The sequence below is a fragment of the Mesorhizobium marinum genome (genome assembly GCF_040813675.1).
Lineage (GTDB): Bacteria > Pseudomonadota > Alphaproteobacteria > Rhizobiales > Rhizobiaceae > Mesorhizobium_K > Mesorhizobium_K marinum.
In genome coordinates, this window is sequence record NZ_JBFOCI010000002.1 from 638,412 (window position 1) to 750,828 (window position 112,417).

112 protein-coding genes and 1 tRNA gene (2 of these 113 only partly in view) are annotated in these 112,417 nt (G+C 65.9%); 51 read left to right on the forward strand and 62 right to left on the reverse strand.

Features of this window, described 5'->3' with window-relative positions; genetic code table 11:
• Positions 1-418 carry the end of an argininosuccinate synthase gene (locus ABUE31_RS08650; protein WP_367723125.1) on the forward strand. 809 nt of this gene lie to the left of the window's left edge, so only the last 418 of its 1,227 coding nucleotides appear in the window; the start codon falls outside the window, past its left edge; the stop codon is at positions 416-418.
• Positions 419-485: 67 nt separating this feature from the next.
• Here ABUE31_RS08650 and ABUE31_RS08655 read toward each other — a convergent pair whose 3' ends face one another.
• Positions 486-1,283 (reverse strand): lytic murein transglycosylase, encoded by a 798-nt coding sequence (locus tag ABUE31_RS08655; protein ID WP_367723126.1) that lies wholly within the window; start codon positions 1,281-1,283, stop codon positions 486-488.
• A gap of 357 nt (positions 1,284-1,640) precedes the next feature.
• Here ABUE31_RS08655 and ABUE31_RS08660 point away from each other — a divergent pair, with 357 nt between their 5' ends.
• From ABUE31_RS08660 to rpsP, 5 genes are all read left to right on the forward strand, one after another.
• Positions 1,641-2,318 carry a DUF1236 domain-containing protein gene (locus ABUE31_RS08660; RefSeq protein ID WP_367723127.1) on the forward strand — a complete coding sequence of 226 codons (678 nt, stop codon included), beginning with the start codon at positions 1,641-1,643 and terminating at the stop codon, positions 2,316-2,318.
• A 141-nt stretch (positions 2,319-2,459) separates the two neighbouring features.
• A complete protein-coding gene (locus ABUE31_RS08665; RefSeq protein WP_367723128.1) occupies positions 2,460-3,467 on the forward strand; it encodes a CPBP family intramembrane glutamic endopeptidase in 1,008 nt (335 codons plus the stop codon).
• A 221-nt stretch (positions 3,468-3,688) separates the two neighbouring features.
• Positions 3,689-5,266 carry a signal recognition particle protein gene (gene ffh / locus ABUE31_RS08670; protein ID WP_367723129.1) on the forward strand — a complete coding sequence of 526 codons (1,578 nt, stop codon included), beginning with the start codon at positions 3,689-3,691 and terminating at the stop codon, positions 5,264-5,266.
• A 7-nt stretch (positions 5,267-5,273) separates the two neighbouring features.
• The gene (locus tag ABUE31_RS08675; RefSeq protein ID WP_367723130.1) at positions 5,274-5,615 is read left to right on the forward strand and encodes a chorismate mutase; all 342 of its coding nucleotides are present in this window, start codon (positions 5,274-5,276) and stop codon (positions 5,613-5,615) included.
• A 39-nt stretch (positions 5,616-5,654) separates the two neighbouring features.
• Positions 5,655-6,056: a 30S ribosomal protein S16 gene (gene rpsP, locus ABUE31_RS08680; RefSeq protein ID WP_367723131.1), complete on the forward strand. Its 402-nt coding sequence runs from the start codon at positions 5,655-5,657 to the stop codon at positions 6,054-6,056.
• Positions 6,057-6,182: 126 nt separating this feature from the next.
• Here the strand turns inward: rpsP and ABUE31_RS08685 are convergent, their stop codons facing one another.
• The 4 genes from ABUE31_RS08685 to ABUE31_RS08700 form a co-directional block, all read right to left on the reverse strand.
• The gene (locus ABUE31_RS08685; protein ID WP_367723132.1) at positions 6,183-7,157 is read right to left on the reverse strand and encodes a hydroxyacid dehydrogenase; all 975 of its coding nucleotides are present in this window, start codon (positions 7,155-7,157) and stop codon (positions 6,183-6,185) included.
• A gap of 9 nt (positions 7,158-7,166) precedes the next feature.
• A complete protein-coding gene (locus ABUE31_RS08690) occupies positions 7,167-7,880 on the reverse strand; it encodes a FadR/GntR family transcriptional regulator (protein ID WP_367723133.1) in 714 nt (237 codons plus the stop codon).
• Positions 7,877-9,052 (reverse strand): mandelate racemase/muconate lactonizing enzyme family protein, encoded by a 1,176-nt coding sequence (locus ABUE31_RS08695; protein ID WP_367723134.1) that lies wholly within the window; start codon positions 9,050-9,052, stop codon positions 7,877-7,879. The genes ABUE31_RS08690 and ABUE31_RS08695 overlap by 4 nt, the downstream gene beginning before the upstream one ends.
• A 66-nt stretch (positions 9,053-9,118) precedes the next feature.
• Positions 9,119-10,021 carry a sugar phosphate isomerase/epimerase family protein gene (locus tag ABUE31_RS08700; protein WP_367723135.1) on the reverse strand — a complete coding sequence of 301 codons (903 nt, stop codon included), beginning with the start codon at positions 10,019-10,021 and terminating at the stop codon, positions 9,119-9,121.
• Between the two features lie 498 nt (positions 10,022-10,519).
• Between ABUE31_RS08700 and ABUE31_RS08705 the strand changes: the two genes are divergently transcribed.
• Positions 10,520-11,575, forward strand: coding sequence for a sugar phosphate isomerase/epimerase family protein (locus ABUE31_RS08705; RefSeq protein ID WP_367723136.1), 1,056 nt, complete (start codon positions 10,520-10,522; stop codon positions 11,573-11,575).
• 117 nt (positions 11,576-11,692) lie between these two features.
• Positions 11,693-12,880, forward strand: coding sequence for a Gfo/Idh/MocA family protein (locus ABUE31_RS08710; RefSeq protein ID WP_367723137.1), 1,188 nt, complete (start codon positions 11,693-11,695; stop codon positions 12,878-12,880).
• Between the two features lie 60 nt (positions 12,881-12,940).
• On the opposite strand, the gene ABUE31_RS08715 is transcribed toward ABUE31_RS08710, so the two are convergent.
• Positions 12,941-13,720, reverse strand: coding sequence for an SDR family NAD(P)-dependent oxidoreductase (locus ABUE31_RS08715; RefSeq protein ID WP_367723138.1), 780 nt, complete (start codon positions 13,718-13,720; stop codon positions 12,941-12,943).
• Positions 13,721-13,918: 198 nt separating this feature from the next.
• Here ABUE31_RS08715 and ku point away from each other — a divergent pair, with 198 nt between their 5' ends.
• The 3 genes from ku to ABUE31_RS08730 all read left to right on the forward strand — a co-directional run bounded on the left by ku (position 13,919) and on the right by ABUE31_RS08730 (position 18,170).
• The gene (gene ku / locus ABUE31_RS08720) at positions 13,919-14,818 is read left to right on the forward strand and encodes a non-homologous end joining protein Ku (protein ID WP_367723139.1); all 900 of its coding nucleotides are present in this window, start codon (positions 13,919-13,921) and stop codon (positions 14,816-14,818) included.
• The gene (gene ligD / locus ABUE31_RS08725; protein WP_367723140.1) at positions 14,818-17,268 is read left to right on the forward strand and encodes a DNA ligase D; all 2,451 of its coding nucleotides are present in this window, start codon (positions 14,818-14,820) and stop codon (positions 17,266-17,268) included. The genes ku and ligD overlap by 1 nt, the downstream gene beginning before the upstream one ends.
• A 134-nt stretch (positions 17,269-17,402) precedes the next feature.
• On the forward strand, positions 17,403-18,170 hold the full coding sequence (locus tag ABUE31_RS08730; RefSeq protein WP_367723141.1) for an MBL fold metallo-hydrolase: 768 nt from the start codon (positions 17,403-17,405) through the stop codon (positions 18,168-18,170).
• Between the two features lie 41 nt (positions 18,171-18,211).
• On the opposite strand, the gene ABUE31_RS08735 is transcribed toward ABUE31_RS08730, so the two are convergent.
• From ABUE31_RS08735 to obgE, 4 genes are all read right to left on the reverse strand, one after another.
• Positions 18,212-18,796 (reverse strand): nicotinate-nucleotide adenylyltransferase, encoded by a 585-nt coding sequence (locus ABUE31_RS08735; protein WP_367723142.1) that lies wholly within the window; start codon positions 18,794-18,796, stop codon positions 18,212-18,214.
• 67 nt (positions 18,797-18,863) lie between these two features.
• Positions 18,864-20,150: a glutamate-5-semialdehyde dehydrogenase gene (locus tag ABUE31_RS08740; RefSeq protein WP_367723143.1), complete on the reverse strand. Its 1,287-nt coding sequence runs from the start codon at positions 20,148-20,150 to the stop codon at positions 18,864-18,866.
• A gap of 3 nt (positions 20,151-20,153) precedes the next feature.
• On the reverse strand, positions 20,154-21,305 hold the full coding sequence (gene proB / locus ABUE31_RS08745; protein WP_367723144.1) for a glutamate 5-kinase: 1,152 nt from the start codon (positions 21,303-21,305) through the stop codon (positions 20,154-20,156).
• Positions 21,302-22,321 (reverse strand): GTPase ObgE, encoded by a 1,020-nt coding sequence (gene obgE / locus ABUE31_RS08750; protein WP_367723145.1) that lies wholly within the window; start codon positions 22,319-22,321, stop codon positions 21,302-21,304. Before obgE ends, proB begins: the two co-directional genes overlap by 4 nt.
• Before the next feature lie 113 nt (positions 22,322-22,434).
• On the opposite strand from obgE, the gene ABUE31_RS08755 reads away from it, so the two are divergent.
• Complete coding sequence (locus tag ABUE31_RS08755; RefSeq protein ID WP_367723146.1) at positions 22,435-23,289, forward strand: endonuclease/exonuclease/phosphatase family protein; 855 nt, start codon at positions 22,435-22,437, stop codon at positions 23,287-23,289.
• Positions 23,290-23,336: 47 nt separating this feature from the next.
• Here ABUE31_RS08755 and ABUE31_RS08760 read toward each other — a convergent pair whose 3' ends face one another.
• From ABUE31_RS08760 to rplU, 3 genes are all read right to left on the reverse strand, one after another.
• A complete protein-coding gene (locus ABUE31_RS08760; RefSeq protein WP_367723147.1) occupies positions 23,337-23,927 on the reverse strand; it encodes a GNAT family N-acetyltransferase in 591 nt (196 codons plus the stop codon).
• Between the two features lie 125 nt (positions 23,928-24,052).
• The gene (gene rpmA / locus ABUE31_RS08765; protein ID WP_367723148.1) at positions 24,053-24,322 is read right to left on the reverse strand and encodes a 50S ribosomal protein L27; all 270 of its coding nucleotides are present in this window, start codon (positions 24,320-24,322) and stop codon (positions 24,053-24,055) included.
• A gap of 25 nt (positions 24,323-24,347) precedes the next feature.
• The gene (gene rplU, locus ABUE31_RS08770; RefSeq protein ID WP_367723149.1) at positions 24,348-25,019 is read right to left on the reverse strand and encodes a 50S ribosomal protein L21; all 672 of its coding nucleotides are present in this window, start codon (positions 25,017-25,019) and stop codon (positions 24,348-24,350) included.
• 275 nt (positions 25,020-25,294) lie between these two features.
• Between rplU and ABUE31_RS08775 the strand changes: the two genes are divergently transcribed.
• The 6 genes from ABUE31_RS08775 (at position 25,295) to ABUE31_RS08800 (ending at position 30,532) form a co-directional block, all read left to right on the forward strand.
• Positions 25,295-25,384 (forward strand) — tRNA-Ser (locus tag ABUE31_RS08775).
• Between the two features lie 797 nt (positions 25,385-26,181).
• Complete coding sequence (locus ABUE31_RS08780) at positions 26,182-27,129, forward strand: substrate-binding domain-containing protein (RefSeq protein ID WP_367723150.1); 948 nt, start codon at positions 26,182-26,184, stop codon at positions 27,127-27,129.
• A gap of 2 nt (positions 27,130-27,131) precedes the next feature.
• Positions 27,132-28,181 carry an ABC transporter permease gene (locus tag ABUE31_RS08785; RefSeq protein WP_367723151.1) on the forward strand — a complete coding sequence of 350 codons (1,050 nt, stop codon included), beginning with the start codon at positions 27,132-27,134 and terminating at the stop codon, positions 28,179-28,181.
• Positions 28,178-28,918, forward strand: a complete 741-nt coding sequence (locus ABUE31_RS08790; RefSeq protein ID WP_367723152.1) for an ATP-binding cassette domain-containing protein — start codon at positions 28,178-28,180, stop codon at positions 28,916-28,918. Before ABUE31_RS08785 ends, ABUE31_RS08790 begins: the two co-directional genes overlap by 4 nt.
• 37 nt (positions 28,919-28,955) lie before the next feature.
• Positions 28,956-29,747, forward strand: coding sequence for an SDR family NAD(P)-dependent oxidoreductase (locus ABUE31_RS08795; protein ID WP_367723153.1), 792 nt, complete (start codon positions 28,956-28,958; stop codon positions 29,745-29,747).
• Positions 29,744-30,532: an aldose 1-epimerase gene (locus ABUE31_RS08800; protein ID WP_367723154.1), complete on the forward strand. Its 789-nt coding sequence runs from the start codon at positions 29,744-29,746 to the stop codon at positions 30,530-30,532. Before ABUE31_RS08795 ends, ABUE31_RS08800 begins: the two co-directional genes overlap by 4 nt.
• A gap of 120 nt (positions 30,533-30,652) precedes the next feature.
• Here the strand turns inward: ABUE31_RS08800 and ABUE31_RS08805 are convergent, their stop codons facing one another.
• On the reverse strand, positions 30,653-31,438 hold the full coding sequence (locus tag ABUE31_RS08805) for an aspartate dehydrogenase domain-containing protein (protein ID WP_367723155.1): 786 nt from the start codon (positions 31,436-31,438) through the stop codon (positions 30,653-30,655).
• Positions 31,439-31,688: 250 nt separating this feature from the next.
• On the opposite strand from ABUE31_RS08805, the gene ABUE31_RS08810 reads away from it, so the two are divergent.
• Entirely contained in the window at positions 31,689-32,855 is a 1,167-nt protein-coding gene (locus tag ABUE31_RS08810) for an aminotransferase class V-fold PLP-dependent enzyme (RefSeq protein ID WP_367723156.1), read from the forward strand.
• On the opposite strand, the gene ABUE31_RS08815 is transcribed toward ABUE31_RS08810, so the two are convergent.
• The 10 genes from ABUE31_RS08815 to ABUE31_RS08860 form a co-directional block, all read right to left on the reverse strand.
• Entirely contained in the window at positions 32,825-34,813 is a 1,989-nt protein-coding gene (locus tag ABUE31_RS08815; protein WP_367723157.1) for an ABC transporter permease subunit, read from the reverse strand. The two genes, ABUE31_RS08810 and ABUE31_RS08815, sit on opposite strands and share 31 nt — an antisense overlap.
• A 12-nt stretch (positions 34,814-34,825) precedes the next feature.
• A complete protein-coding gene (locus ABUE31_RS08820) occupies positions 34,826-35,851 on the reverse strand; it encodes an amino acid ABC transporter substrate-binding protein (protein ID WP_367723158.1) in 1,026 nt (341 codons plus the stop codon).
• A 449-nt stretch (positions 35,852-36,300) separates the two neighbouring features.
• The gene (locus ABUE31_RS08825; RefSeq protein ID WP_367723159.1) at positions 36,301-37,098 is read right to left on the reverse strand and encodes a hypothetical protein; all 798 of its coding nucleotides are present in this window, start codon (positions 37,096-37,098) and stop codon (positions 36,301-36,303) included.
• A 138-nt stretch (positions 37,099-37,236) separates the two neighbouring features.
• Positions 37,237-38,301 carry an ABC transporter ATP-binding protein gene (locus ABUE31_RS08830; RefSeq protein WP_367723160.1) on the reverse strand — a complete coding sequence of 355 codons (1,065 nt, stop codon included), beginning with the start codon at positions 38,299-38,301 and terminating at the stop codon, positions 37,237-37,239.
• Complete coding sequence (locus tag ABUE31_RS08835) at positions 38,301-39,089, reverse strand: ABC transporter permease (RefSeq protein ID WP_367723162.1); 789 nt, start codon at positions 39,087-39,089, stop codon at positions 38,301-38,303. The genes ABUE31_RS08830 and ABUE31_RS08835 overlap by 1 nt, the downstream gene beginning before the upstream one ends.
• Positions 39,089-39,952 carry an ABC transporter permease gene (locus ABUE31_RS08840; RefSeq protein ID WP_367723164.1) on the reverse strand — a complete coding sequence of 288 codons (864 nt, stop codon included), beginning with the start codon at positions 39,950-39,952 and terminating at the stop codon, positions 39,089-39,091. Before ABUE31_RS08840 ends, ABUE31_RS08835 begins: the two co-directional genes overlap by 1 nt.
• Before the next feature lie 51 nt (positions 39,953-40,003).
• Positions 40,004-41,059 (reverse strand): ABC transporter substrate-binding protein, encoded by a 1,056-nt coding sequence (locus ABUE31_RS08845; RefSeq protein WP_367723165.1) that lies wholly within the window; start codon positions 41,057-41,059, stop codon positions 40,004-40,006.
• A gap of 26 nt (positions 41,060-41,085) precedes the next feature.
• Positions 41,086-42,057, reverse strand: a complete 972-nt coding sequence (locus ABUE31_RS08850) for a PfkB family carbohydrate kinase (RefSeq protein WP_367723166.1) — start codon at positions 42,055-42,057, stop codon at positions 41,086-41,088.
• A complete protein-coding gene (locus tag ABUE31_RS08855; RefSeq protein ID WP_367723600.1) occupies positions 42,054-43,070 on the reverse strand; it encodes an ADP-ribosylglycohydrolase family protein in 1,017 nt (338 codons plus the stop codon). The genes ABUE31_RS08850 and ABUE31_RS08855 overlap by 4 nt, the downstream gene beginning before the upstream one ends.
• A 17-nt stretch (positions 43,071-43,087) precedes the next feature.
• Complete coding sequence (locus tag ABUE31_RS08860) at positions 43,088-43,813, reverse strand: GntR family transcriptional regulator (RefSeq protein WP_367723167.1); 726 nt, start codon at positions 43,811-43,813, stop codon at positions 43,088-43,090.
• Between the two features lie 376 nt (positions 43,814-44,189).
• On the opposite strand from ABUE31_RS08860, the gene ABUE31_RS08865 reads away from it, so the two are divergent.
• Positions 44,190-45,236: a proline racemase family protein gene (locus ABUE31_RS08865; protein WP_367723168.1), complete on the forward strand. Its 1,047-nt coding sequence runs from the start codon at positions 44,190-44,192 to the stop codon at positions 45,234-45,236.
• Positions 45,237-45,278: 42 nt separating this feature from the next.
• Here ABUE31_RS08865 and ABUE31_RS08870 read toward each other — a convergent pair whose 3' ends face one another.
• On the reverse strand, positions 45,279-45,752 hold the full coding sequence (locus tag ABUE31_RS08870) for a hypothetical protein (protein WP_437344091.1): 474 nt from the start codon (positions 45,750-45,752) through the stop codon (positions 45,279-45,281).
• Between the two features lie 390 nt (positions 45,753-46,142).
• Here ABUE31_RS08870 and leuD point away from each other — a divergent pair, with 390 nt between their 5' ends.
• The 4 genes from leuD (at position 46,143) to ABUE31_RS08890 (ending at position 49,912) form a co-directional block, all read left to right on the forward strand.
• Positions 46,143-46,748 (forward strand): 3-isopropylmalate dehydratase small subunit, encoded by a 606-nt coding sequence (gene leuD / locus ABUE31_RS08875; RefSeq protein WP_367723169.1) that lies wholly within the window; start codon positions 46,143-46,145, stop codon positions 46,746-46,748.
• Positions 46,749-46,758: 10 nt separating this feature from the next.
• Positions 46,759-47,142 carry a RidA family protein gene (locus ABUE31_RS08880; RefSeq protein WP_367723170.1) on the forward strand — a complete coding sequence of 128 codons (384 nt, stop codon included), beginning with the start codon at positions 46,759-46,761 and terminating at the stop codon, positions 47,140-47,142.
• Between the two features lie 260 nt (positions 47,143-47,402).
• Entirely contained in the window at positions 47,403-48,506 is a 1,104-nt protein-coding gene (leuB, locus tag ABUE31_RS08885) for a 3-isopropylmalate dehydrogenase (protein WP_367723171.1), read from the forward strand.
• A gap of 116 nt (positions 48,507-48,622) precedes the next feature.
• Complete coding sequence (locus ABUE31_RS08890; RefSeq protein WP_367723172.1) at positions 48,623-49,912, forward strand: MFS transporter; 1,290 nt, start codon at positions 48,623-48,625, stop codon at positions 49,910-49,912.
• Between the two features lie 4 nt (positions 49,913-49,916).
• Here ABUE31_RS08890 and ABUE31_RS08895 read toward each other — a convergent pair whose 3' ends face one another.
• Positions 49,917-50,771: a mechanosensitive ion channel family protein gene (locus ABUE31_RS08895; protein ID WP_367723173.1), complete on the reverse strand. Its 855-nt coding sequence runs from the start codon at positions 50,769-50,771 to the stop codon at positions 49,917-49,919.
• 187 nt (positions 50,772-50,958) lie between these two features.
• Between ABUE31_RS08895 and rsfS the strand changes: the two genes are divergently transcribed.
• The 11 genes from rsfS to ABUE31_RS08950 all read left to right on the forward strand — a co-directional run bounded on the left by rsfS (position 50,959) and on the right by ABUE31_RS08950 (position 61,683).
• Positions 50,959-51,336 carry a ribosome silencing factor gene (gene rsfS / locus ABUE31_RS08900; protein WP_367723602.1) on the forward strand — a complete coding sequence of 126 codons (378 nt, stop codon included), beginning with the start codon at positions 50,959-50,961 and terminating at the stop codon, positions 51,334-51,336.
• A gap of 56 nt (positions 51,337-51,392) precedes the next feature.
• Entirely contained in the window at positions 51,393-51,875 is a 483-nt protein-coding gene (gene rlmH, locus ABUE31_RS08905) for a 23S rRNA (pseudouridine(1915)-N(3))-methyltransferase RlmH (RefSeq protein WP_367723174.1), read from the forward strand.
• A gap of 133 nt (positions 51,876-52,008) precedes the next feature.
• Positions 52,009-53,289, forward strand: coding sequence for a murein hydrolase activator EnvC family protein (locus tag ABUE31_RS08910; protein ID WP_367723175.1), 1,281 nt, complete (start codon positions 52,009-52,011; stop codon positions 53,287-53,289).
• Positions 53,279-54,604, forward strand: a complete 1,326-nt coding sequence (locus ABUE31_RS08915) for a S41 family peptidase (protein WP_367723176.1) — start codon at positions 53,279-53,281, stop codon at positions 54,602-54,604. The genes ABUE31_RS08910 and ABUE31_RS08915 overlap by 11 nt, the downstream gene beginning before the upstream one ends.
• A 97-nt stretch (positions 54,605-54,701) precedes the next feature.
• Positions 54,702-55,850, forward strand: a complete 1,149-nt coding sequence (locus ABUE31_RS08920) for a divergent polysaccharide deacetylase family protein (RefSeq protein WP_367723177.1) — start codon at positions 54,702-54,704, stop codon at positions 55,848-55,850.
• Position 55,851: 1 nt separating this feature from the next.
• Positions 55,852-56,373: an RNA pyrophosphohydrolase gene (locus ABUE31_RS08925; RefSeq protein WP_367723178.1), complete on the forward strand. Its 522-nt coding sequence runs from the start codon at positions 55,852-55,854 to the stop codon at positions 56,371-56,373.
• Between the two features lie 87 nt (positions 56,374-56,460).
• Entirely contained in the window at positions 56,461-57,579 is a 1,119-nt protein-coding gene (gene alr / locus ABUE31_RS08930) for an alanine racemase (protein ID WP_367723179.1), read from the forward strand.
• A 10-nt stretch (positions 57,580-57,589) separates the two neighbouring features.
• Positions 57,590-58,849 carry a D-amino acid dehydrogenase gene (locus ABUE31_RS08935; RefSeq protein ID WP_367723180.1) on the forward strand — a complete coding sequence of 420 codons (1,260 nt, stop codon included), beginning with the start codon at positions 57,590-57,592 and terminating at the stop codon, positions 58,847-58,849.
• Between the two features lie 87 nt (positions 58,850-58,936).
• The gene (locus ABUE31_RS08940) at positions 58,937-59,380 is read left to right on the forward strand and encodes a hypothetical protein (protein WP_367723181.1); all 444 of its coding nucleotides are present in this window, start codon (positions 58,937-58,939) and stop codon (positions 59,378-59,380) included.
• A 181-nt stretch (positions 59,381-59,561) separates the two neighbouring features.
• Complete coding sequence (gene ispG / locus ABUE31_RS08945; RefSeq protein WP_367723182.1) at positions 59,562-60,815, forward strand: flavodoxin-dependent (E)-4-hydroxy-3-methylbut-2-enyl-diphosphate synthase; 1,254 nt, start codon at positions 59,562-59,564, stop codon at positions 60,813-60,815.
• A gap of 40 nt (positions 60,816-60,855) precedes the next feature.
• The gene (locus ABUE31_RS08950; RefSeq protein WP_367723183.1) at positions 60,856-61,683 is read left to right on the forward strand and encodes an SPOR domain-containing protein; all 828 of its coding nucleotides are present in this window, start codon (positions 60,856-60,858) and stop codon (positions 61,681-61,683) included.
• A gap of 1 nt (position 61,684) precedes the next feature.
• On the opposite strand, the gene ABUE31_RS08955 is transcribed toward ABUE31_RS08950, so the two are convergent.
• A complete protein-coding gene (locus tag ABUE31_RS08955) occupies positions 61,685-64,006 on the reverse strand; it encodes a response regulator (protein ID WP_437344092.1) in 2,322 nt (773 codons plus the stop codon).
• Positions 64,007-64,085: 79 nt separating this feature from the next.
• Complete coding sequence (locus tag ABUE31_RS08960) at positions 64,086-64,997, reverse strand: polyprenyl synthetase family protein (protein ID WP_367723185.1); 912 nt, start codon at positions 64,995-64,997, stop codon at positions 64,086-64,088.
• Between the two features lie 153 nt (positions 64,998-65,150).
• Between ABUE31_RS08960 and ABUE31_RS08965 the strand changes: the two genes are divergently transcribed.
• Entirely contained in the window at positions 65,151-65,861 is a 711-nt protein-coding gene (locus tag ABUE31_RS08965) for a transglycosylase domain-containing protein (protein ID WP_367723186.1), read from the forward strand.
• Positions 65,862-66,007: 146 nt separating this feature from the next.
• Positions 66,008-66,190 carry a 50S ribosomal protein L32 gene (gene rpmF / locus ABUE31_RS08970; RefSeq protein WP_367723187.1) on the forward strand — a complete coding sequence of 61 codons (183 nt, stop codon included), beginning with the start codon at positions 66,008-66,010 and terminating at the stop codon, positions 66,188-66,190.
• 79 nt (positions 66,191-66,269) lie between these two features.
• Here the strand turns inward: rpmF and ftsH are convergent, their stop codons facing one another.
• The 18 genes from ftsH to ABUE31_RS09060 all read right to left on the reverse strand — a co-directional run bounded on the left by ftsH (position 66,270) and on the right by ABUE31_RS09060 (position 82,929).
• On the reverse strand, positions 66,270-68,210 hold the full coding sequence (gene ftsH, locus ABUE31_RS08975; protein WP_367723188.1) for an ATP-dependent zinc metalloprotease FtsH: 1,941 nt from the start codon (positions 68,208-68,210) through the stop codon (positions 66,270-66,272).
• Positions 68,211-68,317: 107 nt separating this feature from the next.
• Positions 68,318-69,619 carry a tRNA lysidine(34) synthetase TilS gene (gene tilS, locus ABUE31_RS08980; protein ID WP_367723189.1) on the reverse strand — a complete coding sequence of 434 codons (1,302 nt, stop codon included), beginning with the start codon at positions 69,617-69,619 and terminating at the stop codon, positions 68,318-68,320.
• Positions 69,613-70,719: a tol-pal system protein YbgF gene (gene ybgF / locus ABUE31_RS08985; protein WP_367723603.1), complete on the reverse strand. Its 1,107-nt coding sequence runs from the start codon at positions 70,717-70,719 to the stop codon at positions 69,613-69,615. Before ybgF ends, tilS begins: the two co-directional genes overlap by 7 nt.
• 173 nt (positions 70,720-70,892) lie before the next feature.
• Entirely contained in the window at positions 70,893-71,393 is a 501-nt protein-coding gene (pal, locus tag ABUE31_RS08990; RefSeq protein ID WP_367723190.1) for a peptidoglycan-associated lipoprotein Pal, read from the reverse strand.
• A 214-nt stretch (positions 71,394-71,607) separates the two neighbouring features.
• On the reverse strand, positions 71,608-72,903 hold the full coding sequence (gene tolB / locus ABUE31_RS08995) for a Tol-Pal system beta propeller repeat protein TolB (RefSeq protein WP_367723605.1): 1,296 nt from the start codon (positions 72,901-72,903) through the stop codon (positions 71,608-71,610).
• A 72-nt stretch (positions 72,904-72,975) separates the two neighbouring features.
• A complete protein-coding gene (tolA, locus tag ABUE31_RS09000) occupies positions 72,976-74,037 on the reverse strand; it encodes a cell envelope integrity protein TolA (RefSeq protein WP_367723191.1) in 1,062 nt (353 codons plus the stop codon).
• A gap of 50 nt (positions 74,038-74,087) precedes the next feature.
• Positions 74,088-74,546, reverse strand: a complete 459-nt coding sequence (gene tolR, locus ABUE31_RS09005; protein WP_367723192.1) for a protein TolR — start codon at positions 74,544-74,546, stop codon at positions 74,088-74,090.
• Between the two features lie 10 nt (positions 74,547-74,556).
• Positions 74,557-75,267 (reverse strand): protein TolQ, encoded by a 711-nt coding sequence (gene tolQ / locus ABUE31_RS09010; protein ID WP_367723193.1) that lies wholly within the window; start codon positions 75,265-75,267, stop codon positions 74,557-74,559.
• 238 nt (positions 75,268-75,505) lie between these two features.
• The gene (gene ybgC, locus ABUE31_RS09015) at positions 75,506-75,967 is read right to left on the reverse strand and encodes a tol-pal system-associated acyl-CoA thioesterase (protein ID WP_367723194.1); all 462 of its coding nucleotides are present in this window, start codon (positions 75,965-75,967) and stop codon (positions 75,506-75,508) included.
• 1 nt (position 75,968) lies between these two features.
• On the reverse strand, positions 75,969-77,009 hold the full coding sequence (gene ruvB, locus ABUE31_RS09020) for a Holliday junction branch migration DNA helicase RuvB (RefSeq protein ID WP_367723195.1): 1,041 nt from the start codon (positions 77,007-77,009) through the stop codon (positions 75,969-75,971).
• Complete coding sequence (locus tag ABUE31_RS09025; protein ID WP_367723196.1) at positions 77,006-77,398, reverse strand: type II toxin-antitoxin system VapC family toxin; 393 nt, start codon at positions 77,396-77,398, stop codon at positions 77,006-77,008. Before ABUE31_RS09025 ends, ruvB begins: the two co-directional genes overlap by 4 nt.
• Positions 77,395-77,691, reverse strand: a complete 297-nt coding sequence (locus tag ABUE31_RS09030) for an AbrB/MazE/SpoVT family DNA-binding domain-containing protein (RefSeq protein ID WP_367723197.1) — start codon at positions 77,689-77,691, stop codon at positions 77,395-77,397. The genes ABUE31_RS09025 and ABUE31_RS09030 overlap by 4 nt, the downstream gene beginning before the upstream one ends.
• Before the next feature lie 55 nt (positions 77,692-77,746).
• Positions 77,747-78,367, reverse strand: a complete 621-nt coding sequence (gene ruvA, locus ABUE31_RS09035; RefSeq protein ID WP_367723198.1) for a Holliday junction branch migration protein RuvA — start codon at positions 78,365-78,367, stop codon at positions 77,747-77,749.
• Positions 78,368-78,377: 10 nt separating this feature from the next.
• A complete protein-coding gene (gene ruvC / locus ABUE31_RS09040) occupies positions 78,378-78,902 on the reverse strand; it encodes a crossover junction endodeoxyribonuclease RuvC (protein WP_367723199.1) in 525 nt (174 codons plus the stop codon).
• 109 nt (positions 78,903-79,011) lie between these two features.
• Entirely contained in the window at positions 79,012-79,539 is a 528-nt protein-coding gene (gene rcdA / locus ABUE31_RS09045; protein ID WP_367723200.1) for a protease adaptor protein RcdA, read from the reverse strand.
• A gap of 369 nt (positions 79,540-79,908) precedes the next feature.
• The gene (locus tag ABUE31_RS09050; protein WP_367723201.1) at positions 79,909-80,316 is read right to left on the reverse strand and encodes a hypothetical protein; all 408 of its coding nucleotides are present in this window, start codon (positions 80,314-80,316) and stop codon (positions 79,909-79,911) included.
• Between the two features lie 148 nt (positions 80,317-80,464).
• The gene (locus ABUE31_RS09055; RefSeq protein ID WP_367723202.1) at positions 80,465-82,105 is read right to left on the reverse strand and encodes an acyl-CoA synthetase; all 1,641 of its coding nucleotides are present in this window, start codon (positions 82,103-82,105) and stop codon (positions 80,465-80,467) included.
• A 50-nt stretch (positions 82,106-82,155) separates the two neighbouring features.
• Positions 82,156-82,929: a sulfite exporter TauE/SafE family protein gene (locus ABUE31_RS09060; protein ID WP_367723203.1), complete on the reverse strand. Its 774-nt coding sequence runs from the start codon at positions 82,927-82,929 to the stop codon at positions 82,156-82,158.
• A gap of 167 nt (positions 82,930-83,096) precedes the next feature.
• Between ABUE31_RS09060 and ABUE31_RS09065 the strand changes: the two genes are divergently transcribed.
• The 7 genes from ABUE31_RS09065 to ABUE31_RS09095 all read left to right on the forward strand — a co-directional run bounded on the left by ABUE31_RS09065 (position 83,097) and on the right by ABUE31_RS09095 (position 89,147).
• Positions 83,097-83,762 (forward strand): thiamine phosphate synthase, encoded by a 666-nt coding sequence (locus ABUE31_RS09065; protein ID WP_367723204.1) that lies wholly within the window; start codon positions 83,097-83,099, stop codon positions 83,760-83,762.
• Positions 83,759-84,724, forward strand: coding sequence for a tetratricopeptide repeat protein (locus ABUE31_RS09070; protein ID WP_437344094.1), 966 nt, complete (start codon positions 83,759-83,761; stop codon positions 84,722-84,724). The genes ABUE31_RS09065 and ABUE31_RS09070 overlap by 4 nt, the downstream gene beginning before the upstream one ends.
• Before the next feature lie 105 nt (positions 84,725-84,829).
• Positions 84,830-85,396, forward strand: a complete 567-nt coding sequence (efp, locus tag ABUE31_RS09075) for an elongation factor P (RefSeq protein WP_367723205.1) — start codon at positions 84,830-84,832, stop codon at positions 85,394-85,396.
• Between the two features lie 13 nt (positions 85,397-85,409).
• The gene (locus tag ABUE31_RS09080) at positions 85,410-86,210 is read left to right on the forward strand and encodes an inositol monophosphatase family protein (protein WP_367723206.1); all 801 of its coding nucleotides are present in this window, start codon (positions 85,410-85,412) and stop codon (positions 86,208-86,210) included.
• 85 nt (positions 86,211-86,295) lie between these two features.
• On the forward strand, positions 86,296-86,985 hold the full coding sequence (gene trhA, locus ABUE31_RS09085) for a PAQR family membrane homeostasis protein TrhA (protein ID WP_367723207.1): 690 nt from the start codon (positions 86,296-86,298) through the stop codon (positions 86,983-86,985).
• A 95-nt stretch (positions 86,986-87,080) separates the two neighbouring features.
• Complete coding sequence (locus ABUE31_RS09090; RefSeq protein WP_367723208.1) at positions 87,081-88,103, forward strand: MotA/TolQ/ExbB proton channel family protein; 1,023 nt, start codon at positions 87,081-87,083, stop codon at positions 88,101-88,103.
• 12 nt (positions 88,104-88,115) lie between these two features.
• Positions 88,116-89,147 carry a peptidoglycan -binding protein gene (locus tag ABUE31_RS09095; protein WP_367723209.1) on the forward strand — a complete coding sequence of 344 codons (1,032 nt, stop codon included), beginning with the start codon at positions 88,116-88,118 and terminating at the stop codon, positions 89,145-89,147.
• Positions 89,148-89,153: 6 nt separating this feature from the next.
• On the opposite strand, the gene ABUE31_RS09100 is transcribed toward ABUE31_RS09095, so the two are convergent.
• Positions 89,154-89,507 (reverse strand): DUF1304 domain-containing protein, encoded by a 354-nt coding sequence (locus ABUE31_RS09100; protein WP_367723210.1) that lies wholly within the window; start codon positions 89,505-89,507, stop codon positions 89,154-89,156.
• A gap of 81 nt (positions 89,508-89,588) precedes the next feature.
• Between ABUE31_RS09100 and ABUE31_RS09105 the strand changes: the two genes are divergently transcribed.
• Positions 89,589-91,073, forward strand: coding sequence for a carboxypeptidase M32 (locus ABUE31_RS09105; protein WP_367723211.1), 1,485 nt, complete (start codon positions 89,589-89,591; stop codon positions 91,071-91,073).
• 88 nt (positions 91,074-91,161) lie between these two features.
• Positions 91,162-92,256, forward strand: coding sequence for an NADH:flavin oxidoreductase/NADH oxidase (locus ABUE31_RS09110; RefSeq protein ID WP_367723212.1), 1,095 nt, complete (start codon positions 91,162-91,164; stop codon positions 92,254-92,256).
• A gap of 19 nt (positions 92,257-92,275) precedes the next feature.
• Here ABUE31_RS09110 and ABUE31_RS09115 read toward each other — a convergent pair whose 3' ends face one another.
• The 7 genes from ABUE31_RS09115 to ABUE31_RS09145 all read right to left on the reverse strand — a co-directional run bounded on the left by ABUE31_RS09115 (position 92,276) and on the right by ABUE31_RS09145 (position 99,033).
• Entirely contained in the window at positions 92,276-93,355 is a 1,080-nt protein-coding gene (locus ABUE31_RS09115) for an ABC transporter ATP-binding protein (protein WP_367723213.1), read from the reverse strand.
• A 44-nt stretch (positions 93,356-93,399) separates the two neighbouring features.
• Complete coding sequence (locus tag ABUE31_RS09120) at positions 93,400-94,503, reverse strand: ABC transporter ATP-binding protein (RefSeq protein ID WP_367723214.1); 1,104 nt, start codon at positions 94,501-94,503, stop codon at positions 93,400-93,402.
• Positions 94,500-94,745, reverse strand: coding sequence for a hypothetical protein (locus ABUE31_RS09125; RefSeq protein ID WP_367723215.1), 246 nt, complete (start codon positions 94,743-94,745; stop codon positions 94,500-94,502). Before ABUE31_RS09125 ends, ABUE31_RS09120 begins: the two co-directional genes overlap by 4 nt.
• Complete coding sequence (locus tag ABUE31_RS09130) at positions 94,742-95,701, reverse strand: carbohydrate ABC transporter permease (RefSeq protein WP_367723216.1); 960 nt, start codon at positions 95,699-95,701, stop codon at positions 94,742-94,744. The genes ABUE31_RS09125 and ABUE31_RS09130 overlap by 4 nt, the downstream gene beginning before the upstream one ends.
• A gap of 1 nt (position 95,702) precedes the next feature.
• Positions 95,703-96,608: a carbohydrate ABC transporter permease gene (locus tag ABUE31_RS09135; protein WP_367723217.1), complete on the reverse strand. Its 906-nt coding sequence runs from the start codon at positions 96,606-96,608 to the stop codon at positions 95,703-95,705.
• Positions 96,609-96,700: 92 nt separating this feature from the next.
• Complete coding sequence (locus tag ABUE31_RS09140) at positions 96,701-98,011, reverse strand: ABC transporter substrate-binding protein (protein ID WP_367723218.1); 1,311 nt, start codon at positions 98,009-98,011, stop codon at positions 96,701-96,703.
• 368 nt (positions 98,012-98,379) lie between these two features.
• The gene (locus tag ABUE31_RS09145) at positions 98,380-99,033 is read right to left on the reverse strand and encodes a TetR/AcrR family transcriptional regulator (RefSeq protein ID WP_367723608.1); all 654 of its coding nucleotides are present in this window, start codon (positions 99,031-99,033) and stop codon (positions 98,380-98,382) included.
• Positions 99,034-99,133: 100 nt separating this feature from the next.
• Here ABUE31_RS09145 and ABUE31_RS09150 point away from each other — a divergent pair, with 100 nt between their 5' ends.
• The 4 genes from ABUE31_RS09150 to ABUE31_RS09165 all read left to right on the forward strand — a co-directional run bounded on the left by ABUE31_RS09150 (position 99,134) and on the right by ABUE31_RS09165 (position 102,641).
• On the forward strand, positions 99,134-100,327 hold the full coding sequence (locus tag ABUE31_RS09150) for a Tm-1-like ATP-binding domain-containing protein (protein WP_367723219.1): 1,194 nt from the start codon (positions 99,134-99,136) through the stop codon (positions 100,325-100,327).
• Positions 100,328-100,371: 44 nt separating this feature from the next.
• Positions 100,372-101,217: a phosphoenolpyruvate hydrolase family protein gene (locus tag ABUE31_RS09155; RefSeq protein ID WP_367723220.1), complete on the forward strand. Its 846-nt coding sequence runs from the start codon at positions 100,372-100,374 to the stop codon at positions 101,215-101,217.
• A gap of 17 nt (positions 101,218-101,234) precedes the next feature.
• Positions 101,235-101,651, forward strand: coding sequence for a cupin domain-containing protein (locus ABUE31_RS09160; protein WP_367723221.1), 417 nt, complete (start codon positions 101,235-101,237; stop codon positions 101,649-101,651).
• 96 nt (positions 101,652-101,747) lie between these two features.
• Entirely contained in the window at positions 101,748-102,641 is an 894-nt protein-coding gene (locus ABUE31_RS09165; RefSeq protein WP_367723222.1) for a DMT family transporter, read from the forward strand.
• Here ABUE31_RS09165 and ABUE31_RS09170 read toward each other — a convergent pair whose 3' ends face one another.
• The 6 genes from ABUE31_RS09170 to ABUE31_RS09195 form a co-directional block, all read right to left on the reverse strand.
• Positions 102,642-103,847, reverse strand: a complete 1,206-nt coding sequence (locus ABUE31_RS09170) for a M24 family metallopeptidase (RefSeq protein ID WP_367723223.1) — start codon at positions 103,845-103,847, stop codon at positions 102,642-102,644.
• Between the two features lie 130 nt (positions 103,848-103,977).
• Positions 103,978-105,015 (reverse strand): histone deacetylase family protein, encoded by a 1,038-nt coding sequence (locus ABUE31_RS09175; protein ID WP_367723224.1) that lies wholly within the window; start codon positions 105,013-105,015, stop codon positions 103,978-103,980.
• Complete coding sequence (locus ABUE31_RS09180) at positions 105,012-105,527, reverse strand: GNAT family N-acetyltransferase (protein WP_367723225.1); 516 nt, start codon at positions 105,525-105,527, stop codon at positions 105,012-105,014. Before ABUE31_RS09180 ends, ABUE31_RS09175 begins: the two co-directional genes overlap by 4 nt.
• 13 nt (positions 105,528-105,540) lie before the next feature.
• Entirely contained in the window at positions 105,541-106,470 is a 930-nt protein-coding gene (gene kce, locus ABUE31_RS09185) for a 3,5-dioxohexanoate:acetyl-CoA acetone transferase (protein ID WP_367723226.1), read from the reverse strand.
• An 8-nt stretch (positions 106,471-106,478) separates the two neighbouring features.
• Positions 106,479-107,828: an aminotransferase family protein gene (locus ABUE31_RS09190; RefSeq protein WP_367723227.1), complete on the reverse strand. Its 1,350-nt coding sequence runs from the start codon at positions 107,826-107,828 to the stop codon at positions 106,479-106,481.
• A 7-nt stretch (positions 107,829-107,835) separates the two neighbouring features.
• Positions 107,836-109,485 (reverse strand): N,N-dimethylformamidase beta subunit family domain-containing protein, encoded by a 1,650-nt coding sequence (locus ABUE31_RS09195; RefSeq protein ID WP_367723228.1) that lies wholly within the window; start codon positions 109,483-109,485, stop codon positions 107,836-107,838.
• Between the two features lie 197 nt (positions 109,486-109,682).
• Between ABUE31_RS09195 and holA the strand changes: the two genes are divergently transcribed.
• Complete coding sequence (gene holA, locus ABUE31_RS09200; RefSeq protein ID WP_367723229.1) at positions 109,683-110,729, forward strand: DNA polymerase III subunit delta; 1,047 nt, start codon at positions 109,683-109,685, stop codon at positions 110,727-110,729.
• Between the two features lie 32 nt (positions 110,730-110,761).
• Here holA and ABUE31_RS09205 read toward each other — a convergent pair whose 3' ends face one another.
• Both ABUE31_RS09205 and ABUE31_RS09210 read right to left on the reverse strand, forming a co-directional pair.
• Complete coding sequence (locus tag ABUE31_RS09205) at positions 110,762-111,646, reverse strand: ParB/RepB/Spo0J family partition protein (protein WP_367723230.1); 885 nt, start codon at positions 111,644-111,646, stop codon at positions 110,762-110,764.
• A gap of 35 nt (positions 111,647-111,681) precedes the next feature.
• Positions 111,682-112,417, reverse strand: partial view of a ParA family protein gene (locus tag ABUE31_RS09210; protein ID WP_367723231.1) — the 3' portion only. Its footprint extends 62 nt past the window's final position; the window shows 736 of its 798 coding nt (coding positions 63-798); its start codon lies beyond the right edge, outside the window; the stop codon is at positions 111,682-111,684.

Genomic DNA, 112,417 nt, shown 5'->3' on the forward strand with positions numbered 1-112,417 from the left:
ATTCGTCGGCATGAAGAGCCGCGGCGTCTACGAGACCCCCGGCGGCACCATCCTGCTGGCCGCGCACCGCGCGATCGAATCGATCACGCTCGACCGCGGCGCGGCGCACCTCAAGGACGAGCTGATGCCGCGCTACGCGGAGCTCATCTACAACGGCTTCTGGTTCTCGCCCGAGCGCGAGATGCTGCAGGCGCTGATCGACAAGAGCCAGGAAGAGGTCGAGGGCGACGTCCGCCTGAAACTCTACAAGGGCAACGTCATCGTTACCGGCCGCCGTTCGCCGAAGTCGCTCTATTCCGACGCACTGGTCACCTTCGAGGACGACCGCGGCGCCTACGACCAGAAGGACGCCGAGGGCTTCATCCGCCTGAACGGCCTGCGGCTGCGCACGCTCGCGGCGCGCAAGCGGAAGTCCTGAGGCAGTCTGCATGAACAAAAAAAGCCCGGCGATGCGCCGGGCTTTTTTCTTGCCGTGAAGGACAGGTCTATTCGCCGTCGATGGCCGTGGCGATGCGCGCGATAGCCTGCTGGTAGACGCTTGCGGAGTTCCAGCCTGCGATGGCGCCCATGTTGCCTTGCGCGCCGACGCCGGGCTGCCAGCCATGCGCCCTCAGGAAGTTGGCCGTGGACATCAGCGCCGTGTTCTTGTCGCGCAGGTTCTTGTTGCCGACGCCATATTTCAGGACGTTCCCCGGCAGGAACTGCGTGTGGCCGATCTCGCCATGCATGGCGCCGACCGAACCCGCGCTGAGCGCGCCGATGTCGACCAGCTTCAGCGCGCCGATGGCATGTGGCGTGAAGAACGCCGGCCGGCGGCAGTCATAGGCGAGCGTCACGATGGCCGAAACCGTGTTCTGCTTGCCCATGAAGGAGCCGAACCCCGTTTCCATGCCCCAGATGGCCAGCAGCACGCCTGGCGATACGCCATAGGTGCGCTCGATCTTGTTGAAGAGCGCCGCGTTCGACTTCTTGAGCGAGCGGCCCTTCGAAATGATCGTGGCGCCGCCGCGGCGCTGCATGAAGGAATCGACCGAGCCGCTGAACGCCTTGTGCACCGCGCGATCGGCCTTGATCGTCGCCGTGGCGTAGTTTGCATTGGCCAGCGCGGCGAGCCCCTTGCTCTTGACGCCAGCCGACTTGGCCTCCTGCGCGAAAGCCTGCTTCCACTGTTCGAATCCGGCGCCGCTATCGCCACACTGAGCGGCCTGCGCAACGCCTGTCAGCAGGCAAAGCGCCGCCGCGCCTGCTGCCGCGATCCACTTCCCCTTGGCAAAGAATGCCATGCTGTTCTCCTGAGTTGTTCGAACTGTGATCGTTTGCCTGACTTGCGGTCGGTCGCGAAGGTCACGGGCCCGCAAGGTGCATTACCTGTCTTAATAAGCTGCGAATGCCCAAAAACCGGTCGCCGATCAAGCTTTTGTTGCCCGGAATCGGCCGCAGGCGCCGATGTTGCCGCGGTTGTGATCGACAGGACACTGCAGCGGCGTGCCATTGAGGGTATCCGCGATGTCATCGCCGGACGCAGGCCGGGGCGTGAAATCTCCTGCAACAAAACGTCATGGCTCGGCCCGATCCGGCAGGAACGCATCGATGTGAACTTCGTTTGAAAGCCGAGGGACCAAACAACGGAGTTAAGTCATATGCATACGAAACTCTTTGCATCCGCAGCCGCAGGCGCGCTGCTGGCGCTGACCGGAGCGGCCTCCGCCCAGTCGGCCGTTGTCGCCACGACGGATCTCAACGTGCGCGCCGGCCCGGGTCCGCAGCACCAGGTTGTCGGCGTGATCGGCGCCGGTCGGTCCGCCGACCTCAACGGCTGCCTCGAAGGCAGCAAATGGTGTGTCGTCGCGTTTGAAGGCCGAGAAGGCTGGGTCTATTCCGACTACCTGACCGGCGAGTTTGGCGGCACCCAGGTCGTGCTTACGGAACGGCCCGCCAACTCGGGCGTCGTGGTTGTCGATCCCCCGGCGGATGTCGACGGCGGCGCGACCGGCGCGATCACCGGCGGCGTCACCGGCGCGGTCGCAGGCGCCATCGTCGCCGGCCCGATTGGCGCAGTGGTAGGCGGAGGCGCCGGCGCAATCGGCGGCGCCGCAGCCGGAACCGTGATCGATCCTCCGGAGCAGGTCCGTACCTACGTCGCTTCCAACCAGATCGAGCCGGTCTATCTCGAAGGAGAGGTCGTGGTTGGGGCAGGGCTTCCCGAGACCGTGAAGCTCCGGGAAATCCCGGACTACAAATATCGCTACGTCTACGTGAACGGCCAGCCGGTTCTGGTGGAACCGGACAGCCGGCGTATTGTCTACGTGATGCGCTGAACCAGCATCTTGACGAGCCCGCCCGACAGAAAGTCGGGCGGGCCTTTCTTCACCATCCAGAGCGAAGCCGTCCGGGCGGCACTTGACGCGAGGGGGTTTCATCGACCCTATCGCACCCAACCTACCCGTCCCGGATTCCCGATGGCCATCGACCCAGCAGCCTTCGAACGCTACCGGCGTTCGCCCACCGCAAGGACCACTTTGCCTCGCATGGTGTTGGGCGTGGTCGTCGTCGCCGCGTGCTGGTTCGGCGTGACCCTCGCCGCGATCTTCGGCGGCGCCCATGGCTGGGCGCTGCTTGGGCCGGCATCGGAAACGCTCGGCGCCAACGACCCGGTGGGCCGCTTCCTCGGAACGCCTGTCGGCCTGTTCGCGACGCTCGGCAGCTTTGCCGGAATCTGGCTTGGCCTGTGGCTGGCGATGAGGCTGCTCCACAGGGAGAGGCTGTCGCGCCTGTTCGGCAACAGTGCAAGCATCGCCCGCGCGCCATTCATCAAGGGCTTCGCGGCCGTGGCGATCACCTCGCTCCTGACCGAGGTCGCCTACCTTGCGCTCAAACCCGAAATCGTGCGCGGACCGGTCGAACTGGGCGCCTGGGTGCTCCTGCTCTGTCCGCTCGCCTTCTTCGCCTTCGTGCAGACCTCCTCCGAGGAGTTGCTGTTTCGCGGCTACCTGCAGCGCGGGCTCGCCAGCCGATTCAGGAGCCCGATCGTGTGGGCGGTGCTGCCGACGCTCGTCTTTGCCGCCCTGCACTGGAACCCGGCATCGGTACTGGCGATGAACATCGCCGTGATGATCGCGATCGGGGCATTCTCCGCCCTGCTCGCGCTTCTCGTCTACGCCACCGGCAATCTCGGGGCGGCGATGGGCGCGCATCTCGGCAATAATCTGATCGGGTTTGCGCTTATCTCGCACGACCGGACGCTTGGCGGCCTGGCGCTATTCCAGGCTGCGCCGCTCGACAGCCTGGCATGGACGCCGGCCGAGACGCTTCTGATCGCCGGCACCAGCCTCGCATCGATCCTGGTCACCGGCCTGCTGCTGCTCCATCCTCGTTCCCCGCTGAAAGTGGGGCCCGACGCGGCAGACCCCGAGCAAGGCGGGTCGCCGGTTTCGCCCGCACGGGAGCAAGAACCCGCGCAACCTTGACTCTTCCCGGCTTTTCCTGTCTAAGCCCGGCGAAATTCCGCGACGAGTATGTACTCCGAGCAGCCGACCGGGACCCCTAGAGGTATAAATCGATCCCGGAGGCCAACACCCGGCAGCGCGATGCGCCCCCGGGTGCTTTTTGGCTTTGCGCGTTGCTTGGACCACCGGGGCGGACGTACTACCTCTCGGGTCTGACCCGATCCGAGACCGAAGGAAGCATGATGTTCGAGAGCCTGCAGGAACGCCTTGGTTCCATCCTGAACGGCCTGACGGGCCGCGGCGCGCTGTCGGAGGCCGACGTCTCCGCAGCGCTTCGCGAGGTGCGCCGTGCGCTGATCGAGGCCGACGTGGCGCTCGACGTCGTGCGCTCCTTCGTCGACAAGGTGCGCGCCAAGGCGGTCGGCGCCGAGGTTCTGAAGTCGATCAAGCCGGGCCAGATGGTCGTCAAGATCGTCCATGACGAACTCGTCGACATGCTGGGCGCGGAAGGCGTCGCCATCGACCTCAACGCGCCGGCGCCCGTTGTGGTCATGATGGTCGGCCTGCAGGGCTCGGGCAAGACGACAACGACGGCCAAGATCGCCAGGCGCCTCACCGACCGTCAGGGCAAGAAGGTCCTGATGGCCTCGCTCGACACGCGCCGTCCCGCCGCGCAGGAGCAGTTGCGCCAGCTCGGCGAGCAGACCGGCGTCGCCACGCTGCCCGTCATCGCCGGCCAGTCGCCGCTGCAGATCGCGGCGCGCGCGGTGCAGGCGGCCAAGCTCGGCGGCCACGACGTGGTCATTATCGACACCGCCGGCCGCACCCATATCGACGAGCCGCTGATGGTCGAGATGGCCGAGATCAAGTCGGCCTCGTCCCCGCACGAGATCCTGCTTGTCGCCGACTCGCTGACCGGACAGGACGCCGTCAACCTGGCCAGGAACTTCGACGAGCGGGTCGGCATCACCGGCCTCGTGCTCACCCGCATGGACGGCGACGGACGCGGCGGCGCGGCGCTCTCCATGCGCGCGGCGACCGGCAAGCCGATCAAGCTGATCGGCACCGGCGAGAAGATGGATGCGCTCGAGGAGTTCCATCCGCGGCGCATCGCCGACCGCATCCTTGGCATGGGCGACATCGTCTCCCTGGTCGAGAAGGCCGCCGAAACCATCGACGCGGAAAAGGCCGTGGCGATGGCCCGCAAGATGCAGTCCGGCAAGTTCGACCTGAACGACCTCGCCGGCCAGCTCGAGCAGATGTCCAAGCTGGGCGGCATGGGCGGCATCATGTCGATGATGCCCGGCATGGGAAAGATGAAGGACCAGCTGTCGGCGGCCGGCCTCGACGACAGGATGTTCAAGCGCCAGATCGCCATCATCTCGTCGATGACGAGGGCGGAGCGCGCCAATCCGGACATTCTGAAGCACAGCCGCAAGAAGCGCATCGCGGCGGGTTCCGGCACCGACGCCGCCGAGATCAACAAGCTGCTCAAGATGCACCGGCAGATGGCCGACATGATGAAGGCGATGGGCGGCAAGGGCAAGGGTGGCGGCCTCATGCGCGGCATGATGGGCGGCCTCGCCGGCAAGATGGGTCTTGGCGGGATGATGCCCGGCGGGATGCCCGACCTTTCCAAGATGGACCCCAAGCAGCTCGAGGCTCTCCAGAAGCAGGCGGAGGCGTCCGGGCTTGGCGGGATGAAGGGCTTGCCCGGCGGATTGCCGGGTCTGGGCGGCGGCGGGCTTCCCGGGCTGCCCGGCGGCATGAAGCTGCCCGGCATGGGCGGCGGATTGCCAGGCCTGGGCAAGAAGAAGTGAGGCGCATATGAGCGATACGATACGCACGCCCACGGACGCGGCCGACGCGCGCAAGCTGCTAGCCGGCTATCGCGCTTCCATCGACAATATCGACGCCGCGCTCATCCACATGCTGGCCGAACGCTTCCGCTGCACCAAGGCGGTCGGCGTCCTGAAGGCCGAACACGGCCTGCCGCCTGCCGACCCGGCGCGCGAAGCCGAGCAGATCGCGAGGCTGCGCCGGCTGGCCGACGACGCGCAGCTCGATCCCGATTTTGCGGAGAAGTTCCTGAATTTCGTCGTCCGGGAAGTGATCCGCCACCACGAGCAGATCGCCGCCGGAAACGGCGAGCTCAAGACCAACACCTGAATCCACGCATCAACCGACAAGAGTTCAAGGAGCAAAGAAATGTCGTTGAAGATTCGTCTGGCCCGAGCGGGCTCCAAGAAGCGTCCCTACTATCACGTCGTCATCGCCGACGTCCGTTCGCCGCGCGACGGCCGGTTCATCGAGCAGGTCGGCTCGTGGAACCCGCTGCTGCCGAAGGACGGCGAGCGCGTGAAGATCAACGAGGAGCGCGTCAAGCACTGGCTCGCCAACGGCGCGCTGCCGACCGACCGCGTCGCGCGCTTCCTCGACCAGGCCGGCATCACCAAGCGCGACGCCCGCAACAACCCGACCAAGGCGCTGCCGGGCAAGAAGGCGCAGGAGCGCGCCGCGGCCCTGAAGAAGGCCCAGGACGACGCAGCCGCCGCGATCGCCGCAGCGACCGCTCCGGCAGAGGCTGCTCCCGAAGAAGCGGCTTCCTGATTTCAGGAACTCCCATGAATGGCGGCGGGCGGGATCATCTGCCCGCCGCCTTCTTTTCTGCCGTCCAGGATACTCGGCAAAAGGGCGTGACGTTCGCCGCGACGGCGGTACGGCCCGGCCGGCCGCTCAGCTAGGGAACCGCCTGCGGTAGTGATCGATCACTTCGGGATTGCGCAGGTTGACCGGCAGTTCGCCATTCAGGACGCGCACGGTTTCCTCGGCTGCGCCGATCCCCATGCGCATCATGCTTTCTTCGGTGATCCCCGCCATGTGCGGGGTGACGATGACGTTGTCGAAACCGAGATAGGGATGGTCGGCGGGCAGGGGCTGCGTGGTGAAGACGTCGAGCGCCGCCCCGCCGATATGCCCGGCCGATAGCGCATCGATCAGCGCGGCGTCGTCGACGACAGGCCCGCGCGCGACGTTGATCAGCAGCGCGCCGGGCTTCATCAGGCCGATGCGCTCGCGGCCGACCAGCCCGGTGGTCTCCGGCGTCAGCGGGCAGCAGAGCACGACGATGTCGCTCTCCGAAACGAGTTCGTCTACCGAGGCGAAGCGTGCCCCGGACGGCAGGTCGCGCGGCGCGCGGCTGTTGACGATCACGTCGAGGCCGAAGCCGTTCTGGGCGATGCCGGCGACATGGCGTCCGACGGCGCCGAAGCCGACGATGCCGATCGTCCGGCCAGAAAGGTCATTGCCCGAGGCGGCGTGCTCCCGCCCGGCCAGCCAGCCGACCTTCCTCAGGTCGCGATCGACCTGGCGGAACTTCCGGAGCAAAGCAAGCGACGTCCAGAGCACGTGTTCGGCCACGGTTCGGGCGTTCGCGCCGGGAACGTTGGCAACCAGGACGCCGGCCCTCGTCGCCGCCTCCAGCGGGATCATGTCGAGCCCGGCGCCGTGGCGGATGGCCGCGCGCAGGTTGGCCGCGCGCTCGAAGAGAACCGGCGGAAGAACGGCGCGGACGATGACGATGTCGGCACTGCGCGCCTCGTCGGCAAGCGTCACCGCATCGATCGCCGAGGCAACCACGAGATCGCCATGGTCCTTGAGCCGCGCCGCAGCTTCGGGATGCAGCGGGTGGGTCGAGAAGATGGTGGGCAAGGACGGCTCCTAGGCCGGCGCCAGGGTCTTCCCCGCCTCTTGCGGGCCACCCTGGATAAGGCCTTTCCAGTAGCTTTCGACGCCCTGAAGATGCGCGCTCATGAGGGCCTGCGCAAGGTTGCCGTCGCGCTTCTGGAGGGCATCGAAGATCTGCAGGTGCTCGCCATGCGACTTGCGGCCGCGTTCCGGGTCCCTGAAGTAGATGGGCAGGCGCTGTTCGCCCATCACGTAGTAGACGCTGCAGATCCTGTGGAAGACGCTGTTCTTGGTCGCCCGCACGATCTCCAGGTGGAAATCGCGGTCCTCCTTGGCGATGTCAGCTCCGGCAGCGAGCCTGAGTTCCGATTCGTGCAGGATCTCGCGCAGCCGCTCGAAGTTCTCCTCGGTGGCGCGGCTGCAGGCGAGTTCGGCCGCCTTGATCTCGTGGATCTTCCTGAGTTCGACGGTTTCGTAGATCTGGATCGGGTCGAGCGGCACGCCTGCCTTGGCGAACAGCGCCATCGCCTCGACGCTGGCCTGGCGGGTTGTAAGGTAGATTCCGGACTTGGCGCGGCGCTCGACGATCTGCATCGCCTCGAGGATGGCCAGGGCCTCGCGGATCTGGCCACGGCTGACCGCGAAATGTTCCGCCAGTTCGCGCTCGGAAGGCGTTCGGCCGCTCCCGCCGCTGGAGGCGGAGAACAGGAACGCCGCAAGCTCGGCCAGCAGGTTCTTTTCTTTCATGCCGCGGCGTCCCGTGCGTAGGCCTCCAGAAACGACTCCGAGATGGTGAAGCCCAGGCCCGGCTTCTCCGGAATGGAAATCAGACCATCCTCGACCTCGATCTTCTCCTCGACGAGATCGTGGATCATCGGATTGGCGCCAAGCGAGTATTCGACGGTGAAGCTGGCCGGCGACGCCGCGCATATATGCAGGCCGGCAAAGAAGCAAGGCGCTCCGGCCCACAGATGCGGGGCCAGCCTGAGGTTGAAGGCGCTGGCGATCGTGCCGATCCTCATCGCCTCGCTGATGCCGCCGCAGAAGGCCGGATCGGGCTGGAAGATGTCGGCCGCCTTCAGCATGGCGAGATCGCGGAACGCGTATCGCGTCGCCTCGCTCTCGCCGGTGGCGATCGGCACGTTGGCGGAGGCCCGCACCTCGGCGATGCCTGCCTTGTCGTCGGCCGTCACCGGCTCCTCGAACCAGGCCAGGTCGCAGTCGCGCACCAGCTCGACGAAGCGGCGCGCGCCGGCGACCGTGTAGGTGCCGTGCGCGTCCACCATCAGTTCGACATCTGGCCCGATCGCCTGGCGGGCCGCCCTGACGCGGGCAGCCGAGACATGTGGAGCGCCGTCCATGGCGCCGACCCGCATCTTGACCGCCTTGAAGCCGCCGTGGTCGATATAGGAACGGAGCTGCTCGCCGATCGCATCGGCCCCAGCCCATCCGCCGGAGGCATAGGCCGGCATGCGGTCGAGCTTGCGGCCGCCGATCAGCTGCCAGACCGGCACGCCCAGCGACTTGCCCAGGATGTCCCAGAGCGCGATGTCGACGGCGCTGATCGCCGCGACGGCCGCTCCGCGCCGCGCCATCTGCGGCATGACATGGCCTTCCCTGACGGCGAGCCCGGAGCGCACGCCGTTGTAGAGCATCTCCCAGATGACACCGATGTCGCCCGCATGCTTGCCGATCAGCTGCGGCGCGACTTCGTGGTTGAGCATGTGCACCAGAGCGCCATAGTCGCCGGCACTGCCGGCGGCGTTCTTGCCCTCGCCCCAGCCGACCAGCCCGTCATCGGTCTCGATGCGCAGGATGGCGGCGTCGAAGGTCCTGACCTGACCGAAATCGCTTCGGTGCTGGCGGCTCGTTTCGATGGGGACGCGGACCCACCACGCTCTGGCGCTCTTGATGCGCATTCTTCTCCTTTGCTGCGGCTGGCCGCAGGCGCGCTTTCGTTGTCCGACGCTCGCGAAGGGCCGGCCTCAGGCCGGCATCTTCTTGCCGATCAGCGGCAGGATCGTTTCCGCCGTGATCCGCATCTGGTCGGTGTAGAACTTCTCGGTCAGCACGCTGGAACCGTGGTCCTGGATGAATTTCAGCTGCTCCGGCGAGATGTCGACAGGGTTGCGTTCGACCATGTCGGGATAGCGGTTGGCCGGCGTACGGTCGACCGGCGCCACGAACTCGTTGGTCAGCGCGCCGTCGTAGCCGATGTCCTTGAGGATCCCGACGATCTTCGGCCAGTCGATGGTGCCCAGGCCTGCGGCGAAGCGGTTGTTGTCGGCGATGTGGAAGTCGAACAGGCGCTTGCCCGCCTTGCGGATCGCTTCCTCGACGTCGAATTCCTCCATGTGGATGTGGTACGCGTCGAGGCAGACGCCGCATTCGGGGCTGACCGCGTCGGCGAGCGCCAGCGCCTGCTCGCCGCGATTGAAGATGTAGGTCTCGAAACGGTTCAGCGGCTCGACCGCGATCCTGACGCCGACCTTCTTGGCATGGGTGAAGCACTCGCGGGTCGCATCGACCAGCCAGTTCCACTCCTCGGCCTCCGTGGCGTCCGGCGTCACCTTGCCGACCGTGCCCGGAACCAGCGTGATGATCTCGCCGTCGAGTTCGCTGACCATGGTCAGAACGTCCTTGACGTACTGCACCGAACGCTCGCGCTGCCCCTGGTCCTTGGCGGCGAGATTGCGTTCGCCCAGCATCAGCGTGACGGCCCCCCAGCAGCGTATGCCATGCTCCTTCAGCAACGCGCGCGTCTCGGCCGGCTTGTACTGCTCGGGTTCGCCGGAAATCTCGATCGATTCATAGCCGAACTTCTTGATGCGCTTGAGCGTGACCTCAAGTGGCTCTGCGCGCATCCAGTTATGCGTTGAAAGGTGCATGCTCTCTCTCCCGAATAGTGCCCACGCAGCTGGGTCGCGCGACGGCATCTGGTTCCTCGCCCTCCCGCTCGATCGACCGCCAGCCAGCTGCGGTCAGACAATCTGGTTCGACCAATTGGGACTGTCTTGACCTCTATCGCAAAAGAAATCTGGCCGCAAGCGGCCCATCCCGATCTCTCGTACCGTGACCTAAGTGATTGAACAGAATATAATTATTGCGAGTTCCGAAAATTATCGGCGGCTAGGGTAGCCCATCCGCCCGGCTTGACCCCTTCGCTCATTTTGGTAATACCAGTGTGGGCGGGAAAGCGTGGAGGCCGATGGTCAGTCAAGCGTTCGGCATCCACGGGAGAAGGCTGATGGCCGGCGGTCCGGGGTGGCGCCGTCGGCCATGGCCTTCGAAAGGAGGACTGGCTTTCCGCCTGGAAAGCGGACAATCGGGAACAACGACACAAGACAGCCCTGGCCGGGAAGCGGCCGGAACGAGGGAGGACATTCGTGCCAAAGACCATGAAGGGCCCGGCAATTTTCCTGGCGCAGTTCGCGGGTGACGCCGCGCCGTTCAACTCGCTGAAATCGATCGCCGAGTGGGCAGCCGGGCTCGGCTACAAGGGCGTGCAGATACCGACCTGGGACGGCCGCCTGTTCGACCTCAGGAAGGCCGCCAACTCGAAGGCCTATTGCGACGAGGTCAAGGGTGTCTGCGCAGACGCCGGCGTCGAGATCACGGAGCTGTCGACCCATCTCCAGGGTCAGCTGGTCGCCGTGCACCCCGCCTACGATGCGCAGTTCGACGGTTTCGCCCCGCCGAAGGTCCACAACAATCCGAAGGCGCGCCAGAAATGGGCGGTCGAACAGATGAAGTTCGGCGCCAAGGCCTCGCGCAATCTCGGGCTCGACGCTTCCGTGACGTTCTCCGGCGCGCTGGCCTTCCCCTATCTCTACCCGTGGCCGCAGCGGCCGGCCGGCCTGATCGAGGAGGCGTTCGCGGAGCTCGGCAAGCGCTGGAAGCCGATCCTCGACGCCTATGACGATGCCGGCGTGGACGTCGGCTACGAAATCCATCCCGGCGAAGACGTTTTCGACGGCGCGACCTTCGAGATGTTTCTCGACGCGGTCGGTGGCCACAAGCGCTGCAACATCAACTACGACCCCTCGCATTTCCTGCTGCAGCAGCTCGACTATCTCGAGTTCATCGACATCTACCACGAACGTATCAAGGCCTTCCACGTGAAGGACGCGGAGTTCAACCCGACCGGCCGCCAGGGCGTCTATTCCGGCTACCAGGGCTGGGTCGACCGCGCCGGCCGCTTCCGGTCCCTGGGCGACGGACAGGTCGACTTCTCCGGCATCTTCTCCAAGCTCACCCAGTATGGCTACGACAGCTGGGCGGTGCTCGAATGGGAATGCTGCCTTAAGCACCCTGAAGACGGCGCCGCGGAAGGCGCGCCCTTCATCCAGCATCACATCATCCGCGTCACCGAGAAGGCGTTCGACGACTTCGCCGGCGGCACGACGGACAAGAAGCTGCTCAGGAAGATGATGGGGATCTAGGGAGCAGGTGGTAGGGAAATAGGGGAGCAGGGTCGATAATGGCAGGTACAGCCAGGACCGTACCAACCTATTCCCCTATCTCACCTGCTCCCCTGGTTTTCGAACAAGGAACACGAAATGGTCAGCGGCAGACAGGTTGAATCCGGGCAGGGCCCGATCCGCTACGGCATGGTCGGCGGCGGTCAAGGCGCCTTCATCGGCGCGGTGCACAGATTGGCGGCACGCATGGACGGCGAGTTCGAACTGGTCGCCGGCGCGCTGTCTTCCGATCCGGCCCGCGCCAAGGCTTCGGCCGCCGAACTCGGTCTCGACCCCGAGCGCAGCTACGCTTCCTTCTCCGAGATGGCAAAGGCGGAAGCCAAGCGGCCGGACGGCATCGAGGCCGTCGCCATCGTGACGCCGAACAATGTGCACTACCCCGCCGCGAAGGCGTTCCTCGAGGCCGGCATCCACGTCATCTGCGACAAGCCGCTTACCTCCAACCTGGCGGATGCGAAGAAGCTCGCCGCGCTGGTCGGAAAGAGCGGCAAGCTCTTCATCCTCACCCACAACTACACCGCCTATCCGATGGTCCGGCAGGCGCGCGACATGGTGGCCAGGGGCGTGCTCGGCGACATCAGGGTGGTGCAGGCCGAGTATCCGCAGGACTGGCTGACCGATCCGATCGAGCAGACCGGCCAGAAGCAGGCGGCGTGGCGCACCGACCCGAAGCAGTCCGGGGCCGGCGGCGCGTCCGGCGACATCGGCACGCACGCCTACAATCTGGCGCGCTTCGTGTCAGGGCTCGAACTGGCGGAGCTCTCCGCGGATCTCGACGCGTTCGTTCCGGGGCGCAAGGTGGACGACAACCTCAACGTACTCCTCCGCTTCAAGCCGGCCGGCAAGGCGCCTGCAGCCAAGGGCATGATCTGGGCGAGCCAGGTGGCGCCGGGCCATGAGAACGGACTGAAGCTCAGGATCTACGGCACCAAGGGCGGGCTCGAATGGGTCCAGGCCGATCCGAACTATCTCTGGTACACGCCGTTCGGCCAGCCGAAGCAGTTGATCACGCGCGCCGGCGCCGGTGCCAGCCAGGTCGCGGCTCGGTTGACGCGCGTGCCATCAGGCCATCCGGAAGGCTATCTCGAAGGCTTCGCCAACCTCTACCAGGAGGCGGCCCGCGCCATCCGCGCGGCGCGCCGCAAGGGCGGCAAGCCGCCGAAGGACGTGATCTATCCGACCGTGCAGGACGGCGTCGAGGGCGTTGCCTTCGTCGAGGCATGCGTGAAATCGTCGAAGAAGAACGGCGCCTGGACGAAACTGTAGTCTCAGACCGACTGCAATCCTTCGAGGGCGGGCGTGGGTCCGCCCTCCCTCCGCTGTCGATCAACCGCCCGACACCGACCAGCCGCCGTCGACCATGATGTTGGCGCCGGTGATCAGCGAGGCGGCCGGCGAGGCCAGGAAGACCACCGCGCCCGCCACGTCGATCGGATCGCCGATACGGCCGAGCGGAATGTGGTCCAGCACATGCTTGTGAAAGTCCGGCTGGTCGAGGCTCGGGCGCGTGCCGTCGGTCCAGATGAAGGTCGGCGCGACGCTGTTCACCGCAATGCCGTGGCGCGCCCACTCCGCCGCGAGGCACCGCGTCAGGTGATTGATGGCCGCCTTGGTCATGCAATAGATCGACTCGCCCCGCAGCGTCACCGACCCGGCCTGGGAACTGATGTTGATGATGCGGCCCGACTTCTGCCCGATCATCAGCCTGCCCGCCGCCTGCGTGGTGAAGAAGGTGCCCTTGAGGTTGATGTCGACGGTGTAGTCGAAATCCGCTTCGGTCACGTCCTCGGCCAGGTTTTCCGGGCCTATGCCGACATTGTTGACGAGGATGTCGATGCGGCCGAAATGGCCGTGCGCGGTGTCGATCGCCGCGCGCACGGAGGCGAGGTCGGCCAGGTCCATCTCGACCGCGAGCGCGCGACGGCCAAGGGCCTCGATCTCGGCCACCAGCGACCGGCCGTCTTCCGCCCGGCGCACTCCGACGATCATGTCGGCGCCGGAACCGGCGCAGGCCAGCGCGCAGGCGCGGCCTATGCCGCGCGACGCACCCGTGACCATCGCGACCTGGCCGTTCAGGTCGAAGCGCGGCGTTGTCTGCACTGCCATGGTCGTCCTCCCGGTCTCTGTTCCCTGGAGTCTAGCGGCTCGCGCCATCAGGGGAAACCATCCCCGGTCGAATGGAACCGGGCCCCCGGGCGTCGCATTTTGTCAGGATGCGGCGCTTGAGTGGACCAAGGGCGCGTGCGCGCCTTTTCGTCGGAGCCGCGCGGTCGTAAGCTTGCAGCGCATCGAGTGGAGTTGGACATGGCCCCCCGACCCGTCTGGAAAGGCTATCTGAAGCTATCGCTTGTCACCTGCGCCGTCGAGGTGTCGGGAGCGACCTCGCAGAGCGAGAAGGTGTCGTTCCGAACGCTGAACCGCCACACCGGCAACGCGGTGCGCCGGCAGTATCTCGATTCGGCCAGCGGCAAGCCGGTCGATGGCAAGAACGAGGTCCGCGGCTACGAGGTCGAGAAGGACGAGTTCCTGGTCATCGAGGACGAAGACATCCAGTCGGTCCAGATCGAATCGTCGCATACGCTCAATCTCGACAGCTTTGTCGAGAAGGGCGATGTCGATCCTGTCTACATCGAGAAGCCCTATTACCTCGCGCCGGCCGACAAGGTGTCGGAGGAAGCATTCGCCGTCATCAGGCAGGCGCTCGAGAACAAGAAGATGGCGGGGCTGGCGCGCATCGTCCTCTACCAGCGCGAGCGCCCCTGCCTCGTCGAGCCTTTCGGCAAGGGCATGCTGCTCACCACCCTGCGCTACGGCGACACGGTCAGGCAGGCCGCCGAAGCGAATGACGGCCGCGGCAAGGCAAAGGCCGACAAGGACCTGCTCGACCTGGCGACCAAGGTAGTCGAGCGCAAGAAGGGCAAGTTCGACCCCTCGACCTTCGAGGATCGCTACGAAAAGGCGGTGCTCGACTTCATCAAGTCTCGCAAGAAGAGCGGCCGCAAGGTCCCGGCGCGGCAGGAGCCGACGGAAGAGCAGCCGTCCAATGTCATCAACCTGTTCGACGCCCTCAAGAAGAGCCTCGCGGCCGGCGATCGGAAGGAGGTCGATGACGAAAAGTCGAAGGGTGGCGGCGCAAGGAGGCCGGCGGCCGGCGGCAAATCTCCAGCCGGCAAGAAGCCGCCGCCTGGCAAGCGAAAGTCCTGATGGACAAGCTTGAACCGTACCGCGCGAAACGCAATTTCGCCCAGACGCCGGAACCTTCGGGAACGCCCGCCAAGGCGAGCGGCGCGGATGCGGGCGGAGCCTTCGTGGTCCACAAGCATGCCGCGCGCCGGCTTCACTACGATCTGAGGCTGGAGCATGACGGCGTGCTCTGGAGCTGGGCCGTGACGCGCGGCCCGAGCCTCGATCCGGCCGAGAAGCGGCTCGCCGTGCATGTCGAGGACCACCCGCTGGACTACCGCAGTTTCGAGGGCGTCATCCCCAAGGGTTACGGCGCGGGAACCATGCTCGTCTGGGACGAGGGCACCTGGGCGCCGGAATTCGATCCCGCTTGGGGGATGCAGAAAGGCCACCTTCGTTTCGACCTCCATGGGCAAAAACTCCGCGGCCTGTGGGACCTGGTAAGGCTGAAACCGAAGCCGGGCGAGAAGCGCGACAACTGGCTGCTCATCAAGGCGGACGACAGGCAGGCGCGGTCCGGCGGCGACATCCTCGAAAAGCAGCCGCGTTCGGTGAAATCCGGCCGCACGGTCGAGGAAGTGGCGGCAGGAAAGCCTCCGCGCCGCAAGCCGAAGCGGGCGCCGATGCCGGGCTTCATCGAACCCGAGCTCGCCAGGTTGCGCGACAAGCCGCCGGAAGGCGGCGACTGGCTGCACGAGGTCAAGTTCGATGGCTACCGCATCCAGGCGCATGTCTCGGGCGGCAAGACCACGCTCTACACCCGCTCAGGCCTGGACTGGACCGGCAGGTTCGGAGAGGCGATTGCGCGCAGCCTCGCCTCGCTCGATTGCCACGATGCGATCATCGACGGCGAGATCGTCGTGATGTCGGACAAGGGCGTGGCCTCCTTCCCGGCGCTCCAGGCCACGCTCTCCGGCGGGCAGACCGATCGCATGCTCTACTACGCGTTCGACCTGCTCTGGCTGGACGGTATCGACCTTCGGCAAAGCGCTCTGGTCGAGCGGAAGACCCGCCTGGAAGCGCTGATCGGAACCGGCAATCGCCATGCCCCGGTCCATTTCAGCGAGCATTTTTCGGAGCCCGGGCGCACGATGCTCGCGCATGTCTGCCGGATGGGGCTGGAGGGCATCATTTCGAAGCGCGGCGGCGCGCCGTACCAGAGCGGGCGCAGCACCGCATGGGTCAAGGCCAAGTGCAGCCTGCGACAGGAATTCGTGATCGTCGGCTATGTGCCTTCGACCGCGCGCGGCCGTGCCCTTCGCTCGCTGGTCGTCGGGTACAACAAGGGCGGCAGGCTGCACTACGGCGGACGGGTCGGCACCGGATTTGCGGGATCCGTCGCCGACGACCTCAGGAAGCGGCTCGATCGCATCCCCGCGAAGAAGGCCCCCGTCGACGGGGCGCCGCCGAAGGACAAGCAGGTAAGATGGGTGAAACCGAAGCTCGTCTGCGAGGTCGAGTTCCGCGGTTGGAGCGACGACGGCATCCTGCGCCAGGCGTCGTTCCAGGGACTGCGCGATGACAAGCCGGCCAGGGAGGTCGTCGCCGAGAGCGCCTCCGCGCCGGCCGAAGACGCCCCCGCGCGTCGAAGCGATGGGCGCGCCCCAGGGAGGATCCGAGGGATGTCGGTGAAGCTGACCAGTCCGGACAAGCTGCTCTGGCCCGAGGCGGGCCTGAGCAAAGCGGGACTGCTGCACTACTACGAGAAGGCGTGGCCACGCATGGAACGCTTCGTCGTCGGCCGGCCGCTCAGCCTCGTGCGCGCGCCGGACGGCATCGACGGCCAGCGCTTTTTCCAGAAGCATGCGTCGAAGGGCATGCACCCGGCGATCATCCGGACCGCCGATCCGGAGGACGGCGAGGAGCTCCTGTCCATCCGCGAGTTCGACGGCCTTGCCGCCCTCGTGCAGTTCGGCGTTGTCGAGGTGCATATCTGGGGCTCGACCCTCGACGCCATCGAACAACCCGACCAGATGGTCTTCGATCTCGACCCGGACGAAGGCCTCGTCGTCGAGGATGTCAGGGCTGCCGCGCTGGACGTGATCGACCGGCTGGACGCGCTCGGGCTGCCGAGCTTCGTGAAGACCTCCGGCGGCAAGGGTTTCCACGTCGTCGTGCCGCTTAAGCCGAGCGCCGACTGGAGCACCGTCAAGACATTCACGCACGACTTCGCGCGCGCCATGGAACAAGCCGACCCGGGCCGCTACACGTCGGTGCTGTCGAAGAAGGCGCGCAAGAACAGGATTTTCATCGACTATCTGCGCAACGGACGCGGCTCGACCGCGGTCGCCCCCTGGTCGTCGCGTGCCAAGCCGAAGGCGACCGTCGCGGTGCCGATTACGCGCGACATGCTGCGCGCCGGAGCAGGACCAGCCGATTTCACCATCGGCTCCGCGGCCCTTGAACGCGCGTTGGATGGACCGGACCCCTGGGCGGACTTCTTCAAGGCGGCCAAGCCCCTGAAGCTGTAGACCATCGGATCAAGCCCGATCACGGGCGCTCACGTTCGCGCGAGGGCCTTGCCGAGGCCGCGCACCGGCCTAGTCTACCTTTGGCGCAACGGCCGCCCGGCCGCGCGAACGGACGACAACGGAGGGTTTCCGCCATGCGGTTTTCAAGACGCGAGACGCTGCACCTGGGGATCACGGGTCTTGCCGGCCTGGGGATGACGACGCTCATGCCGTTCTCTGCCAGGGCACAAGGCGACGGCTACAAGACAGACAGCGGCGAGATCGTGATCCATCCGCTCAGCCATGCGAGCTTCGTGATGCAGGCGCCCGGCATGGTGATCTACAACGACCCGGTCGGCGGGAAAGCGCTCTACGATGGCCAGCCGCCCGCCGGGCTGGTCCTGATCACGCATGAGCACGGCGATCATTTCGACCCCGAGACACTGGCCGCGATCGTAGCCGCCGACACCCGGCTCCTGGTCAATCCTTCGGTGATGGAGAAGCTGCCGTCCGGCCTGAAAGAGAAGGCGTCCGCCATCGGCAATGGTGACACGACGACCATCGGCTCCATCGCCATCGAGGCGATCCCTGCCTACAACACCACCGAAGACCGCAAGAAGTATCACCCTCAGGGGCGCGACAACGGCTATGTGCTCACCATCGACGGGATGCGGGTCTACATCGCCGGCGACACCGAGGACATTCCGGAAATGCGCGCGTTGAAGGAGATCGACATCGCCTTCGTGCCGATGAACCTGCCTTTCACGATGGATATCGACCAGGCAAGTTCGGCGGTTGCTGAATTCAAGCCGGCCGTGGCCTATCCCTATCACTACAAGGGCAGCGATCCCGAGGCGTTCGCCGCAAAAGTGGCTGCCGCCACGCCTGATGTCAAAGTCGTGCAGGGACGCTGGTACGGCTGAGGCGTGGCGCCTGCGGCGCCCTCTTGAGCGTAAGCCTTACCTTACGCTTTAGCGGCCCTGATGGCCGTCGACGAAAGCAGCGAACGCGGGCCGTGGATGAAGGTCCAGGCGGGCGCTTTCATCCGCGCCAACCTCGGCGCGTCGGCCTCGTCGATGCGGGCGTGGTCGAAGGTCTTGGCCATGACCGACGACAGGAAGGAGAGGGTAGAACCCGGCCGGTCGATGACGGCGATCGGGAAGGTCGTCGCAATCTGCCGCCAGCGCTGCCAGCGGTGGAAGTCGCGCAGGCTGTCCGCGCCCATGACCCAGACGAAATCGACGCCGGGGTTCCTCGCGCGCACCAGCGCCAGCGTGTCGGCCGTATAGCGGATGTTGTGCGCCGCCTCGAAGGCGGTGACCTTGATGCGTGGGTTCCTGGCGATTGCCTCCGACAGGGCGAGACGCTCTGCGAGCGGCGCCAGTTCGCGCCCGGACTTCAGCGGATTTCCCGGCGTGACGATCCACCAGAGCTGGTCGAGCGCCAGCCGCTTCAGCGCGATTTCGGCGACAAGCGCATGTCCCGCATGCGGCGGGTTGAAGGAGCCGCCGAACAGGCCGACCTGCATGCCCTTCTCCACATATGGCATGCGGAGGTAGCGGGCAGGGGCCGGCATCTCGAAAGGCACGGACGCTAGGCGTCGACGGCAGGCGCGATCAAGGTCGCACCTGCCCCGAACCGCGCACGCGGTACTTGAACGATGTCAGTTGCTCGACGCCGACCGGCCCGCGCGCATGCATCTTGCCGGTGGCGATGCCGATCTCGGCGCCCATTCCGAACTCACCGCCGTCGGCGAACTGGGTCGACGCGTTGTGCAGCAAGATCGCGGAATCGATCTCGTTGAAGAAGCGCTCCACCGCTGCGGCGTCCTCCGCGACGATGCCTTCGGTATGGTGCGACGAATGCGTCTCGATGTGCTCGATCGCCTCGCCGACGCCATCGACAAGCTTTACCGAAATGATCGCGTCGAGATATTCGGTCTTCCAGTCGGCCTCGGTCGCAGGCGCTGCTTTCGGAAACCGGCCGCGAACCTCCTCCGTGGCGCGGATCTCGCAGCCCGCCTTGTCGAGCGCGTCGAGAATTGGGGCGAGATGGCTGCCGGCGACAGCCCGGTCGACCAGCAGCGTCTCGGCCGCGCCGCAGATGCCGGTTCGGCGCATCTTCGCGTTGAGCGCGATCTTCACCGCCATGTCGAGCTTGGCCGAGCGGTCGATGTAGAGATGGCAGATGCCCTCAAGATGCGCGAACACCGGCACGCGCGCTTCCTTCTGCACGCGGCTGACAAGGCTCTTGCCGCCGCGCGGGATGATGACGTCCAAATTGCCGGCAAGGCCGGACAGCATTTCGCCGACAGCCGCGCGGTCGGCAACGGGAACGAGTTGGATCGCGTCTTGCGGCATGCCCGCAGCCTTCAGCCCTTCCACCATGCAGGCGTGGATCGCGGCCGAGGAGTTCAGCGAATCCGAGCCGCCTCGCAGGATGACGGCATTGCCCGCCTTCAGGCAGAGCGCGCCGGCGTCGGCTGTAACATTGGGCCGGCTCTCGTAGATGACGCCGATGACGCCGAGCGGCGTGCGCACGCGCTCGATCGCGAGACCGTTGGGCCGGTCCCAGGCGGCGATGACGTCGCCGACCGGATCGTTCAGCGCGGCGATCTCGCGAATGCCCTTGGCGATGGCGGCGATACGGTCGGGCGTCAGCTTCAGCCGATCCATCAGCGCGGCCGAAAGGCCGGCCTCCGCGCCATTGGCCATGTCGATCGCGTTGGCCTCGAGTATCGAGGCCCCGTTGTGCTCTATGCTGTCCGCCATTGCCGCGAGTGCGGCGTTCTTGATCGCTGCCTGTGCCGTGGCCAGCGGTCGGCATGCGGCGCGCGCCTTGCGGCCGATCTCGGCCATCATGGCGGTTACGTCGTTGCTCGAACTCTCATGCGTCTTCAGCACGGCTCATCCTTTCATGCTCTCGCCGACTGCCTCCCGCGAGGGGGCCATGACGAGATCGTCGCGGTGGACCATCGCCGACCGGGCCTGGTAACCGAGAACGGCGTCGATCTGTTCGGTCTTCAGGCCGGCGATCCTTACGGCATCGGCGGCGTCGTAGGCAACCAGACCCCGAGCGACCTCATGGCCCTCGGGCGCGAGCACGGCCACCGTGTCGCCGCGCGAGAAGCTGCCGCTGACACGTTTCACCCCTGCGGGAAGCAACGACTTGCCGGACATCAGGGCCCGCACTGCGCCGGCGTCTACGGTCAGCCGTCCCGCCGGCTCGAGCTGGCCGGCGATCCAGCTCTTGTAGCCCTTGACCGGAGTCTGGCTCGGCCTGAACAGCGTGAAGCGTTCGCCCCGTTCGATCGCCGTCAACGGATTCTGTCGCGCGCCGGAGGTGATGATCATCGCCGTGCCGGCGGTGGTCGCGATCTTGCCGGCGTCGAGTTTGGTGCGCATGCCGCCGCGCGAGAGTTCCGATGCGGCCGCGCCGGCCATCGCCTCGATCGCCGGCGTGATGCGGTCGACCACCGGCAGGAATTCCGCGTCGGGGTCGCGCGCGGGCGGGGCCGTGTAGAGCCCGTCGATGTCGGAGAGCAGCACCAGAAGGTCGCCGCCCATCATGGTGGCCACGCGCGCTGCCAGGCGATCGTTGTCGCCATAGCGGATTTCCGACGTCGCCACCGTGTCGTTCTCGTTGATGATCGGCACGGCCCCCATCTTCAGCAGCGTCCCGATCGTGGCGCGCGCATTGAGATAGCGCCGCCGTTCCTCGGTATCGCCGAGCGTAAGCAGGATCTGGCCGGACTTCAGGCCCTTGCGGCCCAGTTCCTCCGACCACGCGCCGGCCAGCGCGATCTGGCCGACGGCGGCGGCGGCCTGGCTTTCCTCCAGCTTCAGCGTCCGCCGCCCGAGGCCGAGGATCGTTCGTCCGAGCGCGATCGCGCCGGATGAGACCACGAGCACCTCGGCGCCGCCGGAAGCGAGCGCCGCCACATCCTCGACCAGCGACGCCAGCCATTCGCGCTTCAAACCCGATGCTCGGTCGACCAGCAGGGCTGAGCCGATCTTGACGGTGATGCGGCGATAGCTGCGCAGCGAACCGTCGTTCATGACGGCACCTCGGTTCCTTCGGCCGCGCGCGCCGCTTCGATCTCGGACATGAGCGCGCGCAGGGCAGCCTGCACGCCTTCGCCGGTCGCTGCCGAAAGCAGGATCGGATTGCCGACTGCGGCGCGCTTCAACGAAGCGAGCGCCTTCTTGCGGCCGGCCTCGTCGAGCGTGTCGGCCTGCGACAGCGCCACGACCTGCGGTTTGTCGGCAAGCCCGTGGCCATACGCCTCGAGTTCGCGGCGGACCGCCTTGTAGGCCTTGCCCGGGCTTTCCTCGCGCGCCGACACCAGGTGGAGCAGAACCCGCGTGCGTTCGATATGTCCAAGGAAGCGGTCGCCGATGCCGACGCCCTCATGCGCTCCCTCGATCAGGCCCGGAATGTCGGCGAGGACGAATTCGCGCGCGTCGATGCGCGCAACGCCGAGGCCGGGATGCAGCGTCGTGAACGGGTAGTCGGCAATCTTCGGCTTTGCCGCGGTCACCGCAGCCAGGAAGGTCGACTTGCCGGCATTGGGCAGGCCGACGAGACCGGCGTCGGCGATCAGTTTCAGCCGCAGCCAGATCGACTTTTCCTCGCCGGGCAGGCCAGGATTGGCGCGGCGCGGCGCGCGGTTGGTCGAACTCTTGAAATGCTGGTTGCCGAAACCGCCATTGCCGCCCGCCGCAAGCCGGAACCGCTGGCCGACCCTGGTAAGGTCGCAGATCAGCGTCTCGTTGTCGTCCTCGTAGGCCTGTGTGCCGACCGGAACCTTCAGCGTCACGTCGGCGCCCTTGCCGCCGGTCATGTTGCGCCCCATGCCGTGCGTGCCGGTCTTCGCCTTGAAATGCTGCTGGTAGCGATAGTCGATGAGCGTGTTCAGCCCGTCGACGGCTTCGATCCAGACGTCGCCGCCGCGCCCGCCGTCGCCGCCGTCCGGTCCGCCGAACTCGATGAACTTCTCGCGGCGAAACGACACCGAACCGGCGCCGCCGTCGCCCGAGCGAATATGAACCTTGGCCTGGTCGAGAAATTTCATGCGGCCGACACCGTTCCGCTGCTATTGATCTGGCGAGACTGCTCTATCGCAAAGAATCGGCCGGCGCGAGGGGCGGCATGGCGAAGAGCGGGGCCGGCCAGTGCGGAGTCGCGATGAAACTCGTCACCTACAACACCCAATACGGCGTCGGCCGCGACGGGCGTTTCGACCTCGCGCGCATCGCCGCCGAAGTTGCCGGCGCCGACGTCATCGCCCTGCAGGAAGTGACCCGCAACTTCGCAAGGAATGGCGGCGTCGACATGGTGGACGGGCTCGCCGCGCTTCTGCCGGACTATTTCACCGCCTTCGGACCTGCGATGGACCTCGACTTCGGCGCGACCGATGGATCGGGCCGCCCCCTGAACAAGCGGTTCCAGTTCGGCAACATGGTGCTGTCGCGCTTTCCCATCGCCGCCTCGCGCAACCACCTCCTGCCGCGCACGCTGCGCTTGTCGAGCGGCAACCTTCAGCGCGCCGCGCTGGAGGCGCTGGTCATGTCGCCCGCCGGCCCGCTGCGCATCTACAGCGTCCATATCGATCATATCTGTGCAACGGAGCGAACCCTTCAGATCAGCCATCTCAAGGAACGCGCCTTCGCCTATGCATCGGAGGGCGGCGCGCTGAGCGGCGCGGCCGAGTACGGCTTCCCTGAACCGCCTCGGCCCGAAGCGTTCATCCTGATGGGCGACTTCAACATGGACCGGTTCTCGCCGGAGTACCGGCTGATGGTCGGCGAGCAGGACGACGCGGCCAGCGCCCTCGGGCGCGACCCGCTCGACATCTATGCTTTCGGCGTCGGACTGCCGGACGGCGCCGTCAGTTGGGTGGACGACGCCAGGCCGGAGGACAACCGGCTGATAGACTACGCCTTTGTCGAGAAGAGCCTCGCCGGGCGGGTCGGCGCGGTCCGTATCGACGGCGAGGCCAGGGGTTCCGACCACCTGCCGGTCTGGTTCGAACTGGCGTGAACGCGCGGACGGACGGCCGCCGACGATTCGCCGTCCGTCTGACGCTGTCATGACCAGTTCCTCAGGCTCTCCCAGGTCCGGCGGTCGAGGCGGTAGCGCTCGACCGGCACCTGACCGGCGACGAGCGAGTTCATCATGCCCTGTCCTGCGTACTGGAAACCGCATTTGTGGATGACCCGCCGCGAGGCCGGATTGATCACCCTGACGGACGCATAGAGCACCGCTATTCCGGTCGAGCGGAAAGCCAGGTCGACCAGGGCGTGCGCCGCCTCGGTGGCGAAGCCCTGCTTCCAGAAGGGCTCCCCGATCCAGTAACCGAGTTCGAGGCCGCGGTCCTTCACGTTGAGGCCGGCGCAGCCGACGAAAGCGCCATTGCCCTCAGGCCCGGCCAGGATGAGCGCGTAGCTGGCGCCCGGCTTCTTCAGGGCCGACATGGCGATGAAGGCGCGCGCCTCAGCCTCGCCATAGGGGTGCGGCATGCGCGCCAGCATCTGCGCGACGTGCCGGTTGTCGGCAAGCGTGACAAGGTCGGAGATATCGCATTCGCGTGGGCTGCGCATGATCAACCGCCGGGTCGTCAGCACCTGGCGGTTGATGAACAGACTTTCGTCTTCGCTGTCGTCCTTGTCGGCAATCATGGCAGTCCCTCCAGAATGAACAAAGAAAAAGGGGAGATGGCGACCCATCTCCCCCTGATCCTTTTCTGGCCCTGCCAGACACCGGTTCCCGAGATGGGGCGCCGGTGTTGTGGTGCGGAAACCGGCTACTCCGCTGCTTCGGCCGTCGGGTTTACCGACACATACGTACGGCCATTGGCTTTCTTGCGGAAAGCCACGGCGCCGGCCTCGAGCGCGAACAGGGTATGGTCCTTGCCCATGCCGACGTTCACGCCTGGATGCCAGGTCGTGCCGCGCTGACGGATGATGATGTTGCCCGGGATGACGGCTTCGCCGCCGAACTTCTTGACGCCAAGGCGCTTGGATTCGGAATCACGACCGTTGCGCGACGAACCGCCAGCTTTCTTGTGTGCCATGGTTGTACTCCTTCAGTCGTTCTTCTTACTCTGATTCCTTGGCGGCCGCAGCATCTTTGTCGACCTGCGCCCGCGGCGGCTTGCCTGCCAGGAGTTCCTTGGCCTGCGCCACCCACTCTTCCCGCTCGATCCGGCCGCCGAGCGACAGCTCTTCGTCGAGCTTGGCGATGTCGGCCTTCTTGAGCTTCGAGATCGAGGTCAGCGTCGCGTAGCCCGCCTCGGTCAGCTTGTCCTTCAGCACCGGCCCGACGCCGCTGATCAGCGCGATGTCGTCGACGATCTCTGCCTTTTCCGCCTTGGCCTTCTTCGCAGGCTTCTGCTCGGCATCGGCTTCCTTCTTCACGGTGTCCTTCTTGGCGGCCGCCTTCTTGGAAGGCTTGGCCCCGCCGATCAGGATCTCGTCGATGCGCACCGTCGTCTCGTACTGGCGATGACCGCGGCGGCGCTTCGAATTCTGCCTGCGGCGCTTCTTGAACGCGATCACGGTTGCCGCGCGGCCCTGCGCGACGACCTCGGCCGTCACCAGCGCGCCGTCCACGAAGGGGGCGCCAAGGGTGACCGCATCGCCTTCGCCATGCGCCAGCACATGGCCGATCTCGATGATGTCGCCGACTTCGCCGGCGATCTTCTCGATCTTCAACACGTCGTTGGCGGCAACGCGATACTGCTTGCCGCCCGTTTTGATGACTGCGAACATTTTTTGCCTTTCGCTGTTCGGTCGGCCTTGATGGATCGCGCGAAGGCGGTCCGGCCGTCTTTTTGTCAGTCTGCGGGTTTCAAAAAATACAACCGGCGTGAGAAGTCCCGCGCCGGATGCGCGCCGTCCCTAGCGCAAGCAGGGGTTGGAGTCAAGGCGAAGCCGCGCAAACGCGCCATTCGCGGCCGGGCTGCACGAGAGCGCGAATTGGCCCTTGTATCGCGCAAAGACCGCCGCTATCTAGTGCCGCGCGCCAAGGGCGCCGACCACGCTGCGGAGAAGTGGCTGAGTGGTTGAAAGCACCGCACTCGAAATGCGGCATACTCGCAAGGGTATCGGGGGTTCGAATCCCTCCTTCTCCGCCATCATCTCAATAGCAGCAGACTGCTGGATGAAGGGCATGCGCTTACCCGCCAATATGGGATGCGCTTGTCGGCGACAATCTGAGATACACGCCGGGAATGTACATCCATCGGCCGACGACAGCGTCGATCGAACGAAACGGGGTGGAGCCTCCGGCGCGGTCTTTGGACCGCATAGACAATTGGTTCGCGCTCAAGGAACTCATCAACGACCACCCCGGCCCTTCCCGGCACCGGTCCAGCCAACGCCGACATCGGCCGCAGTTCGAAATTCCCACAGCTGTTGACTGTGCCCTGCGGGTTCCTCTCTCGGGGACTTCCGCACGCCTGTCGGCGCCCGAAACTCTTCGCGAGAGCGGAATGACAGATTCCGTCTGCGTATCTTCAAAGGCCGGACATTCTGCGGGCGGGCGTTGTCCTGACCTGACCCGAGGCTCGGCGAAGGACCATCGGTGACCGGAGTGACGGGCGGCGTCGGCGGTTTGCGGCATGGTTGCTGACTGAAGCCGACAAGAAAATGATTGCCGTGACGAGTAAGCCCGAAGAGCTCAAACGCGCGAGCGGGGGTGCTCGACAGGTATCAACGCGAGGTAGATACCAATTTAAGACCATTGAGGAATATTAACCTCAGTTTCCTCTTGTGACGGGCGAGAGAACGTGTTTTTGTGACGATGTGGTATTCAATTGGCATGCACAGGCGCTCCGTCGTCTTGGCGGGCGATCAGTGGAATTATTTGCCGCACAACCGGAGGAAAGTAATGTCAAACCGTCACATCTTGTTGGCCGCGGCGTCAGCCGCGATGATCACATCTTGCTGCATGGGCGCATTCGCCCAGGACGCGACCAACTATCCCGGCGACCTGACCGGCGGTAAGCGGCTCACCATCTATGTGGAAGGCCTGGCCGACCCGAGCTCGGGCTTCTTCCGCGTGCTCAACAACGGTGCGCAGCAGGCCGGCAAGGACCTCGGCGTCGACGTGAAATACGTTTACCCGCAGAGCATCGACCTCGCCTCCTACACCGACCAGATCAACGCCACCATCGCGGCCAAGCCCGATGGCATCCTGATCCTAGGCATCGGCGACCTCGATGCGGTTGCCGCCGACGCGAAGAGCAAGGGCATCGCGGTGGCCTTCAACCCTGCCCCCAGCGTCAAGGACCAGCCGCTGCGCGACCCCAACGACGTCTACGTCTCGCGCGTCGGCGCCGATGAATATGCGGCCGGCCAGATGGCCGCGAACCGCTTCATCGAGAAGGGCGCCAAGTCGATCATCTGCCTACAGGAAAACGTCGGCGACGGTACCCAGACCGCGCGCTGCGCCGGCATGGAACAGATCGCCACCGAAAAGGGCGTGACATACGACCATGTCGCCGGCGACCTCGATCCGGGCAAGACCGCCGCGATCACCGAGGCATACCTGCGCTCGCACCCCGACGTGGACGCCGTGCTCGCCACCGGCCAGCCGGCGACCGCCGGCATCGTGTCGGCTCGCAAGACCATCGACCGGCCCATCCAGACCGCCGGCTTCGACGTGAGCCCCGAGCTCGTCGCCATGATCCAGGCCGGCGACCTCGACTTCACCATGGACCAGCAGGGCTGGTGGCGCGGCTACATCTCGGTGCTCCAGCTCGTGCACTACATCCGCTACGGCCTCGTGCAGTCGAACCACTTCCTGACCGGCCCGCAGATCGTCGACAGCTCGAACGCGGACGCTGTCGCCGGCCTCGCCGAAGCCGGGGTGCGCTGATCGTGGCTGACGCGGCCCCAACCAAACCCACTTCAGGCGGGGCCGCGAACCTGCTTCGGGACGGCCTGCGCCGTCCCGAACTGGCCTCGCTGACCGGACTCGTCTTGGCCGTCGTGGTCTTCTCGATCCTCAGGGCGGACCTGTTCCTCACCACCGATAACGGCATCAACGTCGCGAGCTTGGCCGGCCAGTACGGTATCGTCGCGATAGGCGTGACCATCCTGATGATCGCGGGACACTTCGACCTGTCGGTGGGCACCATTGTCGGCCTCACCGGCTGGGCCCTCTACTACTTCGGCAACGTGCTCGGCCTGCCGCCGGCCCTGACGCTGGTCTGTGCACTCGCTTTCGGTTCTGCGCTGGGCGCGATCAACGGCATCGTCCAGGTAAAGACCGGGCTGCCCTCGTTCATCATCACGCTCGCCACCTCGCTGATCTATCGCGGCATCCTGACGATGCAGACCAGCGGCTTTCCGGTGGTGGTGAAGTTCCCCGAGGAATATACCCAGATCATCGCCGGCAAGCTGCTGTTCGGCTACCGCATGTCGCTGCTTTGGTTCATCGTGGTCGCGCTGCTCGCGACCTTCTTCCTCTTGCGCACGCGCATGGGCAACTGGGCCTTCGCCATCGGCCAGAACGCTACCGCGGCCAGAAATCTCGGCGTGCCGGTGGCGCGCACGACGGTGACGCTGTTCACGATCTCGGGCTTCACCTCGGCCATCGCCGGCGTAATCGTGGCGGTGCAATACGCCTCGATCGACGCCAATCGCGGCACCGGCTGGGAGCTGATCGCTATCGCCATGACGGTGATCGGCGGCACGCTGCTGACCGGCGGTTATGGCAGCGTGATCGGCACCGTGCTCGGCGCCATCATGTACGCGATGGTCAACAACGGACTGCTGCTGGTCGGGCTGCAGGGCTACTGGGTCAACATCTTCCTCGGCGGTGTCGTGCTGTTCGCCGTGCTGGTCAATCGCGCCGTGATCACCCGCTTCGTGATGCGGCCCTCGGCGCTGCCCGAACAGCCATCCACAGCTGGAGCGGCATCGTGAGCGCCCCGGTCATCGCCCTGCGTAACGTCACCATGGCCTTCCAGTCGGTGACGGCGTTGCGCGACATTTCGCTGGAGGCCCATGCCGGCAAGGTACTGGCTTTGCTCGGCGACAACGGTGCCGGCAAGTCGACGCTGATCAAGGTGCTGTCGGGCGTCCACCGCCCAACCTCCGGCACCATCGAGGTCGACGGCAAGCCAGTGGTGTTCCGCGGTGCGCAGGACGCGCGGGCAGCAGGCGTTTCCACGGTGTTCCAGGACCTGGCGGTATGCGACCTGATGTCGATCGCCCGCAACATGGTGCTGGGCAACGAGCCGACCAAGGGCTTTGGGCCGCTGCGCATCTTTGATGTGAAACGCGCCGACATCATTACCCGCGACGCACTCGCCACCCTCGGAGTCGATCTCCGCCGGCGGCTCAGCGATCCGGCGGCGACGCTGTCGGGCGGACAGAAGCAGGCGGTCGCCATCGCCCGCGCCATCGCCTACGGCTCGCGCTGCCTGATCCTCGACGAGCCGACCGCGGCCCTCGCCGTGCGGCAGACCGAGCAGGTGCTCGAGCAGGTGCGGCGCGCTCGTGATGCGGGGCAGGCGGTGATCCTGATCATGCACAACCTGCAGCAGGCGCTGTCAGTCGCCGACAATGTCGTCGTGCTGGCACGCGGGCGGGCGATGGGGCAGTTCGAGAGCGCCAACGCCGATATCGACCATGTTACGAGGCTCGTGGCGCAGGGCTGATCGTCCTGCGCCGTGCCATTTCACCTGAGGGTTCATCATGACTGACATCGTATCGGATAGCAGCGCGGCGACGCGGTTCGATCTCCGCGGCCGCGTGGTGATCATTACCGGCGCCTCCAAGGGCATCGGGCGCGAGCTGACCATGCTGCTGGCCGAAACCGGCGCCGTGGTGGTGCCGACGGCGCGGACCGACGAGGATCTGGCGACCATCGCCGCCGAGGCGAAGGCGCAGGGACACACCGTTTATCCGCAACGTCTCGACGTGCGCGACGTCGGCTCGATCTCTGCGGCGGTCGAGGCGATCGTCACCGCGCATGGCCCGATCGACGTGCTGATCAACAATGCCGGGCTCGGCTTTGCCCGTGCGGCCTTCGATGTGACGGGAGCCGACTGGGACGAGATGATGGGCGTGAACCTGCGCGGCATGTTTTTCATGAGCCAGGCGGTCGCCCGCACAATGGTCGCCGCCGGCAAGGGCGGGCGCATCATCAACATCAGCTCGCAGGGCGGCCTCGTCGCCCTGCCGGACGCCGCCGTCTACTGCACCAGCAAGGGCGGCGTGAACATGATGACCAAGACACTCGCGGTCGAGTGGGCCAGGCACGGCATCACCGTAAACGCGCTGGCCCCCACCTTCATCTACACCCCGGGCACCGCGCCCATTCTCGACGAGCCGGCCATGAAGGCCAAGGTGCTGAGCAAGATCCCGCTCGGAAAGTTCGCGCTAACCGACGATGTAGCCGGCGCGGTGGTTTATCTCGGCTCTGACGCCGGGCGCATGGTCACCGGCACGGTGCTGGTGATTGACGGTGGCTGGACAGCACAGTGAGCAAGACCATGCAATTGACGGCCGAAGGGTGCTCCGCGACATTTGATCCGGAGGATGGTGGGCGGCTCACATCGTTCCGCGTCGGTGACCACGAACTCCTGGTGCAGCAAGGTGCCGACGTATTCCATTTCGGCAGCTTCGTGATGGCGCCGTGGGTCGGACGCCTGCGCAATGCCAAGCTGAACTGGGAAGGCAAGGCCTATCCCTTCACCGCCAATGCCGGCCCGCATGCCCTGCACGGGCTGGTGACGGAGCGGCCCTGGCAGGTGACTGGCGATGGCGAGATGAGCATCGAACTCGCCGATCCGTGGCCATGGCCGGGTCGGGTGGTGCAGCGCACCGAGCTCAGCGCCGGGCGCGCCACCTTCCACATCGAAGTGCATGCGCGCGAGCGAATGCCGGTGGCTGTCGGCTGGCACCCCTGGTTTGTCCGCCGTCTTGCCGGGGCGCCGGCTTCAGCGGAGCTGGAACTGCTGGTCGAGCCGGGCATCATGTGGGCAAATGACGAGGTCGACCTGCCGAATGGCACCATGACGGTTCCGGTGTCACGTCCGTGGGACTACTGCTTCCGCGACCTGCGCGCCGACCCCGTGGTACGCTGGCCTGGTCAATTGGAGCTCACGGTCAGCTCGGCCTGTCCGGACTGGGTCATTTACGACATGGAAGAGAGCGGCGTGTGCGTCGAGCCTTGGACGGCCCCGCCGAACTCGATCAACATGCCCAATCCGCAGGTCATCGGCCCAGACGCTCCCCTGGCCGCGTCCATGACCTGGACCTGGCGGTGAGGGATCGACGGCCCTCGTGCCAATAGTGAAACCGTCTCGCAGATCTGCGCCGGCCCCCCGCACCGACTCGCCTTGGTCACGGCATGGCGAACACAGCGGCATGCCGCAGTGCGCCTGAACTCAGGACGGATCGGCTAGATAATCTCTCAGGGACGCGGCGATGCTGAGCGCCGTGACCATCGAGCTTTTTGGGTTCGTCGGCGACGGCGCATTCACGAAACGCATGGACGCCCTCCCCGCCGCACTGTCGATCACGATTTCATGCGTGTTTCCTTCCGCCAGCGGATCGGCGACCACGCGCACGTTCAGCCGTGCCGGCCACGCCGCCTGCGCGATCGTGAACGCGGCGTTGAGGTTTTTCGGATATCGCCTGGCAGCCTCGTCCGGTGCGCCGTCGAACAGCACGACCTCGGACACGCTTGCATCCAGGTTGCGGGCGGCCAGCTCATCGCGCCATGCCGCTGGCGGCTTGCGCGACGTGTAGCCGATCTTCACATCCGGCAGCGTCGATACGGCCTTGACGTAGTCGAGCCCGCCAACCGCTCCCGAGGGGATAACGAAGCCTGCGCCGGACCTGGCACGGGCATCCGCAAGCTTCGCCATGAGCGCGTCGTCGGCCAGCGCGCCCACCGAAGCCAGGATAACCGGTATTCCGGCCCCGAGCAGCGCCGGAACATGGTCGGCGACGGCCTGATGGCCGGCGAGCTCGACGACGGCTGCCGGCCTGGCGGACAGCAGATCGTCGAGACTGGTCACAAGCCGGATGTTGCCGCCGACCGCGTATTTTTGCGGATCGCGAACGAGCGCTACCCAGGAGATCGCCTGGCTTCTCAAGCTTGCGACGAGCTCTTGCGCGAGGGCGCCGAAGCCGAGAATACCGACCACGGCCGGAGCTGCTGTTTTCATCTTTCAACAATCCATCAAACGTCAGAATCGCAAGTATCTGCAGTTGCGGCTTGTAGGACCCGGCTGTCCGTCCTGTCCATTTTTCCGATGCCTTCCTTCTGACCTGACAGACGTTGGAAAACGGGGCGCGGCTTCGCTTTACCGACGCGTGCCGCCGCTATAAGACAGCCCGGATCGCAAGGCTTGGCGCGTCCGTGCCGGTGTGCATCCCGGCATCCCTCTTCCCCAGCGAATCGAGGTTTCAATCAGAATGAACTCGCCCTGGCGCGCCGACTTCGACATTCCCGCCGAAGTCACCTATCTGAACGCCGCGTTCATGACGCCGATCCCGCGCAGGACGGCTGCGGTCGGCGAGGCAGGCGTGCGGGTCAAGCTTGCGCCCTGGGAATTGACCCGTGCGGCGTTCTATACGGATGTCGAGCGCGCCCGCGCGCAGGCGGCCAGCGTCATCAACGCTGCGGCGGAGGATATCGCCATCGTCGCTGCGACCAGCTACGGCATCGCAACGGCCGCGCGCAACATTGTCGCGCCTGCCGGCACGGCCATCGTCGGCATCGCCGGCGAGCATCCCTCCCAGACCTATGTATGGATGGAGCAGGCCGAAAAGACCGGCGCGACCTATGAACAGATCACGCGCGAAGCCGGCCAATCCTGGGCGGACGCGATCATCGCCCGGATCGGCGACGAAAGCCGCGCGCCGGTCTCCGTCCTCGCCCTCACCCAGGTTCACTGGTCGGATGGCTCCGTCGTGGACCTCGTGAAGGTAGCCGATGCGGCGCATGCCAGGGACATCGCCCTGACCATCGACGCAACCCAGTCGGCCGGCGTGATGGACCTCGACGTCAAGCGGATTCGTCCGGACTTCGTGGCCTTCGCCACCTATAAATGGCTGCTTGGGCCCTATGCGCTCGCCTTCCTTTACGCCGCGCCGCGGCGCCAGGATGGCGAACCGCTCGAGCAGCACGCATTCAGCCGGATGGGCGCCGACGGATATGTGAACCACTACGCCCGCGACCGCGACTTCATGCCCGGCGCGCGCCGCTACGACATGGGCGAGCGCGCCAATTTTGCGACGATCCCGATGGCGATCGAGTCGATCGCCTATCTTCATGAGATCGGCCTCGAGCGGGTGCGTGGCCATATCGAAAGCGTGACCGACGCGCTGGCTGCGCGGGCCTCGTCGCTTGGGGTCGAGGTTCTCGACAAATCCCTGCGCTCGCCGCACCTCCTGGGGCTGAAGGGCGGCGGCGACTTTTCCGACGGCGCGGTCAAGGCGATGGCTGAAGCCGGGATCGTCGTCAGCGCCCGCGACGGCACGGTCCGTGTCGGGCCGCACATCTACACCGAATCGACCGACGTCGATCGATACGGTGTTGCACTGGAAACCTATCTCAGCCGCTCGAAACGGCGGGTGTAGGCAACAAGGCCGTAGCAGATCACGAAATAGATCGCTGCGGTAAAACAATAGCCTTCCAGCGAGAACAGCCGCCAGACGGGATCCGCCACGGCGGCCTTCGTCGCTGCAAGGATATCGAGCAGCCCGACAATGAACACCAGCGAGGTGTCCTTGATCGCGCCGACGAACGTGTTGATGATCGCCGGCCATGAAATTCGGACCGCCTGCGGCAGGACGACCAGGATGAAGGTCCTGACAGGCCCCAGCCCCAGCGACCGCGCAGCTTCGCTCTGACCGCCCGGGACGCTCATGATCCCGGCACGGAAGACTTCGGCCATATAGGCGCTGGTGATCATGGTGAGGGCGAAGAGCGCCCGCCAGAACTTGTCGATCTGCCATCCGTCCGGAAGGACATAGGGAAGCAGGATCGCGATGGCGAACAGCAGGAAAATCTGCGGCACCGACCTGAAAATGTCGATGATCAGATAGGCCGTCTGCCGCAGAAGACCATTCTTCGACATGCGGGCCAGCGCAAGCGCAAGTCCGATGGGCACCGACAGGAACACCGTCAGCACCGCCAGCGCGATGGTGAGCGGCAGGCCGCCCCATTGGGTGAGCGCGACGGGCGTAAGCGAAGGGCCGCCGCCCATCAGCCAGTACCAGATGGCGACCGCCGCAACGGCGCTGCCCGCCGCCCGGAAGGGCACGGTGCGGATCAGCTTGGCCGTACTGACCAGTCCGAGAATCAGCACCGCCGTCGCAAGCACCGGCCGCCACCCCTCGCCCGCCGGATAAGGGCCAAGCAGCATCAGCCGGTATTTTTCCGTGATGACCGCCCAGCAGGCGCCGCTGGCCGCGTGGCAGGCTTCCGCCGTGCCTGACCAGACCGCGTCCAGGATCCCCCATCTGACGAGCGAGAACAAAAGCCACGCGCCGACGAGCGCAAGGACGAATGTCGCAATACGCCGGAACGGCGTTGCGACCCAATCGCCCCATGTCGCTTTCTCGGGCGCCGACAAGGAGACCGCCAGCGTCGGGTTTCCCTTTCGGACCCGGTGCCGGTGATAGAGGGCGAGCCCGCCCGACAACACAAAATTGAGAGCCAGGAAGACGATCACGACGATCAATGTTCCGAGCACCGCGTTGCCGCTCAGGTTGATCAGCGTATTCACGACGCCGACGAGGTCCGGAAATCCGATGGCCACCGCAAGCGAGGAGTTCTTTACCAGCGCAAGGAACTGATTGGTTGCGGGCGGAATGATGAAGCCGAGCGCTTGCGGCAGGACCACAAGGCGCATGCGCTGGAAAAACCGGAGGCCGAGCGCCTGCGCGGCGTCCACTTGCCCGCGCGGCACCGACATGATGCCGGCGCGGAAAATTTCGGCCAGGTAGCTCGCGTGGAACAGGGTGAGACCGAAGACAAGTGTGGTCAGCTCCGGGCTGACGGATATGCCGCCCTTGAAATTGAAGCCCACAAGTTCCGGAACGGACAACCCGCCATCGGAAAAGCCCGGCAGAAACAGGCCGCGATTGGACAGGAAGACCGATGGCAGGATTTCGATGGCGTCGCGCGCCGCCGGCAGATTGTTGATCAGCAGGCCGTACCAGAGGAACAGCTGCAGCACGACCGGCGTATTGCGTATCGGCTCGATGACGAGTCCCGCTGCAAAGCGAAAGCCGGGGAAGGACGACAGCCGCAGCATCGCCAGCACGAGGCCAAGGATCACCGACAGGATCGTGGCCATGAGTGCGACATGGACCGTGTTGGTAAGACCGGCCAGCAATGTCCAGAACAGCGGTTCGCCCGCGCTCACCGGAAAGAGCGATTCCGGGATCTGGAAACCGGCGCGCTGGCCAAGAATCTCGATGCTTCGGTCGATCAGCCCGGAGGCGTTTGCCCACCAGGCTATCAGAACGAGAATGGCGATCGCCGGAGCGATCGCCATCGAGCGGGAACGAAGCCCGACTGCGGAATGCATTCGGACGTCGCCTTACTGGATGGGGGCCGAATACATCAAGCCGCCATCGGTCCACAGCGCGTTCTGGCCACGGTCGAGCTTCAACGACGTATCGGGGCCGAGGTTGCGATTGAAGACCTCGCCATAGTTGCCGACAGCGGCAATCACGCGTGCTGCCCAGGCATCGTCGAGTCCGAAAGCCTTGCCGATCCCTTCCTGAACGCCAAGCAGCCGCTGGACCGCAGGGTTCTTGGAGGCCTTCTGCTCCTCGACATTGGCGCTCGTGACGCCGAGTTCTTCGGCTTCGATCAGGACGTTGCGCACCCATCCGGCGACCTTGTACCACTGGATGTCGTCGCTGCGCACGACCGGGGCCAGGGGCGACTTGGTGATGCGTTCGGGCAGGATGACAAAGTCGTCCGGGTTGCCGGCGCGCGCCGACCGGCTGGCCGAAAGCGTCGAGGCGTCGGACAGGTAGACGTCGCACCGCCCCGCGTAGAAGGCGGATTCCAGCTCCGGCAGGTTCTCGATGACCACGGACTTGAAGCTCATGGTGTTGGCTTCGAAATAGTCGACGAGATTCTGTTCGTTGACGGTGCCGGGCTGCACGCAGACCGTCGCGCCATCGAGTTCCGTCGACTTCTTCACGCCGAGAGAAGCAGGAACCATGAACGCCTGACCGTCGTAGAAGATCGGCTGGACAAAGAGCACGGGCAGCGTGCCGTCACGTGTCGACGTCACGGTCGTGTTGCGCGCCAGCACGTCGATGTCGCCTGTTTTCAGCACTTCGAAACGCTGGGCGGACGACAGGGGAACGAACTGAACCTTCGAGGCGTCGTTCAAAACGGCTGCGGCAAGCGCCTTGCAGTAGTCGACATCGAGACCCGACCAGTTGCCGTTGCTGTCGGGCAGCGACAGGCCGGCCGAACCCTGGCTGACGCCGCAGATCAACTCACCGCGCTGCTTGACCTTTTCGAGCTGCGTTTGGGCTTGAGCCGGCAGAGAAGCCAACGCAATGACGGCTCCCGCCATGATTGCGCTTGCGTACGGTATGCACATGATATCCTCGGAATTTTCAATGCTGGTTGCCCAGTAGGCATCCGGCGCGAATGCCGAACATCTACTGTTGGGCGGCTTAGGACGATTCGACCGATGCGAATCCGGTTGCGAGGGCGACCATGGAGGCGAATCCCGCTTCGTCTTCTCGCAACGCTACCCGATTGAAGTGCTTGAACCTTTCTGCAGCCTGTCCAATGCGGGCCCGGCCTTTGTAGATGGCCTTGGCAAAAAAGCCAGAGCATCTTCGAGAGGCGCAGCATCGGTTCATGTTGTCAGCCTTGAAGGCGCCGCCCTTGGAACTGATGGGGCCGTGCGAAGATGCGCGACAAAAGGCGAACACAGCTATCGTGCAGTGGCCGTTCTAGGCTCCAAAGGCTGCGACGCGCCATCGCTTTCAAGCCTTCTGATCTGCCACGGTTTCCCGGCGATCCGGGTGCGGCGGGCAACTGTCATTTCCTCACAGGGCCATAGTAGAGATTGCGGACCTTCATTCGCAGCCCGCTTCCCGGAAACGTCCGGAACGGGCTGTCGAGTCCGTGCTTCCTGTACTCGGTCCCGAAGCCGCCCAGTTTCGGACCGACCTGCCAGGAGATCGGCCGCCGCAGATTCTGGCGTTTCGGGTCGCACTGTAATTTTACGCGCTCGCCGCACCTGGGCGGGATGGCCGTCTGCTGGGCTGCGAGCTCGTAGACAATCTGGTCGTCGCAGGTGACGCGAAGAAGGCCATCGCTGCCTTTCGACCACTTCACGACCATAGTGAAACGCCGCCATTCGCCAAACGCTTCCGGCTTGAAGCAGTTCTTGTCCTCGAACTGGACGCCGCGCATCGTGTCCAGGTGCAGTTCATACATATGGTTCTTGACGGCGTTGATGCGCTGCCACTCGGCGATTAGCAGCGGGCTTCTCGGCTGGCCATAGGCGCTGTAGGTGAACGACGGATCGATCCAGATCTCCATCGAGTATTCGTAGGCGCCGCCAAGCTTCTGCTTGCTGCTCGTGTGAATCTGCGAACGCAGGTTGCCGTTCTTGCAATCGCTTTCTCCGCGCCCGTCGCCGTAGTCCTTCTTCGAGCAGTCGCCATTCATCAAGGTGAACGAGACGACCCCGTTGTCATGCTCGGGGCTGCGGCCCTGGAAGCTGGCTTCCGCAAAGCCGGTCGGCAGGGGCGACGCGCTGGCAATCGAGGGAAGAAGTGCCCACAGGGCGGCGCAGGCGGTCACGCAGCGCAGAATTGTTCCAGACCTCACAATCACCCCCCTTGGCAATCTCGCTCGTTGCCCTCGGTCGAATGATGGTCGAACACCGGCCCGGTGTCCAGAAAGCCCGGCCCTCAATGCCGCTGCGGGTCGTCCATCCCGCGTCGAATGCGCATGGTCTCCAATGCCCTACGCGGCGACGAACGCCGTGCTCTCGGGAGGCCAGGACAGCACGACATCCTGCCCTTCCTGCAACGCCGGCTGGCCGGCGTTCTGCACGTGCACCTTGACCGGATCGGAGCCGTCGCGCTCGACGAAGTAGGTGGTCGCATTGCCCGAGAAGATGCGTTTCGACACGCGCCCGGCAAGCCGGTTTCCGGTGGCGGAGCCGGCCGACGACACGGGTCGGATGGCGATGCGCTCGGGCCGCACGGCGCAACTCGCCCTGCCGTCGACCGGTTGCGCGACACCGGCGCCCACCGTAATCGCCGACCCGTCGGCGAGGCGGATGCCCCCGCCTTCAACGTCGCCGCTCAGGATGTTCGCGTCCCCCAGGAACGTCGCGACGAAGGCGGTGCGCGGACTGTCGTAGATTTCCTCCGGCCGCCCCTCCTGCACCAGCCGCCCGTCACGCAGGATGCCGATGCGGTCGCTCATCGTCAGGGCCTCTTCCTGATCGTGTGTCACGAAGATGGTCGTGATGCCGATCTCGCGCTGGATGCGCTTCAGCTCGATCTGCATGTCGACACGCAGCGCCTTGTCGAGCGCCGACAGCGGTTCGTCGAGCAGCAGCACCTGCGGCCGGGTGACGATTGCGCGCGCAAGCGCGACCCGCTGGCGCTGGCCGCCGGAAAGCTGGTTCGGCCGCCGGCCGCCGAGATTGCCGAGCTGGACGAGGTCGAGCGCGCGCGCCACCTCCTCGGCGATCGTCGCCCGGGCCACGCCGCGCACGGACAGGCCGAAGGCGACGTTGTCGGCGACGCTCATGTTGGGGAACAGGGCATAATTCTGGAATACCATGCCGATGCGACGCTTCTCGACCGGCACGCGCTCCACTCCCGCGCCGCCGATCGAGATCGTGCCGGCATCGGGAAAGTCGAAGCCGGCCACCATCCTGAGCAGTGTGGTCTTGCCGCTGCCGGACGGTCCGAGCAGCGCATAGAAGCCGCCGTCGGGAAAGGCGATCGAGACGTTGTCGAGCGCCTTGTGCGCGCCGAAACTGCGGGAAACCCCCTCGACCAGAACCTCGGCCATTACCTGTCTCCGCCGAATCTGAAGAAGCGCGCCGTGATGAGCATCAGGCCCATGGACACGACGATGATGATCGTCGAGACCGCGTTGATCTCCGGGGTGAAGCCCTTGCGGATCGCCGCGTAGATCTCGACGGGCAGCGTCGCCTGCCCGGGTGTGGCCAGAAAGTAGGAGACCACGAACTGGTCGAACGACACGGCGAAAGCGAAGAGCGCGCCGGCGATCACTCCCGGCATGATCCATGGAAGGGTGACGCGCCGCGTCACCTGCCACTGGCTTGCTCCGAGCGACCGGGCGGCCTCCTCGAGTTCTGGCGCAAAGGTCCTCAGCCTGGCCGACACCACCACGATCACATACGGCAGTGCGAGCGCGACATGGCCGAGCAGGATTGCGTGCAGGCCGCGCCCGATGCCGACGCCGAAGAAGAAGATCAGCATCGCCGTGCCGGTGATCAGCCAGGGGATGGCGATCGGCGGGAAAAGCAGCGCCTGGAGCAGCTTCTTGCCGCGGAACTCGTAGCGGAACAGCGCGATCGATGCCGCCGTGCCGAGAAGCGTTGCGATCAGTGTCGTCAGGACGGCGATCTCGATGCTGTTCCAGGTCGCGGCGAGCAACTGGGCATTGCCCGACAGGGCCGAATACCAGGCTGTCGTCCATTCGAAGGGCAGCTGGTAGAACGGCGAGGCGTTAAAAGACATCAGGGCCATGATGACGATCGGCAGGTAGAGGAAGGCGAGCAGCAGGCCGACATAGAAGCGGCCAAGTCCTTCCAGGGCGCGCGTCGCGAACACTACTGGGCCCTCCTGATGACCGGCGAAGCCGCTGCCAGGATAAGAAGCACGACGCTGAGCAGGATGAAGGAGAGCGCCGCGCCGAGCGGCCAGTTGAAGACGGCGACGAACTGATCCTCGATCACCGTACCGTAGAAGGTTCCGGTGCGCCCGCCGAGAATGCGGGGCTCCATGAAGGAACCGACGACGGGTACGAAGATGAGCACCGCACCGGCGACCAGCCCGGGCATCGACAGCGGCAGGACGAGACGCCGCAGCACCTGGAGGCGCGATGCGCCGAGCGACCGCGCTGCCTCGATGAGGGAATCGTCGATAGCCTGCAGGGTCAGGTAGCAGGTGAGCACCATGTACGGGACATAGGAATGGACCAGGCCGATGATGACGGCCGGATAGGAATACATGAGGTCGATGTTGACCTTGAAGGGCAGTACGGCATTGAGCGCCGTATCGAGGATGCCGCCCTCGCGCAGCACCATGGCCCAGGAGAAGACGCGCACCAGTCCGTTCGACCAGAAGGGCAGGATAACCAGCAGGAAGATCGCCTCGCGCCCTCGTCCCTTGAGGACCTTGGCAAGCACATAGGCGGCGGGAAAGCCGATGAGCGCTGACCAGAACGTGACCTCGAGCCCGAGCCGCAGCGACGCCCAAAGCAGCGTCGGGTAGAGCGAGGTCGAGAAGAAGGCGGCATAGTTGCGAAGCGTAAACGACCAGTCCCGGCCGGCCATGGGCAGGTCGGTCATGAAGGAGAAAAAGGCCATGGCCGACAGCGGCAGGAAAATCGCCACTGCCAGCCAGAGATAGGCGGGAGAGAGAAGCGGCAGCGCGGGGGCGATGCCGCTTCGGCCTGCTAGCGCTGACGCCATGTTCCCTCCTCGCCGAACGAACCGGCGGTCAGCCGGCTTTCGAAGCCTGCCCTACTTCGCGTTGACCTTGAGTTCCTGCCAGACCGCCAGGTAGGCCTCGCGCTGGGCGTCGGTGATCGGCGCCTGGAACTGGATGCGCTTGGCCACTTCGGGGCTGCCCATCACCGCGCGGTTGAAGGAATCCTCAGGCAGCGCCGCGAGGGCCTTGTCGTTGGCTGAGACGGGTGCGCCGACCTTGGTGACCCATTCGACGTAGAACTGCGGGTCGATCATGTAGTTGATGAACGCCTGCGCACCCTCGACATTGTCGGAGCCGGTCGGGATCGAGAAGGCGTCGAGCCAGCCGACCGCGCCTTCCTCCGGGATGACCAGCGAGACCGGCAGCTTGAACTGTGTCTTCGCGCGATCCGCCGAGCCCGACCAGTAGGTGCCGACGTCGATCTGGTTCGACGCCACCATCTGGTTCCAGTCGTTTTCGGAACTCCAGAAAGTCCTGATCTGCGGTATCAGTGATGTCAGCTTCGCCTTGACGGCGTCCATGTCCTTGATGTCGTTGATATTCTGTCCGGTCGCGATGGCCCCGAACTGGATCGCCTCGACCGCATCGTCGCGGATGACGACGCGGCCCTTGCGCGCCTCGTCCCACATCACGGATATGCTGGTCGGCGGCGTCTCGAACGACTTGTCGTTGATGGCAAGCGCCGTCAGGCCCCAGACCCACGGCACGCCATACGCACTGCCGTCGCGGTTGAGCATCGGCGACTGCGCCTTTTCCGCGCTGACGTCAACCGCGTTCGGGATCTTCGAGACGTCGACCGGCTGGATCAGCTTCTCGTCGATCGCCTGCCCGGTAAAGGCTGCGTTGATCATCACCACGTCATAGAGGCCCGGGTTGGTCCTCAGCTTGGTGAGCATCTCCTGTTCGGAATTGAAGAAGTCGTTGACCACCTTGTGGCCGGTTGCCTGTTCGAAGGCCGCGACGGCCCAGGGCTCGTCCGCGCCATATCCCTTCCAGTTGAGCACGTGCAGATCCGCCGCGTTCGCCGGGACGGACAGGGCGGCAGCGAGCATGGCGGTTGCCGCCAGCAATGGAGTTGAATGCTTCATCGACGTTCCTCTCTTTGTGTTGTCGTTCAGGCTGTCATTCTCGTGCGGCGCCCGACAGCGGTCGCTTCGTTCGGGCGGGCTGCAAGGAATTCGCGGATTTCATCGTCCGTCGGCGCCGAGGAGCCGCCGCGTCGCGTGACCGAGATGGCGGCCGCGGCATTTGCGTATCGCAGCGCGTCCAGCGGCGCGTCACCGCGGGCAAGCACACTCACGAAGGCGCCGATATGCGTATCGCCGGCCCCATTGGTGTCGATCGCGGTCACCTTGAACGCAGGCACCGACGCCGCCGTGCCGTCCCGCAGATGCAGCAGCGCGCCGGCGCCGCCGCCGCGGACGATTGTGCCGGCAGCCAGCGGGCAGTGGTGCGGGACAAGCGCGGCTGCATCGGCCCGGGCGTCGCCCGATCCGGCAATGACCGCCGCTTCGGCGTTGTTGCAGCTCAGCCAGGTCGTTCTTGCCAGGACGCGCCTCAGGATACCCCCGGGGATGTCGGCGACGACAGGTGACGGATCGAAGACCAGCGGGACGTCCGCCGGCAGCGCCTCGATCCAGTCCGCCAGCGCGGTCCGGCTGCCCGGATAGCTCAGCGTGTAACCGGAGACGAAGACCCAGTCGCCGGGCTCCAGCGAAACGGCCGCGAGGTCGGCCTCGGTCAGAACGCTCTCGGACCCCGGCCAGGAGACGAAGGTTCTTTCGGCATCGTCGGTCACAAGCACGACGGAGTTGCCGCTGTCGGCGCCTTCGGCCGCTGGCAGCGCGACCGAGACACCTTCGCGCGCGAGCGCTGCCCGAAGGAAGTCTCCGTCCGGTCCGCTCCCGTGCCTTCCTGCGAACACAACGGCCATGCCGGTTCGCCGCGCGGCGGCCATCATGTTGAAGCCGCCACCGGCCAGCCGCTCATGGCTCACGGCCGTCTTCTCGGCGCCCGGCGCCGGCAGCGCGTCCAAGCGGTAGACATAGTCGACGACGACGCTGCCGGCATGGACGAGGCGGGTCATGCCGCGACCCTTCCGTCCGGCCGATCGAAGCGCGCCGCCACAAGCTCGGCGGCGAGCAGGCGCACCGCCTCGACGTCCAGTCCCTTCAGCTCGGCGATCCTGCCGGCAGGCAGGCTCGCCATGCCCGCGCAGGCTCCGGCCATGCCTGCCGCAATGGCCCCGATCGTGTCGGTATCGCCACCGAGATTCGCACCGACGACCGCAGCCCGCCACGGATCGCCCGCGGCAAGTTCGAGCACGGCGAAGGCGGCGGGCACCGACTCCGCGGCCGCGACGCCGGTACCGATCCGCTCCACGATCAGCGGGATGGCTTCCGCCTCCGGCCTGCCGCGGACGAGATCGCGCGCGTCCCGGATCAGTCGCGCGACATCGGCGCGCGCACTTCCGTCGCCGAGATTGGCGCCGCGCAGGGCGGCATGCTCTGCGCAATCGACGGCCTCGCGCCAGTTGCCGCCGGCGACGCCGCAGCTGACGGCCGCCGCGACCGCGGACGCCGTGGCGATGGCGATCGGCGTGTTGTGGGTCGCAGAGCAGGTCTCGGCCACCTTGGCGACCAGTGCCTCGAGAGGCTCGAACGGCATGACGATGCCCACCGGCGCGATCCGCATGGCCGCACCGTTGGTATCGCCGCCGCGGCCCGCGTCCTCGGGAGAGGCCCCGGCATTGATGGCGTCGAGCGCTCTTTTGGTGGACGGGCCAAGCAGGTCGTAGCTGCCGCGCGCCTTCACCTCCCGCTCCCAGCTCACCAGCGCATCGACCCAGCGCCGGTGGTCGAACACCGCGCCCGATTCCAGCAGCACCCGTCCGAGCAGAAGCGTCTGCTCGGTATCGTCGGTGATCGCTCCGGCAGGCAGGCCCCTTGAAACTGGGTGATCGTCCGATGGTGCAACGAAGCGGTCGACAAAGCCGTAGGTTCGGTCGATTTCCTCCGGCGTGAGCAACTGGGTCGGCATGCCCAGCGCATCGCCGAGCGCGCCGCCAAGCAGCGCGGCCGTGGCGCGATCGATCGCCATGCTCCTGCCGGTCACGCTCAGAACTCCAGATGCAGCGCGAAATGCGCCGGGTTGAGCAGGCTGGTGACATACTCGATCAACCGCCCGTCTTCGGTCCGGGTAAGGCGGCGTGTGCGCAGGAAGGGCGCGCCAACAGGACAGCCCAGGATCGCGGCGTCTTCCGCAGTGAGCATCTCGAGATCGGCCCACTCCTCGCCGCCGGCAGGGATCAGCCCCGCACTGCGGAGCGTCTTGTGAAGGGAGCCTTCGCGCAGACCCTTGAGCGGGATTTCCTCCAGTTCCGGCGAGAGCGGCAGGCGCGAACGTTCGATGGAGATTGCGTGGCCGTCATTCGCGTTGCTGCGAACACGGTCGACCGCGATGAAATCGGGGTTCGCGATGCCGAGGCGCTCGGCAAGCGCCGCGTCGCGGATGACTTCGAGCCTGAGCGTGCGGGCCTCCGCGTTCGCGCCCGCGTCGGCAAGCGCCTTCGACCAGCCGATTGCATCGTCCACCATCTTGCCGTCGAAGGTGACGAAGGATCCGATGCCGACCCGCGTCGTTATCAGCCCGCGGCTGGACAGTTCCTCGAGGCCCTTGCGTACGGTGTTGCGGCTGACGGAAAAGCGCTGGACGAGTTCATTCTCGCTTTGCAGGCGCTCGCCGAAGCCGATTGCTCCTGTACGGATTTCCCGCTCCAGGACAGTGGCGATGCGCTCGGGCTTGGCTACGCCCGGCGACAGGACGGCGGCTTTTCGCACCATATACAGACCTGTTCATTGAACCTGTACAGTCCTGTTCAATAGCAATCAGTCCACGCGGCTGTCAATCCGAGTGCACGTTCCACCCCGGCAAGCCTTGGATGGGTGTCGCCACGATCATCCGGATCGTCTACGGTCAGGCGGACCGCGACCGTCTTGCGACCAACACCGGCTTGCGCCCGGGAACCACTTCAATCGTTCGATGCGGAAGCGAACCGAGGGACAAGCCGGACAGCATGAAGCAAATCGGCATCATACGCGTCGGCAAGGCTGCCACGCCGACAATCGGCCTCGACCGCCCGGCGACGCGGGACGAAGCCTCCAACGCCGCCGCTGGCGCATCCTGCGCCGGCGCCACGACCATAGAGGCGAGGTGGTCTTGGTAAGACTCGTTCAGGGGACTCCCACCGCCTTCGGGGGCGCCATCGAGACGATCGAGATGCACACCGGCGGCGAACCGGTGCGCATCGTCACGTCTGGCTATCCGCCGATCCCCGGCGCCACCATCCTCGACAAGCGCCGCTACGCGCGTGATCATCTCGATCACCTCAGACACATGCTGATGTTCGAGCCGCGCGGCCACTACGACATGTATGGCGTCCTGCCGGTCGAACCGGATCTCGCGGACGCCGACCTTGCCGTCCTCTTCATGCACAATGAGGGCTATTCGACCATGTGCGGCCATGCCGCCATCGCCCTCGGCCGCTACGCCGTGGATGCCGGCATCGTCGCGCCGACCGCGCCCGAGACGATCGTCAGGCTGCAGTGCCCGTGCGGCATGGTGGTCTTGAGGGTCGCCGTCGAGCAGACGCCGACCGGCTACGTCACCGGAGCTGCAGCCTTCGAGAGCGTGCCGTCTTTCGCCTTCCTGCTGGACGGGCGCGCCGACGTGCCCGGCGTCGGAGCGGTGCCCTACGACATCGGCTATGGCGGCGCCTTCTACGCGCTGGTCGATGCTGCCGCGGTGGGGCTCGACCTCGCCGAGACACCGCTCGACAGGCTGGTCGACGTCGCGGACGGCATCACGAAGCATGTCGCGGCGACCGTCACGCTGGAGCATCCCGACGACGCGGATCTCGCCTTTCTCTACGGCACCATCCTGACCGACGGCGGCAACGGCCGGGCCGGTCGCGCGAGCCGCAACGTCTGCGTCTTCGCCGAACGCGAGGTCGACCGCAGCCCGACCGGCAGCGGCGTGTCGGCCCGGATCGCCGTGCAATGCGCGCGCGGCCTGCCGATGGGCGAGCCGTGCACCTTCGAGAGCCTGACCGGCGCGGTGTTTTCGGCGACACCGGTCCGGCGAGACCAGGTCGGCCACTTCGATGCGGTTCGCGTCGAAGTGGGCGGGCACGCCTATTATTGCGGTCGCTCGAGCTTCACGGTCGAGAACGGCGATCCGCTCGGCGGCGGCTTCCTGCTGCGCTGAGACCGCGCTGCAGGAAGACCCGCCGCCAACGGCGCTGCGCCTCTACGGGTTCTTGGCCTGCTGGCAGGCCCGCAGCGACTTGAACGCGGCGTCGGTCCCGACCAGGCTGACGACGATGGGCTCGCGCCCCTCGGGCATGATGGTCAGGGTCATCTTCTTCGCCAGGTCATAGATGAAATCGACGTTGTTGACGGGCACCACGCCGCCACGGAAACCCGGCATCTGCTGCCCCGTCGCGGTTCCCGAGAACCGTTCGCCGTCGACATCGAAGATGACCTTCAGCAGATCGCCCTGGCCGACATCCGAGTCCGCCTTGGTATAGAGGGCCATGTAGCCGATCCGCTGCGCTCCCGTGGCGTCGATCCCCATTTCGAGCTGGACCTCGTCCGACAGCTTCTTGGCCACCAGGCAGCCCGGGCCCATGTTGTCGTTGACGAAGATATCCCAGCCCGCCTCCGAGCCGTATTTCGAGGTCTGCGCGTTCGAGCCGCCGACGATCATGGTTGCTGTCGCCAAGGCTACGCCAATCCGGGTAAGCGTTTTCATAGGTGACTCCTGTTGACGATGCATGCCTGCCGATGACGCATCCCGGGACCGTCGAACCTGGCGCTTCGCTCCGGGACCTGCAGCCATCATTTCTCGAGAGTACGCCGGAAACAGGCAATTGACAGCTGCCATGTCTAGCACACCGGCCGGCACTGTTCATCCCGTTTTCTGGACGCGCTCAAGAAGAACGCCAGCTTGCGCGCGAAATTCCAAGAACCGCCGCGTATGACTACTCCGATACATGGCGCGCTACTTGCCGGATGCCTCCGGCGAACGCGCGGCGCGCCCCCTTTGATTCCCCGCGCGTCTTTGTGTAAAGCGACTGCCAGCGAAAAACGGGCCGGAAAGGCGTCTCGAGACATGGACAAGTTCACCAAGCTGACCGGCGTTGCCGCGCCGTTGCCGATCGTCAATGTCGACACCGACATGATCATCCCCAAGGATTATCTCAAGACGATCAAGCGAACCGGCCTCAGCGTGGGACTGTTCGCGGAGATGCGCTTCAACGATGACGGCTCGGAGAATCCCGACTTCGTGCTGAACAAGCCCGCCTACCGCAATGCGCAGATCCTGGTCGCCGGCGACAACTTCGGCTGCGGCTCGAGCCGCGAGCACGCGCCGTGGGCGCTGCTCGACTTCGGCATCCGCTGCGTGATCTCCACCAGCTTCGCCGACATCTTCTACAACAACTGCTTCAAGAACGGCATCCTGCCGGTCACCGTCAGCCAGGAGGACCTGGACAAGCTGATGGACGACGCCTCGCGCGGCGCCAACGCGACGATCACGGTCGATCTGGACGCCAAGGAAATTCGCGGGCCGGACGGCGGCGTCATCAAGTTCGACCTCGACGAGTTCAAGCGCCACTGCCTGCTCAACGGCCTGGACGACATCGGCCTGACCATGGAAAAGGCGCCGGCTATCGCCACCTATGAGCAAAAGCTGGCTGAAAGCCGTCCCTGGGCGTGACCGGAACCGCATGCGCAAGCTGATCTCGACCGGCTCCCCCTTCGAAAAGACCGCAGGCTACAGCCGCGCGGTCGTCCAGGGCGAATGGTGCTTCGTCGCCGGCACGACCGGCTACGACTACGCGACGATGACCATGCCCGAGAGCGTGGAGGACCAGACGCGCAACTGTCTCGCCACGATCGGCAAGGCGCTGGCGCAGGGCGGCTTCTCCTTTGCGGATGTCGTACGGGCGCACTACTACATCACCGACCAGAGCTACGCCGACATCGTCTTTCCGATCCTGGGCGAGACGTTCGGCGACATCAGGCCGGCTGCGACGATGATCGTTTGCCAGCTCAACAAGCCGGAAATGAAGATCGAGATCGAGGTGACCGCCCTGCGGCGCCCGGCTTGACGCCCGCATGGCCCTCGGCATCCACCATGTGACGCTGATCACGCGCCGGGTGCAGTCCAACGTCGATTTTTATGCTGCGGCAACTCGGGGCCAAAGTGGATGCGGTCGCCCTCGAGGGCGGCCACGATCTGACCGGGCAGGACAGCGTCGCCGTGGCCCGCTGGCGATCTGAACTGGGCTTTTGACGCTTGCGTCCCGACCGCGCGGCGTTTAGCAAGGCACCGTTTTCCAACCCATAGTTCCATATGCAGGGGCGCTTCATGGCATCGAAAAAACTCTTCCTCCTTCCCGGCGACGGCATCGGTCCCGAGGCCATGGGAGAGGTCAAGAAGCTGATCGCCGCCATGAACCAGAAGTTCGCCAGCGGGTTCGAGATCGATGAAGGCCTGGTCGGCGGCTCGGCCTACGACGCACACGGCCAGGCTATCTCCGAAGACGACATGGCGAAGGCGCTCGCCGCCGACGCCGTGCTGTTCGGCGCGGTCGGCGGTCCGAAATGGGACGCCGTGCCCTACGAGGTCCGCCCCGAGGCCGGCCTCCTCAGGCTTCGCAAGGACCTGGAGCTCTTCGCCAACCTTCGCCCCGCCATCTGCTACCCGGCGCTCGCCGCCTCCTCTTCGCTCAAGCAGGAGGTCGTCGAAGGCCTCGACATTCTGATCGTGCGCGAACTGACCGGCGGCGTCTATTTCGGCGAGCCGAAGGAGATCATCGACCTCGGCAACGGCCAGAAACGCGGCATCGACACGCAGGTCTACGACACGTTCGAGATCGAGCGCATCTCGGGCGTCGCCTTCGAGCTGGCGCGTACCCGCAGGAACCACGTGACGTCGATGGAAAAGCGCAACGTCATGAAGTCGGGCGTCCTGTGGAACGAGGTCGTCACGGCCACCCACAAGGCGAAGTACGCCGACGTCAAGCTGGACCACATGCTGGCCGATGCCGGCGGGATGCAGCTCGTTCGCTGGCCCAAGCAGTTCGACGTCATCGTCACCGACAACCTGTTCGGCGACATGCTGTCCGATATCGCGGCGATGCTGACCGGTTCGATCGGCATGCTGCCGTCGGCTTCGCTCGGTGCGCCCGACGCCAAGACCGGCAAGCGCAAGGCGTTGTACGAACCGGTGCACGGTTCCGCACCCGACATCGCCGGCCAGGGCATCGCCAATCCCATCGCGATGCTGGCCTCGTTCGGCATGTGCCTGCGCTACTCCTTCGGCATGGTCGAGGAGGCCGCAAGGCTGGATGCGGCGATCGCCGCCGTCCTCGATTCCGGGCTGCGCACCAGGGACATCATGTCGGACGGCATGACCGAGGTCGGCACGGTCGCCATGGGCGACGCCATCATCGCCAGGTTCCTGGCCTGAACGAACGCTTTCGATAGGCACACAGACGACCGCCCACCGGCGCGGGCGGTCGTCTGGCTCTCAACTACGTCGCTTTTGCCGCTACCGGACGCGCTGCGTGCTGGCAATCTCGCGGCATGGACGCTCAACCCCAGCCCGTCTCGCACGATCCCGGAGCGGCTCGACAGCCGCCGCCGATCGTCGCGGTCGGCTCGGTCATCCTGTCGCTTGCGCTGGTCGCCATCGGCAACGGGCTGATGTTCGCCTACATCCCGGTCAAGCTCGGCGCCGAGGGGTTCGCGCCGACCTGGGCCGGCGGCATCCTCACCGGACTGTCGGCCGGCGGCATCGCCGGCTGCCTGCTGACCGGCGCGCTGGTGCGCCGCATCGGCCACGCCCGGGCCTACATGGTGCTTTCGGCGCTCATCGTGCTCTCCAACGCCGGCGTCGCTGCCGGCGTGCACCCGGTCCTCTGGATCGCCGCCCGCGCGCTCTACGGCTTCGCCATCTGCGCCATGTTCATCGTCGCCCAGAGCTGGCTGAACGACCAGGTCGACAATTCCATACGCGGCCGCATCATGGCGGTCTTCTATGTCAGCTATGTCGTCGGGCTCGGCATCGGTTCGCTGCTGCTGGCCGCGGTCGAGATCGATTCGATGCAGGCCCCGCTCGTCGGTATCGTGTTCACCGCCCTGTCGATGCTGCCGGTCGGCATGACGCGACTTGCCCAGCCGCCGGCGCCCGAGGCCGCTTCGGTCGCGCTCAGGCGGGCCTGGAGCATCTCTCCGGTCGGCATCGTCGGCATGTTCGCCGTGGGCGGGCTTTCGATGATGATCGCGGGATTCACGCCGATCCACGCCACGGCAAAGGGTTTCTCCCAGCAGCAGGTTGCCACGCTGCTGTTCGCGCTGCCGCTCGGGACGCTGCTGTTCCAGATTCCGTTCGGATGGATCTCCGACCGCACCGATCGCCGCTATGTGCTGATCGCCGCATCACTGCTGGTCGTGATTGCCGGCGTCGCGGCCGCGCGCTTCGACACCGCGACCCTGACCGTCATCCTCGTCATCTACATCGTCTGGAGCGGCGCCTCGGAATCGATCTATTCGCTGTCGTCAGCCCATGCCAACGACCGCGCCTCGAAGGCCGATCTCGTCGAACTCGCGTCCACCATGCTGTTTGCCTGGTCCATCTCCGGCTTCATCGTGCCGGCGCTCGGGACCCTGCTGACGGCCACCTTCGGTACGCAGTCCTTCATCTATGTGGCGATCGCGATCGCCGCGTCCTTCGCCGCCTTCGTCGTCTGGCGGGTGGTTGCGGCAAGGCCGGTGCCGAGCGCGGATACCGGCGCCTTCGCGCCGATGACCGCGCAGGCGCCGCTCCCCGTTGACCTGGCGTTCCAGCCCGAGGACGAGCAGCGGCAGCCCTGACCGCCTATGGCTGCGGCGCGCCGTTCCGGTAGGTGACCTCCTGTTGCGGGAAGGGGATCGAGATGCCTTTCCCGTCGAAGGCGAGCTTGCCGGCTTTGGTCAGGTCGAGCTTCGTGGCCAGGAAGTCCTTGTCGCTGGTCCAGTAGCGCAAGGTGATGGAAACGGCGCTGTCGCCGAGTTCGCTGACGAAGGCGGCCGGCGCGGGGTCGGTGCTAACCCGGCCATCGGCGCGGGCGAGCCCGAGCAGTGTTTCCACGGCAAGCTCGATGTCGTCGTCATAACCGATGCCGATCGTCAGGTCGTTGCGGCGCACGCCGTTGCGGTTCAGGTTGCGTATCGGCTCGTTCCAGAGATTGGAGTTGGGCGCCAGGACATAGGTGCCGTCAATCGCCCGCAACCGGGTGGCGAACAGGCCGATCTCCTCGACCGTGCCGTCTATCCCGTTGACCTCGATGTACTCGCCGATGCGGAAAGGCCTGAGGAAAAGCAGCATCAACCCGGCCGCGATGTTCTGCAGCGTCCCCTGCAGCGCCAGGCCGATCGCCAACCCGACGGCGCCGATCGCGGCGATGATCGAAGCGGTCTGGACGCCGAACTGGCCGAGCACCATGACCATGACCAGCACGAGCACGGCGTAGCGGGCGGACGTCGACAGGAAACGGGCGAGCGTGGCGTCGAAGCCGCGCACGCCGCTCAGCGCGGCGTAGAGCGACCGCTGCACGAATCCCGCGATCAGCCAGCCGGCGATCAGCAGGAGGATCGCGCCCAGCACCGAGAAGGCGTAGGAAACGACGAGCCCGCTCAGTTGGGTCGCGCCATCCTGAACGGCTACCCAGGCGTCTTGGGGGTCGAGATTCATCGGCATTTTCCTCCTTGGTACGGTAGACTTAATCCTTGCCGCCATGATGCGTTCCGAAGCTGGCGGGCGTCTTGAAACTGCAACCTAACTCTGCCTATCTTTGGTGTGCCGGCTGATTTGCGCCGGCGGTTGTTCCATTGTGAAAGGAAAGACACTGAGAACAGCGCTTCGGAAGAAGGCGGACATCCTGCCTTCGCCGGCCGGGCTAAGCGGAAGTGATGCTTCGTCCAGGGCCTTAGAAACTGTCCTTGCCAGTCTGGAAGACTCCAAGGCCGAAAACATCGTCTCGATCGACATTCAGGGCAAGTCCAGTCTCGGCGACCACATGGTCGTCGCGTCGGGTCGTTCGCACCGCCATGTCGCAGCCGTCGCCGATCAGCTCCTCAAGGCGTTGAAGGACGGGGGCTTCGGCCAGGCGCGCGTCGAAGGGCTCTCCGGGGCCGACTGGGTCCTGATCGACGCCGGCGATGTGATCGTGCACGTCTTCCGCCCGGAAATCCGTGAGTTCTACAACATCGAGAAGATGTGGCAGGCTCCAGATCTGGAAGAAGAGACGATCCACTAGGAGAGTCTCGACCGGCGCCCGACCGGGATTGGACGCCCGGACGGGCCGGAGGACGAATGAAGATCTCGGTATTTGCCGTGGGCCGCATGAAGGCTGGCCCCGAGAAGGAACTTGCCGACCGGTATTTCGACCGCTTCTCGAAAAGCGGACCGGCAATCGGCCTTGAGCTTGCGGGTGTTGTCGAGACGCCCGAAAGCCGCGCGCAGGGCGCGGCCGACCGCAAGCGCGAGGAAGCTGACCGGCTGAAGCAGCATCTGGCGACCGGCGCGGCGCTGATCCTGCTCGACGAACGCGGCAAGAGCATCGCCTCGGAAGATTTTGCCGGGCGCATCGCCGACATGCGCGACGGTGGGCGGCGTTCGCTGGTTGTCGCCATCGGCGGACCCGACGGCCATGACCCGTCTCTGCGCGAAGCCGCCGATTTCGTCATGTCGTTCGGCGCGCAGACCTGGCCGCACCAGATGGTGCGCATCATGCTCGGCGAACAGCTCTACCGCGCAGCGACGATCCTGTCGGGTCATCCCTACCACCGCGCTTGAGGCGCCACGGCGAGCAGATGGTTGATTCTTCCTTAACGACCTCCCGGTAGGCTTGCGGATGATCGCCAGCGGGACTTCGAATCGTATGACGACATCTGGCGGGATTTGGGCCTGCCCCCGGCGCCTTGTCGCGATGGCCGCGCTGAGTGCTGCGGTGCTGGCAGCCGGCTTCGGCGGCGCGCTGGCCCAGGGCACCGATCTCGAATGGCGCGAAATGAACCGGTCGCGCGCCGAATACGATCGCGTCGAGCGCGAGATCACCCTTTCGGAGGAGCGGCGCGCCTCACTCGCCGCCGAGATCGCAAAGGTGCGGAAGGACAGCGCGTCGATCACCGCCGCGCTCATCCAGTCGGCCAAGACCGAACGCAAGCTCAGCCAGGACATCGAGGACATCACCGACCGCGTCGAGGCGCTGAGGGCGCAGGAAGACGGTATCCGCCAGTCGCTTGCCGGGCGGCGGGAGGTGCTGGCCGAGGTGCTGGGCGCGCTGCAGCGCATGGGCCTCAACCCGCCGCCCGCCATCCTGGTCACGCCGGAGGACGCCCTGGCGTCCGTGCGAAGCGCCATCATGCTGGGTGCGGTCGTTCCAGGCCTGCGCCACGAGACCGAGGCGCTGGTCGCCGACCTGACCGAGCTGTCGCGCATCGCAGCGTCGATCGAAGACGAACGCGGACGGTTGACCGCCGCCTTCTCCGAGCAGCTTGCGGAAAAGAAGCGGCTCGAACTGCTCGTCGCGGAAAAGCAGCGGCTGCGTACGGAACACGAAACAGCGCTGGACGCCGAGCAGAAGCGCTCGGAAGACCTCGCGGGCAAGGCCAGGAGCCTGAAAGACCTGATCGCGGCCCTGGAAACACAGGCGGAGGAATCGGCAAAGGCGCGCGCGGCGGAAGCCGAGCGTCGCAAGCGCAGCGACGAGCTTGCGGCGCTGCCCATTCCTGAGGTGAACCAGCTGGCGCCCGCGGCGGCATTTTCCGCCCTGCGCGGCAAAATCGCCTGGCCGGCGGCCGGCAAGTTCGCCCGCCGATTCGGCGACAAGGACGGTAACGGCGGCGTGATGCAGGGCGACACGCTTGCGACACAATCGGGAGCAATCGTCACGGCGCCGTCTGACGGAAGCGTACTGTATGCGGGGCCGTTCCGTTCTTATGGACAACTCTTGATCCTGAATGCCGGCGATGGCTATCATGTCGTGCTGGCCGGGATGAGCAGAATCAGCGTCGTGTCGGGTCAATCCGTTCTGGCGGGCGAACCGATAGGGGCGATGGGCGAGGCCAGGGTCGCGGGCGCCTCGGCCGAGACCCTTGGAAATGCCGTGCCGGAACTTTACGTTGAGTTCCGCAAGGATGGGAAACCCGTCGATCCGGCTCCTTGGTGGATGGACCGGCAGTCTGGAAGGACAGGAAATGGTACGTAAATTGTCGCTTCTGTTCGCGGGCGCCCTGATGGGGGCCTCGGCCATGAGCCTTGTCTACGGGGCGCCAAGTTCAACGGCCAACGCAGCGGGTTCGGAAACCTACAAGCAGCTCGCCATCTTCGGCGACATCTTCGAGCGCGTCCGGGCGCAGTATGTGACGCCACCCGACGAGAAGGCGCTGGTCGAGAACGCCATCAACGGCATGCTGACCTCGCTCGATCCCCATTCGTCCTACATGAACGCCGAAGCCGCGAAGGACATGCGTGTCCAGACCAAGGGCGAGTTCGGCGGCCTCGGCATCGAAGTCACCATGGAGAACGAACTTGTCAAGGTGATCACGCCGATCGACGACACGCCTGCCGCCAAGGCCGGAGTGCGCGCCGGCGACTACATCTCCGAGATCGACGGTGAGGAAGTGCGTGGCCTCAGCCTAAACGACGCGGTCGAGAAGATGCGCGGCCTGGTCAACACGCCGATCAAGCTCACCATCCTGCGCGAAGGCGCCGACAAACCGGTCGAGATCACCGTCGTGCGCGACATCATCAAGGTGAAGGCCGTGAAGTACCGCGTCGAGGAAGACGTCGGCTACATCAAGATCACCTCCTTCACCGAGAAGACCTACGACGACCTCGAGGAAGCCATCGGCAAGATCAAGGATCAGATCCCCGCCGACAAGCTGAAGGGCTACGTGCTCGACCTGCGCCTCAATCCAGGCGGGCTTCTCGACCAGGCCGTCAGCGTCTCCGACACCTTCCTGGACCGCGGCGAGATCGTCTCGACGCGCGGGCGCGACCCCAAGGACATTTCCCGCTTCGACGCCCGCCCCGGGGACGATATCGACGGCAAGCCGCTGATCGTGCTGGTCAACGGCGGCTCGGCGAGCGCTTCGGAGATCGTCGCCGGCGCGCTGCAGGACCATCGCCGCGCGACCGTGGTCGGCACGACCTCGTTCGGCAAGGGATCGGTCCAGACCATCATTCCGCTGTCAGAGAACGGTGCGCTCAGGCTGACGACCGCGCTCTACTACACGCCCGCCGGCAAATCGATCCAGGGCAAGGGCATCGCGCCCGACATCAAGGTCGAGCAACCGCTTCCGGAAGATCTGGAAGGTCGCGACGTGACCCGCGGAGAATCGGATCTGAGAGGCCACATCAAGGGCGTCGAGGAGGACGACGAAGGTTCGGGCTCGGCCGCCTATGTGCCGCCGGACCCGAAGGACGACGTCCAGCTCGCCCTGGCGCTCGATCTCCTGCGTGGCGTCAAGTCCGACCCGGCCTTCCCGCCGAATCCGGACCGGGCCGTGATGAATCAGTAGGCCTTCGGGCCTCGGGTATCGCGTGAATGCGTCGCTGCCGGGATCGAGAGGTCCCGGCAGTTTGATTCGAAGGGATCTCCCAGCGACGGACCGCCGCATGACGCAGGTAACCCACGACATCGAACGCCCGCTCGGCCGCGACAATCGTCCGGAGGGCCCGCGGCGGCGCCTTTTGCCTCCGGCGCGCTCGCTCGCCGTCGGCGCGTGCGCAATCGCGATCCTCGCCGTCTCCGGCGCCGTCGCCCTGCGCGAGCGGCCCTTCCGCAATCCGGCCGTGACGGTGGTCTCGACCCCGCAGGAGACACCCGGCGTGGCCGAGGCCGCACCGGCGGCTGGCGCGGCGAAGGACGGGCCGTCGATCATCCGGGTCGACCCGAACGACGCCGGCAAGGGCAGCGGCGTGATCGTCATTCGCGACCCTTCGGCGGTGGGGCAGGACCTCAGGGTGGCGCATCTTCCCGATCCGGCACTTGTCGAGGAAAGCAGCACAGGCCCGCTGCCGATGCGCGCTGCCGACGGAAGACGCCCCGTAGACGTCTATGCGCGTCCCTGGTCGGGCGCGCGCGGCGCGCGCGTGGCGATCGTCATCGGCGGGCTGGCCGTGTCGCAGACAGGCACGCAGGCCGCAATCGAGAAACTGCCGGCCGAGGTGACGCTCGCCTTCGCGTCACAGGGCAATTCCATCGGACGGTGGATGCAGGCGGCGCGCCGCAAGGGCCACGAGATCCTGATCCAGGCCCCGCTTGAGCCGTTCGACTATCCGAACGTCGATCCCGGCAGGAACACGCTCACGCTCGACGCCTCGGCCGAGGAGAATGTCGATAGGCTGCACTGGACCCTGTCCCGTACCACCAACTACACCGGCGTGATGAACTACATGGGCGCACGCTTCGTGGCGGACGTCGATGCGATGCGGCCTTTCATGGCCGAGCTCGGCAAGCGCGGCCTGCTCTACCTCGACGACGGCACGACCGCGAGGAGCGTCGCGCCCGACCTGGCGCTGGCCGACCGCGTGCCCTTTGCGTCAGGCGATACGATCATCGACGCCGATCGCGATAGAGGCTCCATCCTGAAGAAGCTCGACCAGCTCGAAGCGACCGCGCGGGCCAAGGGCTTCGCCCTCGGCACGGGTTCGGCCTTCGACATCACGGTCGACGCCGTCACCTCATGGGTGGCGGAAGCGAGGAAGCGCGGCATCGAGATCGTGCCCGTCTCGGCCGTCACCATCGATCCGGAGAAAGGTTGAAATGGCAAGGAAGGCGCCCGTCGATCCAGAATCGCTTCCCTACCGGCGATGCGTCGGGATCATGGTGCTGAATCGAGACGGACTCGTCTGGATCGGCCACCGTATCTCTGAGCCGGACGGCGAGATGGCCGGCTCGGCGCGGCTTTGGCAGATGCCCCAGGGCGGCATCGACAAGGGCGAGGAACCGCTGGCCGCGGCCAGGCGGGAACTCTACGAAGAGACAGGCATGGAGAGCATCGAGCTGGTGGCCGAAGCGCCGCGCTGGATCAACTACGACCTGCCCTCGCATCTGGTGGGCACGGTGTGGAAGGGAAAGTACCGGGGCCAGATGCAGAAATGGTTCGCCTTCCGGTTCGTCGGCGATACCAGCGAGGTCCGCGTGAACCCGCCGCCCGGCGGCCACACGGCCGAGTTCGACGGCTGGGACTGGCGACGGATGAACGAACTGCCCGATCTCGTCGTTCCGTTCAAGCGAGCCGTCTACGACGAGGTCGTGTCGATGTTCCGCCACCTGGCGGGGTGACGCCTGGTCGACCCGGCGGCCCCGGCCGTCCGGTTGCAAGGCATGGCATCCGGACGTAGTGAGGGTCGACATTTACCGGGCAAGACGATGCATCCTCATACCGCAGCAATCAAGCACGGCCCGAGCCTCGAGCAGGCCGGCGCTATCCTCACCATCGACCTTGCCGCGTTGCGCGAAAACTACCGGCGCTTGCGCGACCGGCTGGGCGGCGCGGCCTGCGCCGCGGTCGTCAAGGCCGATGCCTACGGGCTCGGCGCCGGGGAGGTGGCCGCGGCCCTTCGCAAGGACGGATGCGGCACCTTCTTCGTCGCCCACGCAGCGGAAGGGCTGGCGCTGCGCATGGCGCTCGGCGCCGGACCGGAGATCCTGATCCTCAACGGCATTCACCCGGGCGCCGAGGTCGATTGCGCCGAAGCCGGGCTGATCGCGGTCGCCAACAGCGCGGCGCAGCTCGCGGCCTGGCGGGAGACGGCGCGACGGCTCGGACGACGCCTGCCTGTCGCGATCCAGGGAGACACCGGCATGTCCAGGCTCGGCATGCCGCCTTCCGAGGTCGACGGGCTCGCTGCCGATGCGCTCGACGGCCTCGACCTGAAACTGGTCATGAGCCATCTCGCCTGCGCCGACGAGCCGGAAAGCCCGGCCAACGAAGCGCAGCGCGCCGCCTTCGAGGATTTTCGCCGGAAGCTGCCCCCCGCGCCTGCCTCGCTTGCGAACTCTTCAGGAATCTTCCTCGGCGGGGGATATCACTACGATCTCGCGAGGCCAGGCGCCGCGCTTTACGGCGTCAACCCGACGCCGGATCGCGCCAATCCGATGCGGCAGGTGGTTAGGCTCGAAGCCAAGGTGATCCAGACGCGCGACTTGCCTGTCGGCGTCGGCGTCGGCTACGGACACGCCTATCGCCCTATGGCTCCCCATCGAGCGGCGACCATCGCGCTCGGCTACGCCGACGGCTGGCCACGCAGGGCCGCTGCGGCTGCATTCTTCGACGGACAGCGGCTGCCGTTCGCCGGCCGCGTATCCATGGACAGCATCATCCTCGACATCTCTTCGCTCGGCCGCGATCTCCTGCCGGGCGAACTCGTCGAACTGCTCGGCGGGAACCAGACCGTCGACGATATCGCCATCCTGTCCGGCACAATCGGCTATGAGATATTGACGAGCCTCGGCCGACGCTTTCATCGTCGCTATCTGGACGGCTGAGGAGGGTGCCATGAAAGTTCTGGTGCTGGGCGCGGGTGTCGTCGGCGTCGCAGCCGCCTACTATCTCAACGAGGCGGGCCACGAGGTCACCGTCATCGACCGCCAGGTCGGGCCGGCGATGGAAACGAGCTTCGGCAACGCCGGAGAGATTTCCCCCGGCTATGCATCGCCCTGGGCCGGCCCCGGCATACCGCTCAAGGCGATCAAGTGGCTGACCATGCGGCATGGCCCGCTGGTTGTGCGGCCGCGGATGGACAAGGCGATGTGGATCTGGCTCTTCCGCATGCTGCGCAACTGCACGTCGGCCCGATACGCCCTCAACAAGGCGCGCATGGTGCCTCTCGCAGAGTACAGCCGCGACCGGCTGCGCGAGCTGCGGGCGTCGACCGGCATCAGCTACGACGAACGCAGCCAAGGCACGCTCCAGCTTTTTCGGACGCAGGCGCAGCTCGACGGGGCCGGCAAGGACATCGAGGTGCTCAGGCAGTTCGGCGTTCCGTTCGAGCTGCTCGATGCCCCGGGTTGCGTCGGCGCAGAGCCCGCCTTGTCGCGCGTCCTCGGCAAGATCGCGGGCGGGCTGCGGCTTCCCGACGACGAGACCGGCGACTGCAGGCTGTTCACCGAGCGGCTGGCGGAGATCTGCAAGCAGCGCGGCGTCACGTTCCGATACGGCTTGGAGATTGGCAGGCTGTTGCGCGATACGACGACAAACAGCCTGTCCGGGGTCAGGGTCGGTTCGGAGAAGATCAAGGCCGACGCGTATGTGATGGCGCTTGGCAGCTACTCCGCCTACTGGATGCGCAAGGCGGGCGTGCCGGTTCCGGTCTACCCGATCAAGGGCTATTCGCTGACGCTGCCGGTCGCCGATCCCGAGGCCGCTCCCGTCTCCACGATCATGGACGAAACCTACAAGGTCGCCATCACGCGACTGGGAGATCGCATTCGTGTCGGCGGAACCGCCGAGATTTCGGGCTTCGACCTGACCCTTCACGAGTCCCGCCGGGGCACGCTCGAACATTCCGTCGGCGACCTCTTCCCGGATGCCGGCGATGCGACGAAGGCAAGCTTCTGGTGCGGCCTGCGGCCGATGACCCCGGACGGCCCCCCGATCATCGGGCCGACGCGTCTCGGCAATCTGTTCGTCAACACCGGCCACGGCACCCTCGGCTGGACCATGGCCTGCGGCTCCGGCAAGGTCCTGGCTGACATCATGTCCGGCAGGCCACCCGACATCGACGTTGGCGGGCTCGGCATCGGCCGTTTCGGCTGAGCCGGTCAGCCGCTAGAATTCACGTCTGCGTGAAACCTATCGAGCTCTGGCGCGTTTGAGTGGCATCCAACAGACGGAGGAACCGCCATGGCCAATCCCGCTCGCGTACCGGACCCCCGGCATCCGGACGCACCGAATCCCGCTCCCGACGCCGATCCGTTCATCCCCGGCGCCCGCAACCCTGCGAACACGTCCGATCCCCGAATCGTGAACCGCGTCGAGACCCGCAGCGGCGGCAGCAGCGTGCTGATCGCCGCCGTTGTCCTGGTCCTCGCCGTGATCGCCTATTTCGTCTTCGCGCCAGGCTCGAACGACGCGCCGCCCGCGCCCAGCGAACCGGCGGTCACGACGACCGAGCCGGCCGCACCGGCACCCGACGCATCCGCGCCGGCAGCGCCCGAGGCTACGGCACCGGCCGATTCGGCTACGCCCGCTCCGGAAGCAACGGCGCCTGCAGAGCCTGCAACACCCGCGCCTGAATCGTCGGCTCCGGCTGAATCGGCCCCGGCCGAGCCCGTACCGGCTCAGTAGCGGAAGGCTTGGACGGCGAATGACCCGCAGCCGCGGGTCACTCGCCGCATCGACATTCGCGTTGTGGATGCGCGCAAGCAGGCCGCCTCGGCGGACCCGCAGCGCGCATCTTCCGCATTGCGGGCATTGACATCGCAGGTCCGCTCCTCCACCTCATGGCCGAACCTTTCAAGGGGCCGGCATGACCGGGTACTATTCCTCTCCCTTCTCCCGACGCCATAGCGTGGGCGTCGATGTCGGCGGTGTCTTGGTCGGCGGCGGTGCGCCGGTGGTCGTCCAGTCGATGACCAACACCGACACGGCGGACATCGACCAGACGGTCGCCCAGGTTGCAGCGCTGGCCAGGGCCGGGTCGGAGATCGTTCGCATCACGGTCGACCGCGACGAGTCGGCGGCAGCGGTGCCGCGGATCCGCGAGCGGCTTGACCGGCTCGGCATCGACGTGCCGCTGGTCGGCGACTTCCACTATATTGGCCATCAGCTGCTGGCCGATCACCCCGGCTGCGCCGAAGCCTTGGCCAAGTACCGGATCAACCCCGGCAATGTCGGCTTCAAGGAAAAGAAGGACCGGCAGTTCGGCGAGATCGTCGAGATGGCGATCCGCTATGGCAAGCCGGTCCGCATCGGCGTCAACTGGGGATCGCTCGACCAGGCGCTTCTGACCCGGCTGATGGACGAGAACCAGGAACGGGGCTCGCCGCTGACCGCGGTCCAGGTCATGCACGAGGCAATCGTTCAGTCGGCGCTGCTCTCGGCCGAGATGGCCGAGCAGATCGGCCTGCCGCGCGACCGCATCATCCTGTCCGCCAAGGTCAGCGGCGTGCAGGATCTCGTGGCCGTCTACACCGAACTGGCGCGCCGCTCCGACCATTCCCTGCATCTCGGCCTGACTGAGGCCGGCATGGGATCGAAAGGCATCGTCGCCTCATCGGCGGCCATTGGCATCCTGCTGCAGCAGGGCATCGGCGACACAATCCGCATCTCCTTGACGCCCGAGCCAGGCGGCGACAGGACGCGCGAGGTCCAGGTCGCCCAGGAACTCCTGCAGACCATGGGCTTTCGCCAGTTCGTGCCGATCGTCGCCGCCTGTCCCGGCTGCGGCCGCACCACCTCGACGGTGTTCCAGGAACTGGCCCAGAACATCCAGGAGGACATCCGCAGGAACATGCCGGTCTGGCGCGAGAAATATCCCGGCGTCGAGGAACTGAAAGTCGCCGTCATGGGCTGCATCGTCAACGGACCCGGCGAATCGAAGCACGCCGATATCGGCATCTCGCTTCCAGGCACCGGCGAAACTCCGACCGCCCCGGTGTTCATCGACGGCAGGAAGGCGGCGACCCTGCGCGGCCCCGCCATTGCCGACGAGTTCCAGAAGATGGTCGCCGACTACATCGAGCGCCGCTTCGGCGGAGGCGGCAGGGCGGCCGCGGAATAGAATGAGGCCGGTCCGGCGGCTGGCGGTCCACGTGATTGGCATGGCGTTCGCCGCCCTCGCGCCTCACCCCCCGGCGATCGCCGATCCGCCCGGCCGGTCGCTGCCCGTCACCATCGGACGCATCTGCGCGATCATCGAGCGCGAGGCCGACAGGAACGCCATCCCGCGCGACTTCTTCGCCAGGCTGATCTTCAAGGAGAGCCGGTTTGATCCGAATGCGGTGAGCCCGGCAGGCGCCGAGGGCATCGCCCAGTTCATGCCGGGAACCGCTGCGATGCGCGGCCTCGACGACAGTTTCGACATCGCCAAGGCGCTGCCGGCGTCGGCGAGGTATCTCGGCGAGCTCAAGACCGCCTTCGGCAACCTCGGCCTTGCCGCCGCCGCCTACAACGCCGGCGAAGCCAGAGTCACACGCTGGCTGACCTCCGGCGGCTTCCTGCCGCTCGAAACCGAGAACTACGTGCTCGACATCATGGGCGAGCCGGCCGATCTGTTCACCGATGCCAACTATGCCGGGACCGTGCAGCCGCTGCATCCGACCCTGGCCTTCGGCAAGGCCTGCCGCACTCTTCCGGTGACCATGAGCGCCGTCGTTGCCATGTCCACCGTGCATATCAAGCCGTGGGGGGTTCAGGTCGCCGGCAACATTCGCCGCGCCATCGCCATCCGCCAATGGCAGCGCGTCAAGGCGCGCTTCCCTGCGCTTCTTGCCGGCCACGAGCCGGCGGTCAGTCGTGTTCGGTCGGCCTTCGTGCCGCGCGGCATCTATGCCGTGCGCATCGGCGCCGCCTCCCGCAAGGAGGCCGACGCGATCTGCGACAGGCTGCGGCGTGCCGGCGGTGCGTGCGTGGTGCTGAAGAACCGGTAGTCTAGGCCGTCTTCGCCATTTCAGTCTCGGCAAGCCACGTGCCGATCTTCGCGCCCAGGCGGTCGGGCGAGACGGGTTTCGGAAGATAGTCGTCCATGCCCGCTTCGAGGCACCTAGCGCTGTCGCCCTTGAGTGCATGGGCGGTGACCCCGATGATCGGAGTCCGCACACCGGTGGCGGCCTCCGCCGCGCGGATAGCCTCGGTCGCCTCGAACCCGTTCATTTCGGGCATCGAGACGTCCATGAGGACAAGGCGCGGCTTCAGCGCGCGGAACATCTCGACGGCAGTGCGGCCGTTGCCGGCGATACGATAGCTCAAGCCGAGACCCGACAGGATCTGCGAAAACACAAGCTGATTCACCTCATTGTCTTCGGCGACCAGGACGTCGAGCGGGGTAGCCGCCTTCGCGGCGTCCTCGGCTCCGGCCAACGCGACGACGCGTGGCGCCTCGACAGCTACAGCCGTATCATTGGCCTCGCGGGTGAATTCCGCGCGCGCGGACTGGTTGCCGGCTTTCTGGAGCGCGGCGACGACGGTGCCGAGCAGCGCCGCGGATCGGGCCGGCTTGGTCAGGTGAGCCGCAATGCCGTAGTCGAGAACAAGACGGGCAAAGTCGACCTGGTCGACGGATGTCAGCAGCACGATCGGGATCGACGCTGTCCTGGCGTCGGAGCACATCGCCTTGGCCACGTCGGCGCCGTTCATCCCGGGCATCTGGTAGTCGAGGATCACGCAATCGACGGGAGCGCCAAGCTGCGCTGCGCGGTCGAGGAAGGCGAGGCCGATTGCGCCCGATTCGGCGGCCGCACAGTCGAATCCCCAGCTGCGCAACTGCTCGAGCAGGATCTCGCGGTTGACCGGGTTGTCGTCGATCACGAGGACCCGCGATCCGGTCACGTCGACCGGCACGATGGCGTCGGGAACCGCGGCATCGTGGGCCGCCATCGCGGCTGTGAACCAGAAGATCGAGCCCCGACCGACCTCGCTTTCCAGGCCGATCTTGCCGCCCATCAGGTCGACGAGCCGCGCGGCGATGGCGAGGCCGAGGCCGGTGCCCTCGTGGCGGCGCGTCGACGAGCTGTCGACCTGCGCGAACTTGTCGAAGACGCTGGGCAGCTTGTCGGCCGGGATGCCTATGCCGGTGTCCTCGACACGCACCTTGAGCTGCACGACGCCGTCGACCATGTCGCCGGACACGTCGATCAGCACATGCCCCTTTTCGGTGAACTTCACGGCATTGCCGAGCATGTTGGTGACGATCTGGCGGAACCGTCCGACATCACCGGTCACGAAGGCCGGCAGCCGCGGATCGATGCGAACGATGAGCTCGAGGTTCTTTTCGGCGACCCGCGCCGAGACCAGCGCCGCGACGTCCTCGACAGCCTCGGCCAGGCTGAACGGAGCGTTGTCGAGCGTCAGCTGGCCCGCATTGATCTTCGAGAAGTCGAGAATGTCGTTGATGATGGTGAGGAGCGCGTTGCCCGACTTTGTGATGACGTCGGTGAAGGTCTTCTGGCGCGGCGTGAGCTCGGTTCGGGCGAGAAGTTCGGCCATGCCGAGCACCCCGTTCATCGGCGTGCGGATCTCATGGCTCATGTTGGCGAGGAACTCGGACTTGGCGCGGTCCGCCGCTTCGGCCTTGAACAGCGCCTGAGCCACGTCCGAGAATGCCTGCCGGATCGCCTTCTCCATCGGGCGGAACACCCACAGCGCCACGGCGGCGAGCACGGCCAGCAGGGCGACGGTCGCCCAGGCCAGCAGCGAGTCGGTTCTCGCGTCGGCCGCCCGGCGCTCTGCTTCCAGAACGTCGCGCGCGCGCGCCAGCATCGGCTGCGCGAAGAAATCACTCTGGTTGCTGATTTCGCGGTAGGTCGAATCGTGCGGCGTTTCCGCGCTTGCGAGAACGCCGAGGTTGCGGACGATGTCACGGGCCGACCAGAACAGGTCTCCGTTGATTGACGCCGATTCAAGCTTGCGGGACGCTTCGAGCGACAGGCTTGGGCGCAGCGCGTTCAACTGACCGTCGAGGTTCTTGATCGCGCCGGTGAGGCGTTCGACATGGCCGAGGGCGGCGGCCGACAGCTCGGCGCGCGTGCCGGCCCTCCAGTTGCTGGACGCCTGGCCCGCGAATATCTCGGCGCGACGCAGGTCCTGGGTGAGATCGGCGAACTCGGTTGCGGTCGCGTCGATGCGGTGCCTGAGCGCGTTGACGCTGTTCATGGCAAAGATGATCGCGCCGCAGGTCGCGGCCAGGATGACGAGACCCGACAGATAGCGGATCCGGATCGAACGGATGAATGACGGCTGCCCGGACAAGCGCATTACCCCGAATTGCGCAGGAAGAACGCTCGGGATTAGGCTGTATTTGAATTAAGATTTCACAAATGAGAAATCGGCGTTGTCACTTGCGTCGGGTCGCGACGAAGTTCGCCGCAAGTTTAAGCGTCGACGCGGCTGCGCCATAGGGCTTCAGCAGTTCGCGCGCCTGCAGGACGAGGCCGTCCAGCTGCCGGCGGGTCCAGTCCGGGCCGTGCAGCTGCACCAATGTCGCCTTGCCGGCGGCGACGTCTTTGCCGGCGGTCTTGCCAAGGGTTGTCGTGTCCGATGTCAGGTCGAGCAGGTCGTCGGCCAGTTGGAAGGCCAGGCCGATGGCAGAGCCGAATTCCGCGAGCCGTTCGCGGTCGGCTGCGGGCGCCCCGGCGACGATGGCGCCGGCCTCGCACGCGAAGCGGATGAGCGCACCAGTCTTCATTGCCTGCAGCGTGATGATGCCGGCCTCGTCGGGTTGCGTCCGCTCGGCGTCGAGATCCAGCGCCTGGCCCCCGGCCATGCCGCCGGCGCCGGCGGCGCGCGCAAGCGCCAGCACCAGCGCCGCGCGCCTGTCGGCGGCGATCGCCGTCGCCTCGTCGGCGAGAATGTCGAAGGCCAGCGTCAGCAGGCTGTCGCCCGCCAGGATCGCCGTCGCCTCGTCATAGGCCTTGTGCACGGTCGGCTGGCCGCGGCGCAGGTCGTCATCGTCCATCGCCGGCAGGTCGTCATGGATGAGCGAATAGCAGTGCACGCATTCAAGCGCCGCGGCCACCCGCAGCGCCGCGTCCTGGTCGGCGCCAAAAAGCCCCGCGCTTTCTACGACGAGGAAGGGTCGCAGCCGCTTTCCACCGTTGAGGACGCCGTGCCGCATCGCCTGGAGCAGCCTGGCCGGCCGCGCGATCTCGCCAGGCAGGATGCGCTCGTCGAGCAGGCTGCCAAGCAGATCCTCCACGGCTCTCGCACGCATCTCCAGAATGGTTTCGAATGTGTCGGCCGCGGTCATGGTCCGACCGTTTACGACAATGCCGGGCAGGGTCAAGCAGCGACTGGCCCGGACCCCGCGTCAGGTTGCGTATCCCGGCACGCGACATTATGGCTGCATGGCAGACGGGACGAATACGTGGCCGAGACGGATTCTCAAGCAGAAGGGCCAGGAATGGCATCGAGGCGGACCGGTCGGTCCCGCGGCCGGGCACGCACCTGGCGGCGGCGGGCATTGGGGATCGCGGCGATCCTGCTCGTGCTGCCTGCGGTCCTGACGATCCTCTATGCGCCTTCTTTCGTGCACCCGGTCTCGACCCTGATGGTGAAGGACCTCGTCACCCTGCGTGGCTACGATCGGCGATGGGTGCCGCTCGAGGACGTGGCCCCGGTGCTCCTCCATTCCGTGGTCATGTCGGAAGACGGGCAATTCTGCGCGCATCGCGGCGTCGACCTCGCCGAACTCAAGGTGGTCATCGACGACGCCATGGCCGGCGAACAGCCGCGCGGCGCATCGACCATCACCATGCAGACGGTCAAGAACCTCTATCTCTGGCAGCGGCCGTTCGGAACCCTGCGGAAACTCTTCGAGCTGCCGCTCGCGGTCTATGCCGATCTCGTCCTGTCCAAGCGACGCATCATGGAGATCTACGTCAATATCGCGGAATGGGGCCCGGGCATCTACGGGATCGAGGCGGCCGCGCAACATCACTTCGGCCGCTCGGCCAAGAACCTGACGCGGCGCCAGGCGGCGCTGCTGACGGTGACCCTTCCCAATCCGATCGAGCGCGACCCGGCGCGCCCGTCGGCCGGCCTGCGTCGGCTCGCCGCCCTCATCGAGCGGCGCGCGGCGACGGCCGGCGCCTATGTCGATTGCCTGCGATAGGCGGGCGCAGCAAAAAGAATCGCCGCGGTACTGGCCAAAACGCCGCTACACGTGTATGGACACGCCACTTTCTGAAGCTATCGGCCTGATGCGTGGCCCTTTTCGCGAGGGTTGCCAAGGGCTTCGACGATTACTGGAGCACTTCCATGGCTGTGCCAAAAAGAAAAACCTCGCCGTCCAAGCGCGGCATGCGCCGGTCCGCCGATGCGCTGAAGGCCCCGACCTACATCGAGGACAAGAATTCCGGCGAGATGCGCCGTCCGCATCACATCGACCTGAAGACCGGCATGTATCGCGGCCGCCAGGTGCTGACCCCCAAGGAAGGCTGATCTTTTCAGCATTCAATGGACGTAACAAAAACCCCGGCTTCTGGCCGGGGTTTTCTTTTGGACGTCAGGTCGTGGCGTTTCAGCCCTGCGGCTGCGGCTCCATGCCGCCCTCGGGCTCCTCGTCGCCGCTCTTCTTCTTGCGGCCGCCATGGCCGGCCTTCGGCACGGCCGAGCCGCGGCTGGTCGGCGTGTCGTCGCCCATGTCGCGCGACGGCTTCTCGCCGGCCAGCAGCTGCTTGATCTCATCGCCCGACAGCGTCTCGTATTCGAGCAGGCCCTCGGCGAGTGCGATCCAGTCCTTCCGATGCTTGGTCAGCACGTCGGTGGCGGTGGTATAGGCCTCGTCGATCAGGCGCCGGACCTCGGCGTCGATCAGTTGCGCGGTCTCCTCGGAGACGTTCTGCGTGCGCGCCACCGAATGACCAAGGAAGACTTCTTCCTGGTTGTCGCCATAGGCGACGTGACCGAGCTTGTCGGAAAAGCCCCAGCGGGTGACCATGGCCCGCGCGAGCTTGGTCGCCTGGTCGATGTCGGAAGCCGCGCCGGAGGTGATGTTCTCCTTGCCGAACTTCATCTCTTCGGCGACACGCCCGCCCATCATGATCGCGAGCCGCGAGATCATGTACTTGTAGCTCATCGAATAGCGGTCGCCTTCCGGCAGCTGCATGACCATGCCGAGCGCGCGGCCGCGCGGGATGATCGTCGCCTTGTGCAGCGGATCGGCCGCCGGAACATTGAGCGCGAGGATCGCATGGCCGGACTCGTGGAACGCGGTGAGTTCCTTCTCGGCCTGGGTCATGGCGGTGGAGCGGCGCTCGGCGCCCATCATGACCTTGTCCTTGGCGTCCTCGAACTCCTGCATGGTCACCAGGCGCTTGTTGCGCCGCGCCGCCATCAGGGCCGCTTCGTTGACGAGGTTCATGAGGTCGGCGCCCGAGAAGCCGGGCGTACCGCGCGCAAGGACCTTGAGGTCGACATTGGGCGCCAGCGGAACGTTGCGCACATGCACCTTGAGGATCTTCTCGCGGCCGGTGATGTCGGGGTTCGGCACGACGACCTGACGGTCGAACCGGCCGGGCCGCAGCAGCGCGGGATCCAGCACGTCCGGACGGTTGGTCGCGGCGATCAGGATGACGCCCTCGTTTGCCTCGAACCCGTCCATCTCGACCAGTAGCTGGTTCAGCGTCTGCTCGCGCTCGTCGTTGCCGCCGCCAAGGCCGGCGCCGCGATGACGGCCGACCGCGTCGATCTCGTCGATGAAGATGATGCAGGGCGCGTTCTTCTTGGCCTGCTCGAACATGTCGCGGACACGGCTCGCGCCGACGCCGACGAACATCTCGACGAAGTCGGAGCCTGAAATGGTGAAGAACGGCACGTTCGCTTCACCCGCGACCGAGCGCGCCAGAAGCGTCTTGCCGGTACCGGGAGGGCCGACCAGAAGCACGCCGCGCGGAATCTTGCCGCCCAGCCGCTGGAACTTCTGCGGGTCGCGCAGGAACTCGACGATCTCCTCGAGATCCTCCTTGGCCTCGTCGACGCCGGCGACGTCCTGGAAGGTGACGCGACCGTGCGCTTCGGTGAGCAGCTTCGCCTTGGACTTGCCGAAGCCCATGGCCCGGCCGGAGCCCGACTGCATCTGGCGCATGAAGAATATCCAGACGCCGAGGATCAGGATCATCGGCAGCCAGCCGAGCAGGATCGAGACGATGCCGCCCGACCCGTCCGTCTCCGGGCGCGCGTTGATCGTGACGTTCTTCTCCTCGAGGCGCGTCACCAGCGTGGAATCGCCTGGCGAATAGGTCTGGAACCCGCTCGCATTGTCCGTGTAGGTGCCGGTGATGCGGTCGCCGGCGATGGTCACCGACTTGACGCGGCCGGCGTCGAGATCCGTCAGGAATTCCGAATAGGCGACCTCGCGCGAAGCGCCCCGCTGCTGCGGCGTCTGGAAGAGATTGAACAGTGCGATCAGCAGGACGGCGATAATCGCCCAGAGCGCGAGATTGCGATAATTCGGATTCATCATTGTCCCGTCGGCGCCCCAAAGCCTGCGCCCGTCAGAGGTGGAATTTCCGTGCTCCTAACATAGGGAGCACGGCCTGCATTGCCAAGCGCGACAGCCTGTCTCGGTTAAGCTTTACTCTCAATGTGTTCGCGAAATGGCGGCCCGGGAATTTCGGGCGCGCCGATCAATGCGGCGACGGCACGCGCCGCGGCGACGTCGAAGGATGGAAGGAAGCGCGCCCAGGGCGCGAGGACGGGCACCGCGCTCCAGCCGCGAGGAGGCGCGGGCCGTCCGCCGGCGGCGAGGCGTTCCAGGCTGTCCGGCGCGCCGTTGGCTCCGGGACGCGCAAAGCGGGGCGCCGCCTCCGCGCGGACCAGGCGGTAGCGTCCGTCCCAGATTCCGCCCTCCGGGGCGATGGCCGGGTCTGGAAGGTTGCGCGACTCCCGCAGGATGAAGATGCCGGTCCGCCTCCGGTCGACCAGCGCCCGCGACAGGACCCGGCGCGACGCGCCCTCGCCGGCAAGGCGCGCAAGCAGTGTCGCGGCGCGCGCATGATCCGGCAGATGCGCGGCGCCGCCGGCAACGGCCAGCAGGACGCGGAACGCCTGAAGGACGCCTTCTTGGTCCGCGTCGGCAAGAATTTCGGGCCGCAGCCGCAGGAGGCCCTGGGCAGGGCTGTCCGCATACGCCGCGACAAGCGACGCGACACGGCGGCCGATGTCTTCGCGCGCCGCCGCACCAGCCGAGGCGATGGACAGTGCCTCCGCGACCAGGGCTTCGCCATCCGGCGCAGCCAGCCTGCGCCGCACGCGCGCGCGTTCATGGCGCTGGTCCGCATTCGTCGGATCGTCGATCCAGCCTGTCCCGCGCGCCACCAGATAGGAACGCAATGCCTGCCTGCGCGCCGCGATGAGAGGCCGGGCAAACCAGAACCGGCCGTCGAAAAGCGTTGCGGGCGCCATGCCCGCCAGTCCGTACCATGCGTCGCCGTCGGCGCTTCGCGCGCGGCGCATGATGACCGTCTCCGCCTGGTCGTCGGCCGTATGGCCCGTCAGGACGAGGTCGCTTCCTTCGCGTTCGGCGGCTTCCGCCAGCAGTCGGTGGCGCGAGTCGCGCGCGGCGGCGGAGAGACCTGTCGCCGGCTTGTCGCCAGTCCATCGCAAAGTAAGGTGCTCGACGCCGATTGTCGCGCAGAAGCGCGCGACTTGGGCGGCTTCGCTGGCGGATTCGGCGCGCAGGGCATGGTCGACGGTCGCGGCGACCAGTCGGATGGCGGGCGCGTGCCGGTCGAGATGTCCCTTGAGCAGGGTGAGCAGGGCGACGGAATCACTGCCGCCGGAAACCGCCGCCAGAACGGCGCGGCGCGGGGCGAGGTCCAGTGACTGGAATGGTTGGGAAAGTTCGATGCCGAGCGGCGGCGTCAGCACGCGGCGAGTGCCTGTTCCTGCTTGACGCGGTCCTTGAGCGCAACCGAGATGTCGGGGTAGCGCTTGCCGATTTCGGCATAGGTCGCGCAGGCGACATCGCGCTGGTCGAGGCCGACGAGCGACATGCCGAGCTTCAGCAGCATGTCGGGCGCCTTCTTCGACGAAGGGTAGTCCTTGTTGGCCGCAAGGAAGACCTCGGCGGCGTCGCGGTATTTCTTCTGGGCGAGCAGCGCCTCGCCGAGCCAGAAGTTCGCGTCCGCCGCCTTCTGGTCGGACGGGAACCGTTCGATATGGTCGCGGAATCCCTTCTCGGCCGTGTCGTAGTCGCCCGAGAGGATGAACTCGTAGGAATTGCGGTAGAGTTCATCGGGGTCGTCGGTCGCCGGCAGCGCTGCAACCCTGGTTTCGTCCAGGCCCTGGCCTGCCGGCTTGTTGGGAACGGCCTGCCGCACCGGCGCCTGTTGCGCACCCACGGCCACGCCTGGCAGCGGCTCCGTCGGCTGCTCCGCCACGCTGCCGCCGGTCACATTGCCTTTTTCGTCGAACGTGATCGTCCCGAAGGTCTGCGGCGGCTCGCCCGCCCCGGCCGGCGCGCCGCCGGTGCCCGGATTCAGGCCGGCGGGATCGCCGGTGCCGTTGTCGACGAGGATTTCCGGTTCCGCCGGAGTCTCGGCGGGGGCCGCTTCCGCCGGAGCCTGGCGCGCTGGGGCCGATGCGACGGTCTTGCCCGCAGGCGCGCCCGCGTCGGTGCGCTTCCCTTCGAGCTCCTGGAACCGGAACTCGTTGTCCTCCTGCATCTTGCGCATCTGTTCCTGCATCTGCAGGATCTGGAAGTTCAGCTCCTCGATCGTGCCGGACAACGAGCGCACCTGCTCTTCGAGCGCGGTGATCCGGGGATCGCCGGCCTGGGCGACCTTGAAGGAACCCGTATCGTCCTTGCTGCGGAACACGGCAGGAAGCTTGAACTTCGGCAACGGCAGGCCGCCGTCGAAGGCCATCGTCGGGGCGCTTGGCGCCTCGGCACGGCCGTCTGCCCTGACGCTGGCGCCGGACATCAGGAGAAATGCGAGCGTACCGCTCAGGATCAGTCTGAAATACATGGGCGTCTCGATGCTGGAAGGATCTGCTCTCATGCGCATTCCCGCAGTTTCAGGCGCGCGTCTCGACTTCTAGAGCAAGACCAGACTTCGGCCAAATTTTGTTTAGGCGCATGGGGGACATGAAAAAGGCGGCCGAACGGCCGCCTTTTCGACATCGCTGTAGCCTTTTGGCCTCAGCTCCCGCCGCCGAGCGTCGTCACGGCGCGGCGGTTCTGCGACCAGCAGGAGATGTCGTCGCAGACCGCGACCGGCCGCTCCTTGCCGTAGGAGATGGTCTTCATGCGGCTGGCGGCGACGCCCCGGGCGGCCAGGTAGTCGCGCGTTGCGGCGGCGCGGCGTGCGCCAAGCGCCAGGTTGTATTCGCGGGTTCCGCGCTCGTCGGCATGGCCTTCGACGACGATCGAATACTGCTTGTACTGGTTCAGCCACTGCGCCTGGCGGCTCAGGATGCCCTGGGCGTCGGCGCGGATCACCGAGCTATCGGTGTCGAAGAAGATGCGGTCGCCGACATTGACCGTGAAGTCGCGCGACGAGCCCGGCGTCGCGGCACCGCCGCCGAGGCCGAGGTCGGCCGCCGTGTTGGGGGTCTTCTTGTTGGCGCAACCGGCAATCGCGAGCGCGAGGAAAAGCGCCACGACAACCGGATTACGAGTAACTGCTGCGATGCGGCGCATGCCGGCCTCTCCTTCGCATTTCGAATGATTTCGTTGAGCAAACAGTAACCACATCGCGGTTAACCGGCGTTCAACAAGCATGGTTAACGATCGGTGACCGGCGCCCGTCCGCGCCACGCCGTCCCTTGTGGCCACAGTGTCCGTCTTCGCTTGGCGGAAATGCGGCGCGATGACGGCGGCTTGGTGACCGATCGACGCTTGGTTAAAAGTTTACCTATTCCAGAAGCGGCGACCATGCCGGATCCGACGCGAAATTCTGCGTCGGGATGGCCTGCTCGTTGCGTCCGGTCAAGTCGATCGAGAAGAGCCGCGGCCCGCCCGAGCCGGCGGCTTCCTTGAAGAACATGATGTAGCGGCCGTTGGGCGCCCAGGTCGGGCCTTCCTGCTGGAAGCCGGTAGAAAGGATGCGCTCGCCCGAGCCATCGGTCTTCATGACGCCGATCTGGAACTCGCCGCCCGACTGCTTGGTGAAGGCGATCAGGTCGCCGCGCGGCGACCACACCGGCGTCGAATAGCTGCCGCCGCCGAACGAGATCCGGTTCTGGCCCGAACCGTCGGCGCTCATCACATAGATCTGCGGCTGGCCGCCGCGGTCCGATGTGAACACGACCTGGCGGCCATCCGGCGAGTAGGACGGCGACGTGTCGATCGAATTCGAGTTGGTCAGCCGGGTCGTCGTGCGGCTCCTGAGATCCATAGCAAAGACGTTGGAATTTCCGTCGTCGCGCAGCAGGCTCATGATCACCTTCTGGCCGTCCGGCGAGAAGCGGGGCGCGAAGGTCATGCCGGGGAAGTTGCCGACCAGTTCGCGCTGGCCGGTCTCGATCTGCAGCAGGTAGACCCGCGGCTGGCCGCTTTCGTAGGACATGTAGGTGATTTCCTGGCGCGTCGGCGAGAAGCGCGGCGTCAGCGTGATCGCGCTGCCATCGGACAGGTAGCGGACATTGGCGCCGTCCTGGTCCATGATCGCCAGCCGCTTCTTGCGCTGGTTCTTCGGCCCGGATTCGTCGATGAACACGACGCGCGTGTCGAAGTAGCCCTTTTCACCGGTCAGGCGCTCGTAGATCGCATCTGCGATGATATGGGCGACCCGCCGGGCGTTGGCCTTGTTGGCGAAGAACTGTTCGCCGATGAGTTGTTCGCCGGCAAACGTGTCCCAAAGTCGGAATTCGGCGCGCAGTCTGCCGTCGCCTTCCTGGGTGACGCGGCCGGTCACCAGCGCCTGCGCATTGATGACCTTCCAGTCCTCGAAGCGCGGCGCGGCGTCGGGATTGGAGATCTTCTCGATGAACGCGCCTTTGTCGATCGGCGCGAACAGGCCGGAGCGCTTGAGGTCTGAGGAGATCACGCTGGTGATCTCCGCGCCGAGTTCGTTGCTCGACAGGAAGTCGGTGATGGCGATCGGCAGGGGCTCGATATTGCCCTTGTTGACGTCGATCTCGACAAGCGCCCAGGCCGGCGGCGCGGCGACCGCGGTCAGGCCGCCTGCAAGGACGACAGCCGTGAACATCGCTCGGAAGAATCGTTTCATGCGGTTTCGAACCTCTTTGGCTAAGTCCGTCGGACGCGGGGCGCGTGGCCCCTAGAACATTTCGCTTGGATCGAAATTGACGATAACGTCCGCCCAGGCTTCGTATTTTTCGGCGGGAAGAGTGTAGGGGGCGCAACGCGAGACGGCGCGACGCGCGGCTTCTGCGGCGGCGCGCTCGACGCCTGCCGAACCGCCGCCACCGATGATTTCTGGACTGCCCTCGATGGCCCCGGTCCTGTCGAGCTTGAACTTGACCGAGACGCGGAGATTGCCGGCATCCGCCGCGCCTGCGGGGATGTTCCAGCAGCGCTGCACCTGGCCGCGCAGCGCGTCCATCTCACTCTGCGTCAGCTTGCTGCCGCCCGTGCTCTTGTCGCCGCCGAGCGAAGCGGTCTGCTTCGAGCGCTTGGCGCCGCCGCCGGACGCCTTTTCCTTGTTCAGGAGAGCCGCCACCTCGTCGGCGTCGAACTCCTTCTCGTCGGACTTCGGCTTGGCGGCCGCATCGCGGGTCGGCTTCTGGCTGTCTTTCTTGTCGGGAGCCTTGGCCGTCTGCGCCTGCGGCGGCTTCGGCTTGGCCTGCGGGGCGGGGGCCTCGGTCGGCAGTTCGATCGCCTCGGCCTCGACCTCGGCCGCCGCGATGGTCTCCTGCACGGGATCGGGCTTCACATCCTGCTTGGGCTGCGGCTGCGGTGTGGCCTCCGTCGCCGGGACCGACGCCGTCTTGGGCTCCGGCTCGACCACCGGGTCCGGCTTGGGGTCCTGCACCGGCTTCGGCGCCGGTGTTGGAGCCGCCTCTGGCATTGCGGCCGCCTCGACGTCCTTGGGCCTGACGTCAGGGGTGGCCTTCTTGTCTGTATCGACCTTGTTTTCGCCGACCTTCTGCGCGTCCGGGATCGTCTCGGTCTTCTCCGTCGGCTTCGGCGTCGGTGTCTCGCCGAGCGGCGCCTTCTTGTCGCCCTGCTGGATCTGCGTCAGCTGTTCGACCGGGATGATGTCGACCGGCAGCGACTCGACGTCGACGACCTCGAACGGCCTTGGCGCGGACAGCGACACAAGCCCGAAGCCGATCACGGCCGCGTGCAGCACGACAGAGGTGGTGAGGCCGGTCTTCATTCCTGGCCTGCCACCTTTCGCCGGAAATTGCGCGCCGTGCCGGTCATCGCTCAGGTGTCGTCCTGTTCCTGGAGGGTCACGAGGCCGATCTTGGTGTAGCCGGCCGCCTGGATGCGGGCCATGACCTGCATGACGATGCCGTAGTTGGTGGTCTTGTCGCCGCGCACGTAGATGCGCTCCTCATACCCGGTCGTCGCGATGGCGCTGAGCTTCGGCACGACCTCTTCCAGCGGGATCTCCGTTTCCTGCAGGTAGATCTGTCCGTTCTCGTTGACCGAAATGGTGATCGGCTGGGTCTCCGGGTTCATCGCGTTGGCCCGCGTCTCGGGCAGGTCGATCGGTACGCCGACGGTGAGCAACGGCGCCGCGACCATGAAGATGATCAGCAACACCAGCATGACATCGACGAACGGCGTGACGTTGATCTCCGAGATCAGGCCATGGTGGCGTCCGCGCCGCCTGTGGCCCCGGCCTCCGCGTCCGCCCCCGTTTCCTACGGCCATCCCCATCGCCCGGTCCTCAAGCCTTCTGCGCTACTTTTTCATCGATTTGCCGCGAGAGTATGGCGGAGAACTCGTCGGCGAAGCCCTCCATCCTGACGGCGATCTTGCCCGCGTCCGCAGACAGCTTGTTGTAGGCGATGACGGCGGGAATGGCCGCAAGCAGGCCAATCGCCGTGGCGAGAAGCGCCTCGGCGATACCAGGCGCCACCACGGCGAGGTTGGTCGACTTGGAGCCGGCGATTGCCTGGAACGAGGTCATGATGCCGACGACGGTGCCGAACAGACCGATGAACGGCGCCGCCGAACCGATCGTCGCGAGGAAACCCAGCCTGCCTTCCAGCCGCTCCATCTCGCGGGTCAACGCGAGGTCCATCGCCTTGTCGATGCGGGTCTGCAGGCCAAGCGGCGACTTGGCTCCCTTCTCGAAGCTCTTCTTCCACTCCCGCATGGCGGCGACGAAGATCGCTCCCATGCCTGACGTCTTGCGGTCGGCAAGCGTCCGGTAGAGTTCCTCAAGCGACTGCCCGGACCAGAACACCTGCTCGAAGCGGTTGAGCGCGCTTCTCATGCGGGCATAGGCGATGACCTTGTCGACGACGATGGCCCAGGTCCAGATCGATGCGCCGAGCAGTCCGATCATGACCAGTTTGACGACCCAGCCGGCCTGCGCGAACAGATGCCATATCGACAGTTGGACGCCGGGCTCGGCGAGTGGAAGGTTTTCCATAGGAGGTCCTTAACGATTTCCGGGCGTGGCTCGCGGCTGGCCCCTGGCGCTGTTATCCCGTTGATCCGATTGCGCGAAGCTTCCGGAAACGCCCCGATATGCGCCGATCACGGCCTTTTCAGAGCAAATGTTGGTGAAAGGAAGGCGCACGCATTCCGTCAGATTCTAACTGATCCGTTCATGAACCGTTATGGTTAAGGATCAGTTAGGACAGCCTTGCTGACCTGCGTCGATACCGTCAGCCGCCGGATGGCAGGAAGGCGTCCAGCCACTCGTCCGGAAAGCGTTTGGGGCGACCGTTCTCGCCGATGATGGCCGCCTCGACCCGGGCCGAGATCAGGGTCTCGCCGCCTCGGACGATCTGCTGCGCCATGAAGATGCGGGCGCCGGAGATCTTTTCCGTCCGCGTCTCGACGGCAAGGACGTCGTCCATGCGCGCCGGTCTGACGAAGTCGATTTCCATGCGCCTGACGACCCAGACGATCCTTTCGCCGCGCAGGCCATCGGCGAGCTCGGTATGGCGCACGCCCGCCAACCGCAGGTAGTCGGAGCGACCGCGTTCGAGGAATTCGAGGTAGCGCGCATGGTACACGACGCCCGAAAAATCGGTGTCCGCGTAGTAGACGCGGGCCAGCAGCCGGTGTCCGAACGGCGTGAGTTCGCCCGACAGTCCGGCCGCCTGTGCTTCTTCCTCGGTCACGTCAGTCCTCGTCCTGGAACAGCGCGATCTGCTGCTGCGCGATGTCCTTTGGCGCCTCGAGCCCGAGATGCCGCCAGGCGTTCGCGGTCATCACCCGCCCGCGCGGCGTGCGCTGGATGAAGCCTTGCTGGATGAGATACGGCTCGATGATGTCCTCGATCGCGTCGCGCGGCTCAGACAGGCCGGCCGCAATTGTTTCGATGCCGACCGGACCGCCGCCGAAATTCGTCGCGATCATGCTGAGATAGCGGCGGTCGAGCTGGTCGAGGCCGAGCGCATCCACTTCCAGCCGCAGGAGCGCCTCGTCGGCCACCTTGCGGGTCACGTGGTCGACGCCGGCGACCGAAGCGAAGTCCCGCACCCGCCGCAGCAGCCTGCCGGCGATGCGCGGCGTCCCGCGGGCGCGCCGCGCGATCTCCTGCGCTCCATCGTCGCCGAGCGGAAGGCCCAGGATGCGCGCGCCGCGCCGCACGATCTGTTCAAGCTCCTCGACCGAATAGAAGTTGAGCCTGACCGGAATGCCGAAGCGGTCGCGCAGCGGATTGGTCAGCAGACCGAGCCGCGTGGTCGCCGCGACCAGGGTGAACCTCGCGAGGTCGATCTTGACCGAGCGTGCCGCCGGCCCCTCGCCGATGATGAGGTCGAGCTGGTAGTCCTCCATCGCCGGGTAGAGGATTTCCTCGACGGCCGGATTGAGCCGGTGGATCTCGTCGATGAACAGGACGTCGCGCTCCTCGAGATTGGTGAGCAGCGCGGCGAGATCGCCGGCCTTGGCGATCACCGGTCCCGACGTCGAGCGGAAATTGACGCCGAGTTCGCGCGCCATGATCTGCGCCAGCGTGGTCTTTCCCAGGCCGGGTGGCCCGACGAACAGGACATGGTCGAGCGCTTCGCCGCGCCCCTTCGCCGCCTCGATGAACACCTTGAGGTTGGCGCGGGCCGCGGCCTGCCCGACGAAGTCGTCGAGCGACTGCGGCCGCAGCGACTGGTCAACGTCTTCGCCGCGCTTTTCAGGGGTTATGAGGCGGGGGGCGAGGCTCACGCGAGTAGTTCCATCGAGGGAACCGCCTTCGCAGCCTTTTGGTCGAAAGTCACGCTATGCGAGCATCCGGCTTGCCTGCCGAGAAGCGCGACCAGAAAATCGGCCAGCAGGGCCGACTTGTCAGCGTCCCGTGCGGCGCGCAAGGCCTCGCCGCCATCCAGCACGAAGTCGTCCGTCTCAAGCAGCGTCAGCAGGACGCCGAGAATCTCGTCATGGCTGAACCCGTAGGTCAGCCTCAGCACCCGGATCGTCTCTGCAATCGTGACCGCGCTGACGAATGCTGGGCTGTTGGCCGATCTTTCCCGGAAGAAATCCAGCGCTTTCCCATGCTGCTCCGCGTCGTCCGCCGTAAACAGCCGGACCAGCACGTTTGTATCGACGCCGATCACCTGCGCTTTTCCTTGGCGAACGCGTCATTCCATTCGCGCTTGATCCGCTCGTCGTCTTCCGCGACAGCGCGGCCGATCGCCTTGTCCATCTCCTCGACCGACACCGGTTTCATGCCCGGCCGATGCAGGATGCCGGCGAGGTCGACCGCCCTCAGCTTGCGCGGACGAACCGTCGCCTTCCCACCCTCTACGATCCACTCGATCCGCGTGCCGGTTTGCAAGCCGAGCTGATCTCTGACTTCCTTCGGGATAGTGGTCTGTCCCTTGGACGTAACGCTTCCGATCATTCCCATGAGGCGTTCTCCTTACCCGACAAAATAGTAAGGAATATGTTGGCTGGCAAGGAAGTCACCGCGCCAGCTCCTTCAGCCCAAGCCGGATCAGCTTGGAGGAATCCGCACCTTCGCCGGCGCCCTTCATCGCAGCAGCGATGGCGTTGGCGGCGATGTCTCTGGAATAACCGAGATTGACCAGCGCCGAGACGGCGTCCGCCACGGGCGCGGGCGCAACGCCGTCGCCGAGCTCCTGCTTGAGCCCGATGGTGCCCGAGGCCGCTCCTGCGAAGGCCGGCGCCTTGTTCTTGAGTTCGGTGACGATGCGTTCCGCGACCTTCTTGCCGACGCCCGGCGCTCGGCTCACCGTTGCGATGTCGCGCAGCGCGATCGCGTTGGCCAAGTCGGGCGGCGCCAGCGTGGACAGCACGGCCAGCGCCACCTTGGCGCCGACGCCCTGAACGTTGTTCATCAACAGGCGGAACCACTCGCGCTCCAGCGCCGACTGAAAGCCGTAGAGACGGATCACGTCTTCGCGGACATAAGTCTCGATGAACAGCGTCACCGCCTCGCCCGGGCCGGGCATCTGCGCCAGCGTGCGCGCCGAGCAGTGCGCGACGTAGCCGACGCCGTGGACGTCGACGGTGCAATGGTCGTCGCCGATTTCATCGACGGTGCCCTTCAGCTTGCCGATCATGCCGCCGCTCTCAAGCCGCCGCCCCGGCAACCGCCCGAGCCAGGCGTGCCGCGGGGCTCTGCATATGGTGCGCGTGGCAGACGGCGATTGCCAGCGCGTCGGCCGCATGCTCGCTGTCGATCACCGCCTTTGGCATCAGCACCTTCACCATCATGTGGATCTGCTGCTTCTCGCCGTGCCCCGTGCCGATGACCGCCTTCTTGACGGCGTTCGGCGCGTATTCCGCGACTTCGATGCCGGCAAGCGCCGGCACCAGCATCGCGATCCCTCTCGCCTGGCCGAGCTTCAGCGTCGCCACCGCATCCTTGTTGACGAAGGTCTGCTCGACGGCGGCCTCGTCCGGCGCCTGGCGGTCGAGCACTTCGCGCAGCCCGTCATGCAACTGCCTGAGCCGAAAGGCGAGCGCGGCCTTGTCGCTGGATTTCACCGTGCCGGCGGCGACGAAGCGCAGGGAATTTCCCGACGCCTCCAGCACGCCCCAGCCGGTGCGCCTCAGTCCCGGGTCTATGCCGATGATGCGAATCGCCTGAGCCATGGTTCCACTCTAGGTACGGCGCGGCACCATTGACAGCACTATGTGAACAAATAGGAAACACCCACAGGTTTCGGGCGTCGAGGATCGGCCCGGCGCCGCCCCGGCAGGCTCAGCCGCGGGCGAAGGCGGTGTTCAGAAGCGTGATCTGGTCCGAGACGGGGTTCGGGCTGCGCGCGCCGGAGAGGGGGACCACTGTGTTCTTGCCGTAGATCTCGTCGTCCATGCGCCGTACGAGCGCTTGCAGGCTCAGCGACCGGTTCACCAGATCGACGAAGGGTTTCGGCAGTTCGGCCCAGCCGGTCGCGTCCGCATGCGCCGACGCCGTGTCCAGCCTGACCTTGGCCTTTTCCGTGGCGACCTGGTCGCGGCTCATCTCGCCGGAGTTGGCCGCGCGCTGCAGCAGCAGCCAGGACGCGATCTGCATCAGTCGCGTGGTCAGCCGCATCGATTCCGCCGCGTAGAGGGTGGCCGCCAGCCGCGACAGCTTCTTGGCCTCGCTGCGTCCTTCGCCGTCGAGGTATTCCGCCGCGTGCTCGACCAGGGTCATGCCTTCGTTGTAGAGCGGCTTGAACGACTGCGAGAAGACCCGCCGCTCGGCGAGCTTGATCGTCTTGCTGTCCTTCGACGGCTCACTCATGATCCAACGCCCCTGCACTGCCTTCGATCGCGCAAACGGCCCACCACCAAGCCGCCGCATCGTCGCCGGCGACCCCCCCCCTACGACGATCGCGGGGAAAATGCGCCTGCCGACAGTTCAACGCAAGCATATGTTTAATAAAGGGTTAACGATCGAGCCCGGGGCGGCCGGCGAAACCCGACCGTGCGCCGCCCTGCGGCACAAAAAAAGAGCCGCTAGAGGGCGGCTCTCAGGAGTTTAACAGGGAGGCGTCAAACGAAGTGGCTCCAGCCACTCGGTAAGAATCCAGATCACTGGATACGCACAGTAAACGCTCGTAAAGCTTAATGGCGGGTTACCGCGCCTCCCCAAATCAGAGAAAAATCGGGTTCAGTGGGCGGTCGCCCTCGCGCCGGCCGCCTCGCCGCCCCAGAGCGCGCGCAGCGCGATGAATGCGAACAGCATCGTCGCCGCGAAATAGACCAGCGACGCGATGCCGAGCACCGGCTCGATTGCGGCATTGCCGCCGTAGAACATGAACAGCGTAACCAGCATCACGATGCTGCTGACCGCGGCAGCCCAGAAATGGATGGTCGACAGGCGCGAATTCCGCGCCGCAGGCACGAGATGGTAGAAGAACGCGAAGACGGACGACATGATCCAGCCCAGCACCATGATGTGCGCGTGGGTCGGCAGTTGCGTATGGTCCTGGCTCATCGCCATCGAAAGTCCGAGCATCATGCCCAGGATCGAGTAGATGACGGCCAGGGTGAAGAAGTTGCGTGCTACGCCTTGCATGGTTGCCCCCTCAGGTGATTGTCCTATCGGCTCGCCGTGTAGCGCCGGCTTGGTTTCAGGACCATGCCGTCGCGACCGTCTGCCGATTCCCTGAAGTTACCTGAAAGATGCCGCTACGGCATCTGCAGGCGCGCGCAATCGACCAGCGTCAGCCGCCCTGGGCGAGCCCGCGCAGCTTGAACTTCTGGATCTTGCCGGTCGACGTCTTGGGGATTTCGGCGAAGATCACCGCCTTCGGCACCTTGAACCGGGCGAGCAGCGCCCGGCAGTGGGCAATGATCTCCTCCTCCGAGGCGGCGGCGTCCGGCTTCAGCTCGACATAGGCGACCGGCACCTCGCCCCACTTCTCGTCGTCGCGGGCCACCACGCCGCAGGTCGCGACGGCCGGATGCTTGTAGAGCGCATCCTCGACCTCGATGGACGAGATGTTCTCGCCGCCGGAGATGATGATGTCCTTCGACCGGTCCTTGAGCTGGATGTATCCGTCCGGATGCATGACGCCGAGGTCGCCGGAATGGAACCAGCCTCCGGCGAAGGCCTCGTCGGTGGCTTTCCTGTTCTTCAGGTAACCCTTCATGACGATGTTGCCCCGGAACATGACCTCGCCGAGCGTCTCGCCGTCGGCCGGCGTCTCGGTCATCGTCTCAGGGTCCATCACCGTCAGGCCCTCGAGCGGCGCGTATCGCACGCCCTGCCTGGCCTTCCTGGCCGACCGCGCATCGCGGTCGAGCGCGTCCCAGGCGTCGTTCCATTCGTTGACGACCGCCGGTCCGTAGGTCTCCGTCAGGCCGTAGAGATGCGTGACCGCGAAGCCGGCGTCGGCCATGCCGGCCAGCACCGCCTCCGGCGGCGGCGCGGCGGCCGTGTTGAACGTCACCGTCTGGGCGAAGTCGCGCTTGTCCTCGGCCTTCGCGTTGATGAGCACCGACATGACGATCGGCGCGCCGCAGAGATGCGTGACGCCGTGGTCGGCGATGGCGTCGTAGATCGGCTTCGGCCTCACCCAGCGCAGGCAGACATGCGTCCCGCCCTGCAGCGCAAGCGTCCACGGAAAGCACCAGCCGTTGCAGTGGAACATCGGCAACGTCCAGAGATATACGCAGTTCTTGCCCATGCCGGCGTGGATGGTGTTGGCGTAGGCCATCAGCGCCGCGCCGCGATGATGATAGACGACGCCCTTCGGGTTGCCCGTCGTGCCCGATGTATAGTTGAGCGACAGCGCATTCCATTCGTCGTCGGGCATCGACCACGCGAAGTCGGGATCGCCGCCCGCGACGAAGTCCTCGTAGTCCACGCTGCCGATGCGCTCGCCCTTGGGGTAGGGCGCGTCCGCCGGATAGTCGGGATCGTCATAGTCGATGACGAGCGGCTTCGCCTTTGCAAGCGCCAGCGCCTCGCGCATGACGCCGGAAAACTCGCGGTCGACGATCAGCACCTTCGTCTCGGCGTGGTCGAGCTGGAACGCGATGACCGCGGCGTCGAGCCGGGTGTTCACCGAGTGCAGCACAGCCTTGACCATCGGCACGCCGAAATGGGCCTCCAGCATCGGCGGCGTGTTGGACAGCATCGCGGTCACGGTGTCGCCCTTGCCGATGCCGTGCCCGGCAAGAGCCGATGCAAGCTGGCGGGAGCGGCGCCAGAAGTCGCCGTAGCTGATGCGCTGTGCGCCGTGGACGATGGCGAGGCGGTCCGGATAGGTCATGGCCGCGCGCTCGAGATAGGTGATCGGCGTCAGCGGCTGGAAATTCGCCGGCTGGCGATCGAGATCCTGTTCGTAGGGATTGGTCATCGTTCCTCACCCGGGCTTTCGCCCCACATGACCGGCCTTCGCGCCGGACGTCAATGGAGCACGTCGAGCACGCCGTCGTAAATCAGCTTCACCGCGATGACGGCCACCGTGCAATAGGTAAACGGGTAGAAAATCTCCGGCCGCATCCGTCGCACGAGCCATGCGCCGGCAAGGGTTGCGACGGGTGCGATCGGCATCAGAACGGCCGAAGCCGCCAGGTTGGTCGCATCGAATTGGCCAAGCAGGGAGTAGGGAACGAGCTTGATGGCGTTGGTGATCGCGAAGAAGATCACGCTGGTTCCCGTGAAGACCTTGGGATCCATCCGGAGCGGCAGCGCGTAGACCTGGAACGGCGGCCCCCCGACATGGGCGACGAAACTGGTGAAGCCGGCAACGGCCCCCCAGAACGAGCCCGCGACGCGGCTTGGCTTCGCCACATGGTTCGCGCCGTGCCGCGCCAGCTGGTAGAGCCAGCGCCCGACGAAGACGATGGCGATCGCCCCGACGAGGAAGCGGATCATGTCGGCCGTCACCATGGCCGCCGTCATCCAGCCGAGACCGATGCCGAGTAGCGATCCCGGCAGCATGACGGCGAGGGTCGCGCGGTCATAGACGCCGCGCCAGGTCCACAACGACACGATGTCCATCAGCACCAGGATGGGCAGCAGGATCGCCGCCGCCTGCACCGGGCTGATGACCAGCGCCATCAGGGGAACGCCCACGAAGCCCATGGCGCCGCCGAACCCGCCCTTGGACAGGCCGGCCAGGATCACGGCCGGCACGGCGGCTGCGTAGAACCAGGGATTTGCGAGAAGCTCGGACATGAGGCGAAATGAAGAAAGACGCGCTGGAATAGCCTGAAAACGGCAAGGATGCGACCGGATTGTTGGCCGAGGCGAAGGCGCGCGGCTGCTGTTCAACGCGACGTCCTTCGTCTATGCCGCTTTTCGACCAAACTCGCCCGGCATAGGCCGGGGCAGGAAAGCCGAGCATGACCGACGACAACACGCCGAACCGCTGCCGCATCATCCTGATATCGCCGCCTGGCATAGCTGCGGAGGCGTTCGCCACGAAGTTCGCCGCGGCGATCGCCGGCGGTGACGTCGCCTCCGTCATTCTCCCGCCCTACGAGATGGACGAGGCCTCTTACCAGGCCTTCGCAGAGCGCGTCGTGCCCATGGCCCAAGCCGCCGGGATCGCGGCGGTCATCGTCGACGACACCCGCATCGCCGGCCGCGTCAAGGCCGACGGCATCCACATCGAAGGCGGCAAGGCCGCCCTTGCCGAGGCAGTTGAAAACTTCCAGTCCAGGATCGCGGTTGGAGCGGGCGGCGTGAAGAGCCGCGATGACGCGCTGGAACTGGGCGAAGAGCGCCCCGACTACGTGTTTTTCGGCCGTTTCGGCTACGACAACCAGCCGGAAGCCCACCAGCGCAATCTGTCGCTGGGCGGCTGGTGGGCCGAGATGGTGGAGATTCCCGGCGTGGTGATGGCCGGCTCCAGCCTCGATTCCGTTGCGACGGTGGCTGCCACCGGGACCGATTTCGTGGCGCTTTCCGCGGCGGTCTTCTCTGAAGGCGTCGACCCGTCCGAGGCGGTCCAGCGGGCCAACGCCATCCTCGACGAAACCGCACCGCGCTTCGAACCGGCCGGATGATTGCGCTTTCGCGACGTCTTCCCCTGCTGGCCGCCCTTCTGGTCTGCGGCGGCGTAATCGCGGCCGAAGATGCGCAGCCGGCCGGAGAAACCCCGGAGGCAACGACGGGCGTGGACCAGGAACGCTTCGGCGGCCCGGCGTCCGACGCCGCCTATGGCGCCTACCAGCGCGGCCTCTACATGACGGCGCTCAACCTGGCGATGCCGCGCGCCGAGGCCGGAAACGCGGCGGCGCAGACGCTGGTGGCCGAGATCCTGTCCCGCGGGCTCGGCGTCAAGCGCGACGAGGCGCAGGCTGCGAAATGGTACCAGCTGGCCGCCGAGCAGGGCGTGCCCGAAGCCCAGTTCCAGTACGCCCTGATGCTGATAGACGGTCGTTTCGTGAAGAAGGACACGAAGGGGGCCTATGCGCTGATGCAGTCGGCCGCGGAAGCAGGCAACCGGCTCGCGCAGTTCAATTTCGCGCAGCTGCTCGTTCAGCGCGAGCCCGGCGACGTCGGAATGGCGAAGGCTGTGTCCTACTACCAGCGCGCCGCAGAAGCCGGCCTTGCGGACGGCCAGTATGCAATGTCGCAGATCTACGCCAACGGCGCCGGTGGCAAGCCGCGCGACGAGGCCGAGGCAAGGCGCTGGCTGCTGCTCGCCGCCCGGCAGAACTTCGACACCGCCCAGCTCGACCTCGCGACCTGGCTGGTCGAGGGTCGCGGCGGCCCGCGCGACCTGAAAGCCGGGTTCGGCTGGATGAAGCGCGCCGCCGAGGGCGGCAACGTCGCCGCGCAGAACAGGCTGGCGAAGCTCTACATGGGCGGCATCGGCACCGAGCCGAACGCGATCGACGCCGCCGCCTGGTACTTCCTCGCACGCAGGCGCGGACTGCACGATGCTGAAATGGACGACTTCCTCAGCGGATTGACCGACGAGGACCTGAAGACGGCGCTCGAACGCGCAAACCGGCTGCGTTAGGGCGCTCCGCCAACCCGCCGGTCTCTTGCCTCCCCAGGCTTTTTGTGGTCATGGACCACCAACGCGCGACGTCGAGCGCATGAATGTTCCGGAAATTCCCCTACCATGGCCAAGATCAGCGGCAGCGAAATCCGTCCCGGCACCGTCATCGAGCATGATGGCGGCCTTTGGGTTGCCGTCAGGACGAACACCGTCAAGCCTGGCAAGGGCGGCGCCTATAACCAGGTCGAACTGAAGAACCTCGTCAGCGGCACCAAGCTGAACGAGCGGTTCCGCTCGGACGAGAAAGTCGAGCAGACCCGGCTCGACCTCAAGGACTTCTCCTTCCTCTACGAGCAGGGCGACCAGCTCGTTTTCATGGATACCGAGAGCTACGAGCAGCTCGAACTGCAGAAGGACTTCGTCGGCGACCGCGCCGCCTTCCTGCAGGACGGCATGATGGTGACGGTGCAACTCTACAACGAGACGCCGATCGGCGTGTCCTTGCCCGACCAGGTCACGCTGGCGATCACCGAGGCGGATCCCGTGGTGAAGGGCCAGACCGCCGCGTCCTCCTACAAGCCCGCGGTGCTCGAAAACGGCATCCGCGTGCTTGTGCCGCCCTTCATCTCCGCCGGCGAACGTATCATCGTCGACACGAACGAACTCACCTACGTCCGCCGCGCGGACTGATTCAGGCAGGCAGATGGCGCGCTCAGCACTCCTCAACGTGATGGTCCAGGCCGCGATGAAGGCGGGCCGCTCCCTTTCCCGTGACTTCGGCGAGGTGCAGAACCTCCAGGTCTCCCTCAAGGGGCCAGGCGACTACGTCAGCCAGGCAGACCGCAAGGCAGAGGAGATCATCCACGCCGAGCTGTCGCGGGCGCGTCCCGGCTATTCATTCCTCATGGAGGAGCGTGGCGAGGTCGAAGGCGACGACGACCAGCACCGCTGGCTGGTCGACCCGCTCGACGGCACCACCAACTTCCTGCACGGAATCCCGATCTTCTCCATCTCCATCGCGCTCGAACGTCAGGGGCAGCTGGTCGCCGGCGTGGTCTACAATCCCGCGATGGACGAGCTCTATACCGCCGAACGCGGTGGCGGCGCCTTCCTCAACGATCGCCGCCTTCGCGTTGCCGGTCGCACCAAGCTGTCCGACGCGGTCGTCGGCACCGGCGTGCCGCATCTCGGCCGCGGTCATCACGGCAACTTCCTGATCGAAATGCGCAACGTCATGGGCGAAGTCGCAGGCGTGCGCCGCCTGGGTTCGGCGGCGCTCGACCTCGCCTACGTCGCGGCGGGCCGCATGGACGGCTTCTGGGAGCAGGGCCTTTCGCCCTGGGATGTCGGCGCCGGCATCGTTCTCGTGCGCGAGGCGGGCGGCTTCGTCACCGACAAGGCTGGCGGCCAGGACATCTTCGCCACGGGCGATCTGGTGGCGGGCAACGAGGCGATCCACCGCGACCTGATGAAGACGCTGAAGAAGCCTGTCTCCCCGCGCTGACCCTCAATGCGGTCGCCGCCCTGGCGGTCGGAAGGCTTGCAAAACCATGGCGACCGCTCCCAGATAGAGGGCATGCAGGTCCATGATGAATAGCGGCGACGCTCCGTCCCGCGCCGCCGCCCCGTTCTGGGGGCGCTTCCACTATTCCCGCGCCGAGATTGTCGCCGATGGCGCCGTGCATACCGTCGGCATCGTGCTTGCGATCGCGGCCGGCTCGTCGCTGTTGTCGCTCGCGCCCTTCCACGCCGGCCCCGGCGAGTATGTCGCGGCGATCTTCTACGTCGTGGCGCTGCTGACGGTGCTGTCCATCTCGCTCGCCTACAACCTATGGCCACTGACCCCTGCCAAGTGGATCCTTCGCCGCTTCGATCACGCCGCGATCTACCTGTTGATCGCGGCGACCTACACGCCCTTCCTGATCCAGCTCGACGACCTTGCCATGGCCCGCGTCATGGTCGCGGTGGTATGGTGCGTCGCTGTCGCGGGCATGGCGATCAAGCTCTTCCTGCCCGGCCGCTTCGACCGCCTGGCGATCGTCTTCTATCTCGCCATCGGCTGGAGCGGCACGCTAGTCGTTCAGCCGCTTCTGGACACGCTGCCTGCTGTCACGCTCGGCCTGATCCTCGCCGGCGGGGTCGTCTATTCCTGCGGCGTCGTCTTTTTCGCGTGGAAAGGTCTCCGGTTCCACAATGCCGTCTGGCACGGATTTGTGGTCACCGGCGCGGGATTGCATTGCGCCGCGATCATCGACTGCCTCGTGGTCGCCCGCTTTTGAGCCGGAGCCCCAAGTTCCCTTGCGTCTTCCAATTTGACCGCGATTCCGCTTAGAGTCGCGGCTGCTGCGTCGCAGGAAATGGAATCGGGGCGAGAATGGGCATCTTGAGGACCATGGGCCTAGTCGGCTCGTCTGACGTGATGGACTACGACCCCTACAGGCTTTCCAGCCCGCAGGTCTTCGTTCTGTCGATGATGGTCTTCCTGGCCATCGTCGCCTTCATCGCAGCCATCCTGACCCGCCAGATCTCGGCTGCCTTCGCCACCAATCCAGGCCTCAACGGCCTCATTCTCGGCGTGCTCATCGTCGGCATCCTCTTGTCCTTCCAGCAGGCCGTCAGGCTTTTCCGCGAAGTGCGCTGGGTCAACTCCTTCCGCGCCGGGTCCGAGGCGACCGAGCCCGTCCTGCTCGCGCCGATGAAGGCGCTGCTGTCGCGCTCCTCGACGGTCGCGCTGTCGACCAGCTCGATGCGCTCCATGCTCGATTCGATCGCCACCCGCCTCGACGAGAGCCGCGACATCTCGCGCTACCTCATTGGCCTGCTTGTCTTTCTCGGCCTGCTCGGCACCTTCTGGGGCCTGCTCGCCACAATCGGCTCGATCGGCGACACGATCCAGTCGCTCGATCCGGGTTCGGGCGACACGGGATCCGTGCTCGACGCGCTGAAGGCCGGGCTGTCGGCGCCGCTGGCCGGCATGGGCACGGCCTTCTCGTCGTCGCTGTTCGGCCTGTCCGGCTCGCTGGTGCTCGGATTCCTCGACCTCCAGGCCGGGCGCGCCCAGACGCGCTTCTACACCGAACTCGAGAACTGGCTTTCGTCGGTCACCGACCTGTCCTCCGACATGGTGGTCGCCGACGGCTCCAAGGGCGACGCGTCCGACGAGATTCGTGCGCTGTCGGAGCGCCTGCGCAGCCTGCAGGAGCATGGCGGCTCCAACCCGCGCGTCGCCACCGCCATGGCCAACCTCGCCGACGGCATATCGGGCCTCGTCAAGAACATGCGGTCCGAGCAGCAGATCATGCGCGACTGGGTCGAGGCGCAGTCGGAGGAACAGAAGGCGATGCGCCGCACGCTGGACCGGCTGGCCGATACGCTGAAGAAGCAGGAACTCAACTAGGGACCCGACGGCATGGCGCTTGCAAGGGCGGCGCGACGCAACCGCCACATCGATTACTGGCCGGGCTTTGTCGACGCGCTGTCGACGCTGCTGCTCGCCATCATGTTCCTGCTCTCGGTCTTCGTGCTTGCGCAGTTCCTGCTCAGCCGGGAGATCAGCGGCCGCGACGAGGTGCTGGCCAGGCTCAACCTGCAGATCAACGAGCTGACCCAGCTGCTGGCGCTCGAGCAGGGCAACAACCAGGACGCCCAGGACACGATCGCGGACCTGCAGGCCTCGCTGTTCAGCGCTCAGAGCGAGCGGACACGCCTGCAGGAACTGCTCGACAGGGGCGCCGGCGCCGATTCCGAGGCCAATGCGCGTATCACCTCTATGAGCGGCGAACTCGACGCCGAACGCCAGATCAGCCAGCGCGCGCTGAGCCAGGTCGAGCTGCTGAACCAGCAGATCGCCGCGCTGCGCAAGCAGATCGCAGCGCTCGAGGACGCGCTCGAGGCCTCGGAGGCGCGCGACCGCGAATCCAACACCAAGATCGCCGATCTCGGCCGCCGCCTGAACGTGGCGCTTGCCCAGCGCGTCCAGGAACTCAACCGCTACCGGTCCGACTTCTTCGGGCGGTTGCGCGAAATCCTGTCCGACCGCGAGAACATCCGCATCGTCGGAGACCGCTTCGTCTTCCAGTCCGAAGTGCTGTTCCCGTCCGGCTCCGACGTCATCAATCCGGCCGGCCGGATCGAGATGAAAAAGCTCGCCGACGCCATCATCGAGTTGCAGCGCGAAATTCCGCCGGAGATCAACTGGGTCCTGCGCGTCGATGGCCACACCGACAACGTGCCGGTGTCGACGGCGCGGCGCTGGTCGGACAACTGGGAACTATCTTCGGCGCGCGCCACGTCGGTCGTGAAGCTGCTGATCGAGTACGGCGTTCCGGCGAACCGGCTGGTCGCCGCCGGCTTCGGCGAGTATCAGCCCCTCGACACCGCCGACACGGACGAAGCGCGCACCCGCAACCGCCGCATCGAGCTGAAGCTCACCGAGCGGTGAGCGCCGCTACCACCCGGCCCACAAAGCGACGAGCGCAGCCACCGCCGGGAGCGCCTGCACGTAGAGGATACGCCGGCTGACCGTCGCCGCGCCGAACAGGCCGGCCACGACCACGCAGGCGAGGAAGAACGCCTTCACCGCGAACCCGTCCTGGCCGAGCCACAGCCCCCACACCAGGCCCGCGACGAGGAAGCCGTTGTAGAGGCCCTGGTTGGCGGCAAGCGCCTTCGATGCAGCCGAGAATTCCGGTGTCGTCCTGAACACCTTACGACCGAGCGCTCGGTCCCAGGCAATCATCTCCAGGTACATGAAGCCCGCGTGCAGCAACGCCACCAGCGCGATCAGGATGTTGGCGAGCATCGGTTCCTCCCGCTCCGCTTTCGATCTTGATCGCGCGCCGCGGCTGCGGCAAGTGCTTTGCTTGCAAGGGAGCCCGTCACCATGTCCTTCCAGAAACTCGACGAACTCGGCCGCAAACTCGAAGCGCTGGAGCATGCGCTGGCGATCCTCGGCGCCGACGAGGCGACGCATATGGCGGTGGGTGGTGGCGAAAAACGCGCCGAGGCGATGGCCGCGCTTGCCGGCATGCTCCACCGCCAGGCGACCGCGCCCGAAATCGGCGACTGGATCGAGGCCGCCGATGCCGAGGACCTGAACGAGGACCAGCAGGCGGCTCTGCGCGAATTCCGTCGGCATTACGCCAACCTCACCTGTCTGCCGGCCGAATTCGTCGAGCGCCAGACGACGGCGCGCATGCGTTCCGAGCAGTTGTGGCGGAGCTTGCGCGAAAAGAACGACTGGGCGGGCTTCCTGCCGTCGCTCGAAAACGTCGTCGCGCTGGTGCGCGAAGAGGCGGCGATGCGCGCCGACAGGCTGGGGCTCGACCCCTACGACGCGCTGATGGAGCAGTATGACCCCGGCAACCGCGCAGCAGACATCACGCCGGTCTTTGCCGAGTTGAAGACGTTCCTGAGGGATTTCGTCCCCGAAGCTCTCGCCGCGCAGGAAGAACGCATGGCCGAGCGTCCGCTCAAGCCGCTGTCCGGCACCTATTCGATCGAGCGCCAGCGCGAACTCGGCCTCGCGCTGATGACGGCGGTCGGTTTCGACCTGACGCACGGCAGCCTGTCGGTGTCGCACCACCCATTCTGCGGCGGCGTGCCGACGGATGTGCGCATCACCACCCGCTACCGAACGGGCGAGTTCCTGTCCGCGCTGATGGGCGTGCTGCACGAAACCGGCCACGCCCTCTACGAACAGAACCTGCCCGCCGAATGGGCGCACTGGCCGCTCGGCAAGGCGCGCGGCATGGCGGTGCACGAGAGCCAGAGCCTCTTCGTCGAGAAACAGATCGGCCGCAATCCAGCCTTCTGGGCCTGGGCGCTGCCGATGGTCGAGAAACACCTCGGCGAGGTCTGGTCCATCGACGACATCCTGCCGCATGTGCACCATGTCGGGCGCGGCCTGATCCGCGTCGACGCCGACGAGGTGACCTATCCGCTGCATGTCATCCTGCGCTACGAGCTGGAGGAGGAACTCGTTTCGGGACGGCTCGACGTGGCCGACATCCCTGAAGCCTGGGACGCCCGGATGCGCGACTATCTCGGCCTGTCCACCGCGGGCAATTTTGCCGACGGGCCGATGCAGGATGTGCACTGGCCGGCCGGCGCCTTCGGCTATTTCCCGTCCTACACGCTCGGCGCCATGATGGCCGCGCAGCAATGGGCGGCGCTGAAGCGCGAGTACCCGGCCGTCGACGACGAACTGGCGAAAGGCAGGTTCGAAACCATCAACGCATGGCGCCGGGAAAAGATCTGGGCGCGAGGCTCGCGCTGGTCGACGCCCGAACTGATGGAGCGCGCGACCGGCGAGAAGCTGACAGCGCGCTATTTCACCGAACATCTGAGGCAGCGCTACGGCGCTTGACCGGCGGGCGTTGCCCGAACCACCGGCCAGGTGTTGCGCGGCGGCCGCGGCCGTCTAACTATAGGCAGGCCTCTCCCAGGAGTTCTTCATGACGGATCATCTCTTCTCGCCGATCGATGTCGGCGGCCTCGAAATTCCCAACCGCATCGCCATTGCGCCGATGTGCCAGTATTCCGCCGACGACGGCTCGGCGTCCGACTGGCACCTGCAGCAGTGGATGACATACGCGCTGTCGGGCGCCGGCATGGTGACGATGGAGATGACTGACGTCGAGCGCCGCGGGCGCATTTCGCACGGCTGCCTCGGCCTCTATTCCGACCACAATGAAGCCGCGGCGAAGCGCATGCTGGACGCGGCGAGGCGCGTGGCCCTGCCCGGCACGAAGTTCGGCACGCAGCTTGCGCATGCCGGCCGCAAGGCCTCGTGCCAGCGGCCGTGGGAAGGCGGCGGGCCGCTGAAGCCGGGCCAGGACCCATGGCAGACCGTGTCGGCCTCGGCGCTGCCTTTCGCCGACGGCTGGCATACGCCGCATGCGCTGGCCGAGGACGAGATCGAGGCGCTGATCGGACGTTTCGTCGCCGCCGCCCACCGCGCCGAGCGCGCCGGCTTCGACTTCATCGAACTGCATTCCGCGCATGGTTATCTGCTGCACCAGTTCATCTCGCCGCTTTCCAACCATCGCAACGACAAGTGGGGCGGCGCCTTCGAGAACCGCGTGCGGCTGGCCGTCGAGATCGCCCGCGCGGTGAGGAAGGCCGTGCCCGCGCTCATGCTCGGCGCGCGCATCTCGGTGACGGACTGGGTCGAGGGCGGGCTTCCGGTCGAGGAGGGCGTCGAGGTCGCCCGTGCGCTGGCGGACGCCGGCGTATCCTACATCTGCTGCTCGAGCGGCGGAAACTCGCCCCTGCAGAAAATCCCCTCGGGGCCGGGCTATCAGGTTCATCTTGCCGAGGCGGTCAGAAAGGCGGTCGGCGTACCGGTGCGTGCGGTCGGCATGATCGACGACGCGAGGCAGGCCGAGGCGATCATAGCGGACGGGCGAGCCGACATGGTCGCGATCGCCAGGGCGCTGCTCGCCGACCCGCGCTGGCCCTGGCGCGCGGCGGCAACGCTCGGCCATGAGGTCAGGACCGCGCCGCAACTCGCTCGCGCCGCTCATCTGCACAAGCACTGGGTGGCTTGAGCGACGCGCCTGCCGCAAGCTATCCGGCGTGCCTGAGATTCTGGCCGCTCTTCTGGTCGAACAGCACCACCTTGTCGGGGTTCCAGGAGAAGGAGACGGTCTCGTCGATCTTCAGGTTGGTGCGGGCCGGCACCGTGGCGTGAAGCGTCGCGTTGCCGACGCTCAGGGTGAGTATCTTCTCCACGCCGTGGTTCTCCACGTCGTGGACGCGCGCCTCAGCAGGCGCGCCCTGCTCGACGACGATGTCTTCGGGGCGGATGCCGAAGGTGAGTGCGCGCCCATCGGTCGAAGCCGCGGCGGCGCCTGAATAGGGCAGCTCGACATTGATCGGCGCCATCACCGCGCGGCCCGACACCAGCTTGCCGTCGATCAGGTTCATCGGCGGCGAGCCGACGGCGCGGGCGACGAAGGTGTTCTTGGGATTGGCGTAGATGTCGCCCGGCGTGCCGGTCTGCACCAGCTGGCCGCGGTTGAGCACGCCGATCTTGTCGCCCATCGACATCGCCTCGATCTGGTCGTGCGTGACGAACAGGAAGGTCTGGCCGAGATTCATCTGGATGTTCTTGAGCTCGGTGCGCAGCGCCTCGCGCAGCTTGGCATCGAGCGCCGACAGCGGCTCGTCCATGAGAAATACGCGCGGCTTCCTGACGATCGCGCGGCCGATCGAGACGCGCTGCATCTCGCCGCCAGACAGCTTGTCCGTCTTGCGCTCCAGAAGATGCTCGATGCGCAGCGTCTTGGCCACCCGCGTGACGCGTTCGGCGATCTCGGCGTCGGGCACCCTGCGCAGCCTGGACTTGAGCGGAAATTCGAGGTTCTGGCGCACGGTGTAGCGCGGGTAGAGCGAGTATTGCTGCAGCACCAGCGCGACATCGCGCTCCGCTGCGCCCCAGTCGGCAACATCGATGCCGTCTATGAAGACCTGGCCTTCGGTCGGCTTCTCAAGCCCGGCTATGATCCGGAGCGTCGTCGTCTTGCCCGCGCCGGTCTCGCCGAGCAGGACGAAGAACTCGCCGTCGGCGATGTCGAGGTCGAGATGCCGCAGCGCGGTGTGGCCGCCGAATTTCTTGCTGACGTTCTTGAGCTGGATGTGAGCCATGAATCAGAAGGTCCCGAAAGGCCGAAAGACGTATTGACGGCGCATCACAGCCTGACCCCCAGGCTCTGGCCGCTCGCCGTATCGAAGAAATGCGCCTGGCTCGGATCGAGGCGGGCGAACACGCGGTCGCCGGCCTTGGCAACGAAACCGGAGCGGGTGCGGGCGCGCAGCATCTGTTCGCCGAACTGCAGGTCGACGATGTCGTAGGAGCCGAGCGGCTCGATGATGTGGGCCTCAGCCGGCAGGAATCCGTCGGCCTCTTCATGTGCGACGAGGACGCCTTCAGGGCGAATGCCGAGCGACAGCTTCCGGCCTGCGCTGCCGTTAAGCTTGCCGAGCAGTTCGCGCGGGAACGCAAAGCCTTCCGGCGCGCCGTCGACCGTCACCCGGGCGGCGCCGCTGTCCTCGGCGATGGTGGCCCCGGCGACGTTCATCACCGGACTGCCGACGAACTGCGCCACGAACAGATTTTCCGGGTGCTGGTAGACATCCTCGGGACTGCCGACCTGCTGCAGCACGCCTTCGTGCATGATGACGATGCGGTCGGCCAGGCTCATCGCCTCGATCTGGTCGTGCGTGACGTAGATCGTCGTGGATCCCTGCTTCAGGTGCAGGCGCTTGATCTCGGCGCGCATCTCCTCGCGCAGCTTGGCGTCGAGCGCGCCGATCGGCTCGTCCATCAGCATCGCCTTGGGCCGCCTGACCAGCGCACGGCCGATTGCGACGCGCTGCATGTCGCCGCCCGACAGCGCCGAGGGCTTGCGCTCGAGGAGGTCGGTGATGCGCAGCACCTTGGCGACCTCGCGCACCGCCTTGTCGATGTCGGCCCGGTTCATGCCGGTGGCCCGCAGCGGAAAGGCGATGTTTTCGTAGACGTTCATGTGCGGGTAGAGCGAGAACGACTGGAACACCATGGCGATGTCGCGGTCGGCTGCCTTCAGATGCTGCACGGCCTTGCCGTCGATCAGCACGTCGCCGTCGTCGATCGTCTCCAGCCCGGCGATGGCGCGCAGCGTCGTCGTCTTGCCGCAGCCCGACTGGCCGAGCAGGACGATGAACTCGTTGTCCTCGATCTTGAGGTTCAGGTCACGGATGACCTGGACCGCGCCAAAGAACTTCTGGACGCCACGAAGCTCGATCTGGGTCATGCATGCCCTCCAGGCTGGCGGCCGTCGTGATGGTCGGAGACGTCGAACACGCCGTCCATCTCTTCTTCCCGCTCGGCCGCCGGCTTGCCGAACCAGTTGGTGCACAGGAAGGTGACGAGGCCGACGAGGATGATGGTGACGCCGTAGCGGTGCAGGAAGAGGTTCCACGGCTGGCAGAGCGCGACGATGCCGAGCACCATCACGATCTCGGCGATCCTCTGCAGTCTTGCGCTGTCGATCATTTGCGGATCGCTCCGAAGCTCATGCCGCGCAGCAGGTGGTTGCGAAGCAGGAAGGTGAAGATCGCGACCGGCAGCAGGAACAGGAACGTTCCAGCGGCAATCACCGTCCAGTCGGGCAGGCCGGAACCCACCTGGCTCGGGATGAACGGCGGCGCAGTCTGCGCGCGCCGGTTGGTCATGATCAAGGCGAAGGCGTATTCGTTCCACGCCGTGATGAAGCAGAACACGGCGGTCGCCGCGATGCCCGTCGCGGCTTCCGGCAGCACCACCTTGAAGAAGGCCTGCATGCGCGTGTAGCCGTCGACCAGCGCCGCCTCCTCGTACTCCTTGGGGATCTCGTCGATGAATCCCTTCATCAGCCAGACCGAGAAGGACAGGTTGAACGCGGTGTAGAGGATGATGAGGCCCCAATGCGTGTCGTTGAGGCCGACCGCGCGGTACATCAGGAACATCGGGATCGCCACAACGACGGGCGGCAGCATTCTGGTCGACAGGATGAAGAACAGGAGGTCGGCCTCGCCCTTAACCCTGAAGCGCGAGAACCCGTAGGCCGTGATGGTGCCCATCGAGACCGCCAGCACCGTCGAGGTGATCGCGACGATGAGCGAGTTCATGAAGCGGTTCGGATAGCCGGAGGGCTGGACTTCGCCCTTGCCGTCGCGCACCACCTTCTCGCCGCCGTCGAACACGATGCGTTCCCACCACGGCGCCGCGGCGTACTCCTCCGGGCTCGGCTGTTCCCTGAGCTGCGAGCGCTTGGTGAACAGCTTGACGAAGGGCGACACCTCCGGCGTGAACAGGACCGTCGGCGGGATCGTCGTCGACAGGTTGCGCGGCTTGAAGGAGGTCGACACGATCCAGTAGATCGGCGCCAGGAAGATCAGCGTGATGACCAGAACTGCGGCGATGGCCACGCGGTTCGCCGCGATCTCGCCGGTGGTCCGAACCTGGGCCATCTCAGCGCTCCTTCACCTTGTTGAGGTATTTCACGTAGATGTTGGTGATCGCCAGGATCATGATCAGCACGATGTAGGCGAGCGCGCAGGATCGGCCGGTCTGCCACTCCTGGAACGCCATCTTGTAGAGCCGGATCGAGATCACCTCGGTGGTCGGCTGGCTGGTCAGGATGTAGGCCAGGTCGAAGGTCTTGAACGCCTCCATGGTGCGGAAGATGATGGCGATCATCAGGATCGGCGCGACCAGCGGCAGGGTGATGCGGAAAAATGTGTAGAGCGTGCCGGCGCGATCGATCGCCGCGGCCTCGTAGAGGTGCTTCGGCACCGCCGACAGTCCGGCCAGCGACAGCAGCATCACGAAGGGTGACCACATCCATATGTCGGTAATCGCCACCGCGTAGAGCGCCATGTCGGGGTTGGACAGCCATTCGAAGCTGCCCAGTCCGAGCGCGTAGTTGATGACGCCGAACGACGGGTCGTAGAGCAGCTTCCAGAACAGGCCGACCACCGCCATCGACAGCATCATCGGCAGGAGGAGCAGCGTCGTGATAAGCCCCTTCAGGGGAATGTCGCGATTGAGCAGAAGCGCCACGCCGAAGCCGACGATCACCTGCCCGACCACCGAAACGATCACGTACTTCGCGGTGATGGCGAAATTCGACCAGATGAAGGGGTCGTTGAGCAGTTCGCGGTAGTTCTGCAGCCCGACGAAATTCGCCGGCGCCGGCGACGAGGCGCGGAAGTCGGTGAACGAATAGCCGAGCGAGTAGAGCAGCGGGAAGATGTTGAAGACGATCAGGAAAAGGATCGTCGGTATGATGAAGAGATTGCGGATCGCGATGTCGCTCATGCCGCGCCGCGCCGCGCGCGACTTCGGATCCAGCGTTGTCATGACTGCGGTGGCCAAGCGCCTGGTCCTTCTTCCCTGTCCTCGAGACGAGACGTTCGCAAAAACAAACGGAGGGGGCGGGGGCGCCCCCTCCGGATTTCAGGCCGCGCTCACTTCACGCGGTTGTACTTCTTGAACGTCGCGTTCCAGTCGCCGGCCAGTGCGTCTAGCACTTCCTTGGCGGTGCCCTGGTCGCCCGTGACATACGGATAGACCCGCTGGTTCATGGCGATCAGCAGTTCCGCATATTCCGGCGTCGCCCAGAAGTCCTTCACCTTGAACATGGTGTCGTAGAAGGCCTTGTTGTACGGCGTCGCGTTCTGGAACTCGGCGCTCTCGAGGACCGCCTTGTTGCAGGTGTAGCCGCCGAGTTCGGCCCACTTCTTCTGGGTCTCGTCCTTGATGAACCACTCGAGGAACTTGAAGGCTTCTTCCTTGTTCTCCGAATAGTTGACGATCGAGATGCCCTGGCCGCCCAGCGCCGCGTACTGGTCGCCGTTCGGACCGGCCGGGTTGGCGAAGAAGCCGGTGTTCTTGGCGTTCGGGTTCGACGCTTCGTTGACCAGCGCCGGGAAGAACGCGAAGTAGTTCATGCTCATCGCCGCCAGGTTCTCGGTGATCGCCTGGTTGTCCTCGATGAAGAAGGCCTTCGCCCAGCCCGGAGGCGTGAAGCCGTAGAGTTCCTTGTAGAGCTCCAGCGCCTTCACGTTCTGGTCGGAGTTGATGATGCCGTCGACCTTGTAGGTGGCGTAGTCGCCGAGCTCGCCGCCATAGGAGAAGATGGCGTTCTCGACGCCCATGACGAGCGCGTCATAGGAGTTGTCGGTGTAGATGGCGATGCCGTAGCGCTTCTCGTCCGGACGGTGGAAGAACTCGGCGATGTCGCGCAGCTGCTTGAAGTCGGCCGGCGGCGCGAGGTCGTAGCCGTACTTGGCCTTGAAAGCCTCCATCTCCTTGGGGTCCTCGAACCAGTCCTTGCGGTAGGACCAGCCAACGGCGTCGCCCTCTGCCGGCACCGACCAGTACTTGCCGGAGTTCGCGGGATACTCGGCGTAGTATTTCACCGTCGCCGCGGCCATCGTCTCGGCCAGCTTGTGCTGGTTGAAGAAGTCGGTCAGGTCCACATAGTGGCCGGCTTCCGAGGCGGCGCCGATCCACTGCGAATCGCCGACGACCATGTCGTAGGCGGAGCCCTTCGCGTTGAACTCCGTGAACGCCTTGGTCTGGAAGTCCGACCACGGCGTCGTCTCGACCGTGACCTTGACCCCGGTCTCGGCCTCGTAGACGTTCGCCAGCTCCTGCAGGTAGTTCGCCGGATCCCATTCCGCCCAGAAAATCGTCAGTTCTTGCGACATCGCCGGCACGCTGGCCGCGAACGTCAGCGATACGCCGGCAAGCAAGCCGGCCAGTTTGCTACGCATGTTGACCTTCCTCCCTTGGAAACCGTTCGCCACAGGCGGACGGCAAATCGACCACTCTGTCGTTCCTCGTTCCATGCCGCCCCGACGGCGTCCGGTTCCCTCCCTGGCCGCGCCGAAACGGTTCGGGCACCCTGCTCCCTTTGGGCACCACGTCCTCATCTGGTATTACCAATTACGGAGTTCCGTCAAGCGCTTTCTTGGTCGGACGGTTGTCTCGGCCGATCACAACTGCGGGTGAAAAGCACTTCAAATTCAGAATGTTCTGAGAAAATCGCGAAAAACGCCCTGCGATTCTGCATCGCCGATCTGTCGCCTAGAACAGTCCGGTCGCAAAATCTGGTCGAACCAGATATGGTTCGTTGCGCGCTTTAGCTTGATGCCGTGCGTTCGGCTTCCTCCTGCCGGGCGGCCCGGACAAGCGCCTTGGCCGCCCATTGAGCCACAGATTGCGTTTCTTGACCATCCAGTCCCCAGATATCCTTGAGAACCGTCAGGAGCTCGACGCCGAAGACGAGCGACAGCGCCTGCGCCAGCCGATCGAACCGGTCGGGCGATAGCTCTCCCCTGAGCGGCTCCAGCGCATCGACCAGCAGGTCGATGCGGTGCCCCCGCTTGAACGCAGGTTCTTCCCCGAGCGTACCGGCGCGGCCGCGCGCAAACTGCTCCAGGGACAGTCTGAGAGCGGCCTTGAACGTGGCTTCGAAGGCGTCGATCCGCGGCAGTCCGACTTCCATCAGCTCCGTGACGCGACGGGCCGGGTCCGGCGATGATGACGACCATGTCAGGATCGGACCCAGCGCCTGGTCGACCACCGCGCTGATCAGCGCCGCCTGGCTCGGAAAGTAGCGATATGCGGTGGCCCTCGACACGCCGGCTGCTTCCGCGACATCGCTTACCGACGGCGTGGCGCCCTCCTGCATGAGGCGGATCGCGGTGCCGAGCATCAGCCGGCCAGTGCGGGCCCGCGGCCCTGTCTTCGCCGTCGAGGCTTCCGAGGTGTGCAATTGACGTGAGACGAGCATGTCAATACGATACGCGCGTCTCAAAATGGATGCAAGCGCATCGATGCCGCGCGACCGGCGGCATGCGGCCAGGCCCGGCAAGAGGCCCGGAGAGGAAACCGTGAAGCGCATTCACGTCGTCGGCACTGCCGACACCAAGGGTGAGGAACTGGCCTACCTGGCCGATCGCATCGCCGCTGCCGGCGGCGCTCCGCTGATCGTCGATGTCGGCACCGGCGCCCCCTCTATTTCCCCCGACGTGCCGTCCGCCGAGGTGGCAAGGCACGGGCCGGCAGGGACCGCCGAGGCGCTTGCCTCGGGCGATCGCGGGCGCGCGGTGGCGGCGATGGCGGCCTCCTTTGCCGGCTTCGCCGCTGCCCGCACCGACATCGCCGCGGTGATCGGCATCGGCGGCGGCGGCGGCACTTCAATCGTCACCGCGGGCATGCGCGAACTGCCTCTCGGCCTGCCGAAGATCATGGTTTCGACGCTGGCCTCCGGCGACGTCGCCCCCTATGTCGGCGTCTCGGACATCGTGATGATGCCTTCGATAACCGATATGGCCGGGCTTAACCGCATCAGCCGCGTCATCCTGGCCAATGCGGCCGCGGCCATCTGCGCCATGGCGGCGCGCCCGCAGGATGCGGTCGACGGCAAGCCGGCTATCGGACTGACGATGTTCGGCGTGACCACGCCCTGCGTGACCGCAATCGTCGAGCGCCTGAAAGCCTCCCACGACTGCCTCGTCTTCCACGCCACGGGCACCGGCGGGCGAACGATGGAGAAGCTTGCCGATTCCGGCCTCTTGTCCGGCATCATCGACATCACCACGACCGAGGTCTGCGACCTGCTCTTCGGCGGCGTTCTTCCGGCCGGCGAGGATCGCCTGGACGCAGTCGCCCGCACCCGGCTGCCCTATGTCGGTTCCGTCGGAGCGCTCGACATGGTGAACTTCTGGGCGCCGGACACGGTCCCCGAACGATACCGCGGGCGCCTCTTCTACAACCATAACGCCAACGTCACGCTGATGCGCACGACCGCCGAGGAGTGCCACGCCATCGGCGCGTGGATCGGCAGGAAACTGAATGCCTGCGAGGGGCAGGTCCGCTTCCTGATCCCGGAAAGCGGCGTGTCGGCGCTCGATGTCGAAGGCGGTCCATTCCGCGACGAAGCTGCCGACGCGGCGCTGTTCACGTCCCTCGAGGCAAACGTCCGCCAGACGCCGGAGCGGCGCATCGAGCGGCTGCCTCTGCACATCAACGACCCGCGCTTCTCGGAGGCCGCGGTGGCGGCGTTCCGGTCGATCGCGCGGTGACCGTCTCCACGCGCTTCGCTGAACCCGCCTCGAGGAAACACCAAATGCCCGCCATCCCACGCACGAAAATACTGCAGAGGTTCCGTGAAATGATTGCGCGCGGCCAACCGATCGTCGGCGGTGGCGCGGGCACCGGACTGTCGGCCAAGGCCGAGGAAGCCGGCGGCATCGACCTCATCATCATCTACAATTCGGGCCGCTACCGCATGGCCGGTCGCGGCTCCGCCGCCGGCCTGCTCGCCTACGGCAACGCCAACGAAATCGTCAAGGAGATGGCCTACGAGGTCCTGCCGGTCGTGAAGCACACGCCCGTGCTGGCCGGCGTCAACGGCACCGATCCCTTCGTCATCATGCCGCGCCTGCTTGCCGAGCTCAAGGAAATGGGGTTTTCGGGCGTACAGAACTTTCCGACAATCGGCCTGTTCGATGGCTCAATGCGCCAGAGCTTCGAGGAAACCGGCATGGGCTATTCGCTCGAGGTGGACATGATCGCCGAGGCGCACAGGCTCGACCTCCTGACCACGCCCTATGTGTTCAACCCGGATGAGGCGCGCGCCATGACCGAGGCCGGCGCCGACCTCATCGTTGCCCATATGGGCGTGACCACCGGTGGCTCGATCGGCGCCACCAGCGCCAAGTCGCTCGATGACTGCGTCGGCGAGATCGACGCCATCGCCGAGGCGGCTCGGGCGGTGCGCGGCGACGTCATCGTGCTCTGCCACGGTGGCCCCATTTCGATGCCGGACGACGCGCGCTTCATCCTCGAGCGATGCCCCGGCCTGCATGGCTTCTACGGCGCAAGCTCGATGGAGCGGCTGCCGGCCGAGGCGGCGATCCGCGACCAGACGGCGAGCTTCAAGGCGCTGCCGATCCGCAAACGCAATTCTTGAAACCGGGAGATGCCGCAATGAGCGATCCGAACAAGATGTTCGTCTACCCCAAGGATGTCGACGCTTTCGGCTTCGACTGGGGCCGGCTGGCGCTGACGGTCGCGCCTGAGGTCAACGGCGCGGCGCGCTTTTCGGGCGGCGTGGTCGACCTGCCGCCCGGCCAGGGCCATGCGCGTCACAACCATCCGGGCGCGGAGGAGATCATCTTCGTGATCTCCGGCCACGGCGAACAGATGGTCGAGGACGACCAGGGCAATCCGGTCACCCGGAAGGTCGGGCCGGGGTGCACGGTTTTCGTCCCCGAGAGTCGCTTCCATTCGACGCTCAACACCGGGCCCGGCCCGATGCAGCTCTTCGTCGTCTACTCGCCGGCCGGCCCCGAACTCGCGTTGCGGGACCTGCCCGACTTCAGGGTGATCCCGGCCGGAAACTGAGGCCTTCGCAGGCGCGAAAAGAACAGGCGCGGCAGGCGGTGACGGTGTAGACTGGAAGAATCACCGCCATCCCGGCGGCCCCTTCCGAGACCCCCCGTGAACAATGGTATCCTGCTGGCACTCCTTGCCTATGCCGTCTACTCGTGGAGCGACGCGGCGATCAAGGCGCTGGGGGGAGGGCTCAGCGTCTTCGAGATTGGTTTCTTCCTGACGCTGGTCGCCTCCGTCTGCATCATCGTCACGACGCCAAAGGAAGAGAGCTGGCTCCACTTCTGGCGCATGAAACGGCCGCTGGCGGTGCAGGCGCGAGCGGTTTCCGGTGCGGCGGCGAGCGTGCTCAGCGTCATCGCCTTCACGACGATCCCGCTCGCCGAAGTCTATGCGCTGATCTTCCTGGCGCCGTTCTTCGTGACGCTTTTGTCGCTCCTCGTGCTCAAGGAGCATGTGGGGCCATGGCGGTGGTTCGCCGTGATCGCCGGCTTCGTCGGCGTACTTCTGGTCGTGCAGCCGGGCGTCAGGGAGCTTGAGTTCGGCCATCTCGCCTCGGTCGTCGTGGCCATGCTTGCCGCGGCGAGCGTGATCCTCATGCGTTCGCTCTCGGCGCAGGAGACGCGTACGACGATGCTTGGCTTCCTGATGCTGTACGCCGTGCTGGTCAACGCGGTCGCAATGGCGGTGACGCGTTCCTTCACGCTTCCGACGCTCGAAGAGGCGGCGATCCTGGTCGTCGCCGGCGTCTTTTCGGCGGCCGGCAACATCTTGATCCTCAGGGCGACGCGCTTCGCACCGGCCAACCAGCTTGCCTCGACGCATTACTCGCAGATCGTCTGGGCGGTCATCCTGGGCGCGCTGATCTTCAACGAGAAGCCCGACGCGCTGGCCATCGCCGGCCTGGCCATCATAGCGGGATCCGGCCTGCTCACCGTGGCGCGCGAACGGATAAGGCTCGGCACGGTGCGCTGGAACCCCTTCGGGCGGAACCGCCTGTAGCTATTGCGCGCTGCCTCCGCGGTTCCATCCCCGGCCGGTCTCTCCGAACATCTCGTAGCCCGTGGCAGTCACGGCGACGGTATCCTCGAGCTTGATGAAGCCGCGCTTGGGATGAAGCATCGTGGTCTCGACCGAGATCACCATGTTCTCCTCCAGCGGCCTGTCGGCATCGACGCCCTCGTAGGCGACCGGGTGGTTCGTCATCAGGAATGGGACTTCGTGCGAGATCAGCCCCATGCCATGGCAGAAGAAGTCGGTGAAGGCAGCCGACGGCGATGTCTTCAGAGTCGCCTCGGCTTCGATGATGACCTCCTCGCCGAGCGCCCCGGCCTTGATCTTCGAGAAGGCGGCCTGCTGGACTGCGTCGATTTCGTGCAGCAGGTCCTCGAGTTCCGCGTCGGGCTCGCCGAGGATGCCCATGCGGCAGAGGTCGCCGATATAGCCGTGGTAGTTGCCGCCGGAATCGATCGACATGACCTCGCCCTTCGCCCATGCCTGCGGCGAGGCGGCGCGGTTGTGGCTGGAGCCGAGCGTCAGCAGGCAGTATTCGAAGTGCAGCCCGCGATTGGTTTCCTCGCGGCGCAGCGTTTCGATGATGTCGGCCTTGGTCGAGCCCTCGTGCGAGGCCGCGATCGTCGCCAGCATGGATTCGGTGATCAGTTCCGACGCCTTGCGAAGCTTTGCCAGTTCGTCCGGGGTCTTGAGCCCGCGGAGGCGCTCGAAAGTGGCCGTGGCGTCGAAGACCTTGGCGTCGGGCAGCGCCTTCCTGAGCGCGATATAGGCGTCCGAGGGCAGGAAGGCGGGCTCGATGCCGATCCGCGCGTCGGTGCGGCCGATCTTGGCGAAATGCTCGGCGGCGAGCGCGGCCGCGTCGAGCGAGCCCCAGGCCGCGGCGTGAACCTCGGGCGTCCAGAACGGCCGGTTCTGGTGCTCACCCGTTTCCATCTTGTTGCCGATATAGGCCGCCCGATCCGGCCGCCCCTTCTCGTAGATCACGAGCGGCAGATAGCGGCTATGGCCGATCGCATCCATGGCGGAGAAGAAGATGAACTTGTAACCCCCGAGCAGGTACTGGACGTTGTGCTTCGAGGCGGCAACGACAAAGTCCAGGTCGGCATCGTCCATCAGCCGGTCGAGGCGGCTCTGGTCGAACGGGGTGCGGGTTTCGGCGGGTGATTCCTCGGCGTTTCCCGGAACGGCGTCCATGGCGGCTTTCCTGTGTCCCTGTACGTGCAGCTTGCGGGCCGCATCCCTTCGGCCCAATGCTGGTCCGACCAGTGTGCACCAGATCGTGCCGTCGGGTCCAGCTTTGGCTTCCCTCTCGGCTAACGGATCGTCATCCGCGGGTTCTGTGGCTGCCCCCGAACCCGGTCAGGAACGACGTCAGATTGTCGCTCATTTCATCGCAGAGGTAGCCGCCCTCCTGCACGACGACCGTCGGCAGCCGCATCGCCGCAATCGCCTCGCCGATGCGGGCGAAGCCGGGCGTGCTGACGCTGAGCCCGCCGAAAGGATCGCCTTCGAAGGCGTCGAGACCGAGCGCCACGACCAGTGCGCCGGGTGCAAAGGCCTCGATGCGGCGGATTGCGGCTGCGAGCGCTTCAAGGAAGACGTCGTCGCCGGACTTGCGCGCCAGCGGCAGGTTGAAATTGCAACCGAGCCCGGCGCCTTCGCCGCGCTCGTCGGCGTAGCCCCAGAAGAACGGGTAGAAGCGTTCGGGGTCGGCATGGATCGAAACCGTCAGCACGTCGCCGCGCCGGTAGAACACGCCCTGGGTGCCGTTGCCGTGGTGCAGGTCGATGTCAAGGATGGCGACGCGCTCGGCCGACCTGCGCAGGCGCTGCGCGGCTATGCCGGAATTGTTGAAGAAGCAGAAGCCGCCGGCAACGTCGGCGAAGGCGTGGTGCCCTGGGGGACGGCAGAGCGCATAGGCCGAAGCTGCCCCGGCTTCGACCGCCTCGGCCGCGGCAGTCGCTGTCCAGGCGCTCCAGCAGGCGCTCTCGAAAGTATGCTCCGATATCGGGCAGGACGTGTCGGCCATGTGGTAGCCGGCCTGGCCGACCGCCGACGCGGGATAGGAGCCTCCCCGGGCGATCGGGTGAATGTTCGGGATGACCTCGGCCGATGCGCCGTCGATACGCTGCCAGCGCTCGAAGATCCGCTGCAGGAAGTCGACATATTCCGGCGTATGGATCGCAGCGATCGGCTCGAGGCCGTAGCTCCCCGGACGCTCGACGGCGCAGCCGGCGGCGATCGCCCCGGCCAGCAGTCGATCGACGCGGGCAGGCACTTCCGGATTGGGTTTCGGCGCCCCGGACGACAGGAACGATCTCGGATCGTGGCGGCGCTGCTCGTCGGCAAAATAGGCTTTCATGTATTCTGTCCTACCTCATCGGTGTCGGCATCGGCCAGCTTGTCGAAATCCTCGTCGCGGGCGGCATGGATCTGTTCGTCGACCCGGTGCCGGATGCCGCAGCGCGCGTAGAAGGCCTGGGCGCGGAAATTCTGCGTATCGACTGCGAGGCGGATGTAGCATCCCCCGCGCACGCGCGTGACGGCGGCGAGCCGCCGCAGGAGCCGCTCCCCCACGCCACGCCCACGAAACGCATCGGCCACGAAAAAGTCCTGCACATAGACGCCCGGCCGGCCGATCCAGGTGGAAAAGCTCGGAAAGTAGAGGCAGCAGCCGGCAAACTGTCCGTCCGCCTCGGCGATCAGCGTCTCGAAGGCGGGCTTCTCGCCGAATCCGAAGCGCCTGATGTCGGCGACCGTACTTTTCAGCTTATGCCGTTCGTTGACCGTATCGGCGATGCCGACCAGCGACGCGAAGATGTCGTCGGCGTCGGCGTCGGTGGCGAAGCGGATGGTAACGGCTGCGTCGGTCATCGATTGCAAGGCCTCAGAAGGCCACCCTGTCGCCACCCTTCAGCGCCAGCATTTCCCGTGCCTCGGCCGGGGTCGCGACCTCGAGCGAGAGCCCGTCGAGGATCGCGCGGATGCGCCGGACCTGGTCGGCATTCGATTTCGCCAGCGCGCGGCCGTCGTAGAGCGAATCCTCGAGCCCCACGCGCACATTGCCGCCCATCGCCGCGGCCATGGACAGCATCGGCATCTGGTGCCGGCCGGCAGCGAGCACCGAGAATTCGTAGTCGGCACCGAACAGCTTGTCGGCGATGCGTTTCATGTGGGTGAGGTTTTCAGGATCGGCGCCGATGCCGCCCAGGATGCCGAACACAAACTGGATGAACAGCGGCCCCGCGACCAGGCCGCGGTCGCGGAAATGCGCCAGCGAGTAGAGGTGGCCGACGTCGTAGCATTCGAATTCGAAGCGCGTGCCGCAGCCGCGGCCGAGCTTTTCCAGAACCGTCTCCATGTCGGCGAATGTGTTCTTGAAGATCGTGTCGCGGGTCGCCTCCAGCAATTGAGGCTCCCACTCGTGCTTCCATTCCCGCGGCTTGTCGAGCATCGGAAACAGCCCGAAATTCATCGAACCCATGTTGAGCGAGCACATTTCGGGCTCGGCCCGCAGCGGCGCCGCGAGGCGCTGGTCCAGCGTCATCAGCGACGAACCGCCGGTGGTGATGTTGATCACGGCGTCGGTCGCCTGCTTGATGCGCGGCAGGAACTGCATGAACACGTCCGGATCGGCGGTCGGTCGCCCGTTCTCCGGATCGCGCGCGTGCAAATGAAGGATCGATGCCCCGGCTTCGGCAGCCGCGATCGCTTCCGCCGCGATCTGGTCTGGCGTGACCGGCAGATGCGGGCTCATCGTCGGCGTGTGGACGGAGCCGGTGACCGCGCAGGTAATGACGACTTTTCTTCGGGCCATGCGTTGCCTCAGTGATTGACCGGCAGGTTGAACTCGCGGGCGAACGCCTCGAGCGTGTCACCCAGAGTCGCAATGATCTCGCCGATTTCCGCGCGCGTAACAATGAGCGGCGGGCAGACCATGAAGTTGTCGCTCTCCGGACCGCCGCGCACCCGCCGCGAATAGATGATGAGCCCGCGCTCGAAGGCGAGGTCGATCAGCCTGACATTGGCCACCGCCTCGCGCGGCAGCGGACGTCTTGCCTCTGGATCCGCATAGATCTCCGCGCCGACGAGCAGCCCCTTGCCGCGGATGTCGCCGACAAACGGAAAGCGCCTTGATAATGCTGCGAGTTCGTCCTTGAGAACCTCGCCCATGGTCGCCGCGTTGGCGATCAGGCCGAGCCGATCGACTTCCTGCAGGACGGCGACGCCTGCCGCGCAGGAGACCGGATTGCCGCCATAGGTGTGGCCGTGCAGGAAGCCGCCCATGGCGACCACCGGGCCGACGATCGCCTCGCTGGCCGCTATAGCGCCGAGCGGCGCGTATCCCGACGACAGCCCCTTGGAAAGGACGACGATGTCGGGCCGGCAGGTCCAGTGGTCACCGCCGAGGAACTTTCCTGTGCGGCCGACGCCGGTCATCACCTCGTCATGGATGAGCAGGATGCCGTGGCGATCGCAGATCTCGCGGATGCGGGGAAAATAGCTGTCGGGCGGGACGAGCGCAGCGGTCGCGGCGCCGCCGATCGGCTCCATGATGAAGGCCAGCACGCTGTCGGCGCCTTCCTGAAGGATCTTCGCCTCCAGCATGTCCGCGTAGTGAAGTCCCCGCTCTTCCAGCGAAAGATCGTCGTGGTCGCGGTGCACCGTCGGCGCCGGGATCAGAGGCATTGGCCGGCTCATCGGCTCGAACACGCGGGTCAGCACGTCGTCGCCGGTCGGCTCCAGCGCGCCGATCGTGATGCCGTGGTAGGAGGGCATGCGGCCGATGATCTTCCAGCGTGTCGGCTGCGCGGTAGCCACCGCCCATTGCCGTGCCAGCTTGATCGCCGCCTCCACGGCCTCCGAACCACCGGACACGAAGTAGATGCGATCCATGCCGCGGGGAAGGCGCGAAGCGAGTTGATCGGCAAGTTCATTAGCCGGCTCATTCTGGAAGTGGATCGTGTAGGCGAACGAGACGCGATCCATCTGCCTCTTCATCGCGTCGATGACCGCGCGATTGCCGTGGCCGATGTTAACGTTGACTGCGCCGCTCGACCCGTCGATGTAGCGCTTTCCGCTCTTGTCCCAGAGATAGACGCCGCCCGCGCGGTCGACCACCGGGCGCGGCAGCCGCGTGAAATGGAAAAGCCGACCTGCTTCGTCCGTGCTCATCGCGTCCTCAACGATCCCTGCCGAGATAGCGGTCCAGAACGTTGGCGGTGACGCGCTCCACCATCGCGTCCCCGCGCAGCAGTCCGGCGACCCACTCGCAGGAGCCGGCGTGGAACACCTCGCCGGCGCCCTTCGGGAAGTTCACGATCATGCCGTTGGAATAACGAACCTTCTCCAGGTTCTCGTCGCTCGCGTCGCCGTAAAGCGTCTCGGCGATGAAGCGGCCGTCCTCGTCGCCGAAGAACTGGTCCTCAAGGCTGAGGAAGTCGGCTTCCTCGACCTGGCTCGCCATGCCCATCGCCAGGATCTCGAGGCCATCGGGCGCACCGCTTGTGGCGGTCGGATACGGCCTGCCGTTGCGAATCTCGTAGTCGAGGCCATCGACTTCATAGCCGTAGACATGGCTGTCGGCGCCGAGCAGGTCGCCGTAGAACAGGCCGGTGTCGGCGAATGCCCAGTGGTTAGGCCGGTAGACGGGGAAGCCCCGCACGCCGCGCGGCGCGCAGCCACCCCAGCCGGCATAGACACCCTTGGTGGAATTCAGCCCGAATGTCTGCACGCCCGGCCGGCCTACTTCCGGCGCGTCCCAGGAGTTGGTGGCGCGGGTCACGTCTCCGCCGCGGTAGTGGGGATCCTCGGCGCGCGCCCTGTATTTGTAGCAGACCTGACGCCGTCCCTCGTCTTCCAGACGCGTCTGCCACATGAAGTTGCCGGCAAAGCGTGCGGCATGACCGCCGCGTTCGACATAGTGATCGACCGCGTCGCGCATCTCCCAGGTCCAGTATTCGTCATGGCCGACAAAGACCACGCAGTCATAGCCGGCGAGAACGTCGGGCGAAAAATGCAGGTCGTGCTGGCTGGCGAGATCGATCGCGTAGCCGGCACGTTCCGCCCAACGGAAGAAATGACTGTCGTAGCTCGCCCAGCCGGACGAGGCGTACTTCTTGGAATGACCTGTTGCGTAGGCCCATTCCATGTGCGGATAGCGTGGCACCGTCCTCGGCGGCATCGAAACTTCCAGCGGCACGCGCGGGGCATCGGCGGGCAGCACAACGAAGCCGCGGCACCAGGGCCGCTCGGTCGAAACCGTTCTCGCATACTGGTTGCGGTCGGGGCCGGTAATCCCTTCATAGGCGTTCGATCCGCCCCATGTGTTGTAGGACAGCCAGGTTCCGGTCGCCGCAACCTGCAGGATGCGGCCGGATTTCCTGCCGGGCAGGGGCGCGACGATGAAGAGATGATGGCAGTTGACGGTCGAACCGTCGCGCCCTTCGGCAGAGAGCGTCACGCGGTAGGCCCCCGACGGCCACTCTTCGCCGATGGCGATGTCGCAAGTCGTTTCCCATCCGCACCCTTCGACCGAGCATTGGTCTGGCGTATCCTGCCAGCGGCAGGCGACGCCATGCCGTTCGAAGACCGGCGTTTCAGCCGCGCCGTCGCGCACGATGCGGATGGCGAAGGATTTGGCGGTTGCGCTGACCTGCAGACGGGCGATGTCGCCTGGCCGGTAGTAGAACCGGTCGGTGTAGCACCAGATTTCTCCGCGCTCGCCGTCCATGCCGGGAACCTCGTAGTAGGTCCCGCGCACGGCGAAGCGGCGCTGCTCGGGCGTCAGTCCGAAATCGGGAAAGTCGGTCTTCAAATGCTGGGTCGACATCGATGCGCTTGGTCCTGCGCCGGCGCCATGCCGGCAGGCGGCGATTGACAGCGGGAAAGCCCGGCGCGGTCAAGGGGTCCGATGGGACGTCGGCGCAGCGCGCCCGCCTGGACCTGCCGAAATGCCGGTTGGCCCAACCGGAAGGGAAGGGGCTCGGGCGGCTCGCGAAGCACGCCGTTCCGTGATAGCCACACCGCATGGCGCAGAAGAAAGCACATGAAGTCGATGCCTGGTTGAGGCGGCCCCCCGAATCCTACGCGGTCGTGCTGATCTACGGACCGGACCGCGGCCTCGTGTCGGAGCGTGCAAAGGCCTTCGCCGACCGGACGGGGCTGGGGCTCGACGATCCATTTTCGGTGGTCCGGCTGGAAGGCGGCGAGATCGACGGCAATCCCGGCCGCCTGCTGGACGAGGCGCGCACGGTGCCGATGTTTTCAGCGCGGCGACTGCTGTGGGTGCGCAACGCTTCGGGCCAGAAAGGCTTCGCCGACGTGGTGAAGGCGTTGTGCGCCGAACCGCCGCGCGACGCCGTGGTTTTGATCGAATCCGGGGATTTGAAGAAATCGGCCGGGCTGCGCACCACGGTCGAGGCCAGCCCCAACGCGATGGCGCTGCCCTGCTACGGTGACGAGGACCGTGACATCGACGCCATCATCGACGACGAACTCGGCCGAAGCGGCATCGGCATCGCCCTGGATGCGCGTCAGGCATTGCGGCGCAATCTCGGCGGTGATCGGCTGGCGAGCCGGGGGGAGATCGCCAAGTTGGCGCTTTATGCGCATGGCAAGAGCGAGATCGATCTCGACGACGTGTGCGCGCTGACCGGCGACGTGTCGGGCGTGTCCGTCGACGACGCGGTCGACGCCATGCTGGACGGCAAGGTCGACGATTTCGACACCGCCTTCACGCGCCATTCACTCGGGGGCAGCCAGGCATTCCTGGTGCTCGCCGCGGCGATCCGGCAGCTGCAGGCGCTGCATCTCATGCGAGCGGGGATGGCCGGGCGCAACGCAGCCGCGGCAGTTGCGTCTGCCCGTCCTCCTGTCTTCTTCGCACGCCGCAAGCTCGTCGAGCGTGTGCTTGAGAGATGGTCGCCGGATGCTCTGCAGAGAGGCCTGGAGCGCCTGCAGTCCGCCGTGCTCGCCACGCGTCAGCGGCCGGAGCTGTCGGTCGAGCTGGCGCGGCAGGCACTGCTGGGGCTTGCGGTCGAAGGCGCGCGTCTGGCTAGCCGCAAACGCGCGTAGCCGGCTAATATTTCGTCAAGTTTTTGATTTTATTACTGTTGCAGTCGTCGACACAAGTCGTCGAGCTGGTCGAGCGTTCTGTAGCCGATGCGAACTTCGCCGCCCTTCTCCCTGTGTGAGATGGCGACGTTGAGGCCGGTGACGTCGGAAAGGAGCTTTTCCAGCGCAAGCGTGTCGGGATCCTTGTCCGCAGGCGCCGGCGACCGCTTCGGCTTGGCGGCGTCCGGTTGCTGCGCCAGCGCCTCCGCCTGCCGGACGGAAAGGCCGCCATCGACGATCCGCCTGGCGAGCGCCGCCGGGTCCGGGGCCGTCACCAGCGTCCGCGCATGGCCGGCCGACAAGGTCCCGTCGACCAACAGGTCGCGGATCGATTCGGGCAGCTTGAGCAGGCGCAGCGTGTTGGCGACATGGCTGCGGCTCTTGCCGATGACGTTGCCGAGGTCGGCCTGCGTGTAGGCGTGCTCGTCGATCAACTGTTGGTACCCGAGCGCTTCTTCGACCGGGTTCAGGTCGGCGCGCTGGACGTTCTCGATGATCGCGAGTTCGAGTGCGGTGCGGTCGTCGACATCGCGCACCACCACCGGGATATCCGTCAGACCGGCGCGTTGCGCCGCGCGCCAGCGTCGTTCGCCGGCGATGATCTCGAACTTCCCTTCCGGGCGGCTGCGGACCAGGACGGGCTGGACGATGCCGTGATCACGAATCGAATGTGCGAGGTCGGCAAGGTCGGCCTCCGCGAAGGCGCGGCGCGGGTTTTTCGGATTTGGCGAGACGAACTCGATCGGCACGCGACCGTCGGCGACCGAACCGGCGCGTACAGCACCCTGAGTTTCCTCGCGGGCGGCCGGACGGTCCATTTCGCCAATCAGCGCCGCAAGCCCGCGTCCCAACCTCTTTTTGGAATGGTCTTCGTTCATCATGAATCCAGTTGGTTTCGAGTCCGAATCGAGGCTTACGCCGCGCGCAATAGACGTTCGCGGCGAATGACTTCTGACGCGAGTTGCAGATAGGCCTGGCTGCCCGAACATTTGAGATCGTAAAGAATGGCGGGCTTGCCGTAGGACGGCGCCTCCGAGACCCGGACATTGCGCGGAATGACAGTTTCGTAGACCTTCTCGCCCATATGCGCCCTGACGTCCTCGACGACCTGACGCGCGAAGCTGTTGCGCCCATCGAACATCGTCAGCACGATGCCCTGGATCGTCAGGTCCGGATTGATCGAATTGCGCACCTGCTCGACCGTCTCCAGCAGTTGGCTGAGTCCTTCCAGTGCGAAGAACTCGCACTGGAGCGGGACCAGCACCGAATCTGCGGCCGCCATCGAGTTCAGGGTTAGAAGGTTGAGCGAAGGCGGACAGTCCACCAGAACATAGGTGAATGGCGCGTTGCGCAGCGAGGAATCGCGGACCGCGTTGCGCAGCCGTACCACGCGGTCAGGAGACCCGGCGATCTCCATCTCGATACCCAGCAGGTCGAGCGTTGACGGAACGATCGACAAGCCCGGAACGGCCGTCTGCATTGCCGCCTCCTCGAGCGTCAACGCTCCAGTCAAGACGTCATAAGACGAAACCGAGCGCTCGCGCCGATCGATGCCCAGGCCGGTGCTCGCATTGCCCTGCGGGTCGAGGTCGACGATCAGGACGCGCTCGCCGATGGCCGCCAGCGCCGTCGCCAGGTTGATTGCGGTG

Coding starts and splice junctions, on each gene's coding strand:
- ABUE31_RS09105 (WP_367723211.1), top strand. CDS start 89,589: ATGTCCTTCCAGAAACTCGACGAACTCGGCCGCAAACTCGAAGCGCTG.
- kce (WP_367723226.1), bottom strand. CDS start 106,470: ATGGCCCGAAGAAAAGTCGTCATTACCTGCGCGGTCACCGGCTCCGTC.
- ABUE31_RS08700 (WP_367723135.1), bottom strand. CDS start 10,021: ATGCACCTTTCAACGCATAACTGGATGCGCGCAGAGCCACTTGAGGTC.
- leuB (WP_367723171.1), top strand. CDS start 47,403: ATGGCATCGAAAAAACTCTTCCTCCTTCCCGGCGACGGCATCGGTCCC.
- ABUE31_RS09055 (WP_367723202.1), bottom strand. CDS start 82,105: ATGACCAATCCCTACGAACAGGATCTCGATCGCCAGCCGGCGAATTTC.
- efp (WP_367723205.1), top strand. CDS start 84,830: ATGGCCAAGATCAGCGGCAGCGAAATCCGTCCCGGCACCGTCATCGAG.
- ABUE31_RS08965 (WP_367723186.1), top strand. CDS start 65,151: ATGGCATCGAGGCGGACCGGTCGGTCCCGCGGCCGGGCACGCACCTGG.
- holA (WP_367723229.1), top strand. CDS start 109,683: ATGGCGCAGAAGAAAGCACATGAAGTCGATGCCTGGTTGAGGCGGCCC.
- ABUE31_RS08920 (WP_367723177.1), top strand. CDS start 54,702: ATGACGCAGGTAACCCACGACATCGAACGCCCGCTCGGCCGCGACAAT.
- ABUE31_RS08780 (WP_367723150.1), top strand. CDS start 26,182: ATGATCACATCTTGCTGCATGGGCGCATTCGCCCAGGACGCGACCAAC.
- ABUE31_RS08955 (WP_437344092.1), bottom strand. CDS start 64,006: ATGCGCTTGTCCGGGCAGCCGTCATTCATCCGTTCGATCCGGATCCGC.
- ABUE31_RS09195 (WP_367723228.1), bottom strand. CDS start 109,485: ATGTCGACCCAGCATTTGAAGACCGACTTTCCCGATTTCGGACTGACG.
- ybgF (WP_367723603.1), bottom strand. CDS start 70,719: ATGTATTTCAGACTGATCCTGAGCGGTACGCTCGCATTTCTCCTGATG.
- ABUE31_RS08655 (WP_367723126.1), bottom strand. CDS start 1,283: ATGGCATTCTTTGCCAAGGGGAAGTGGATCGCGGCAGCAGGCGCGGCG.
- ABUE31_RS08710 (WP_367723137.1), top strand. CDS start 11,693: ATGGTCAGCGGCAGACAGGTTGAATCCGGGCAGGGCCCGATCCGCTAC.
- ABUE31_RS09160 (WP_367723221.1), top strand. CDS start 101,235: ATGAGCGATCCGAACAAGATGTTCGTCTACCCCAAGGATGTCGACGCT.
- tolA (WP_367723191.1), bottom strand. CDS start 74,037: ATGAAGACCGGCCTCACCACCTCTGTCGTGCTGCACGCGGCCGTGATC.
- ABUE31_RS08805 (WP_367723155.1), bottom strand. CDS start 31,438: ATGAAAACAGCAGCTCCGGCCGTGGTCGGTATTCTCGGCTTCGGCGCC.
- rpmA (WP_367723148.1), bottom strand. CDS start 24,322: ATGGCACACAAGAAAGCTGGCGGTTCGTCGCGCAACGGTCGTGATTCC.
- ABUE31_RS08695 (WP_367723134.1), bottom strand. CDS start 9,052: ATGCGCATCAAGAGCGCCAGAGCGTGGTGGGTCCGCGTCCCCATCGAA.
- ABUE31_RS09180 (WP_367723225.1), bottom strand. CDS start 105,527: ATGACCGACGCAGCCGTTACCATCCGCTTCGCCACCGACGCCGACGCC.
- ABUE31_RS09175 (WP_367723224.1), bottom strand. CDS start 105,015: ATGAAAGCCTATTTTGCCGACGAGCAGCGCCGCCACGATCCGAGATCG.
- ABUE31_RS08880 (WP_367723170.1), top strand. CDS start 46,759: ATGCGCAAGCTGATCTCGACCGGCTCCCCCTTCGAAAAGACCGCAGGC.
- tolR (WP_367723192.1), bottom strand. CDS start 74,546: ATGGGGATGGCCGTAGGAAACGGGGGCGGACGCGGAGGCCGGGGCCAC.
- alr (WP_367723179.1), top strand. CDS start 56,461: ATGCATCCTCATACCGCAGCAATCAAGCACGGCCCGAGCCTCGAGCAG.
- ABUE31_RS08795 (WP_367723153.1), top strand. CDS start 28,956: ATGACTGACATCGTATCGGATAGCAGCGCGGCGACGCGGTTCGATCTC.
- ABUE31_RS08910 (WP_367723175.1), top strand. CDS start 52,009: ATGGCCGCGCTGAGTGCTGCGGTGCTGGCAGCCGGCTTCGGCGGCGCG.
- ABUE31_RS08690 (WP_367723133.1), bottom strand. CDS start 7,880: ATGAAAGAAAAGAACCTGCTGGCCGAGCTTGCGGCGTTCCTGTTCTCC.
- ABUE31_RS08940 (WP_367723181.1), top strand. CDS start 58,937: ATGGCCAATCCCGCTCGCGTACCGGACCCCCGGCATCCGGACGCACCG.
- ABUE31_RS08895 (WP_367723173.1), bottom strand. CDS start 50,771: ATGAATCTCGACCCCCAAGACGCCTGGGTAGCCGTTCAGGATGGCGCG.
- ABUE31_RS09155 (WP_367723220.1), top strand. CDS start 100,372: ATGCCCGCCATCCCACGCACGAAAATACTGCAGAGGTTCCGTGAAATG.
- ABUE31_RS08820 (WP_367723158.1), bottom strand. CDS start 35,851: ATGTGCATACCGTACGCAAGCGCAATCATGGCGGGAGCCGTCATTGCG.
- ABUE31_RS09115 (WP_367723213.1), bottom strand. CDS start 93,355: ATGGCTCACATCCAGCTCAAGAACGTCAGCAAGAAATTCGGCGGCCAC.
- ABUE31_RS08840 (WP_367723164.1), bottom strand. CDS start 39,952: ATGGCGTCAGCGCTAGCAGGCCGAAGCGGCATCGCCCCCGCGCTGCCG.
- ABUE31_RS08660 (WP_367723127.1), top strand. CDS start 1,641: ATGCATACGAAACTCTTTGCATCCGCAGCCGCAGGCGCGCTGCTGGCG.
- pal (WP_367723190.1), bottom strand. CDS start 71,393: ATGCGCCGCATCGCAGCAGTTACTCGTAATCCGGTTGTCGTGGCGCTT.
- ABUE31_RS08665 (WP_367723128.1), top strand. CDS start 2,460: ATGGCCATCGACCCAGCAGCCTTCGAACGCTACCGGCGTTCGCCCACC.
- ffh (WP_367723129.1), top strand. CDS start 3,689: ATGTTCGAGAGCCTGCAGGAACGCCTTGGTTCCATCCTGAACGGCCTG.
- ABUE31_RS09125 (WP_367723215.1), bottom strand. CDS start 94,745: ATGATCGACAGCGCAAGACTGCAGAGGATCGCCGAGATCGTGATGGTG.
- rpmF (WP_367723187.1), top strand. CDS start 66,008: ATGGCTGTGCCAAAAAGAAAAACCTCGCCGTCCAAGCGCGGCATGCGC.
- trhA (WP_367723207.1), top strand. CDS start 86,296: ATGAATAGCGGCGACGCTCCGTCCCGCGCCGCCGCCCCGTTCTGGGGG.
- ABUE31_RS09120 (WP_367723214.1), bottom strand. CDS start 94,503: ATGACCCAGATCGAGCTTCGTGGCGTCCAGAAGTTCTTTGGCGCGGTC.
- ABUE31_RS08730 (WP_367723141.1), top strand. CDS start 17,403: ATGCGGTTTTCAAGACGCGAGACGCTGCACCTGGGGATCACGGGTCTT.
- ABUE31_RS09080 (WP_367723206.1), top strand. CDS start 85,410: ATGGCGCGCTCAGCACTCCTCAACGTGATGGTCCAGGCCGCGATGAAG.
- ABUE31_RS08760 (WP_367723147.1), bottom strand. CDS start 23,927: ATGATTGCCGACAAGGACGACAGCGAAGACGAAAGTCTGTTCATCAAC.
- ruvA (WP_367723198.1), bottom strand. CDS start 78,367: ATGATCGGCAAGCTGAAGGGCACCGTCGATGAAATCGGCGACGACCAT.
- ABUE31_RS09130 (WP_367723216.1), bottom strand. CDS start 95,701: ATGGCCCAGGTTCGGACCACCGGCGAGATCGCGGCGAACCGCGTGGCC.
- ABUE31_RS08735 (WP_367723142.1), bottom strand. CDS start 18,796: ATGCCATATGTGGAGAAGGGCATGCAGGTCGGCCTGTTCGGCGGCTCC.
- tolQ (WP_367723193.1), bottom strand. CDS start 75,267: ATGGAAAACCTTCCACTCGCCGAGCCCGGCGTCCAACTGTCGATATGG.
- ABUE31_RS09060 (WP_367723203.1), bottom strand. CDS start 82,929: ATGTCCGAGCTTCTCGCAAATCCCTGGTTCTACGCAGCCGCCGTGCCG.
- ABUE31_RS08810 (WP_367723156.1), top strand. CDS start 31,689: ATGAACTCGCCCTGGCGCGCCGACTTCGACATTCCCGCCGAAGTCACC.
- rpsP (WP_367723131.1), top strand. CDS start 5,655: ATGTCGTTGAAGATTCGTCTGGCCCGAGCGGGCTCCAAGAAGCGTCCC.
- ABUE31_RS08815 (WP_367723157.1), bottom strand. CDS start 34,813: ATGCATTCCGCAGTCGGGCTTCGTTCCCGCTCGATGGCGATCGCTCCG.
- ABUE31_RS09190 (WP_367723227.1), bottom strand. CDS start 107,828: ATGAGCACGGACGAAGCAGGTCGGCTTTTCCATTTCACGCGGCTGCCG.
- ABUE31_RS08715 (WP_367723138.1), bottom strand. CDS start 13,720: ATGGCAGTGCAGACAACGCCGCGCTTCGACCTGAACGGCCAGGTCGCG.
- ABUE31_RS08935 (WP_367723180.1), top strand. CDS start 57,590: ATGAAAGTTCTGGTGCTGGGCGCGGGTGTCGTCGGCGTCGCAGCCGCC.
- ligD (WP_367723140.1), top strand. CDS start 14,818: ATGGACAAGCTTGAACCGTACCGCGCGAAACGCAATTTCGCCCAGACG.
- ABUE31_RS09100 (WP_367723210.1), bottom strand. CDS start 89,507: ATGCTCGCCAACATCCTGATCGCGCTGGTGGCGTTGCTGCACGCGGGC.
- ABUE31_RS09090 (WP_367723208.1), top strand. CDS start 87,081: ATGGGCATCTTGAGGACCATGGGCCTAGTCGGCTCGTCTGACGTGATG.
- ABUE31_RS08960 (WP_367723185.1), bottom strand. CDS start 64,997: ATGACCGCGGCCGACACATTCGAAACCATTCTGGAGATGCGTGCGAGA.
- ABUE31_RS09205 (WP_367723230.1), bottom strand. CDS start 111,646: ATGAACGAAGACCATTCCAAAAAGAGGTTGGGACGCGGGCTTGCGGCG.
- ABUE31_RS09145 (WP_367723608.1), bottom strand. CDS start 99,033: ATGCTCGTCTCACGTCAATTGCACACCTCGGAAGCCTCGACGGCGAAG.
- ABUE31_RS08855 (WP_367723600.1), bottom strand. CDS start 43,070: ATGGCGATCGATCGCGCCACGGCCGCGCTGCTTGGCGGCGCGCTCGGC.
- ABUE31_RS08845 (WP_367723165.1), bottom strand. CDS start 41,059: ATGAAGCATTCAACTCCATTGCTGGCGGCAACCGCCATGCTCGCTGCC.
- ispG (WP_367723182.1), top strand. CDS start 59,562: ATGACCGGGTACTATTCCTCTCCCTTCTCCCGACGCCATAGCGTGGGC.
- rcdA (WP_367723200.1), bottom strand. CDS start 79,539: ATGAGTGAGCCGTCGAAGGACAGCAAGACGATCAAGCTCGCCGAGCGG.
- ku (WP_367723139.1), top strand. CDS start 13,919: ATGGCCCCCCGACCCGTCTGGAAAGGCTATCTGAAGCTATCGCTTGTC.
- ABUE31_RS08850 (WP_367723166.1), bottom strand. CDS start 42,057: ATGACCCGCCTCGTCCATGCCGGCAGCGTCGTCGTCGACTATGTCTAC.
- ABUE31_RS08890 (WP_367723172.1), top strand. CDS start 48,623: ATGGACGCTCAACCCCAGCCCGTCTCGCACGATCCCGGAGCGGCTCGA.
- ABUE31_RS09095 (WP_367723209.1), top strand. CDS start 88,116: ATGGCGCTTGCAAGGGCGGCGCGACGCAACCGCCACATCGATTACTGG.
- ftsH (WP_367723188.1), bottom strand. CDS start 68,210: ATGAATCCGAATTATCGCAATCTCGCGCTCTGGGCGATTATCGCCGTC.
- ABUE31_RS08860 (WP_367723167.1), bottom strand. CDS start 43,813: ATGGTGCGAAAAGCCGCCGTCCTGTCGCCGGGCGTAGCCAAGCCCGAG.
- ABUE31_RS08755 (WP_367723146.1), top strand. CDS start 22,435: ATGAAACTCGTCACCTACAACACCCAATACGGCGTCGGCCGCGACGGG.
- ABUE31_RS09030 (WP_367723197.1), bottom strand. CDS start 77,691: ATGGGAATGATCGGAAGCGTTACGTCCAAGGGACAGACCACTATCCCG.
- leuD (WP_367723169.1), top strand. CDS start 46,143: ATGGACAAGTTCACCAAGCTGACCGGCGTTGCCGCGCCGTTGCCGATC.
- ABUE31_RS08950 (WP_367723183.1), top strand. CDS start 60,856: ATGGCGTTCGCCGCCCTCGCGCCTCACCCCCCGGCGATCGCCGATCCG.
- ABUE31_RS09065 (WP_367723204.1), top strand. CDS start 83,097: ATGACCGACGACAACACGCCGAACCGCTGCCGCATCATCCTGATATCG.
- ABUE31_RS09110 (WP_367723212.1), top strand. CDS start 91,162: ATGACGGATCATCTCTTCTCGCCGATCGATGTCGGCGGCCTCGAAATT.
- obgE (WP_367723145.1), bottom strand. CDS start 22,321: ATGAAATTTCTCGACCAGGCCAAGGTTCATATTCGCTCGGGCGACGGC.
- ABUE31_RS09140 (WP_367723218.1), bottom strand. CDS start 98,011: ATGCGTAGCAAACTGGCCGGCTTGCTTGCCGGCGTATCGCTGACGTTC.
- ABUE31_RS08675 (WP_367723130.1), top strand. CDS start 5,274: ATGAGCGATACGATACGCACGCCCACGGACGCGGCCGACGCGCGCAAG.
- ABUE31_RS08915 (WP_367723176.1), top strand. CDS start 53,279: ATGGTACGTAAATTGTCGCTTCTGTTCGCGGGCGCCCTGATGGGGGCC.
- ABUE31_RS09050 (WP_367723201.1), bottom strand. CDS start 80,316: ATGCAAGGCGTAGCACGCAACTTCTTCACCCTGGCCGTCATCTACTCG.
- ABUE31_RS09070 (WP_437344094.1), top strand. CDS start 83,759: ATGATTGCGCTTTCGCGACGTCTTCCCCTGCTGGCCGCCCTTCTGGTC.
- ABUE31_RS09170 (WP_367723223.1), bottom strand. CDS start 103,847: ATGGACGCCGTTCCGGGAAACGCCGAGGAATCACCCGCCGAAACCCGC.
- ABUE31_RS08925 (WP_367723178.1), top strand. CDS start 55,852: ATGGCAAGGAAGGCGCCCGTCGATCCAGAATCGCTTCCCTACCGGCGA.
- proB (WP_367723144.1), bottom strand. CDS start 21,305: ATGAACGACGGTTCGCTGCGCAGCTATCGCCGCATCACCGTCAAGATC.
- tolB (WP_367723605.1), bottom strand. CDS start 72,903: ATGTTCACGGCTGTCGTCCTTGCAGGCGGCCTGACCGCGGTCGCCGCG.
- rlmH (WP_367723174.1), top strand. CDS start 51,393: ATGAAGATCTCGGTATTTGCCGTGGGCCGCATGAAGGCTGGCCCCGAG.
- rplU (WP_367723149.1), bottom strand. CDS start 25,019: ATGTTCGCAGTCATCAAAACGGGCGGCAAGCAGTATCGCGTTGCCGCC.
- ABUE31_RS08830 (WP_367723160.1), bottom strand. CDS start 38,301: ATGGCCGAGGTTCTGGTCGAGGGGGTTTCCCGCAGTTTCGGCGCGCAC.
- ruvC (WP_367723199.1), bottom strand. CDS start 78,902: ATGGCTCAGGCGATTCGCATCATCGGCATAGACCCGGGACTGAGGCGC.